This is a genomic window from Salinicola sp. RZ23 (assembly GCF_003206675.1).
In the GTDB taxonomy this organism is placed as follows: domain Bacteria; phylum Pseudomonadota; class Gammaproteobacteria; order Pseudomonadales; family Halomonadaceae; genus Salinicola; species Salinicola endophyticus.
Map to the genome: position 1 here is coordinate 57,166 of NZ_PZJK01000005.1, position 115,343 is coordinate 172,508.

The 115,343-nt window shown below is 65.8% G+C and carries 90 protein-coding genes and 9 tRNA genes (2 of these 99 only partly in view); 58 read left to right on the plus strand and 41 right to left on the minus strand.

The features are described from left to right. The 3 genes in view from rimK to DOM67_RS04100 are tightly spaced (at most 33 nt apart) and all read right to left on the minus strand, a layout consistent with a single transcriptional unit that may run on beyond the window. Positions 1–250 carry the 5' portion of a 30S ribosomal protein S6--L-glutamate ligase gene (gene rimK / locus DOM67_RS04090; RefSeq protein ID WP_110674403.1) on the minus strand. It extends 659 nt beyond the left edge of the window, so only the first 250 of its 909 coding nucleotides appear in the window; it begins with the start codon at positions 248–250; its stop codon lies off the left edge, out of view. A gap of 33 nt (positions 251–283) precedes the next feature. Continuing rightward, positions 284–721 carry a RimK/LysX family protein gene (locus DOM67_RS04095; protein WP_110674404.1) on the minus strand — a complete coding sequence of 146 codons (438 nt, stop codon included), beginning with the start codon at positions 719–721 and terminating at the stop codon, positions 284–286. A 4-nt stretch (positions 722–725) separates the two neighbouring features. Continuing rightward, positions 726–1,736, minus strand: coding sequence for a DUF3549 family protein (locus DOM67_RS04100; protein ID WP_110674405.1), 1,011 nt, complete (start codon positions 1,734–1,736; stop codon positions 726–728). A 298-nt stretch (positions 1,737–2,034) separates the two neighbouring features. Here DOM67_RS04100 and DOM67_RS04105 point away from each other — a divergent pair, with 298 nt between their 5' ends. Next, a complete protein-coding gene (locus DOM67_RS04105; RefSeq protein ID WP_110674406.1) occupies positions 2,035–2,361 on the plus strand; it encodes a YqcC family protein in 327 nt (108 codons plus the stop codon). Between the two features lie 130 nt (positions 2,362–2,491). Here the strand turns inward: DOM67_RS04105 and DOM67_RS04110 are convergent, their stop codons facing one another. The 5 genes from DOM67_RS04110 to DOM67_RS04130 form a co-directional block, all read right to left on the minus strand. Continuing rightward, positions 2,492–3,043 (minus strand): OmpW family outer membrane protein, encoded by a 552-nt coding sequence (locus tag DOM67_RS04110; protein WP_110674407.1) that lies wholly within the window; start codon positions 3,041–3,043, stop codon positions 2,492–2,494. Positions 3,044–3,359: 316 nt separating this feature from the next. Next, a complete protein-coding gene (gene putP / locus DOM67_RS04115) occupies positions 3,360–4,850 on the minus strand; it encodes a sodium/proline symporter PutP (protein WP_110674408.1) in 1,491 nt (496 codons plus the stop codon). A gap of 242 nt (positions 4,851–5,092) precedes the next feature. Beyond that, positions 5,093–8,284, minus strand: a complete 3,192-nt coding sequence (gene putA / locus DOM67_RS04120) for a bifunctional proline dehydrogenase/L-glutamate gamma-semialdehyde dehydrogenase PutA (protein WP_110674409.1) — start codon at positions 8,282–8,284, stop codon at positions 5,093–5,095. A 200-nt stretch (positions 8,285–8,484) separates the two neighbouring features. After that, positions 8,485–9,249: an AraC family transcriptional regulator gene (locus DOM67_RS04125; protein ID WP_110674410.1), complete on the minus strand. Its 765-nt coding sequence runs from the start codon at positions 9,247–9,249 to the stop codon at positions 8,485–8,487. 14 nt (positions 9,250–9,263) lie between these two features. Beyond that, positions 9,264–9,635 (minus strand): hypothetical protein, encoded by a 372-nt coding sequence (locus tag DOM67_RS04130; protein ID WP_110674411.1) that lies wholly within the window; start codon positions 9,633–9,635, stop codon positions 9,264–9,266. A gap of 399 nt (positions 9,636–10,034) precedes the next feature. Here DOM67_RS04130 and DOM67_RS04135 point away from each other — a divergent pair, with 399 nt between their 5' ends. Next, positions 10,035–11,231, plus strand: coding sequence for an MFS transporter (locus DOM67_RS04135; protein WP_110674412.1), 1,197 nt, complete (start codon positions 10,035–10,037; stop codon positions 11,229–11,231). A gap of 59 nt (positions 11,232–11,290) precedes the next feature. Here the strand turns inward: DOM67_RS04135 and DOM67_RS04140 are convergent, their stop codons facing one another. Both DOM67_RS04140 and DOM67_RS04145 read right to left on the minus strand, forming a co-directional pair. Beyond that, complete coding sequence (locus DOM67_RS04140; protein WP_110674413.1) at positions 11,291–11,482, minus strand: hypothetical protein; 192 nt, start codon at positions 11,480–11,482, stop codon at positions 11,291–11,293. Between the two features lie 507 nt (positions 11,483–11,989). Beyond that, the gene (locus DOM67_RS04145) at positions 11,990–12,607 is read right to left on the minus strand and encodes a helix-turn-helix domain-containing protein (protein WP_110674414.1); all 618 of its coding nucleotides are present in this window, start codon (positions 12,605–12,607) and stop codon (positions 11,990–11,992) included. Positions 12,608–13,007: 400 nt separating this feature from the next. Here DOM67_RS04145 and gltX point away from each other — a divergent pair, with 400 nt between their 5' ends. The 3 genes from gltX to DOM67_RS04160 all read left to right on the plus strand — a co-directional run bounded on the left by gltX (position 13,008) and on the right by DOM67_RS04160 (position 14,756). Further along, entirely contained in the window at positions 13,008–14,486 is a 1,479-nt protein-coding gene (gene gltX / locus DOM67_RS04150; protein ID WP_110674415.1) for a glutamate--tRNA ligase, read from the plus strand. 87 nt (positions 14,487–14,573) lie between these two features. After that, positions 14,574–14,649 (plus strand) — tRNA-Ala (locus DOM67_RS04155). Between the two features lie 31 nt (positions 14,650–14,680). Next, positions 14,681–14,756, plus strand: a tRNA-Glu gene (locus DOM67_RS04160). Between the two features lie 374 nt (positions 14,757–15,130). Here the strand turns inward: DOM67_RS04160 and gltA are convergent. After that, the gene (gene gltA, locus DOM67_RS04165) at positions 15,131–16,420 is read right to left on the minus strand and encodes a citrate synthase (protein ID WP_110674416.1); all 1,290 of its coding nucleotides are present in this window, start codon (positions 16,418–16,420) and stop codon (positions 15,131–15,133) included. A gap of 710 nt (positions 16,421–17,130) precedes the next feature. On the opposite strand from gltA, the gene sdhC reads away from it, so the two are divergent. The 9 genes from sdhC (at position 17,131) to sucD (ending at position 28,769) form a co-directional block, all read left to right on the plus strand. After that, positions 17,131–17,508 carry a succinate dehydrogenase, cytochrome b556 subunit gene (sdhC, locus tag DOM67_RS04170; RefSeq protein ID WP_035470652.1) on the plus strand — a complete coding sequence of 126 codons (378 nt, stop codon included), beginning with the start codon at positions 17,131–17,133 and terminating at the stop codon, positions 17,506–17,508. Next, positions 17,502–17,849, plus strand: a complete 348-nt coding sequence (sdhD, locus tag DOM67_RS04175) for a succinate dehydrogenase, hydrophobic membrane anchor protein (RefSeq protein WP_110674417.1) — start codon at positions 17,502–17,504, stop codon at positions 17,847–17,849. Before sdhC ends, sdhD begins: the two co-directional genes overlap by 7 nt. A 3-nt stretch (positions 17,850–17,852) precedes the next feature. After that, positions 17,853–19,625, plus strand: coding sequence for a succinate dehydrogenase flavoprotein subunit (gene sdhA, locus DOM67_RS04180; protein ID WP_110674418.1), 1,773 nt, complete (start codon positions 17,853–17,855; stop codon positions 19,623–19,625). Between the two features lie 14 nt (positions 19,626–19,639). Further along, entirely contained in the window at positions 19,640–20,350 is a 711-nt protein-coding gene (locus DOM67_RS04185; protein WP_035470655.1) for a succinate dehydrogenase iron-sulfur subunit, read from the plus strand. A 259-nt stretch (positions 20,351–20,609) separates the two neighbouring features. Continuing rightward, the gene (locus tag DOM67_RS04190) at positions 20,610–23,447 is read left to right on the plus strand and encodes a 2-oxoglutarate dehydrogenase E1 component (RefSeq protein ID WP_110674530.1); all 2,838 of its coding nucleotides are present in this window, start codon (positions 20,610–20,612) and stop codon (positions 23,445–23,447) included. Positions 23,448–23,498: 51 nt separating this feature from the next. Beyond that, the gene (odhB, locus tag DOM67_RS04195) at positions 23,499–25,091 is read left to right on the plus strand and encodes a 2-oxoglutarate dehydrogenase complex dihydrolipoyllysine-residue succinyltransferase (protein ID WP_110674419.1); all 1,593 of its coding nucleotides are present in this window, start codon (positions 23,499–23,501) and stop codon (positions 25,089–25,091) included. Positions 25,092–25,160: 69 nt separating this feature from the next. Continuing rightward, the gene (gene lpdA / locus DOM67_RS04200) at positions 25,161–26,612 is read left to right on the plus strand and encodes a dihydrolipoyl dehydrogenase (RefSeq protein ID WP_110674420.1); all 1,452 of its coding nucleotides are present in this window, start codon (positions 25,161–25,163) and stop codon (positions 26,610–26,612) included. Between the two features lie 118 nt (positions 26,613–26,730). Beyond that, positions 26,731–27,897, plus strand: a complete 1,167-nt coding sequence (gene sucC, locus DOM67_RS04205) for an ADP-forming succinate--CoA ligase subunit beta (RefSeq protein WP_110674421.1) — start codon at positions 26,731–26,733, stop codon at positions 27,895–27,897. Beyond that, positions 27,897–28,769 (plus strand): succinate--CoA ligase subunit alpha, encoded by an 873-nt coding sequence (sucD, locus tag DOM67_RS04210; protein ID WP_110674422.1) that lies wholly within the window; start codon positions 27,897–27,899, stop codon positions 28,767–28,769. The genes sucC and sucD overlap by 1 nt, the downstream gene beginning before the upstream one ends. A 244-nt stretch (positions 28,770–29,013) precedes the next feature. On the opposite strand, the gene DOM67_RS04215 is transcribed toward sucD, so the two are convergent. The 5 genes from DOM67_RS04215 to DOM67_RS04235 all read right to left on the minus strand — a co-directional run bounded on the left by DOM67_RS04215 (position 29,014) and on the right by DOM67_RS04235 (position 34,865). Next, the gene (locus DOM67_RS04215) at positions 29,014–30,012 is read right to left on the minus strand and encodes a lysylphosphatidylglycerol synthase transmembrane domain-containing protein (protein ID WP_110674423.1); all 999 of its coding nucleotides are present in this window, start codon (positions 30,010–30,012) and stop codon (positions 29,014–29,016) included. Beyond that, positions 30,009–30,800 carry a polysaccharide deacetylase family protein gene (locus DOM67_RS04220; protein ID WP_110674424.1) on the minus strand — a complete coding sequence of 264 codons (792 nt, stop codon included), beginning with the start codon at positions 30,798–30,800 and terminating at the stop codon, positions 30,009–30,011. Before DOM67_RS04220 ends, DOM67_RS04215 begins: the two co-directional genes overlap by 4 nt. Further along, the gene (locus DOM67_RS04225; protein WP_110674425.1) at positions 30,793–31,926 is read right to left on the minus strand and encodes a glycosyltransferase family 1 protein; all 1,134 of its coding nucleotides are present in this window, start codon (positions 31,924–31,926) and stop codon (positions 30,793–30,795) included. The genes DOM67_RS04220 and DOM67_RS04225 overlap by 8 nt, the downstream gene beginning before the upstream one ends. 218 nt (positions 31,927–32,144) lie before the next feature. After that, the gene (locus tag DOM67_RS04230; protein WP_110674531.1) at positions 32,145–34,085 is read right to left on the minus strand and encodes an exoribonuclease II; all 1,941 of its coding nucleotides are present in this window, start codon (positions 34,083–34,085) and stop codon (positions 32,145–32,147) included. Between the two features lie 120 nt (positions 34,086–34,205). Further along, the gene (locus DOM67_RS04235; RefSeq protein ID WP_232825131.1) at positions 34,206–34,865 is read right to left on the minus strand and encodes an NAD(P)-binding oxidoreductase; all 660 of its coding nucleotides are present in this window, start codon (positions 34,863–34,865) and stop codon (positions 34,206–34,208) included. A gap of 147 nt (positions 34,866–35,012) precedes the next feature. On the opposite strand from DOM67_RS04235, the gene DOM67_RS04240 reads away from it, so the two are divergent. The 6 genes from DOM67_RS04240 to DOM67_RS04265 all read left to right on the plus strand — a co-directional run bounded on the left by DOM67_RS04240 (position 35,013) and on the right by DOM67_RS04265 (position 43,344). After that, positions 35,013–35,747, plus strand: a complete 735-nt coding sequence (locus DOM67_RS04240; protein WP_110674427.1) for a GntR family transcriptional regulator — start codon at positions 35,013–35,015, stop codon at positions 35,745–35,747. A gap of 31 nt (positions 35,748–35,778) precedes the next feature. Then, positions 35,779–36,915 carry an N-acetylglucosamine-6-phosphate deacetylase gene (nagA, locus tag DOM67_RS04245; protein WP_110674428.1) on the plus strand — a complete coding sequence of 379 codons (1,137 nt, stop codon included), beginning with the start codon at positions 35,779–35,781 and terminating at the stop codon, positions 36,913–36,915. Further along, entirely contained in the window at positions 36,906–37,925 is a 1,020-nt protein-coding gene (locus tag DOM67_RS04250) for an SIS domain-containing protein (protein WP_198651723.1), read from the plus strand. The genes nagA and DOM67_RS04250 overlap by 10 nt, the downstream gene beginning before the upstream one ends. Positions 37,926–38,038: 113 nt before the next feature. After that, positions 38,039–40,663, plus strand: a complete 2,625-nt coding sequence (gene ptsP, locus DOM67_RS04255) for a phosphoenolpyruvate--protein phosphotransferase (protein ID WP_110674429.1) — start codon at positions 38,039–38,041, stop codon at positions 40,661–40,663. A 48-nt stretch (positions 40,664–40,711) separates the two neighbouring features. Continuing rightward, entirely contained in the window at positions 40,712–42,400 is a 1,689-nt protein-coding gene (nagE, locus tag DOM67_RS04260) for an N-acetylglucosamine-specific PTS transporter subunit IIBC (protein WP_110674430.1), read from the plus strand. Positions 42,401–42,543: 143 nt separating this feature from the next. Further along, positions 42,544–43,344: a Cof-type HAD-IIB family hydrolase gene (locus tag DOM67_RS04265; RefSeq protein ID WP_110674431.1), complete on the plus strand. Its 801-nt coding sequence runs from the start codon at positions 42,544–42,546 to the stop codon at positions 43,342–43,344. Between the two features lie 89 nt (positions 43,345–43,433). Here DOM67_RS04265 and DOM67_RS04270 read toward each other — a convergent pair whose 3' ends face one another. The 3 genes from DOM67_RS04270 to DOM67_RS04280 form a co-directional block, all read right to left on the minus strand. Further along, positions 43,434–44,504: a TIGR01620 family protein gene (locus tag DOM67_RS04270; protein WP_110674432.1), complete on the minus strand. Its 1,071-nt coding sequence runs from the start codon at positions 44,502–44,504 to the stop codon at positions 43,434–43,436. Beyond that, entirely contained in the window at positions 44,501–45,892 is a 1,392-nt protein-coding gene (locus DOM67_RS04275) for a YcjX family protein (RefSeq protein ID WP_110674433.1), read from the minus strand. Before DOM67_RS04275 ends, DOM67_RS04270 begins: the two co-directional genes overlap by 4 nt. A gap of 187 nt (positions 45,893–46,079) precedes the next feature. Then, positions 46,080–47,675, minus strand: coding sequence for a solute:sodium symporter family transporter (locus DOM67_RS04280; protein WP_110674434.1), 1,596 nt, complete (start codon positions 47,673–47,675; stop codon positions 46,080–46,082). Positions 47,676–48,327: 652 nt separating this feature from the next. Between DOM67_RS04280 and DOM67_RS04285 the strand changes: the two genes are divergently transcribed. The 6 genes from DOM67_RS04285 (at position 48,328) to DOM67_RS04310 (ending at position 57,743) form a co-directional block, all read left to right on the plus strand. After that, the gene (locus tag DOM67_RS04285; protein WP_232825132.1) at positions 48,328–49,914 is read left to right on the plus strand and encodes a glucan biosynthesis protein G; all 1,587 of its coding nucleotides are present in this window, start codon (positions 48,328–48,330) and stop codon (positions 49,912–49,914) included. Continuing rightward, complete coding sequence (mdoH, locus tag DOM67_RS04290; RefSeq protein ID WP_110674435.1) at positions 49,907–52,405, plus strand: glucans biosynthesis glucosyltransferase MdoH; 2,499 nt, start codon at positions 49,907–49,909, stop codon at positions 52,403–52,405. The genes DOM67_RS04285 and mdoH overlap by 8 nt, the downstream gene beginning before the upstream one ends. A 162-nt stretch (positions 52,406–52,567) precedes the next feature. Then, the gene (locus DOM67_RS04295; RefSeq protein ID WP_035473219.1) at positions 52,568–52,810 is read left to right on the plus strand and encodes a GlsB/YeaQ/YmgE family stress response membrane protein; all 243 of its coding nucleotides are present in this window, start codon (positions 52,568–52,570) and stop codon (positions 52,808–52,810) included. A 153-nt stretch (positions 52,811–52,963) separates the two neighbouring features. Further along, the gene (locus tag DOM67_RS04300) at positions 52,964–54,265 is read left to right on the plus strand and encodes an acyltransferase (protein ID WP_110674436.1); all 1,302 of its coding nucleotides are present in this window, start codon (positions 52,964–52,966) and stop codon (positions 54,263–54,265) included. Positions 54,266–54,404: 139 nt separating this feature from the next. Next, complete coding sequence (locus tag DOM67_RS04305) at positions 54,405–56,828, plus strand: YbeU/YbeR family protein (protein WP_110674437.1); 2,424 nt, start codon at positions 54,405–54,407, stop codon at positions 56,826–56,828. Between the two features lie 285 nt (positions 56,829–57,113). Further along, positions 57,114–57,743, plus strand: coding sequence for an NlpC/P60 family protein (locus tag DOM67_RS04310; protein WP_110674438.1), 630 nt, complete (start codon positions 57,114–57,116; stop codon positions 57,741–57,743). Positions 57,744–57,881: 138 nt separating this feature from the next. On the opposite strand, the gene slyD is transcribed toward DOM67_RS04310, so the two are convergent. Next, a complete protein-coding gene (slyD, locus tag DOM67_RS04315) occupies positions 57,882–58,364 on the minus strand; it encodes a peptidylprolyl isomerase (RefSeq protein WP_110674534.1) in 483 nt (160 codons plus the stop codon). Positions 58,365–58,559: 195 nt separating this feature from the next. On the opposite strand from slyD, the gene DOM67_RS04320 reads away from it, so the two are divergent. Continuing rightward, positions 58,560–58,847, plus strand: coding sequence for a hypothetical protein (locus DOM67_RS04320; RefSeq protein ID WP_110674439.1), 288 nt, complete (start codon positions 58,560–58,562; stop codon positions 58,845–58,847). A 107-nt stretch (positions 58,848–58,954) separates the two neighbouring features. Here the strand turns inward: DOM67_RS04320 and DOM67_RS04325 are convergent, their stop codons facing one another. The 8 genes from DOM67_RS04325 to DOM67_RS04360 form a co-directional block, all read right to left on the minus strand. Next, complete coding sequence (locus DOM67_RS04325) at positions 58,955–59,941, minus strand: lipid A deacylase LpxR family protein (RefSeq protein ID WP_110674440.1); 987 nt, start codon at positions 59,939–59,941, stop codon at positions 58,955–58,957. A 194-nt stretch (positions 59,942–60,135) separates the two neighbouring features. Further along, complete coding sequence (locus DOM67_RS04330; protein ID WP_106419858.1) at positions 60,136–60,603, minus strand: glycine zipper 2TM domain-containing protein; 468 nt, start codon at positions 60,601–60,603, stop codon at positions 60,136–60,138. 142 nt (positions 60,604–60,745) lie between these two features. Further along, complete coding sequence (locus tag DOM67_RS04335; protein WP_110674441.1) at positions 60,746–61,936, minus strand: cupin domain-containing protein; 1,191 nt, start codon at positions 61,934–61,936, stop codon at positions 60,746–60,748. Positions 61,937–61,965: 29 nt separating this feature from the next. Continuing rightward, a complete protein-coding gene (gene purB, locus DOM67_RS04340; RefSeq protein WP_110674535.1) occupies positions 61,966–63,336 on the minus strand; it encodes an adenylosuccinate lyase in 1,371 nt (456 codons plus the stop codon). Positions 63,337–63,416: 80 nt separating this feature from the next. Continuing rightward, positions 63,417–64,061, minus strand: a complete 645-nt coding sequence (hflD, locus tag DOM67_RS04345) for a high frequency lysogenization protein HflD (protein ID WP_110674442.1) — start codon at positions 64,059–64,061, stop codon at positions 63,417–63,419. Then, positions 64,058–65,245: a tRNA 2-thiouridine(34) synthase MnmA gene (gene mnmA, locus DOM67_RS04350; protein ID WP_110674443.1), complete on the minus strand. Its 1,188-nt coding sequence runs from the start codon at positions 65,243–65,245 to the stop codon at positions 64,058–64,060. Before mnmA ends, hflD begins: the two co-directional genes overlap by 4 nt. Before the next feature lie 169 nt (positions 65,246–65,414). After that, positions 65,415–65,864: an NUDIX hydrolase gene (locus DOM67_RS04355; RefSeq protein ID WP_110674444.1), complete on the minus strand. Its 450-nt coding sequence runs from the start codon at positions 65,862–65,864 to the stop codon at positions 65,415–65,417. Between the two features lie 118 nt (positions 65,865–65,982). Further along, positions 65,983–66,570, minus strand: coding sequence for a pseudouridine synthase (locus tag DOM67_RS04360; RefSeq protein ID WP_110674445.1), 588 nt, complete (start codon positions 66,568–66,570; stop codon positions 65,983–65,985). Positions 66,571–66,978: 408 nt separating this feature from the next. Here DOM67_RS04360 and clpS point away from each other — a divergent pair, with 408 nt between their 5' ends. Both clpS and clpA read left to right on the plus strand, forming a co-directional pair. Further along, the gene (clpS, locus tag DOM67_RS04365) at positions 66,979–67,308 is read left to right on the plus strand and encodes an ATP-dependent Clp protease adapter ClpS (RefSeq protein ID WP_232825133.1); all 330 of its coding nucleotides are present in this window, start codon (positions 66,979–66,981) and stop codon (positions 67,306–67,308) included. 112 nt (positions 67,309–67,420) lie between these two features. Further along, positions 67,421–69,685, plus strand: a complete 2,265-nt coding sequence (clpA, locus tag DOM67_RS04370; RefSeq protein ID WP_110674447.1) for an ATP-dependent Clp protease ATP-binding subunit ClpA — start codon at positions 67,421–67,423, stop codon at positions 69,683–69,685. 207 nt (positions 69,686–69,892) lie between these two features. On the opposite strand, the gene infA is transcribed toward clpA, so the two are convergent. From infA to aat, 3 genes are all read right to left on the minus strand, one after another. Further along, positions 69,893–70,111, minus strand: a complete 219-nt coding sequence (infA, locus tag DOM67_RS04375) for a translation initiation factor IF-1 (RefSeq protein ID WP_013332816.1) — start codon at positions 70,109–70,111, stop codon at positions 69,893–69,895. A gap of 165 nt (positions 70,112–70,276) precedes the next feature. Beyond that, a complete protein-coding gene (locus DOM67_RS04380) occupies positions 70,277–71,041 on the minus strand; it encodes an arginyltransferase (RefSeq protein ID WP_110674448.1) in 765 nt (254 codons plus the stop codon). Continuing rightward, positions 71,038–71,730, minus strand: a complete 693-nt coding sequence (aat, locus tag DOM67_RS04385) for a leucyl/phenylalanyl-tRNA--protein transferase (RefSeq protein WP_110674449.1) — start codon at positions 71,728–71,730, stop codon at positions 71,038–71,040. The genes DOM67_RS04380 and aat overlap by 4 nt, the downstream gene beginning before the upstream one ends. Positions 71,731–71,875: 145 nt before the next feature. Here aat and DOM67_RS04390 point away from each other — a divergent pair, with 145 nt between their 5' ends. From DOM67_RS04390 to lolA, 3 genes are all read left to right on the plus strand, one after another. Further along, positions 71,876–73,885, plus strand: coding sequence for a methyl-accepting chemotaxis protein (locus tag DOM67_RS04390; protein WP_110674450.1), 2,010 nt, complete (start codon positions 71,876–71,878; stop codon positions 73,883–73,885). 201 nt (positions 73,886–74,086) lie between these two features. Beyond that, entirely contained in the window at positions 74,087–77,758 is a 3,672-nt protein-coding gene (locus tag DOM67_RS04395) for a DNA translocase FtsK 4TM domain-containing protein (RefSeq protein WP_280951041.1), read from the plus strand. 80 nt (positions 77,759–77,838) lie between these two features. Continuing rightward, positions 77,839–78,480: an outer membrane lipoprotein chaperone LolA gene (gene lolA / locus DOM67_RS04400; RefSeq protein ID WP_110674452.1), complete on the plus strand. Its 642-nt coding sequence runs from the start codon at positions 77,839–77,841 to the stop codon at positions 78,478–78,480. An 84-nt stretch (positions 78,481–78,564) separates the two neighbouring features. Here lolA and DOM67_RS04405 read toward each other — a convergent pair whose 3' ends face one another. Beyond that, on the minus strand, positions 78,565–79,902 hold the full coding sequence (locus DOM67_RS04405) for a replication-associated recombination protein A (RefSeq protein WP_110674453.1): 1,338 nt from the start codon (positions 79,900–79,902) through the stop codon (positions 78,565–78,567). Positions 79,903–80,347: 445 nt separating this feature from the next. Here DOM67_RS04405 and DOM67_RS04410 point away from each other — a divergent pair, with 445 nt between their 5' ends. From DOM67_RS04410 to DOM67_RS04440, 7 genes are all read left to right on the plus strand, one after another. Further along, positions 80,348–80,896: a hemerythrin domain-containing protein gene (locus DOM67_RS04410; protein WP_110674536.1), complete on the plus strand. Its 549-nt coding sequence runs from the start codon at positions 80,348–80,350 to the stop codon at positions 80,894–80,896. A gap of 134 nt (positions 80,897–81,030) precedes the next feature. Then, positions 81,031–81,930: a LysR family transcriptional regulator gene (locus DOM67_RS04415; protein ID WP_110674454.1), complete on the plus strand. Its 900-nt coding sequence runs from the start codon at positions 81,031–81,033 to the stop codon at positions 81,928–81,930. Beyond that, positions 81,923–82,762: a glutamate racemase gene (gene murI / locus DOM67_RS04420; protein WP_110674455.1), complete on the plus strand. Its 840-nt coding sequence runs from the start codon at positions 81,923–81,925 to the stop codon at positions 82,760–82,762. Before DOM67_RS04415 ends, murI begins: the two co-directional genes overlap by 8 nt. A gap of 10 nt (positions 82,763–82,772) precedes the next feature. Further along, entirely contained in the window at positions 82,773–83,897 is a 1,125-nt protein-coding gene (gene trmA / locus DOM67_RS04425) for a tRNA (uridine(54)-C5)-methyltransferase TrmA (RefSeq protein ID WP_110674456.1), read from the plus strand. Positions 83,898–84,062: 165 nt separating this feature from the next. After that, a complete protein-coding gene (locus DOM67_RS04430) occupies positions 84,063–88,895 on the plus strand; it encodes an NAD-glutamate dehydrogenase (protein WP_110674457.1) in 4,833 nt (1,610 codons plus the stop codon). 208 nt (positions 88,896–89,103) lie between these two features. Continuing rightward, positions 89,104–90,204: a hypothetical protein gene (locus DOM67_RS04435; protein WP_110674458.1), complete on the plus strand. Its 1,101-nt coding sequence runs from the start codon at positions 89,104–89,106 to the stop codon at positions 90,202–90,204. A gap of 186 nt (positions 90,205–90,390) precedes the next feature. Then, positions 90,391–91,422: a quinone-dependent dihydroorotate dehydrogenase gene (locus tag DOM67_RS04440; RefSeq protein ID WP_110674459.1), complete on the plus strand. Its 1,032-nt coding sequence runs from the start codon at positions 90,391–90,393 to the stop codon at positions 91,420–91,422. Between the two features lie 128 nt (positions 91,423–91,550). Here DOM67_RS04440 and rmf read toward each other — a convergent pair whose 3' ends face one another. Further along, positions 91,551–91,760 carry a ribosome modulation factor gene (rmf, locus tag DOM67_RS04445; protein ID WP_035471369.1) on the minus strand — a complete coding sequence of 70 codons (210 nt, stop codon included), beginning with the start codon at positions 91,758–91,760 and terminating at the stop codon, positions 91,551–91,553. A gap of 250 nt (positions 91,761–92,010) precedes the next feature. Here rmf and rlmKL point away from each other — a divergent pair, with 250 nt between their 5' ends. Beyond that, complete coding sequence (gene rlmKL / locus DOM67_RS04450) at positions 92,011–94,197, plus strand: bifunctional 23S rRNA (guanine(2069)-N(7))-methyltransferase RlmK/23S rRNA (guanine(2445)-N(2))-methyltransferase RlmL (RefSeq protein WP_110674460.1); 2,187 nt, start codon at positions 92,011–92,013, stop codon at positions 94,195–94,197. 102 nt (positions 94,198–94,299) lie between these two features. On the opposite strand, the gene DOM67_RS04455 is transcribed toward rlmKL, so the two are convergent. Next, on the minus strand, positions 94,300–94,575 hold the full coding sequence (locus DOM67_RS04455; RefSeq protein ID WP_110674461.1) for a hypothetical protein: 276 nt from the start codon (positions 94,573–94,575) through the stop codon (positions 94,300–94,302). A gap of 182 nt (positions 94,576–94,757) precedes the next feature. Here DOM67_RS04455 and pdxB point away from each other — a divergent pair, with 182 nt between their 5' ends. Next, positions 94,758–95,906, plus strand: a complete 1,149-nt coding sequence (gene pdxB / locus DOM67_RS04460) for a 4-phosphoerythronate dehydrogenase PdxB (RefSeq protein ID WP_110674462.1) — start codon at positions 94,758–94,760, stop codon at positions 95,904–95,906. A 65-nt stretch (positions 95,907–95,971) separates the two neighbouring features. On the opposite strand, the gene DOM67_RS04465 is transcribed toward pdxB, so the two are convergent. The 5 genes from DOM67_RS04465 to ylqF all read right to left on the minus strand — a co-directional run bounded on the left by DOM67_RS04465 (position 95,972) and on the right by ylqF (position 100,860). After that, positions 95,972–96,718 (minus strand): siderophore-interacting protein, encoded by a 747-nt coding sequence (locus DOM67_RS04465; protein WP_110674463.1) that lies wholly within the window; start codon positions 96,716–96,718, stop codon positions 95,972–95,974. Between the two features lie 12 nt (positions 96,719–96,730). Beyond that, a complete protein-coding gene (locus tag DOM67_RS04470; protein ID WP_110674464.1) occupies positions 96,731–97,174 on the minus strand; it encodes a MarR family winged helix-turn-helix transcriptional regulator in 444 nt (147 codons plus the stop codon). 244 nt (positions 97,175–97,418) lie between these two features. Then, positions 97,419–98,321, minus strand: coding sequence for a protease HtpX (gene htpX / locus DOM67_RS04475; RefSeq protein ID WP_110674465.1), 903 nt, complete (start codon positions 98,319–98,321; stop codon positions 97,419–97,421). Positions 98,322–98,518: 197 nt separating this feature from the next. After that, the gene (locus DOM67_RS04480; RefSeq protein WP_110674466.1) at positions 98,519–99,745 is read right to left on the minus strand and encodes a pyridoxal phosphate-dependent aminotransferase; all 1,227 of its coding nucleotides are present in this window, start codon (positions 99,743–99,745) and stop codon (positions 98,519–98,521) included. A gap of 158 nt (positions 99,746–99,903) precedes the next feature. Further along, positions 99,904–100,860 carry a ribosome biogenesis GTPase YlqF gene (gene ylqF, locus DOM67_RS04485; RefSeq protein WP_110674467.1) on the minus strand — a complete coding sequence of 319 codons (957 nt, stop codon included), beginning with the start codon at positions 100,858–100,860 and terminating at the stop codon, positions 99,904–99,906. Positions 100,861–101,071: 211 nt separating this feature from the next. On the opposite strand from ylqF, the gene uraH reads away from it, so the two are divergent. Next, complete coding sequence (gene uraH / locus DOM67_RS04490; RefSeq protein ID WP_110674468.1) at positions 101,072–101,482, plus strand: hydroxyisourate hydrolase; 411 nt, start codon at positions 101,072–101,074, stop codon at positions 101,480–101,482. Between the two features lie 243 nt (positions 101,483–101,725). Here the strand turns inward: uraH and msrB are convergent, their stop codons facing one another. Further along, positions 101,726–102,124, minus strand: a complete 399-nt coding sequence (msrB, locus tag DOM67_RS04495; protein WP_106419889.1) for a peptide-methionine (R)-S-oxide reductase MsrB — start codon at positions 102,122–102,124, stop codon at positions 101,726–101,728. 163 nt (positions 102,125–102,287) lie between these two features. Between msrB and DOM67_RS04500 the strand changes: the two genes are divergently transcribed. The 11 genes from DOM67_RS04500 (at position 102,288) to DOM67_RS04550 (ending at position 106,916) form a co-directional block, all read left to right on the plus strand. Next, positions 102,288–102,363 (plus strand) — tRNA-Glu (locus DOM67_RS04500). 52 nt (positions 102,364–102,415) lie between these two features. Continuing rightward, a tRNA-Gly gene (locus DOM67_RS04505) sits at positions 102,416–102,490 on the plus strand. A gap of 83 nt (positions 102,491–102,573) precedes the next feature. After that, positions 102,574–102,649 (plus strand) — tRNA-Glu (locus tag DOM67_RS04510). 50 nt (positions 102,650–102,699) lie between these two features. Continuing rightward, positions 102,700–102,774, plus strand: a tRNA-Gly gene (locus DOM67_RS04515). Between the two features lie 135 nt (positions 102,775–102,909). Further along, positions 102,910–102,985 (plus strand) — tRNA-Glu (locus DOM67_RS04520). A 49-nt stretch (positions 102,986–103,034) separates the two neighbouring features. Beyond that, positions 103,035–103,109, plus strand: a tRNA-Gly gene (locus DOM67_RS04525). A gap of 397 nt (positions 103,110–103,506) precedes the next feature. Further along, positions 103,507–104,484: an ABC transporter ATP-binding protein gene (locus DOM67_RS04530; protein ID WP_110674469.1), complete on the plus strand. Its 978-nt coding sequence runs from the start codon at positions 103,507–103,509 to the stop codon at positions 104,482–104,484. Further along, positions 104,481–105,254 carry an ABC transporter permease gene (locus DOM67_RS04535; RefSeq protein ID WP_110600815.1) on the plus strand — a complete coding sequence of 258 codons (774 nt, stop codon included), beginning with the start codon at positions 104,481–104,483 and terminating at the stop codon, positions 105,252–105,254. Before DOM67_RS04530 ends, DOM67_RS04535 begins: the two co-directional genes overlap by 4 nt. Continuing rightward, entirely contained in the window at positions 105,251–106,090 is an 840-nt protein-coding gene (queF, locus tag DOM67_RS04540; protein ID WP_110674470.1) for an NADPH-dependent 7-cyano-7-deazaguanine reductase QueF, read from the plus strand. The genes DOM67_RS04535 and queF overlap by 4 nt, the downstream gene beginning before the upstream one ends. Before the next feature lie 64 nt (positions 106,091–106,154). Continuing rightward, complete coding sequence (locus DOM67_RS04545; protein ID WP_110674471.1) at positions 106,155–106,715, plus strand: nitroreductase family protein; 561 nt, start codon at positions 106,155–106,157, stop codon at positions 106,713–106,715. A gap of 113 nt (positions 106,716–106,828) precedes the next feature. Further along, positions 106,829–106,916: transfer RNA gene (locus DOM67_RS04550), tRNA-Ser, on the plus strand. A gap of 618 nt (positions 106,917–107,534) precedes the next feature. On the opposite strand, the gene DOM67_RS04555 is transcribed toward DOM67_RS04550, so the two are convergent. After that, positions 107,535–108,440 (minus strand): LysR family transcriptional regulator, encoded by a 906-nt coding sequence (locus tag DOM67_RS04555; RefSeq protein WP_110674472.1) that lies wholly within the window; start codon positions 108,438–108,440, stop codon positions 107,535–107,537. A 174-nt stretch (positions 108,441–108,614) separates the two neighbouring features. Between DOM67_RS04555 and DOM67_RS04560 the strand changes: the two genes are divergently transcribed. From DOM67_RS04560 to DOM67_RS04580, 5 genes are all read left to right on the plus strand, one after another. Then, positions 108,615–110,126 (plus strand): CoA-acylating methylmalonate-semialdehyde dehydrogenase, encoded by a 1,512-nt coding sequence (locus DOM67_RS04560; protein WP_110674473.1) that lies wholly within the window; start codon positions 108,615–108,617, stop codon positions 110,124–110,126. A 99-nt stretch (positions 110,127–110,225) separates the two neighbouring features. Continuing rightward, positions 110,226–111,890, plus strand: coding sequence for a GMC family oxidoreductase N-terminal domain-containing protein (locus tag DOM67_RS04565; RefSeq protein WP_110674474.1), 1,665 nt, complete (start codon positions 110,226–110,228; stop codon positions 111,888–111,890). Positions 111,891–111,918: 28 nt separating this feature from the next. Next, a complete protein-coding gene (locus tag DOM67_RS04570; RefSeq protein ID WP_110674475.1) occupies positions 111,919–113,283 on the plus strand; it encodes a CoA transferase in 1,365 nt (454 codons plus the stop codon). A gap of 303 nt (positions 113,284–113,586) precedes the next feature. Next, positions 113,587–114,348, plus strand: a complete 762-nt coding sequence (locus tag DOM67_RS04575) for an enoyl-CoA hydratase-related protein (protein WP_232825139.1) — start codon at positions 113,587–113,589, stop codon at positions 114,346–114,348. 66 nt (positions 114,349–114,414) lie between these two features. Beyond that, positions 114,415–115,343, plus strand: the 5' portion of a protein-coding gene (locus tag DOM67_RS04580; RefSeq protein WP_110674477.1) for a BCCT family transporter. Its footprint extends 634 nt past the window's final position; 929 of the gene's 1,563 nt are visible here — the first part of the coding sequence; it begins with the start codon at positions 114,415–114,417; the stop codon falls past the right edge of the window.

Consider the following 115,343-nt stretch of genomic DNA (forward strand, 5'->3'; position numbering starts at 1 on the left):
TCATCATCTCGAACTGACGCAGCACCGCACAGCCGTAGAACGTCACCGAGGCGCCGATCCTCGGCACGATGGCGTCGAATGCTTCCAGCTCCTGCCCCTTGTAGTGGATCGAGGGGCGGTGCGAGGCGATGTTCATGTAGCAGCGCAGGGTATCGACGACCCTGACCGTGTGGCCCCGCGTCTCGGCGGCCTCGATCAGGCGGCGCGTCGAATAGAGATTGCGATTGCGTGACAGGATGCCGATGTGCATGAGCGAGGGCTCCAGAGTGAACGATCCGGCGAGTCAGGGCTCGCCGTGCAGAAAAGCGGCACCGGGGGCGACCAGCAGTCGCCGCATCGCGCGGCGTCCCAGCAGCATGGGATGGCGCATATCGCTGCGGTCGGTCAGGGTGAGTTCGATGGGGAAATCCAGGTTGCCCAGCACCAGCCGGGTACGAATCACGTAGCGCCACTCCTCCTGACCGTTGGAGCTTCTGACCTTGCGTCGGTCGTGCAGCGGCTGCAGGCACTCGTGTGCCGGGGTGGCGTGGCCGCTGGTTCGGGTGACGAAGCGCACCCAGGGGTGGCCGTGCTCCTCGAATGGTTCGATTACCTCGGCGTGCAGCGCCGAGGTACGGGCGCCGGTATCCGCCTTACAGCAAAGGGTCAGGTCGAGATCGGGTAGCGCGACCATCTCGCGTCGTCCGATCACCGCCTTGGCCTGATAGGGCAGTGCTTTCATGGGCTCAGACGTTCCACTCTGCAACGCGCCGGCCGAGGGCAGACTCCCGCGGCGCCTGGCGCAACATCATCAATATTGGCAGTCTCAGGCGCGGGATCAATGCCAAATCGCGTACGACACGACGAAAGTGAAGCTGCTCGCTCGCCGCCAGGCGATCGAGGAATCGCGTCAGCCGCCCTTCATCTTCCAGATGGTGCCAGCCGCGTGCTGCCACTGCGACCAGACAGTCGGCCGCCATCAGTTCGTCACGTTCGAGCCACTGCCCCAGCCAGGCGCTCACCGAGGCTTCGGGACTACCCAGCAGGGCGCGCAGCAGGGCGCAGTAGCGCTCCAGATCCTGAGCCTCATGGGCGTGCTCCAGGCATGCGATCAGCGGCGCGTGCAGGGAGGCCGGCAGATCGCCGTGTTCCATCAGGTAGCACAGCGGGATCAGGACCTCCCGCGGCAGCTGGTCAAGCCGCGCTGCGAGCGCCTCGCAGGTTGCAGGGTCGGGGGCGACGACCCAGTCTGCCAACCCCTGCAGCCCGAGCAGCTGCCAGTGCACCTCGGCATCGCCAGCCAGATAGCGCGCGGCCAGCGCGCGCTGGGGCGAGGGCGGCCGCGCGAAGTGGCGCGACAGCCGGGCGTGGAGCAGGGCGCGCTGATGCAGCTCGGGTTCCAGCGCCACCGGATTGTCCTGCATCAGGTTGTCCGGCGTCGCCGTGTCCGGCGCTTCGCCGCTGGCGCCCAGGGTCAGTAGCAGGCGCTCAAGAAAAGCGTCCCGGGATGCCGGGCTGAGCATACCCTGCTCGTCCAGCGGCAGGGCCAGGAACCACACCACCGGATCGGCACCCGCCGCCGGCCAGCGCAGGGCGCAGGCGAACTGCGCCTGTGCATTCCACGGCAGTGGCCAGGCCTGGCGCTCGCGTTCGAACGCCTCGAAGGTGTCGCGGGTCAGCGGCGCCACGCGCCGTCCCAGGCTCGCGAGCGCCACCTCGGCGCCGCTCTGGGCGAAAAAGTCGCTCAGCGTCTGCATCGATCGTCGCTAGCCAGTGAAGAGAGGCGCGCACTGTAACGCGCCTGCCCGGGAGTGAACAGAGGCTGGCCAAAAATTGAGCATGCCTCGCGATATCTCGTGGCGAGCCGCCAAGGGCGATCTGTTCAGAGTTTATCCACAGTCTCTTTCAGGGTATCTGTGAGCAACCCGATTGGGTCACAATAGGCGCGCAACGATACCGGTGCGGTGCTGCCAGGGTGCACGGCGAATCCGCTATCGCAGCGGCGCCGGGCGCTGGCGGCGACCGGCTCCGGACCCCGGCAAGCAAGGAGCGTGAATGACTTCACATGATGCGCTGGCGCAGGCGTTGCGCCAGCTGGAAACGGCGCTGGATGAGGCCGAGCTGTGGGAGGTGTCAGCACCGCCGGCGGAGGCCTTCGACAGCCAGCAGCCATTTTGCGTCGATAGCATGACGCTGCCCCAGTGGCTGCGCTATGTATTCGTGGCGCGACTCCAGGCGCTGGTCGATGCGCGCGCGCCGCTGCCCGCCAAGTGCGAGGTAGCCCCGGCACTGGAGGTGTGGCTGAAGGATGTTTCGGGGCCGCACAAGACGGCGGTGGTGGACGCGCTGGCGACGGTGGATCGGCTCGTCACCGAGGGGTGAGGGCGGCAGGCATCGCCGCGCTGCCTGTGAGCAGGGCCCACCCAGTGGGTATGACCACAAGCGTGTATGAAAAACGAGTGGGCATAAAAAAACCGGGCCAGGGGCCCGGTTTTTTTCGTTCTGGTGACGCTTAGAAGCGCAGCATCGCGCCGGCACCCACGGTGACCGGGTCGAGGTCGATGTCGCGGCCGCCGCTGATGTCGGCTTTGACGTCGGTGTACTGTGCGAAGGCGTTGAAGCCGAAGTTCTGAGTCACGTTGAGGTCGACACCCAGTTGACCCGTGGCACCCCAGGAGTCATCGACGCTACCCACGCCGCTCTCGCTGGAGAACGTGGTGTAGTTGACGCCGACGCCGGCGTACGGCTGCACGCGGGAATCCATGCCGCCCAGCGGGTAGTACTGAGCCATCAGGTTGACCGGAACCTGCTTGAAGGTGCCGCCTTCGGCGTGGACCTTGGTTTCAGTCATCGAGCTCAGCTCTACGCCCAGCTTGTCTTGGAACATGTAGCCGAGACCCAGGTAGGCGCCGGTGTCGCGATCGGCATAGCCGGTGTCGACGTCGGTCTTGGCAACGCCGGCACGGGCGAAGAAATCACCGGCGCCGTAGGCGAATGCAGCCTGGGTTCCGAATGCGCAAGCGCCGGCAACAACCATGGCAGAGAACAGTTTGGTCTTGGTCATGATCAAGGACTCCTTTCTTTACATCATGCAGCCGTATTACCGGCCTTCACATTCAATGAGACAACGATGAGGATGATAGGAAACGCTGTTCTTTAAGTCCAGTAAAATTTTGAAACAGTGTTTTCTAGCGAATTGGAACGGTGCTGCCCGCACGCCTCGGTGCCTGCAGCCGCGAGTTAAACTTAGTCGCTGCAGGCCAGGCATGCCAGTGCCGGATGCGCTTCGCCACCGAGCGCTTCCTGTCGAGGCCAGGGGGCAGGTGCGGGCATGAAAAAGGGCCCCCGCAGGGGCCCTTGATCTTGACGGTCGAGCACGCTCAGCGCGTGATCTGGCGATACTCGCCGGCGTCGCTGGTCATGCGGCTCACCAGCACGATGGCGAGGAAGGAGGCGATGAAGCCGGGGATGATCTCGTAGACGCCGGGGCCACCCAGGAACGAGCTGCTGAAGCCCAGCGCGATCCACACGATCACCGTCAGCGCGCCTACCACCATGCCGGCGATGGCGCCGGCGCCGTTGGTCCGCGACCACATCAGCGACAGCAGGATCAGCGGGCCGAAGGCGGCGCCGAACCCGGCCCAGGCGTTGCTGACCAGACCCAGTACCTGGGAGTCGGGGTTGGAGGCGATGATCGCTGCCACCACGCCCACCGCGACCACGCTCAGCCGGCCGATGGCAACGGTCTCCTTCTCGCTCGCTTCCTTGCGCAGGAACAGGCGATAGAAGTCCTCGGTGAGCGACGAAGAGGCCACCAGCAGCTGACTGGAGATGGTGCTCATGATGGCCGCCAGCAGCGCCGCATAGAGGAAGCCGGTGATCAACGGATGGAACAGCAGGTTGGAGAGGATGATGAAGATCGTCTCCGGGTCCTGCACGTCGAGGCCGTTGCGGATCGCATAGGCGCGGCCGAAGATGCCCACCGAGATCGCACCGATCAGCGAGATGAGCATCCAGCTCATGCCGATGTTACGTGCCGTGGGTACATCCTTGACCGAGCGGATCGCCATGAAGCGCACGATGATGTGGGGCTGGCCGAAGTAGCCCAGGCCCCAGGTGACCGCAGAGAGCCAGCCGACGATGGTCAGCCCGTCGGTCCAGGAGAGCAGCGAGGGATCGACCTGGTTGAGCGTCTGCTGGGCCTGGCTGAAACCACCGCCGCCGTCGCCGTAGAGCACCACGGCGGGCATGATCACCAACGCCAGCATCATGATGCAGCCCTGCACGAAGTCGGTCATGCTCACCGCCAGGAAACCACCGACCACGGTATAAACCAGCACCACCCCGAGGGTGAGGATCACCCCGGTGGCGTAGTCGCTCAGCCCGCCGATGTCGATGACGCCGGAGAAGGCGCTCTCGAACAGCTTGCCGCCGGCCACCAGGCCCGAGGCGGTGTAGACCGAGAAGAACACCACGATGACGATGGCCGAGACCGTACGCAGCGACAGCGCGCGGGTCGGGAAGCGGTTGGCCAAAAACGCCGGAATGGTGATGGCGTTGCCGTAGTGCACGGTCTGCTCGCGCAGCCTGGGTGCCACCAGCAACCAGTTGAAGAAGGCCCCGACGAACAGGCCGATACCGATCCACGCCGAGGCGAGGCCGGAGACGAACATCGCCCCGGGCAGGCCCAGCAGCAGCCAGCCGCTCATGTCGGAGGCGCCGGCCGAGAGGGCGGCGACCTGCGGACTCAGAGTACGCCCCCCGAGCATGTAGTCTTCGGAAGTGGCGGTGGACGTGCGCATGGCGTAGAGGCCAATGGCGATCATGAGCACGAAGTAGGCACACAGGCTGATCCAGACACCGATAGCCATAGAAGCGTCTCCTGTTACTTAGTTATTAGTTGGGAGGGGCGTTGCGGGCCGGAGCAGGGCTCCGGCTCGTCAGCGATCGTCACTCGGGCCGTCGCTGCGTCAGCATGCACGCAGCGATGACCTCGGGTGAGCATGTCTCCCGCCCGCGACCGTCGCGGGGGGAGTATATCGGTTGCTGTTGTTGTCGAGTGCGGTCGATCATGAGCGATCTCCTTCTCGGGTGGTCACCCGGGGCGCCGAGTTCAGTCGTCGCCCATGGCCAGCAGCGAGGCGTTGCCGCCCAGGGCCGCGGTATTGATGGTGCGTGTCTTTTCGGTGGCGAAACGCAGCAGGTAGTGCGGGCCGCCGGCTTTGGGGCCGGTGCCGGAGAAGCCCTGGCCGCCGAACGGCTGCACGCCGACCACCGCGCCGATGATGTCGCGGTTGACGTAGACGTTACCGACGCGAATGCGGCTGGCGACGTAGTCGGTGAAGCTCTCGTTGCGGCTGTGGACGCCGAAGGTGAGACCGAAGCCCTTGGCGTTGATGGCGTCGATGACCTCATCGAGCTTGTCGGCGCGGTAGCGGGCGATGTGCAGGAGCGGGCCGAACTGCTCGCTCTCCATCGAAGCGATACCGTCGATCCGAAACGCCATCGGCGCGACGAAGGTGCCGTTGTCGTTGTGTGCCGGATCGAGCTGGGCCTCGGCCAGCAGTCGACCCTCGGCTTTCATCTTCTCGACGTGGGCGAGCAGCCCCTCGCGGGCCTCTTCGTCGATCACCGGGCCGACATCGGTGCCCAGGTCGCGCGGGTCGCCGATACGCAGCTCCGCCATCGCCCCGCGCAGGATCTCGATCACGCGATCGGCGATGTCATCCTGCAGATAGAGCACGCGCAGCGCCGAGCAGCGCTGACCGGCGCTCTGGAAGGCGGAGTGGACGACGTCCGCCACCACCTGCTCGGGGAGCGCGGTGGAGTCGACGATCATCGCGTTCATGCCGCCGGTCTCGGCGATCAGCGTGGGCAGGGGCGCATTCTCGCGCGCCGCCAGAGCACGGTTGATGATCTGCGCGGTGGCGGTGGAGCCGGTGAAGACCACGCCAGTAATCCGCGGATCGCTGCTCAGCACGCTGCCCACGGTGGGGCCGTCCCCCGGCAGCAACTGGACCACGTCGCGCGGCATGCCGGCTTCGAACAGCAGCTCGATCACGCGGTTGGCGACCAGCGAGGTCTGCTCCGCCGGCTTGGCCACCACGGTGTTGCCGGCGACCGCAGCCGCCACCAGCTGACCGGTGAAGATCGCCACCGGGAAGTTCCACGGGCTGATCGCCGCGAACACGCCCTTGCCGCCGAGCATCAGCTCGTTGGACTCGCCGGTCGGCCCCGGCAGGCTGGTGGGTTCGGCGAACAGCTCGCGGGCGCGGGCGGCGTAGTAGCGGCAGAAGTCGACCGCTTCGCGAATCTCGTCGACGCCGTCGGTGAGCAGTTTGCCGCCTTCCCGTGAGCACAGTGTCATCAGCTCCGCCAGATGCGTCTCCATCAGGTCGGCGTGACGCTCGAGGATCGCCGCACGCTCCTCGACCGGGGTCTCGCTCCAGCGCGGGAAGGCCTGCCAGGCGATCTCCACTGCCTGTTCGGCCTGGGCACGGGTCGCCCACTGCACGCTGCCCACCACCTGGCGGCGGTCATAGGGGCTGGTGACGCGCTGGCGCTGGGCGTCGTCATCGTTGACCTCGATCCCGAGCAGCGGTTTGGCGTGGTAGTCGCGATCCATGAAATCGTTCATACGCGCGATCAGCGGCTGGTATTCACTGTTGATGTTCAAGTTGACGCCTTTGGAGTTCTTGCGGGCCGGGCCATAGATGTCTTGGGGCAGCGCGATGCGCGGATTGGCGTAGGTGTCATAGTGCGCCAGGGTGGCGACCGGATGGACGCAGAGCGACTCCACCGGCACGCGCGGGTCGACCAGCTGGTGCACGAACGAGGAGTTGGCGCCGTTCTCCAGCAGTCGGCGGACCAGATAGGGGAGCAGGTCCTTGTGCGCGCCGACCGGGGCGTAGATACGGCAATAGGTACCCTGGGGCGCACGCTTGAGCGCCGCCTCGTAGAGTGCCTCGCCCATGCCATGGAGGCGCTGGAACTCGAACGCACGCTCGACGTCGTTGGCCAGCTCCAGGATGTGCGTGATGGTATGGGCGTTATGGGTCGCGAACTGCGGGAAGATCCGCCCGCGGGTATTCTCGGAGAGCAGGAACTTGGCGCAGGCGAGGTAGGCCACGTCGGTGCACGCCTTGCGCGTGTAGACCGGATAGCCGGCCACGCCGAGCTTCTGGGACTCCTTGATCTCGGTATCCCAGTAGGCGCCCTTGACCAGTCGCAGCGGGATTTCGTCACCCTGCTGGTCGGCCAGCTGATTGACGTAGTGGAGCACCGTGAGGCAGCGCTTGGAGTAGGCCTGCACGACCAGGCCGAAATGGCCCCAGCCGCGACACGCGTCGCTTTCGAAGACTGCGCGGAAGACCTCGAGCGAGAGCTCCAGACGGTCGACCTCTTCGGCATCGATGGTCAGTGCCACCTGCCGCTCGCGGGCCATCTCGACCAGTTGCTTGACCGTACCGACCAACTCCTCGAGCACCTGGGTGCGGCGACCGAACTCATAGCGCGGATGCAGTGCCGAGAGCTTGATCGAGACCGAGGGCGCCGGCGTCTTGGTGTCCAGGCGGCGGCTGGTCTCGCCGACCTGGCGGATCGCCGCGGCGTAGTCGTCGAAGTAGCGCCGGGCGTCGTCACGCGTGCGCGCGGCCTCGCCGAGCATATCGTAGGAGTAGGTGTAGCCCTTGTTGAACAGCGGTTTGGAGCGCTTCAGGGCTTCATCGATGGTGCGCCCCAGCACGAACTGCTGGCCCATGATCTTCATCGCCTGATACATGGCGCTGCGGATCACCGGCTCGCCCATGCGGTTGACCATGCGATTGATGAAGTTGGCCGGCTTGCCGTCGCGGGGCTTGTCGAGCTGGATCACGTTGCCGGTCATCAATAGCCCCCAGGTGGAGGCGTTGACGAACCATGACTCGCTCTGGCCGACGTAGCGCTTCCAGTCCGCCACCCCCAGCTTGTCCTCGATCAAGGCATCGGCAGTGGCCTTGTCGGGCACGCGCAGCAGGGCCTCGGCCAGACACATCAGCAGTACGCCCTCCTGGGTGTCGAGGCTGTACTGCTGCAGCAGTTCGTCGATCGAGTCGACCGCCGTGTCCATCTCGCGCACGTCGTGGACCAGCTCGGCGGTCTTGTCGCCGGTACGCTTGCACTCGGCCTCGTCGGCGCCCAGCAGCGTGACCAGCTCCGCGACGTAGCTATCCTCGTCGACGATATAGTGTTCGCTGATCCGCGCGAACAGCTCGTCGAGCGAGGTCTGCCACGTTTCGGGCTTCAGCATCTGATCGGCTTTTAACATTGTTCAACCCCTGAATGGACATCGGCGGGACGTGCGATCGTCTGTCACCAGGCGCCCGTCTCCGGCTCGGAGGGAAGGATGGTGGATGACTCTAGCGTGAAACAGAGCACGGCGACTTGCCAATTCCACGGAGAGATTTGTCAAAAATCCGGGGTGGCGAACCCTGGTGAAGACTGTCGGCCGCGCCGATGTCGTCGCTGTTAGACCAAAGTCTGACGTCGCAGCGTGACCGGCGGGTAGCCGAAGTGGCGGCGGAAGGCGTGGCTCAGACCGCTCTGACTGGCAAAGCCGGTACGCTCGGCGATCTCCGACAGTGGCGTATCCGAACTGGTGATCAGGTGTCGCGCTGCTTCCAGGCGTTGGCGCATGACGAACTGATAGGGCGAGAGGCCGGTCTGCTGGCGGAAGCGCTCGCTGAAGTGGGCCTCGCTGAGGCAGGCGACCCGGGCCAGGTCGGCGACGCTGATGCGGCGGTCGAGATGGGCGTGAACGAAACGCTCCAGCCGCGCGAGGTCGAGCGTGCGCGCCGGGCGCGAAGAGACTGTCTCGGCCGGGTCGCGACGCGCATCGAGGGAACTCAGCAGGGTGGTGATCAGTAGATCGCCCGGGGCGTGCTGCGGGCTCGCCATCTCGTGGAGCAGGAACTGGATGAAGTGCTGCAGCGATTCGTCGAGGCTGAAGTAGCCGGGGCGGTCGAACAGCCGGCGCAGCTCACGCTGGCTGCCGGTGAGCGAGGCGGCGTCGTCGGGCAGATCGATGATCAACTGACGGTTATCGCCGATGCCCTCGTAGTAGTGCTCGACGTTGGCCGGTACCAGGCAGCCCGATAGCGGGGCCACCACACCACCGTGACCGCCGACCTCGAACTCGGCGTAGCCGGAGAGCCCGATCACGATCTGATGGTAGTCGTGGTGGTGATGCTGGATGGCGTTGTCCAGCGGCTTCAGGCGGATGATGTCGGTCATGCGGCTGTGTCGGTTCACGCCGAGTACTCGCCCTGGTTCAGGGCCTGATGGGCGGCGAGATGGGCGCGCAGCGAGATCAGCTCTTCACGTCCCTGACGCGAGAATAGCGAACCGCCCTGAGCCACCTGCCACGGACGTCCGTGGGCTTCCATCAGGTGCTGGCAGCGGCGGCGCAGGCTCTCCAGATAGGCGTCATGGCGGATGGGGTAGCCGATGACGCTGTCCCAGCGCGCCTGATTGGCACGGTTGTCGAGCACGGCGTCGAACAGCGCGATCAGATCCTCGGCGTCGGTACGATAGCGCGGCGTGCGCGAGAGCATCAGCGCAGCCACGGTACCCAGGCTCACCAGCAGACAGACGGCGAAGACGATAAAGAAGAGTTGCACGAGGACGCTCCCGGCGGCGGAATGACCAAGACCTGCGACCAGAGCGCCAGTCTACCACGTTCGCTGGCGCCAGCCCCAGCGGCGCGCTGTCGACGCTATCGGCTCGCAGGGGGGGGGTAGGCATATGGCGGTGTTGCGGGCACAAAAAAAGTCGCCGCGCAGTGAGCGCGGCGACCAACGATCGCTAACAGTAAGCTAGAGACCCCATCGCAGGAATCTCATGTCTATTGTGAGTCCGCGTTGCGTGAAAAGTTCCCAGGGAGTGTGTTCCAGACTTTCTGCGCTACCGCAGACAGCGCTTTTGTAGGAAATTGACGTACATCAGCGGTTCCCAAGGTCTCCGGGAGCAGGAATAATGGCGCGATCTCTGTCATTAGACGAAAGTATAAAGAGGGCGCTATGAACGCAGCCACGGACGTCCGTCCCGACGCCCGCGTCGCGATACTCATCGAGCTGGCGCTGGCCGTCGGTGGTTTTGCGATCGGGACCGGCGAATTCGCCATCATGGGGCTGATGCCGAACGTCTCCCAGGCGCTCGGCGTCGGCGAGACCCAGGTCGGCCACCTGATCAGCGCCTACGCGCTGGGTGTGGTGGTGGGCGCGCCACTGATCGCGGTCTTCGGTGCCTACCTCTATCGGCGCCACCTGCTGCTGCTGCTGATGGCGTTCTTCGCCATCGGCAATTTCGCCAGCGCCCTGGCTCCCGGCTACGCCTCGCTGATGCTGTTCCGCTTCATCTCGGGTCTGCCCCACGGAGCCTACTTCGGGGTCGCCGCGCTGGTGGCGGCGTCGATGGTGCCGCCGCACAAGCGCGCCAAGGCAGTCAGCCGGGTGATGCTCGGTATCACCACCGCCATGCTGATCGGTAATCCGCTGGCGACCTGGCTGGGGCAGCTGCTGAGTTGGCGCTACGCCTTCGGTCTGGTGGGGGCGATCGGCCTGGTCACGGTGGTGCTGGTCTTCATCTACCTGCCGTTCAATCGCGAGGAGGTGCGCAACAGCCCGCTGCGCGAGCTGACCGCACTGCGCCGCCGCCAGGTCTGGCTGACACTGGGTATCGGCGCGATCGGCTTCGCCGGCATGTTCTGTGTGTTCAGCTATCTGGCGCCGACGCTGATCCAGGTCACCGGCCTGGACGAGCACTGGGTGCCGGTGATTCTGGCCGCGTTCGGTGTGGGGGCGATTCTTGGCAACATGGCTGGCGGCTGGCTGTTCGATCGCCTGCAGTTCCGCTCGGTGGGCTGGATCCTGGGGTTCAGCGCGATCATCCTGCTGCTGTTCCCGCTGGCGGCCCATTCGGTATGGACGGTGTGGCTGTCGGTCTTGGCGGTCGGCGGCATGGTGGCGCTTTCGCCGCCACTGCAGATCCGCCTGATGGACGTGGCCAAGGATGCGCAGACCCTGGCTGCGGCCTCCAATCATGCCGCCTTCAACGTGGCCAACGCGCTCGGTCCCTGGCTCGGTGGCATGGCGATCACTGCGGGCTACGGCTGGACCTCTACCGGCATCGTCGGTGCGATCATGGCGCTGGGGGGGCTGCTGATCTATGCGCTGGCGCGCTGGCAGGAGCCGAGTCCCGCCGCGGGCGAGGCCTGAGCGGCAGACACCCCGGACTGACGCGGGGTGTCATGGCCAGCAGGCCTTGCGGTCAGATGTCAGTTGACCGGCGCGGCGGTCTCGTTGGGATAGACGCAGGGCTCCTGGCTGGGGCAGCGTTCGCACTGGATGGCAACGCCCTCGACGGGCATCTGGGCAGCGCTGGTTTCCGGCAGCGCCTGTTCGTGGCCGCAGGCTCGGCAGCAGGCGATCCAGTGGTCGTGCGTCTGCTTCAGGGTGAACATGTCCATCGTTCGTCTCCTCGTCGGGATTGTCCAGAGTGCCGTCGGCAGTCTACCGGGAAAGCGCATCGCATTGCGACTTTGGTCTTAATTGTCCCGGTGATTGCAGGACGGGCAGGTGGGATATGTGCGGTGACGCGCCGGGATGGCATCTCGCAGCGGATGAGGCAATAGGGCTATGCCTTCGTGCTGCGAGCGAGGCGCTGAATGGCCCAGGCGATGTTCCAACGTACTGGATTTGAAAAAAGCCCGGGTCTGAAAGAACTCGAGTTTTAGGCTATGTCTGAAAAATCGACGGGCGAAGACAGGATCGGGGCGCGTCGATAAGGCAAAAGTCGGCGACGGCGCGAGCGGGCTGGCGTGCCGGTTCAGGCGGTATCCATGAGCCCGTGACTCGCTCCACTCGCCCTGCGCATGTTCTGAACGTTTTACAGTGAGCCGGCTTCTAGCGCCGCAGGGGCCGGCGCCGCACGACTCCTTTCCAGGCCGGGTCCAACGGCAGCCGACGCGAAGGGATCACTGACGACTCCAGCGGGCGCGCACGTAACCCACCACGCGGAACGGCGGCGTGCGCATGTTCTCCACGCTGACGCTCTGGAGCTGCTCGCCACTGACACGGATGCGTCCGGAGGTGAGGCGCTCCAGATACTGCACCTGCAGGCGTCCCTCCCGCTCGATCAGATAGAGCCCGTCCTGCTGAAAGCGCTCGCTTGGGTGCACCGCCGCCAGGTCTCCTTCATAGAGAAAGTCGAAGGTCTCGCCCTCGGCGGGGGTGACCAGGAAGCAGTCGCGCGTCAGTAGCTGTGCCGTCGACAGCTCGGCATCGAGCTCATCGCTGCCGGCGGCGGCCTCCCAAGGGGCGCACACCCGCGAACGCAGCGCCAGCAATCCTTGCGGCTTGGCCGGAACATCCACCGCCAGGGCGTTGAGGGAGTCATCGTCGAGCAGCTGACGAATCGAGCAGTCGAGCGCGGAGGTGAGGGCGACCAGGCGCGCATGGCCGATCTGCTTGATGGTGCCGGACTCCCAGTAGGAGATCGTGACGTCGGAAACGCCGACGCGACGCGCCAACGCGGCTTTGCTCAGCCCGGCCTGGAGTCGAAGTTGTTTGATTCTTGGTCCTAGCCCGTCCATCCGTCCATCTCGCCTGCATAATGATGCGTTAGCATATCCACTCGTCACCGAAGTTTGTTTCGGGTTAATTGGAACGACGTTCTCGACATTTATCGTAACGTGTCGGCATGTAAGCCACTTTCCAGCTGTCGAGTGGTTGCCGGAAAGTCTTGGATCACCATGGCCGAGCGTTGGACGAGACGCTCGGGGCAGGGCAATCACTATGCACGATAATGAATCTTAGTGCCTTTTGCGTCGCTTGAACAATTCGTGTCGAAGTTTCCCCGCGACACTGGGTGCAGTTGGGCCTGCAGGGGGCCGGTGAGGGCGCGTATACTAGGGGCCGTCGGGAGGCCCCGCGCGCACCGCGTGGGGAATCTTTACAGGCCCTGGCCTGCTCTTTTATCAACGGATTGGATTCATGACTGTACGCACGCGTATCGCGCCTTCTCCGACCGGTGACCCGCATGTCGGGACGGCCTATATTGCGCTCTTCAATCTCTGCTTCGCGCGCCAGCATGGCGGGCAGTTCATTCTTCGAATCGAGGATACCGATCGCCAGCGCTCCACGCTGGAGTCGGAACAGATGATTCTCGACTCGCTGAGCTGGATGGGACTGAGCTGGGATGAGGGCCCGGACGTGGGTGGCCCGCATGGCCCCTATCGCCAGAGCGAGCGCGGCGAGATCTACGCCGAGCACGCCCAGCAACTGCTGGATGCCGGCCACGCCTTCAAGTGCTACCGCACCAGCGAGGAGCTGGACGCGTTGCGCGAAGCGCGGCGTGAGGCGGGGCAACATCTGGCGCTCAAGTCCGGCGATCTGGCCCTGGACGAGGACGAGCGTGCACGCCGTGAAGCGGAGGGCTATCCCTACGTGATTCGCATGCACGTGCCGGACAGCGGGACCTGCGAGGTCGACGACATGCTGCGGGGTCGGATCGAGGTCGACTGGGCCCAGGTCGACGCCCAGATTCTGCTCAAGTCCGACGGCATGCCCACCTACCATCTGGCCAACGTGGTCGATGACCATCTCATGGGGATCACCCATGTGTTGCGCGGAGAGGAGTGGATCAACTCAGCGCCCAAGCACCAGCTGCTCTACGCCTATTTCGGTTGGGAGATGCCGGTGCTGTGCCACATGCCGCTGCTGCGCAACCCCGACAAGTCCAAGCTGTCCAAGCGCAAGAATCCGACCTCGATCAATTACTACCGGCGCATGGGCTATCTGCCCCAGGCGTTGACCAACTATCTGGGCCGCATGGGCTGGTCGATGCCGGACGAGCGCGAGAAGTTCTCGCTCGACGAGATGATGGCCAGCTTCGATATCCAGCGCGTGTCGCTGGGAGGGCCAGTATTCGATCTCGACAAGCTGACCTGGCTCAACGGGGTCTATATCCGTGAGGACCTGGACGATGCCGGGCTGCTTGAGGCGCTGCGCAACTGGGCGTTCAACGAGGAGTACGTGGGCCAGATCCTGCCGCAGATCCGTCCGCGAATCTCGACCCTGTCCGACGCCATTCCGCTCGCCGGGCACTTTTTCTCGGGGCTGCCGTCGATCAGCGCCGAGAGTTTCGATGGCGTGGCCCTGGAGCGGGAGTCGCTGGTCGAGCTGCTGCAGTTTCTGACCTGGCGTCTCGAGGCGGTCGGCCGCTGGGAGAAGGCCGAGTTGCTCGAGGTGTGTCAGTCGCTCTCGGCTGCGCTGTCGCTGAAGATGAAGGCGTTCCTGGCCCCGGTGTTCATCGCCGTTACCGGCAGCGCCCACTCCACCTCGGTGCTCGATGCGATGGCGATCATCGGCTCCGACATGACGCGGGCACGTCTGCGTCACGCCATCGAGGTGCTCGGCGGCGTCTCCAAGAAGCAGGCCAAGCGGCTTGAGAAGCGTTACTGCGAGCTCTGAGGCGGGTCGGGGGCGGATCCGTCGACGCTTAAATAAAGTGTTGACGGATCAGTTAGATACCCGTATAGTTCGCCCCGTTCCTGAGACGGGGCCTTAGCTCAGCTGGGAGAGCGCGACACTGGCAGTGTCGAGGTCAGCGGTTCGATCCCGCTAGGCTCCACCAAGGAATTCGCGACCGACGTCGCACTTTTTGCGTCCCATTCGTCTAGTGGTCCAGGACACCGCCCTTTCACGGCGGTAACAGGGGTTCGAACCCCCTATGGGACGCCACTTCTGCTTTTCCCTCCTGTAATCCCTCTGCGGTCAACCTGCGTGGCTGGCTGTTGATAACTCCTCGTCGTTCGACCTGAAACGCTTGACAACAGCGCCGATTGTCCACTGCGTCCTGCTGCCTCGCTGGTACCTGCGGGCAAGCTGCTGAAATGCGTATATATCCTGCTTTTTTCTTTTAAATCAGTATCTTGCAATTGGTCAAAATTTGAACGATCTGTCTTCAGGGCGCCTGTCAGGGGGCCTGGGTGACATTATCTGTAGGTTTTGAACAGGGTTATCCACAGAATGTGTGGACATCTATCGCGGCCAAAAAAAACCGCCGATAAGATCGGCGGCGGTGGGGTAGGGCCGGCGGGCCCTGGCGCCCGGGGTCAGTGCGAGCTGGGGTAGTCGCGCTTGGTGTGGCCGGTGTAGAGCTGGCGCGGGCGACCGATGCGGTAGCCGTTGCTGATCATTTCGTTCCAGTGGGAGATCCAGCCGACGGTACGCGCCATCGCGAAGATCACGGTGAACATGTTGGTCGGGATGCCGATCGCCTTGAGGATGATGCCGGAGTAGAAATCGACGTTGGGGTAGAGCTTGCGCTCGATGAAGTACTCGTCTTCCAGAGCGATCTGTTCGAGGCGCTTGGCGATCTTGAGCTGCGGGTCGTCGGCGATGCCCAGTTCTCTGAGTACCTCGTCGCAGGTCTCCTTCATCACCTTGGCGCGCGGGTCGAAGTTGCGATAGACCCGGTGGCCGAAGCCCATCAGCTTGAACGGATCGTTCTTGTCCTTGGCCTTGTCGATGAAGCGCTGGATATTCTCTTCGGAGTCGTCGCCGATCTCGTCTAGCATCGCCAGTACCGCTTCGTTGGCGCCGCCGTGGGCCGGACCCCAGAGTGCGGCGATACCGGCGCTGATGCAGGCAAAGGGATTGGCGCCGGTGGAGCCGGTCAGGCGTACCGTCGAGGTCGAGGCGTTCTGCTCGTGGTCGGCGTGGAGCATGAAGATCCGGTCCATCGCCTTGGCCATGATCGGATTGACCTCGTAGCTCTCGCACGGGTTGCCGAACATCATGTGGAGGAAGTTTTCCGCGTAGCTGAGATCGTTGCGCGGATACATGAACGGCTGGCCGATATTGTACTTGTGGCACATGGCGGCCAGCGTCGGCATCTTGGCGATCAGACGGATGGCGCTGACATGGCGCTGCTCGGCGTCGGTGATGTCGAGGTTGTCGTGATAGAAGGCGGCCAGCCCGCCGACCACGCCACACAGGATCGCCATCGGATGGGCATCGCGACGGAAGCCCTTGTAGAAGTTGACGATCTGCTCGTGAACCATGGTGTGACGGCCGACCGTACCGGCGAAGTCGCGGTACTGCTCGGCGGTGGGAAGTTCGCCGAACATCAGCAGGTAGCTGAGCTCCACGTAATTGGAGTTGTCGGCCAGCTGTTCGATGGGGTAGCCACGGTGAAGCAGTACCCCGGCGGCGCCATCGATGTAGGTGATGCCCGACTCGCAGGCGGCGGTGGCGACGAAGCCCGGGTCGTAGGTGAACAGTCCTTCGCCGGTCAGGCTGCGCACATCGACGACGTCAGGTCCGAGGGTGCCGGAATAGACCGGGAATTCAATCGTCTTGTCGACACCATCGACGGAAAGTTTCGCTTTTCTGTCAGCCATGTAGGCCTCCCTATCGTGACATAACCCTTTGTCTTTCCTGCTATGCGGGCAAAAAGAGTCCGCCCACTATAGGTTTCCGCAAGGGTTTGTCAATTCGCCCCAGCGGGTTTGACAACGGCTTCTATAAGCGGGTTCACACATTGTCGACATTTTGATCGATCAATGTGTATTGTAACCTGTTGTTATCGGGCGTGCCGCCCCTCGAGGTAGGGCATGCGTGGCGTGTCCCGCAGCGAAATGCCGAGCCCTGCCAGGGTTGCCGCTATACTGATCCAGGCAGCGTCGCAGACTGACACCGAGACTGAAACAGGAAACAGATAGTGCCGCCTCGATCGAGGTGGCGTTGGCGGCGCGGCAGGCGAAGCGCCTGCGTTGCGTCTCTGCGGCCGGGATCTGGAGTGTAGTCGCTGACGCCTCGGGTGTCGTCGTGGCGCCCGGGTGTCACCCTGGGAAGCGTTGGATCATGGTGCCAACGCCGGCGTGTCTGGTGGCTGTCGCGGGTGGTTGGATAGGGGGCGTTTTGGGTATGACCAAAGTTGTAGCGGTTTGTCATGCCGGCCCTCAAACCCTATAATCATCTCCCGCGCGATATGGCATCGTCAGCTCGGCCTGGGCCGCAGGGAAACCAGTTCCGCGACCGAGATCCTGCTTCTAAAAACCACAGCCCAAACGGGCCAGACCCGTCTGGGTCAAGAGAGTGTTGAACAGCCGTGAATAGCAAACGTCCAGTAAACCTCGACCTGTCTACCATCCACTTTCCACTCCCCGCACTGACTTCCATCACTCACCGCGTCACCGGCGTCATTCTGTTCGTCGGTCTGATCTTCGGCTTCTGGGCCCTGGATAAGTCGCTCTCCTCGCCGCAGGGGTTCGAGACAGTGAGCGATGTGCTGGCGCACAACGTACTGGCCAAGCTGGTCGCCTGGGGTCTGCTCTCGGCGCTCGGATTCCACTTCGTGGCCGGTATCAAGCACCTGCTGATGGACGCTGGCTACGGCGTCGATCTCGAAGGCGGTACGCGTAAGGCGCAGATCACGGTCGTGATCAGTGCCGTTCTGGTGGTTCTGGCAGGAGTCTGGGTATGGTAACCAACATCACGAATCTCGGTCGCAGCGGCCTCTCCGACTGGCTGATCCAGCGCGTCTCGGCACTCGTCCTGGCGGTCTACGCGCTGTTTCTCGTCGCCTATCTGCTGTTCCACCCCCATCTCGACTACGTCACCTGGAGCGGGCTGTTCGCGCAGACCTGGATGCGTATCTTCTCGCTGCTGGCCTTCATCTCGATGGCCGCACACGCCTGGGTCGGTCTGTGGACCATCTCCACCGACTACCTCAAGCACACCGGCGCACGTTTCGGTTTCCAGGCCGTCGTGATTCTCGCCATCTTCGTTTTTCTGGTGTGGGGCGTACAAGTCCTCTGGGGAGCCTGATCCATGTCTACCATGCGAAACCTGACATTCGACGCCATCATCATCGGTGGTGGCGGTTCCGGCCTGCGAGCGGCGCTCGAACTGGCCAAGTCCGGCAAGAAGACGGCGGTGCTGTCGAAGGTCTTCCCGACCCGCTCGCACACGGTGTCCGCCCAGGGTGGCATCACCTGTGCCATTGCCTCCGCCGATCCCAACGATGACTGGCGCTGGCACATGTACGACACCGTCAAGGGCGGTGACTACATCACCGACCAGGACGCCGCTGAATACATGTGCACCGAAGGCCCCAAGGCGGTCTTCGAACTCGAGCACATGGGGCTGCCGTTCTCGCGCTTCGACAACGGTCGCATCTACCAGCGCCCGTTCGGCGGTCAGTCCAAGGACTTCGGCAAGGGCGGCCAGGCGGCACGTACCTGTGCCGCGGCCGACCGTACCGGCCACGCGCTGCTGCATACGCTGTATCAGAACAACCTGAAGAACAACACGGTGTTCCTCGATGAGTGGTACGCCGTCGATCTGGTCAAGAACGCCAACGGCGATGTGGTCGGCTGCATCGCGCTGTGCATCGAGACCGGCGAAGTGGTGCACGTCAAGTCCAAGGCCACCGTGCTCGCCACCGGTGGTGCGGGCCGTATCTACGCCTCCACCACCAACGCCCTGATCAACACCGGTGACGGTATCGGCATGGCGCTGCGCGCCGGCTTCCCGGTGCAGGACATCGAGATGTGGCAGTTCCATCCGACCGGCATCCATGGCGCCGGCTGTCTGGTGACCGAGGGCTGTCGCGGCGAAGGCGGCTATCTGATCAACAAGGATGGCGAGCGTTTCATGGAGCGCTACGCGCCCAACGCCAAGGATCTGGCCGGCCGCGACGTGGTCGCCCGTGCCATGGTCATGGAAGTGCTGGAAGGGCGCGGCTGCGGCGAGAACGCCGACCACGTCATGCTCAAGCTCGATCACCTGGGTGAAGAGGTGCTGATGAAGCGCCTGCCGGGTATCGTCGAACTCTCCAAGACCTTTGCCCACGTCGATCCGGTCAAGGAGCCGATCCCGGTCACCCCGACCTGTCACTACATGATGGGCGGTATCCCGACCAACGTTCACGGCCAGGCGCTGACCCAGGACAAGGACGGCAACGACGCCATCATCAACGGTCTGTTCGCGTGTGGCGAGGCGGCCTGCGTCTCGGTTCACGGCGCCAACCGTCTGGGCGGCAACTCGCTGCTCGACCTGGTGGTCTTCGGTCGCGCTGCGGGCATCTACATCGAGAAGGCGCTCAACGAGGGCATCGACTATCTCGACGCCGCTCAGTCGGATGTCGACAGCGCCATGGCGCGCATGTCGCGCTGGAACGAGTCCAGTGGCGGCGAGTCGGTCTCCGATCTCAAGGCCGAGCTGCAGAGCACCATGCAGAACGCCTTCGGCGTCTTCCGTCAGGAAGACAACATGCAGGAGGGCGTGACCAAGCTGGCCGAACTGCGCGGGCGTATCGCCGAAGCGCACCTGAGTGACAAGTCCAACGCCTTCAATACCGCGCGGGTCGAAGCGCTGGAGCTCGACAACCTGCTCGAGGTGGCCGAAGCGACTGCCATCGCAGCGCTGGAGCGCAAGGAGAGCCGTGGTGCGCACTCGCGCTACGACTATCCGGACCGTGACGACGTCAACTGGCTCAAGCACTCGCTGTTCCACCCGGGTGACAAGCGCGTGACCAAGCGTGAGGTCAACTTCACGCCGAAGACGGTCGATACCTTCGAGCCGAAAATCCGTACCTACTGAGGGGGTTGTCACTCATGTCCAGTCTTCAGGTTTCCGTTTACCGCTACAACCCCGAGACCGACTCCGCGCCCTATATGCAGGAGTTCCAGATCGACACCCAAGGGCGCGATCTGATGGTCCTCAACGTGCTGACCATGATCAAGGATCAGGACAGCTCGCTGGCCTTTCGTCGCAGCTGCCGTGAAGGGGTCTGCGGCTCCGACGGCATGAACATGAACGGCAAGAATGGTCTGGCCTGTATCACCGCGCTGTCCGAGGTGGTCAAGGACAACAAGCTGGTGCTGCGCCCGCTGCCCGGGCTGCCGGTCATGCGTGATCTGGTGGTCGACATGGGGCTGTTCTACAAGCAGTACGAGCGTATGCAGCCGTATCTGCAGAACGATACCGCGGCGCCGGCGATCGAGCGTCTGCAGTCGCCGGAGGAGCGCGACAAGCTCGACGGCCTCTACGAGTGCATTCTGTGCGCCTGCTGCTCGACCTCGTGCCCGTCGTTCTGGTGGAACCCGGACAAGTTCGTCGGTCCGGCCGGCCTGCTGCAGGCCTACCGCTTCCTCGCCGATTCGCGCGACAACGCCACCCAGGCGCGTCTGGCCGAGCTCGAGGACCCGTTCAGCCTGTTCCGCTGCCGCGGCATCATGAACTGCGTCTCGGTGTGCCCCAAGGGCCTCAACCCGACCCGGGCCATCGGCAAGATTCGTGAAATGCTGCTGTCCAACGCCACCTGAACGCGGTCGCGGGCATCTACGACTTAAATCGTAGCGCGCGGCTTGTTATCATGTGCCGCGCTTGCCGACTGCGACACCGTGTCGCAGTCGAGCCGACTATCAGAATGCTGGCCGGTGCCTCGTGCACCGGCTTTTAACGATCATGACGCCGCTTCGCCTACATGGTCGTAACGCCGTCTCGCGACGGTGACGGAGTGACGCCGTGACGCAGATCGCGACCGGCGCCGACAACACCCCATCAGTGCAGGGTGAACGAGATATGCAAGAAGGCATAATGGAGTTGATGTGGCGCACTTCCCACATGAGCGGCGGTAACGCTCACTACGTGGAAGCGCTCTACGAGCAGTATCTGAACGATCCCTCGACTGTACCCGACGAGTGGCGCCAGGCCTTCGATCAGCTGCCCCGCTTGGAAGGCACCCCCGCTCACGATGTCCCCTTGAGCCCCATTCGGGAGCAGTTCTACCAGCTGGCGCGCGAGCGTCGTCCGGGGCAGGCCGCCCCCAGCAGCGCCGGCAGCAGCGAGAATCGCAAGCAGGTCAAGGTACTGCAGCTGATCAACGCCTACCGCTTCCGTGGCCATCAGCGCGCCGACATCGATCCTCTCGGGCTGCGTCAGGCCGAGACCGTGCCCGACCTCGATCTGTCCTTCCACGACCTCACCCAGGCCGACATGAGCACCGTGTTCCAGACCGGTTCGTTCTTCCTGGGCAAGGACGAGGCGCCGCTCAAGGAGATCGTCGAGGCGCTGGATCAGACCTACTGCCGGTCGATCGGCTGTGAGTTCATGCACATCGTCAACACCGAGGAGAAGCGCTGGCTGCAGCAGCGTTTCGAGTCGGTGCGCTCCAAGCCCAAGTACAGCCAGAGCGATCGCGAGCATCTGCTCGAGCGCCTCACTGCCGCCGAGGGGCTGGAGAGCTACCTCGCCTCCAAGTATCCGGGCACCAAGCGCTTTGGCCTGGAGGGCGGCGAATCCTTCATTCCGATGATGGACGAGGTGATCCAGCGCAGCGGTAGCTACGGCGTCAAGGAAGTGGTCATCGGCATGGCCCACCGTGGCCGTCTCAATCTGCTGGTCAACATCCTCGGCAAGAGTCCGTCTGAGCTGATCGACGAGTTCGACGGCAAGAAGCGACTCGAGCGCGGCTCTGGTGACGTCAAGTATCACCAGGGTTTCAGCTCCAATGTCATGACCCCGGGTGGCGAAGTGCACCTGGCGCTGGCGTTCAACCCTTCCCACCTGGAGATCGTCTCCCCGGTGGTCGAGGGGTCGGTGCGCGCGCGCCAGGATCGTCGCGACGACGTCGACGGCGAGCAGGTGCTGCCGGTGGTGATCCACGGCGACGCCGCCTTCGCGGGCCAGGGCGTGGTCATGGAGACCTTCCAGATGTCGCAGACCCGCGGTTACAAGACCGGCGGCACGCTGCACATCGTGATCAACAACCAGGTCGGTTTCACCACCTCGCGGCCCGATGACGCCCGCTCCACCGAGTACTGCACCGATATCGCCAAGATGGTTCAGGCGCCGATCTTCCACGTCAACGGTGACGATCCGGAAGCGGTGCTGCATGCGACCCAGGTGGCGGTGGATTACCGCAAGGCGTTCAAGCGCGACGTGGTCATCGACCTGGTCTGCTATCGCCGGCGCGGCCATAACGAGGCCGACGAGCCCTCCGGCACCCAGCCGCTGATGTACGCCAAGATCAAGTCGCACAAGTCGACGCGCACGCTCTACGTCGAGCAGCTGATCGAGGAGGGTGTGCTCACCGAGGAGCAGGCCAAGCAGATGGGCGAGCAGTATCGCGACGATCTGCTGGCCGGCAACCATGTGGCCAATGCGCTGGTGAAGCAGCCCAATACCGGTCTGTTCGTGGACTGGACCCCCTATCTGGATCACGAGTGGAGCGGTGACACCGACACCAGCTGCGACCTCGAACATCTTCGCCAGCTGGCGCAGAAGATGAGCGAGATTCCCAACGGGGTCGAGGTCCAGCGTCAGGTATCGCGGGTCTACGAAGAGCGGCGCAAGATGCTCGCCGGCAACCAGCCGCTCAACTGGGGCTTTGCTGAAACGCTGGCCTACGCCACCCTGGTCGACGTCGATCATCCGGTGCGTCTGACCGGCCAGGATGCCGGCCGCGGGACCTTCTCCCACCGTCACGCCGTGGTCCACAACCAGGAAGACGGTTCGACCTACATTCCGCTGCAGCACATCAAGGAAGGGCAGCCGAGCTTCACCATCCACGACTCCTTCCTGTCGGAGGAGGCGGTGCTGGCGTTCGAGTACGGCTACGCCACCACCATGCCCAACGCGCTGATCATCTGGGAGGCCCAGTTCGGGGACTTCTTCAACGGCGCCCAGGTCGTGGTCGACCAGTTCATCTCCTCGGGCGAGTCGAAGTGGGCGCGCCTGTGCGGCCTGACCCTGCTGCTGCCGCACGGCTATGAGGGGCAGGGGCCGGAGCACTCTTCCGCACGCCTCGAACGCTTCCTGCAGCTGTGCGCCGAGCACAACATGCAGGTGTGCGTACCGACCACCCCGGCGCAGATCTTCCATCTGCTGCGGCGCCAGGTGATCCGTCCGCTGCGCAAGCCGCTGATCGTGATGTCGCCCAAGAGCCTGCTGCGTCACAAGGATGCCACCTCGACCATGGAAGAGCTGGCCGATGGCCGCTTCCAGATGGTCATCCCCGATGTCGGCGAGCGCGATCCGAAGGCGGTCAAGCGGGCGGTCATCTGCTCGGGCAAGGTCTACTACGACCTCGCCAGCTACCGCGCCGAGAACCAGCGCGACGACACCGCGATCATTCGTGTCGAGCAGCTCTATCCCTTCCCCAAGGAAGAGCTCTTCGATGCGCTCAAGGCCTTTCCGAACCTGGAACAGGTCGTCTGGTGTCAGGAAGAGCCGCTCAATCAGGGCGCCTGGTATCAGAGCCAGCATCATCTTCGCCTGGTGGCGAGCATGGTGCGCGAAGGGTTGGACCACAGCCTCAAGTTTGCGGGTCGTCCGGCATCCGCCGCGCCCGCCGCGGGCTACATGTCGGTCCACGTGGCACAACAGAGCCAGCTGGTCGACGACGCCTTCAACGCCTGAGGCGCCATGCTGCCGGAACAGACGCGACAGAGAAGAGATTAAGGATACGACATGGCTACTGATATCAAAGCGCCGACTTTCCCCGAATCCGTTGCCGAGGGAACCGTTGCCACCTGGCACAAGAAGGTGGGCGACAGCGTCGAGCGCGATGAACTGATCGTCGAGATCGAAACCGACAAGGTGGTCCTCGAGGTGGTGGCGCCGGAAGCCGGCACCCTCTCCAAGATCAATGTCGAAGAGGGTGACGTCTGCCAGTCCGAGCAAGTGCTGGGCGAGCTCGGCGCGGCCGGCGAAGGCGACAAGGGCGGTGATGCCAAGGCCGATGACGCCAAGCGCAGAGACGCCAAGTCCGATGATGCCAAGTCCGGTGACGCCAAGGCGGACAAGAAACCGGCCGACAAGAAGTCTGCCGGTGCGGGCAAGCAGCACGAGGTCAAGGCGCCGAGCTTCCCGGAGTCGGTGCAGGAAGGCACCGTCGCCAGCTGGACCAAGAAGGTCGGCGAAGCGGTCAAGCGCGACGAGGTGCTGGCCGAGATCGAGACCGACAAGGTCGTGCTGGAAGTGGTCGCGCCGGCCGATGGTGCCCTGGCCGAGATCAAGGTCCAGGAGGGCGAGCAGGTCGAATCCGAAGCGCTGCTGGCAGTGTTCAGCGAAGGCGCCGAGGGTGACGCGGGCGCTGACGCACCTGCTGAAGCGTCTTCCAGTGACGACGACGGCGAGGCGGATGCCAAGGTCGACGGCAAGATCCTGGCGCCGGCAGCACGCAAGCTGGCCGCCGAGAACGATCTCGACGTGTCCAAGCTCGAGGGCACCGGCAAGGGTGGTCGCGTGCTGAAAGAGGACGTGCAGAAGGCCATCGACAACGGCTCGGCCAAGAAGTCCGCCGCGCCCAAGGCCGACAAGTCGGCTGCCGCACCCAAGGCCGCTTCCGCGGTCGAGGGGGAGCGTCCCGAGCAGCGCGTGCCGATGAGCCGCCTGCGTCAGACCATCGCCAAGCGTCTGGTCCAGGCCCAGCAGACCGCGGCCATGCTCACCACCTACAACGAGGTGGACATGAGCGCGGTGATGGCGCTGCGCAGCCAGTACAAGGACACCTTCCAGAAGGCCCACGACGTCAAGCTCGGTTTCATGGGCTTCTTCGTCAAGGCGGCGACCGAAGCACTCAAGCGCTTCCCCGACGTCAACGCCTCGATCGACGGCACCGACATCGTCTATCACGGCTACCAGGACATCGGCGTCGCCGTCTCCACCCCGCGTGGACTGGTGGTGCCGGTCCTGCGTGACACCGACAGCATGAAGCTGGCCGACGTAGAGAAGGCAATCGGTGACTTCGGCAGCCGCGGTCGCGATGGCAAGCTCGGCATCGAGGACATGCAGGGCGGCACCTTCACCATCACCAACGGCGGTATCTTCGGCTCGCTGATGTCGACGCCGATCCTCAACCCGCCGCAGACCGCGATCCTGGGCATGCACAAGATCCAGGAGCGCCCGATGGCGGTGAACGGCAAGGTCGAGATTCGCCCGATGATGTATCTGGCGGTCTCCTACGACCACCGCATGATCGACGGCAAGGACGCGGTCCAGTTCCTGGTGGCGATCAAGTCGCTGCTCGAGGACCCGGCGCGTCTGCTGCTGGACATCTGACCGCCCGACATTCGGATCCGCCGGGGCGCGCCTCGGCGGATGGCACACGAGACGAACAGGAAATCTTTCATGGCCGATAAATTCGATGTGATCGTCATTGGCGCCGGCCCTGGTGGCTACGTGGCCGCGATCCGCGCCGCGCAACTGGGCCTCAAGACGGCCTGTGTCGAGAAGTGGGTGAACAAGGAAGGCAAGACCGTCCACGGCGGCACCTGCCTCAACGTGGGCTGCATTCCCTCCAAGGCGCTGCTCGAGACCTCGCACAAGTTCGTCGAGACGCGTGACCACTATGCCGAGATCGGCATCAACGTCGGCGACGTCGCCACCGACGTCAAGAAGATGATGGAGTTCAAGAACAGCGTCATCGCCAAGAACACCGGCGGTATCAGCATGCTGTTCAAGTCCAACGGCGTCACCGCGCTGGAAGGTACCGGCAAGCTGCTCGACGGCAAGCAGGTCGAAGTGACCGGTCACGATGGCAAGAGCCAGACCTACACCGCCGACAACGTCGTCATCGCTTCCGGCTCGGTGCCGGTGAATATCCCGCCGGCGCCGATGACCGACGATATCATCGTCGACTCCGCCGGTGCGCTCGAGTTCGATGAAGCGCCCAAGCGTCTGGGCGTGATCGGTGCCGGTGTCATCGGTCTCGAGCTGGGCAGCGTGTGGAGCCGTCTGGGTAGCGAAGTGACCGTGCTCGAAGCGCTCGACAGCTTCCTGCCGATGGTCGATCAGGCGATCTCCAAGGAGACCCTGAAGCTGCTCAAGAAGCAGGGTCTGGACATCAAGCTGGGCGCGCGGGTCACCGGCTCCGAGGTCAAGGGCAAGGGCGACAGCCGTGAAGTCGTGGTCCAGTACACCGACAGCGACGGTGAGCAGGAGCAGACCTTCGACAAGCTGATCGTCTGTGTCGGTCGCAAGCCCTACACCGACAAGCTGCTCGACGATGGCGCCGGCGTGAAGCTCGACGAGCGCGGTTTCATCTTCGTCGACGACCAGTGCCGTACCAGCGTCTCCGGCGTCTATGCCATCGGTGACGTGGTGCGCGGGCCGATGCTGGCGCACAAGGCCTCGGAAGAGGGCGTGATGGTCGCCGACATCATCGCCGGGCAGAAGCCGGAGATGAACTACGACACCATCCCCAGCGTCATCTACACGGCGCCGGAAGTGGCCTGGGTCGGCATGAACGAGCAGCAGGCCAAGGAGGAGGGAATCGAAGTCAGCACCGGTACCTTCCCGTTCTCCGCCAGCGGTCGTGCGCTCGCCAACAACGCCCCGGAAGGGATGGTCAAGGTCGTCGCCGACGCCAAGACCGATCGCATTCTCGGCGTGCACATCCTCGGTCAGCACGCCGGCGAGCTGATCGCCCAGGGCGTCATCGCCATGGAGTTCGGCTCCAGCGCCGAGGATCTGGCCCTGACCTGCTTCGCTCATCCGACACTTTCCGAAGCGGTCCACGAAGCGGCGCTGGCCGTCGACGGTCACGCCATTCACATGGCCAACCGCAAGAAACGCAAGTAAGTCACACGCTTCGCGCATCTTGCTAGAGGTGCCGTTCTGGTTTCGGAGCGGCACGGGGGCGGAGGCCCTTGAGCGGCCTCTGCCATTCGAGTCACATGCAACCTAATGGCATGAATCGATGAACCTTCACGAGTATCAGGGCAAGCAACTGTTTGCCGATTACGGTCTTCCGGTGTCCAAAGGCTTCGCCGTCGACACCCCCGAAGAAGCGGCACAGGCCTGCAAGAAAATCGGTGGCGACAAGTGGGTCGTCAAGGCCCAGGTCCATGCCGGTGGTCGCGGCAAGGCCGGCGGCGTCAAGCTGGTCGAGAGCCCGGAAGCCGCCAAGGCGTTCGCCGAGCAGTGGCTGGGCAAGAATCTGGTGACTTACCAGACCGACGAAAAAGGTCAGCCGGTCGCCAAGATTCTGGTCGAGAACTGCACCGATATCGCCACCGAACTCTACCTGGGTGCCGTGGTCGATCGCGCCACCCGTCGTGTGGTCTTCATGGCCTCCACCGAGGGCGGTGTCGAGATCGAGAAGGTCGCCGAGGAGACGCCCGAGAAGATCCTCAAGGCCGAGATCGATCCGCTGGTCGGCGCACAGCCGTACCAAGCACGTGAGCTGGCCTTCCAGCTGGGCCTGAACAAGGACCAGATCAAGCAGTTCACCAAGATCTTCCTGGGGCTCTCCAAGCTGTTCCACGACAAGGATCTGGCACTGCTGGAGATCAACCCGCTGGTGATCACCGACGAAGGCAATCTCCACTGCCTCGACGCCAAGATCAACCTGGACGCCAACGCCCTCTACCGTCATCCGGACCTGCAGGCGATGCGCGATCCGTCGCAGGAAGACGAGCGCGAAGCCCACGCCCAGGAGTGGGAACTCAACTACGTCGCCCTCGACGGCAACATCGGCTGCATGGTCAACGGTGCCGGTCTGGCCATGGGCACCATGGACATCGTCAACCTGAACGGCGGCAAGCCGGCCAACTTCCTCGACGTCGGTGGCGGCGCGACCAAGGAGCGGGTGGCGGAAGCGTTCAAGATCATTCTCTCCGACACCAACGTCAAGGCCGTGCTGGTCAACATCTTTGGCGGTATCGTGCGTTGTGACATGATCGCCGAAGGCATCATCGGTGCCGTCGAGCAGGTCGGCGTCAACGTGCCGGTCGTGGTGCGTCTGGAAGGTAACAACGCCGAGCTGGGTGCCGATAAGCTGGCCTCCAGCGGTCTGAACATCATCGCTGCTACCAGCCTGACTGACGCGGCTCAGCAGGTCGTCAAAGCGGCGGAGGGCAAGTAATGAGTATCCTGATCGACAAGAGCACCAAGGTCATCTGCCAGGGCTTCACCGGTGGCCAGGGGACCTTCCACTCCGAGCAGGCGATCGCCTACGGCACCAACATGGTCGGCGGCGTCACCCCGGGCAAGGGCGGCCAGGAGCATCTGGGCCTGCCGGTGTTCAACACCGTCAAGGAAGCGGTCGAGCAGACCGGCGCCGAGGCCAGCGTGATCTACGTGCCGGCCGCCTTCTGCAAGGACTCGATCCTCGAAGCCGCCAACGCTGGCATCAAGCTGATCGTGTGCATCACCGAAGGCATTCCGACCCTCGACATGCTCGACGTCAAGGTCAAGTGTGACGAGCTGGGCGTGCGCCTGATCGGCCCGAACTGCCCCGGCGTGATCACCCCGGGTGAGACCAAGATCGGCATCATGCCGGGTCACATCCACAAGCCGGGCAAGGTCGGTATCGTGTCGCGCTCCGGCACCCTGACCTACGAAGCGGTCAAGCAGACTACCGATCACGGCTTCGGCCAGTCCACCTGCGTGGGCATCGGCGGCGACCCGATCCCGGGTTCCACCTTCATCGACATCCTGGAGATGTTCGAGAAGGACCCGCAGACCGAAGCGATCGTGATGATCGGCGAGATCGGCGGCAACGCCGAAGAGGAAGCTGCGGCCTACATCAAGGCCAATGTTTCCAAGCCGGTGGTCTCCTACATCGCGGGTGTCACTGCCCCTCCGGGCAAGCGCATGGGTCACGCCGGTGCCATCATCGCCGGTGGTAAAGGCACCGCCGACGAGAAGTTCAAGGCACTGGAAGACGCCGGCGTCAAGACCGTGCGTTCGCTCGCCGAGATCGGTGACGCGCTGAAAGCCGCTACCGGCTGGTAAGCGCTTCACGGCGCGAGGCTTGCGCCTCGACGACGGCCCGCCAGGCACTGCCTGGCGGGCCGTTTTGCGTTCTGGGATGGCTATGTCAGGGGGTGATCGCCGGCGGCGCTTTCGACCTTTCGGCACCGGGGAACAGGGCCGTAAAGGGAGTCGGCGCGTTACTGAGAATCAGTGTGGGGAGCTTGGGCCAGCGATCTCCCCGGCGGGAGATCGGGCGTGTGTGGCGCCGATCGCTAGCTGGCGATCAGCGCTGCTGGCGCCGGGCCATCATGCGCAGGAAGGCACGGCCGGCGGTGGCGAGAAAGATCGGGAAGCCTGCCAGCAGATAGAAGTAGTAGGTGACGAAGCGCCAGATCAGTACCGAGGCGGCTGCCGCCTGGGCGCCGATCAGCGGGGTCAGCAGCGCCGAGGAGGTGAGTTCGGCACCGCCGGCGCCACCGGGCAGGAAGCTCAACTGACCGGCGGCCATCGACACCATCTGTACCAGGAAGGTCCAGGCCCAGTCGATATGCTGCCCCAGTCCCTGGACCACCAGGAACAGCACGCTGTAGCGCACCAGCCAGTGAGCGCAGCAGAGCAGGAAGATGGCGAACAGCAGCCAGCGCGGCAGGCGCAGGGTTTCGACCAGCGAGTTGCGGAAGTGCAGCAGGCGGCGTGCCAGGCCGAAGCGAGAACGCCGCTTGACGTTGAGCTTCTCGAGCCAGCGCCCGGTCACCTGCATCACCCGGTTGTAGTGGCTCAGGGTCAGCCACAGGATCACCAGCGCGCTGACCAGCAGGGTGGTGGGCAGGCCCACCAGCCAGCCCAGCTGGAGATCGACCGCTTCAATCAGCACATAGGCGGCGACGCCGACCAGCCCGGAGAGGAAGAACAGCAGGTCGGTGAGCTGATCGACGGCGAAGATCGCCGAGGACTGCGCCGGGCGTACGCCGCGCCGGGCAAGCAGGCCGAGCAGGGTCAACGGTCCACCGGTGCCACCGGGGGTGGCGCAGATGGCGAATTCGGTGGCCATCACAATCGAGAAGGCGCGCACCTGCGACAGCTTGCCGGCGCGCCCGGCCAGTAGCAGGCGCAGGCGCAGGGCGTTGAGATTCCAGCACACGAAGATCATGCCCAGCATCATCAGCAGCAGCGAGGTGGGGAAGCTGCGCAGTTCGGTGACGATACCGCGGCCGCCGATCAGCAGTGGAATCGCCAGTGCCGCCACCAGGCCCAGCACCAGGCACCAGATGATACGCTTCATGCCGCCGAACGATCCTTGCGCGTGGCGAGATCGGGGGCGTGGTGGTCCAGCCAGTGCTGCTTGGTCACCGCTTGACGTCCCTCGCCCAGGAGCTGCTCCACCAACCGGTACCAGTAGTCGTAGGAGGAGCGATAGCGCATGTCGACCGGATGCAGGGCCAGGCGCAAGAGCGGGGCCTGCTGGAAGCGCCGCTGCTGGATCGCGCTGACCACGCGCGACATGCCGCGCCGCCAGGCGCTACGCGCGCTCCACACGATGCTCGGTGCGCTGAGCGGCTCGAAACCGGGCAGGCGGTAGAGCTGCTGCGGATCACTGGTGTAGGTGAAGGGGCGCTGGCCCAGCGCGGCGCGGGTACCCTGACTCATCAGCCAGGCCGGGGCGACGAAGCCGCCATGGGGCCAGCCGCAGGCATCGAACTGGGCCATGCCGTCGTCGAGCAGGGCGCCGGCGGTAGCCTGATCGAGGGTGTAGAACTCACCCTCCCAGGTGTAGATGCGGCGCATGTAGAAGTCGTGCAGGGTGCGCGGTCGAGGCGCATCGTCACGGTGGAAGTAGCCGTGCAGCACCAGCTCGTCGCCGTGGGCCAGGCGTTGATCCAGAACCCGGCGCAGGCTGTCGCTGTGGCGACACTCGCCGCGACCGTGGAAGTCGGGCACCACCAGCCAGGTGATCGGAATCGGGCCGAACCGCTCGCTCAGACGGTCGATCGCCGCGACGAAACCTTGATAGTCGGGCCAGGTTTCCGGGGCGATGTCGTGCAGTACCAGCGAGAAATGCCGTTCAGCCATGTTGCGATCCATGCTGCGCCGCGCCAGCGCTGGCGGTGGCGCTGGTGAGGCGGCGGTAGTGCGTGAGGAGGCCGTCGATGACGATATCCCAGTCGTGGTGGCGCTCGACGTAGCGGCGCGCCCGGCGCCCAGCCTGCTCGGCATCGTGCTGGGTGAACAGCTCGCGCACCGCGCGTGCCATGTCGGCGGGGGAGTGCGGCTCGCTGAGCAGGCCACAGCCCAGCGGCACGTTCTCGGCCAGCGCACCGGCCCGGGCGGCGATCACCGGGATCCCGCTGGCCATCGCCTCGAGGGCGACCAGACCGAAGGTCTCCTGGGTGCCGGCGTGGACCAGGGCATCGCTCGAGGCGAGCCAGCCGGCGACTTCCTCGGTCGGGGTGTAGCGGTCGATCACGCTGACGTTGTCAGGCGTCTGACTGGGCATGCTGGGGCCGACCAGTAGCAGGTGGTAGCCCTTGCCCAGCTGACGGGCCATCTCCAGCAGGTGATGCAGGTTCTTCTCGCGCGAGCCGCGGCCGACGAAGATCAGAAGCTTGGTATCGTCGTCGAGGCCGAGCTTGGTACGCAGGGCCGGATCGCGGAACCGTGGGTGGAAGCTCTCGAGGTCCACCCCCAGCGGCTGTACCGCGACATGCTCGATACCCAGTCGGGTCAGGCGCTCGGCCATCACCCGGCTGGGCGCCAGCACCTGGTCGAAACGTCGGTAGAGCCGGTAGACGTAGCGCTCGACCAGCCGGTCGGTGCCGCTACCGAGGCGATTGCTGATCAGGCGCGGCAGGTCCGAGTGATAGAAACCGACCACCGGCACGTCGAGCTTGCGTCCGGCGTCGAGCGCGGCCCAGCCGGTGACGTAGGGGTCGCCCGCTTCGATGATGTCCGGCTTGACGCGCAGCAGCTCACGTTCCCAGCCGCGACGGCGCAGCGGAAAGCGATAGCCCTGACTGAACGGCAGCGGCGGCGAGGGCACCTCGTGCACACCGTCATGGGAGACCAGCTCGGCACCGGGGATCAGCAGGCTGCAGGTGACCCCGGGGAGTTTGGCCAGACGCCGGTGCTTGGCGTCGAGGTAGGTACGAACCCCGCCGCTGGCGGGGGCATAGAACATCGTGACGTCGGCAATATGCAACGAGCCGCTCCTCTAAAAAACGATCCCTGTCGATACGGCGCATTCCGAGAATGGCGATGACGCCAGAAAAGACCGGATGACGGAGTGCCGGCGGATCGCTCACGCCGGACGTTGAAGGTCTTTCCTAGACAGCAGTATATCGTGTCGCTGTCACAGGGTGTTCACACCATGGTGGTAGCCTGCTTGCGCCGTCCGTGGCGCAGGCGGCTCGTTTCATGTCACTCGGCGGGTGTCGCCACCAGCGAGCGGGTCGCTTCGCGCGCCTCGACGAGCTTGACGCGCAGCGTGCCGCCCAGCTGATAACAAGGTTCGCCGGCGATCTGGATACGGCCTTCCTTGTCGTCGATCGCCACCTGATTGCGGTCGCTGTGCAGCATCGGCGCGGGGATGAAGGCGGTGGCGCCGTTGGCACTCAGTCGCACGCGCATGCCGCCACGACGGATATCGATGATATCGGCGTCGTACACCGTGCCTTGATCGAGGGATTGACCCAGATAGCGCACATAGAGCCAGTCTTTGACGTCACGTTCGGCCATTCGGTTCAGTCGCCGACGTTCGGTCAGTTGCTCGGTCAGTCGCTGGCTGGCCTCGGCCGGTGCCGCTTCACCCTTGAGCACCCCCTTGATCAGGCGATGGTTGACCATATCGCCGTACTTGCGGATCGGCGAGGTCCAGGTGGCATAGGCCGGCAGACCCAGCCCGAAGTGGGGGCCTGGGCGGGCGGACATGTTGGTGTAGCCCTGGAAACGGCGCAGGCGAGCGTCGAGCCAAGCGTCCTCACGGTCATCCAGCGCCCGGCGCAGCTCGCGGTAGCGCGGCAGCTCGCTGAGCTGTTCGCGCTCCACCTCGATCCCCTGGGCGGCCAGGAACTCCAGCGCCGGGTCGAGCTTCTCCGGCTCGAAGGCGTGGTGGACGTTGAAGATCCCGTGACCCACTTCCCGCGACAACAGGTCGGCGCAGCAGGCGTTGGCGACGATCATCGCCTCTTCGATCATGCGCTGGCCGGTACGGCGGGTCTCGGTACGGATATCGAGCACGTTGCCGGCGTCGTCGAGATCGAAGACGTAGTCGGGGCGATCCTTGAATACCAGGGTATGCTGCTCGCGCCAGGCCGCGCGGGCCTGGGCCAGGTCCCTGAGCGCCTCGAGCTGGGGGGCGATCGCCGCCGCCGGTGCTGCGGCGTCGTTCACCCCTTCGAGCCAGTCGGAGACGTCATCGTAGACCAGCCGCGCCTGGGAGCAGATGGTCGCGGCGAAGAAGCGGTACTCGCCGAGGGTGCCGTCGCGGCCTACCTGCAGACGGCAGGCGAGCACCGGGCGCTCGACCTCCGGCTTCAGCGAGCACAGGTCGTCGGCCAGCGCCTCCGGCAGCATGGTCACGTTCTGGCCCGGCAGGTAGACGGTGAAGGCGCGGGTGCGCGCCTCCTGGTCCGCCGGGTGGGACTCGTCGACATAGGCGGTGGGATCGGCGATCGCCACCGTCAGGGTCCAGCCGTCGTCGCTGGTCTCGACGCGCAGGGCGTCGTCCATGTCGCGGGTCTTCTCGCCGTCGATGGTGAAGAACGGTTCGGCGGTGAGATCCTCGCGGGTCAGCCCCTCTTCCTGCAGCGGCCAGGCCTCGGCGGCCGGCGGGCACTCCTGCTCCAGCGCATGGCGCGCCAGGGTCACTCGCCACGGCACGGCGGGGTCGTCACGCTTGACCACCAGCTCGTCGATCTGGGTGAAGAAGCCGCGGTCGTCGGGGCGCAGCGGATGGCGCACCAGACGTGCCACGACCCAGTCGCCGTCGGCGATGCTCGCCTCGTCGAGGGAGCGCTTGATACGCGCCTTGAGCGGCTGGTTGATCGAAGGATGATCGGGGATCACCGCGAGACGACCCTCGCGCAGCTGCACGCGGGCAATGAAGCGATCGAGGGAGGCTTCCAGAAGCTTTTCAGGCTCGGCCTGCTTCTTGTCGCCATCCTCCTTGATCGCGGCCTCGATACGATCGCCGTGCAGAACCTGCTTCATGGCGGGCGGGGGAATGAAGTAAGAGGTACCGTCCTCGGTCTCGAGGAAACCGAAGCCCTTGTCGGTGGCTTTGATGGTGCCCTGGGCACGCGGGGTATTGGCGCGGATGTCTTGCTTCAGCTGGGCCAGAAGAGCGTTGTTCTGCAGCATCGTATCGAATCGGTCGTTGGGCGAGAGCGACACTATACGGATTCCGGCGTTTTCACGCCAACCCGCCGCGCCGGCCGGACTGTCACCCGGCCGGCGCGGTGCAACTGTGGGTCCGTCGTCTCAACCCGCGTTCACCGCCTCGGCGATCGGGGTGGCGCCATCCAGCAGCACATACTCGCGGGCCGGGGCGCGGTGGTTGAGCACCGCCAGGGCAAAGCTGGCGACGTTGTCCCGCGACACCTCGCCGCTGGTCGAAGCGTCCTGCGACAGGGTGACGCGGCCGCTGCCCGCGGTATCGGTGAGGCGCCCCGGACGCAGCACCGTCCAGTCGAGCTCGCTGGCCATCAGGTAGGCGTCGGCGGCGCGCTTGGCGACCAGGTAAGGTTGCAGCTTCTCCGGTCCCGCCAGTGGGTCGACGTGCAGTGTGGAGACCATCACGAAGCGCTGGATGCCGGCCTCCCGTGCCTGATCCACGGCGCGCATGGCGCCATTGAGGTCGATCATCAGGGTGCGGTCGAGGCCGGTGGCGGCTCCGGAACCGGCGGTGAACAGCACCGCATCGCAGCCCTCGAAAGCACCTGCCATGTCGCCGGCGAGGTCTCCGACCACGCTCTCGACGCCCAGCTCGTCGAAGAAGGCCTGCTGTGAAGCGTCGCGCAGCATGGCGCGTACCGGCGCTCCCTGGGCGGCGGCCTGCTGGCAGAAGCGGCGGCCGATCTGGCCGTTGGCACCGATGACCAGTGTCTTGCCCATCTCTTCTCTCCTCAAGGTGGTGATCATGCAATGGATCTCCTTCTGAGCATGGCAGAGGATGCGTGATACGACCAAAGTGGGGGCGGTAGGGGCTGGTGAAGTGGTATTGCAGTGGTTATGTTAGTGGTATTGAACTGGTATCAATACTGGCGCCTCTGCCCCGGACCATATGCCATGCCGTCGTCACTCTCCCGCCTGCAACTCGACCCCTCGCGCGCCACGCCGCTCTATCGGCAGCTGGCGCAGCAACTGATCGACGCGATCGAGTCCGGTGACTGGGAGGCGGGCGAGGCGCTGCCCTCGGAGCGGGTGCTGGCGGAGACCCTGGATATTTCGCGGATCACCGCGCGCAAGGCGCTCGATCGGCTGGTCGCGCTGGGTCTGATCCAGCGCAACCGCGGCTCCGGCACCTTCATTGCCCCTCGGCTCAATCAGTCGCTGACGCGGCTCACCAGCTTTACCGACCTGCTGGTCCAGCGCGGGCATCGCCCCAGCTCACGCTGGCTCGAGCGGCGCCTGGGTGTGCCCACGGCGGAGGAGGGGTTGCGCCTGGGGCTGACCGCGGATAGCCGGGTGGCGCGGTTGAAACGCCTGCGCCTGGCTGACGACGTGGTGGTGGCGGTGGAGGAGAGCTGCCTGCCGGTGAGCGTGGTGGCCGACCCGCAGGCGGTCGAGCACTCGCTCTACCGCTATCTCGAGGCTCAGGGCACGCCGGTGGTGCGCGCACTGCAGCATGTGTCGGCGTGCAACGCCGACACCGAGCTGGCGGCGCTGGCCGAGGTCGCCGAGTCCCAGGCGCTGCTGGTGATGACCCGTCTGGGTTACCTGGCGGACGGTCGGGCGGCGGAGCTGACCATCACCTACTGCCGTACCGACTACTACGACTTCATGGTGGAACTGACGCAGTGATGCCGGCGGTGGCATCACCAGAGGAGAGCACATGCTGTACGGCAACATCCTGACCCCGGACGGCTGGCGGCTGGGCTGGCTGCGCTGGCAGGCAGGGCGGGTGACGGCGATCGACGGCGACGCGGTCGACCCGACCGACAACGATCACCCGCGGCTGCTGCCGGGGTTCGTCGACCTGCACGTGCATGGTGGCGGCGGTGCCGACGCCATGGAGGGGGGCGAGGCCGCGGCGACGTTGGCGCGCACCCACGTACGTTTCGGCACCACCAGCCTGCTGGTGACCACCATGACTGCGCCCCCGGCGGAGATCGAACGCGCCCTGCGTGACGCCGCGGCCTGGGTGGCTGCGCCCCCCGAGTGCGCCGCGCGGCTGCTCGGGGTGCATCTGGAGGGGCCCTATATCAATCCCGGCAAGCTCGGCGCCCAGCCGCCGCACGCGCGCCCCGGGGTGATCGCGGAGGTCGAGGCGCTGCTGGCGCTGGCACCGATCCGGCTGTTGACCCTGGCCCCGGAGCTCTCCGGGCACGCCGAACTGATCCGCCATCTCGATGCCCGCGGCGTGCGGGTGCAGATGGGCCACTCGTTGGGCAGCTATGAAGAGGGGGTGGCCGGGCTCGCCCACGGTGCCCGCGGTTTCACCCACCTGTTCAACGCCATGAGCGGCCTTCACCACCGTAAGCCGGGCATGGTCGGCGCCGCCCTGGCCCATGCCGAGTACGCCGAGATCATCCCCGACCTGCTGCACGTGCATCCGGGGGCGATCCGCGCCGCGTTGCGCTGCATCCCGCGGCTCTACGCGGTGACCGACTCCACCGCGGCGGCGGGTATGCCCGACGGCGAGTATCGGCTCGGCACGCAGCACGTCACCAAGTGCCTGGGCGGCGTGCGCCTGGCCGACGGCACGCTGGCCGGAAGTACCCTGACCATGGATCAGGCATTGCGCAACCTGGTCGCCATCGGCCTCGACCTGGCCGATGCCGCCCAGCGGTTGTCGCGCTTTCCCGCCGACTTTCTCGGCGAGCACGCGATCGGCCGGCTCGAGGTTGGCGCCCACGCCGACGTCGCGGTGATGAGCGCCGATCTCGACCTCGACGCCGTCTATGTCGGCGGCGAGTGTGTCCACCGCCGCGACGCGGCGTCTACCACGGAGACAGACCCATGTCGCTGATGCTGGAAGAGGCACTGAGCGCCCCGCAACGCCTGCGCGAACAGTGGCACTCCAATGCCGAGGGGGTAGCTGCACTGGGGCGCGAGCTGCGGGAAGCCGATCTGCACGGCGCGGTGACCGTGGCGCGTGGCAGCTCCGATCATGCGGCGGCCTATTTTGCCTACCTCGGCATGAAGCGGCTGGGGCTGCCGATCGCCTCGATCCCGCCCTCGTTGACCACGCTTTCGGGAACCCCGTGGCGGGTCTCCGGGCAACTGGCGCTGGGGATCTCGCAGTCCGGGGCGAGCCCCGATCTGATCGCGACCCAGCGCGCGCTGGCGGCGGGCGGTGCGCGCACCCTGGCGCTGGTCAACGCCCCCGACTCCGAACTGGCGGCGGCCTCGCGGCACAGCCTGGGCCTGCATGCCGGCGTCGAGCAGAGCGTGGCGGCGACCAAGAGCTATCTCGCGACCCTCGCCGCCGCGGCGCATCTGATCGCCGCCTGGCAGGGCGACCCCGAGCTGTTGGGCGCCCTCGAGCGGCTACCCGAGCGGCTCGACGCGGCCGCCGCCTGCGACTGGCAGCCCGCGGTCGAGGCGCTGCGCACGGTCGACCGGCTGCTGGTGATCGGGCGCGGGGTAGGGCTGGCCGTCGCCCAGGAAGCGGCGCTCAAGTTCAAGGAGACCTGCGGCATCCAGGCCGAGCCGTTCAGCGGCGCCGAGGTCAAGCATGGCCCGATGGCGCTGATCGAACCCGGCTACCCGGTGCTGATATTGGCACCGCCGGGGCCGGATCAGGCCGGCCTGCTCGATCTGGCGGCATGGCTGCGCGGGGTAGGCGCGCGGGTACTGCTGGCGGCGGACGCCAGCGTCACCTCGCGCGAGCTGGAGCTGAGCGATGCCGGCCACGACGATCTCCAGCCACTGGCGGTGATCCAGAGCTTCTACGTCATGGCGGCACGTCTGGCGGTGGCCCGCGGTGGCGATCCTGACCGCCCGCGGCATCTGCAGAAGGTGACCCGCACGCTTTAGGCCGCGTTCCAGGAACCCGTTAGGGCGCATGCCCGCCGCCCCCATTCACTATCTCGGGTGGGGGCGAGGGCAGGGCTCTCTCCATTCACGCTTCACACGCCGCCGGAGGTCTCATGGCATCTTCTCCCCTCATTCTCAGCGCGCCCCTGCGGGGCCTGGTGGTGGCGCTCGGCGATCTGCCCGATCCGGTCTTCGCGGCCGAGGCCCTGGGTCCCGGGATCGCGCTCGACCCCCTCGACGACATCCTCCACGCCCCCTGCGACGGCGAGGTGATCCAGTGTGCGCGGACCCGCCATGCGGTGACCCTGCGTGACGACACCGGCGGCGAGTGGCTGCTGCATCTGGGGCTCGATACCGTCGATCTGGCTGGCGACGGCTTCACCCTGCTGGTGGCCGAAGGTGAGCGGATCACCGCCGGCACGGCATTGCTGCGCTTCGATGCCGACCGGGTGGCGCGCCAGGCCAAGGCGCTGCTGACGCCGATCGTGCTGACCAACGCCGCGGACCAGCGCCTCGAGCTGCTGGCGACGCCGGGGCAGGTGGTCGAGCGCGGAGAAGCGCTGCTGCTCTGCCATGTCGATGGTGCCGGGGAGGCCGAGGGCGCAGGCTTGAATAGTGATGCGGCGAGTGATGATGACCAGGCCGCCACGGAAGTCCGCCGAGAGCTGACCGTCGCCGCCGCCAGCGGCGTGCACGCGCGTCCGGCGGCGCGCCTGCGGGCCATCGCCCGGGCGCACGACGTCGCCCTGCGGTTGGTGGCGGCGGATGGCCGTGAGGCCGATGCCGCGAGTGTCAGCGCGCTGCTCAACCTGGGGCTGGTCCAGGGCAGCCGCGTGACCCTGGTGGCCCGGGGCGCGCAAGGAGAAGCCGCGCTCGAGGCCGCGAGCACGCTGCTGGCCACACCGGAAACGTCGCCGGCCGCCGCATCCCAGGCGCCCGCTGAGGCGCCGGCGCCGTCTGCCTCGTCGTCGACGGCGCGCGCTGATCCGGAGGGAGAGCCTGGCCAGCTGCGCGGCACCCGCGCCAGTCAGGGGATCGCGATCGGTCCGCTGCGCCACTATGACCCGCCGCTGCCGCGGGTCGCCGAGACGGCGGCCGACCCGGCGGCGGAGCGTCAGGCGCTGACAGCGGCACTGGAGACGGTCGCGGCGACCCTCGAGGCCTCCCGGCGTGCGGCCGTGGCGCAGGGGCACCAGGAAGAAGCGGAGATCTTCGACGCCCACCTGGCGTGGCTGGAGGACCCGGCGCTGCGCGAGGCCGCCGAGCATCATATCGCCGCCGGGTCCAGCGCCGGGCAGGGCTGGTATGCGGCGCTGCAGCGTGAGGTCGGGCGGCTCGAGGCGAGCGATAGCGCGCTGCTGGCGGCACGTGTCGACGATCTGCGCGACCTGCAGCGACGGGTGATGACACCGCTGGCGGAGGCGGGCGAGGACGCGCGGGAGGTCGCGGATGACGATCTCGACGGAGCGATTCTGATCGCCCGCGAGATGACCCCGTCGCAGTTCGTGGCCGTGGCCGGGCGTATTCAGGGCCTGTGTCTGGCCGCCGGTGGAGTCACCTCCCATCTGGCCATCCTGGCCCGGGCGCGGGGGGTGCCCTGCGTGATGGGGCTGGGCGAGGCGCTGCTCTCGCTCACTGCCGAACGTGCCGTGCTCGACGCTACCCATGGCGTGCTCGAGAGTGCCCCCGACGCCGAGCGTCTGGCGCAGCGAGAAGCCGAGCGCGAACGTCACCGGGCTCAGGCTCGCGCCGCCGCCGAGCAGGCCCAGGGGGTGGCGGTCACCCGTGACGGGCGCCAGGTGCATGTCGCCGCGAACGTCGGGTCGGCCGCGGAAGCGGAGGCCGCCGCCCGTGCCGGCGCCGACGGCGTGGGCCTGCTGCGCAGCGAATTCCTGTTCCTGGGGCGCGCCGCGGCACCTACCCGCGATGCGCAGCAGCGGGAGTATGCCGCCGCGCTGGCGGCGCTCGGCGGCAAGCCGGTGATCGTGCGCCTGCTCGATATCGGCGCCGACAAGCAGCTCGACTACCTGACCCTGCCGGCGGCGCCCAACCCGGCCCTGGGCGAGCGTGGCATACGCCTGTGGCGGGCCTTCCCCGAGCTGTTCGACACCCAGCTTGAGGCGCTGCTGCTGGCGGGCAGCGAGGTGGCGGATGCGGCGCAAACCACGCTGCCGCTGCGCCTGATGCTGCCGATGGTGAGCGATGTCGGCGAGCTGCGCTGGGTGCGCCAGCGGCTCGTGGCGTGTGCCACCGCGCTGGGCATCACCCGGCTGCCGGCCCTGGGGGTGATGATCGAGGTGCCGTCGGCGGCGCTGTGCGCCGCGAGCCTGGCCCGGGAGGCCGACTTCTTCTCTATCGGTACCAACGACCTGACCCAGTACGCCCTGGCGATGGATCGCGAGGTGGCGGCGCTGGCGGCGCACTGCGACGTGCTTCACCCCGGCGTGCTGCGGCTGATCCAGGCCACCCTCGACGGGGCCGCTGGGCACTGCCCGGTCGGCGTGTGTGGCGCCGCTGCCGGGGATCCACTGGCGGCGCTGCTGCTGGTGGCGATGGGGGTCGACGAGCTGTCGCTGGAGCCCGCCGGCATTGCCGGTCTCAAGGCGTCGCTGCGCGCACTGGATACAGCGGCCCTGGCCGCCCGGGTGCCGGAGCTGCTGGCACTCGACGATGGCGCCGCGGTGCGCGCGGCACTGACGACGTGGCTCGATACGCCGGCGTCCGCGGCACAGGCGTGACCACGCGCCAGCATCATATTCACAATCACAAGATCTCAGGAGAGGGGCATGCTCCAGACATTGGGTATCCGGCTGATGGCCGGACTGCAGAAACTCGGGCGCTCGCTGATGCTGCCCATCGCGGTGTTGCCGGTGGCGGGTCTGCTGCTGCGCCTGGGGCAGCCCGACCTGCTCGACATCGGTTTCGTCGCCAATGCCGGCAATGCGATCTTCTCCCACCTGGCGCTGATCTTCGCCATCGGCGTGGCGGTAGGCTTGGCCGATGACGACAACGGTGCTGCCGGGCTGGCCGGGGTGATCGGTTATCTGGTGCTGGAGGCGGTGCTGGAGACGCTCAACCCGGATATCAACATGGGCGTACTCGCCGGCATCATCATCGGTAGCGTGGCGGGCCTACTCTACAATCGCTACAAGGCGATCAAGCTGCCGGATTACCTGGCGTTCTTCGGTGGGCGGCGCTTCATCCCCATCGTCACCGGTCTCTCGGCGGTGGCCTTGGGTGGGCTCTTCGGGGTGATCTGGCCGCCGATCCAGCACGCCATCGATCAGCTCGGCCAGTGGCTGATCGATGCCGGCGACCTGGGGCTGTTCGTCTATGGTGTGCTCAATCGCATCCTGATCGTCACCGGGTTGCACCATGTGCTCAATAGCTTCGTGTGGTTCGTATTCGGCAGCTACGACGGGGCGACCGGCGATCTCAATCGCTTCTTCGCTGGCGACCCCAGCGCGGGCGGCTTCATGGCGGGCTTCTTCCCGGTGATGATGTTCGGGCTGCCGGCGGCGGCGCTGGCGATGTACCACGCCGCACCGCGGGGCCGGCGCGCCCAGGTCGGCGGCTTGCTGCTGTCGCTGGCACTGACGGCCTTTCTCACCGGGGTGACCGAGCCGATCGAGTTCTCGTTCATGTTCCTGGCGCCGCTGCTCTACGCCTTCCATGCCCTGATGACCGGCCTGTCGATGGCGCTGATGGACCTGCTCGGAGTCAAGCTCGGCTTTACCTTCTCCGCTGGCGCCTTCGACTACGCGCTCTCCTATGGGCTCTCGACCCACGGCTGGATGATGATCCCGGTGGGGCTGGCTTATTTCGCGCTCTACTACCTGGTATTCCGCTGGGCCATCGCACGCTTCGATCTGCCGACGCCGGGGCGCGAGCCCGATGCGCCGGCGGGGCCTGCCGCGGCCAGCGCAGGGCCGCGCGGCCCCGCGTTCGTCGAGGCACTCGGCGGTGTCGCCAATCTGGTCAGCGTGGGCGCCTGTACCACGCGCCTGCGGCTGGTGATGAGTGATGCGGGGGCCATCGACGAGACGGCGCTCAAGACGCTGGGCGCGCGCGGCATCCTGCGCCTGCGCGGCGGTGGCCTGCAGGTGATCCTGGGGCCGATCGCCGACGCTGTGGCCGATGACATTCGCACCGCGCTGCGCCAGCAGGGCGCCGCTGTCGAGGCCGCGCCGGTGCCGGCAACGGTGGAGGAGGAGCGCGCCGCGCTGGCCGTGGCCGAGCTCGATGCCGACTCCCGCGAGGCGTGGCTGGCAGTGGTGGGCGGGCACGACAACCTGCGCCAGGTGAGTGTCGTCGCCACGACCCGGCTGCGCCTCGACCTGGCCGACCGCCGGCAGTTGGACGAGGCCACGCTGCGCGGGCTGGGCGCGGCCGGGGTCCAGCGCTTCGCCGATGGCACCCTGCATGTGGTGATGGGGCCGCAGGCGGCGGCGGTGGCCAAGAGTCTGGCTGACTGAGCCTCACCCGCGGCGCGACAGTGGTATCTTGGGCCGCAGACGACGCGCACGTCGTCTGCGCCTCAGGTGCGGCGCCGCGCCAGGTCGGCGAGCGCTGACCGCTGTCACACAAAGCCCCCTCTGCCAGAGTCACAGGAGCTCTCATGCCCCCCTACCTGATTGCCAGCGATCTCGACGGTACCCTGCTCGACGCCGAGCATCGCGTCGCTGCGCTGACCCGCGAGACCCTGGCGCAACTGGTCGCGCGCGGCCACACCCTGGCGCTGGCCTCCGGCCGCCATCATCTGGACATCGCCGAGATCCGGCGCCAGCTCGAGCTCCCCGCCTGGATCATCAGCAGCAACGGTGCCTGTGTGTTCGATGCCGATGACCGCGTGGTCAGCGAGCGCCTGGTGCCGCAGGCGCTGGTGGAGGCGTTGGTGGCGTTGCCGCGACCGGCGTCGGTGCGGCTCAATCTGTATACTCGCGAGCGCTGGCTGATCGATGCCGAGGCGCCGGCGCTGTTGCCGCTGCACGCCATGACCGGTTTCACCTATCAGGTCGACGATCTACGCGACCTGAGTCAGGCGGCCGTGAGCAAGGTGCTCTATATCGGCGAGCCGTCGCTGCTGGCGCCGCTCGAGCGCACATTGCGCGAGCGCTACGGCGAGGCGCTGCACATTACCTATTCGGCGGCCAATTCGCTGGAGGTGATGCAGCGTGGTGTCGACAAGGGCAGCGCGCTGGCGCAGATGCTGGCGGCGCTGGCACTGCCCGCCTCTCAGGCGCTGGCCTTCGGCGATAACTTCAATGACGTCGAGATGCTGACGCTGGCCGGCAACGCCTTCGTCGTCGCCAACGCCCATCCCGAGGTGATTGCCCGACTGCCCCGGGCCGAGCGCATCGGCGCCCATCACGAGGCGGCGGTGGCGCACACCCTGCGGCGTTTCTTCGCGCTCGATTGAAGGCATTCTCTATCGCATCAACCCGCGATCGCGTTCGTCCTCGGCCGCCTTCGTGCTGGAGCGGCGGCGGTGGCCAGCCATTGCCACCGTCAGCGAGAGGGCGGTTCGCGCCCGCTCTGGGCCGAGTCGTCCAGCCGGCGCAGTTGCTGCCACACCTCGCGGCGTAGATCGGACAGGCGCGGACGCTCGTCGGCGGCGAAGGCGATCGGGCGGGTGGTGGCGATGGCACGCAGACCCAGGCGTGCGGTGAGCAGGCCGGCGCCGAGGCCCTGGCCGGCGCGGGAGGAGAGCTTGGCGGCGAGGTTCATCGACAGCAGGTCCATGCCGGCATCGGTGACCATCTCGCTGGCGCCGGCGAAGGCCATGTTGCGCAGCACCTCGCGGAACAGGCGCAGGCGGCTGGCGTAGCCGAGCTGCAGGCCGTAGAGCGCGGCGATGCGATCGAGCATGGCGATGTTGCGCCAGGCCATCAGCGCCATGTCGACCAGCGTCAGCGGGCTCACCGCGACCATCACTGCGGTCTCCCCCGACATCCGCGTGACCAGCCGGCGCGCGGCCTGATCCCGCGGGCGCAGCAGGTGCCAGGCGAGCAGTTCGCGGGTCTCGGCGGCGCTGTGGTGGGGCTGCTGGGCGGCGATGAAGGATTGCCAGTGCGGATGGGTCCGCGAGAGCCCCATCTGGGCACGCAGCTCCTCGGCCAGCGCCAGCGGCTCGACGCTCTCCTGCGTGCCTTCACCGCTGGCCGGCCAGGTGTCGTCGAGACGCTCGCGCAGGCGGGCGTGGCGGCGCAGCTTGCGCAGTCGCCACAGCTCACCCAGCAGCGCCTTGCCGCCGAGGCCGATGGCCAGCAGTCCCAGCGCGCTCCAGGCGCCGGCCAGCCAGTCTCCTCCGAGGGTGGCGTGGTAGAGGGTCTGGCCCGCCTCCAGCGTGCCCAGTCCGAGGCTGGTGCTGAGTAGCACCAGCAGCCCCCAGCGGCGCTTGCGTGGCGGTGCCAGAGCGGCATCCAGCGCCGGTGAGGGCATCTCCTCTTCGGCTGCCGGGGTCGAGGGCTGCTCGGGCAGATAGGCGTGCGCACCGCGCAGCGGCGTGGCGTCGCCGGTGGGTTCGTCACTGGTGGCAGTGGGCTCGTCGAAGCGCCGGCCAGGGCGGGGGTCGCTCATCGCAGCTTGTCTCCCAGGAGCCAGTCGAGCGCCGCATCCATGCGGATGTGCGGCAGCGCGCCGCCATCGGCCGGCGGCGGGCGAAAGGCGGTGAAGGTGAAGCCCTGGCGCTGCCAGAAACCGGCATCGGGCAGCCGCGCGGGGACGTCGCCGGGGTAGAGCAGCAGCGGGGCGTCGTCGAGACCGTGGCCGCGCAGCGCTGGCTGGCGCTGGCCGTCGCTCTCCACCTGACGGTTCTCGGTGGCGCGGATCGCGGCCAGCGAAAAGGCGCGCACCGGGACGTCGGCGTAGCGCAGATCCTTGAGCGGCTCGGCCAGCAGCGACTCGAGCAGCGCGACCAGATTGGCGTGCTGATCCGGCGTGACGTGATCGGCCTTGGTGGCGGCGATCGCCAGCCGGTCGATGCGCGGCGCGAACAGCCGATTGAGCAGGCTGCGCTTGCCGTAGTCGAAGCTCTGCATGAGCGTGGCCAGGGCGCTGGCGAGATCCTCGAAGCGCTCGGGCCCGGCATTGAGCGCGCCGAGCACGTCGACCAGCACGACCTGGCGGTCGAAGCGGCGGAAGTGCTCGCGGTAGAACGGCTTGACCACGTGCTGCTGATAGTGGCGAAAGCGCCGCGCCAGGGTCTTGTAGAGGCTCTCGGCGGGCAGCGCCTCGAGTTGGCGCCGGTCCGCTTCGGCGATGCCGGGCAGGGGGAAGAACTGCAGCACCGGCGCACCCTCGAGCTCGCCGGGGAGCAGGAAGCGTCCCGGCTGCAGATGCGAGAAGCCGGCTTCCCGGGCCTGCCGAAGATTGTCGGCGTAGCGCCCCGCGAGTTCGGCCAGGCGGGTCTCGTCGACTACCTCGTCGGGGCGATGGGCGGCGACCGCGCGGCGCCACGGCTCGGCGAAGCGCTGGCGCTCGGGACCTATGGCCGCGAGCTGGGCCTCGCTCCAGCCGAGGAAATCGTGCGCGAGCAGCGGCAGATCGAGCAGCCACTCGCCGGGATAGTCGATCAGATCCAGAGTCAGGTTGGCGGTATCGCCCAGCAGGCCGCGGGCGCGCCGGGTCTTGAAGCGCAGCTTGAGGCGCAGCTCGCTGATCCCGCGGGTCGGTTCCGGCCAGCGCGGTGGCTCGCCGGCCAGGCTGGCGAGCGCCTCGTCGTAGGGGAAGCGCGGAATGCCCAGGTCGGGCTGCGACATGCGCTGGGCGCCGAGCAGGCGGCCCTCGCGGGCCGGCTTGAGCAGATCCAGCCGGGCATCGATGCCGGCGTGGCGCAGTTGGTTGACCAGCGAGGTCAGAAACGCCGTCTTGCCAGCGCGGGAGAGCCCGGTCACTGCCAGGCGCAGCTGGCGGTCGCGGCCGCGCTCGATCAGGTTGTGAATTTCTTGGGTCAGGTCTCGGGGCATCGCCTCGTTATCCGCACGCATTCGCCGTCAGGGTACCTGAAATGTGTGGGTAAACCGCTGTTCAGGCAAGGGTCACACGGAAAAAGGGCGCTCGGATGCGCGAACGCCCCGCACGGGGCGGGGCGTTGCCGGGTGAGCTCGTGCGGGGACGAAACCCGCTGGATGAACTCGATTGGCGCAGGCTGGCTCAGTTGGCGAAGGCGAGATAGATGGCGAACACCAGCACCAGCAGCAGGATGCCCACCGGCACCGCGCCTTTCCACGGGGTCAGGTCGACCGCCTTGACGTCCTCCTGGATCCAGGCCACGCGACGCGGTGCGATCTTGCCGATCAGCAGCATGCCGAGGATCAGCAGCACGAACACTCCGGCGACGAAGTGGTACTGGTTGGTCAGGTCGAGGATGGCGTTGAACGGCGGCACGAAGTAGCCCAGGGCGATCAGCACGATACCGCCGATCAGACCGAAGATGGCGGCACTCTCGGGAACGCGCTTGGTCAGCAGGCCGACGATCACCACCGCCAGGATGGGGATGAAGTAGATCGCGTTCATTGTCTGCAGATAGTCGAACAGACTCTCCTGGCCGGCCAGCAGCGGAGCGATCGCCATCGACGCCACCGCCATGATCCAGCCGAACACCTTGCCCGACTTGACCACTTCGGATTCGCTGGCGTCCTTGCGGAACACGCCCTTGTAGATACCCAGGCTGAACAGAGTGGTGGTGCTGTTGAGCGCCGAGTTGAACGAGGAGAGGATGGCGCCGACCATCACCGCGGCGAAGAAGCCGGTCAGCCACGGCGGCAGCAGGTGGAACACCAGATGGCCGTAAGCCTGGTCCGGGGCGATGCCGTCGCCGGCGTAGAGCTGGAAAGCGATGATCCCCGGCAGCACCAGATAGAGCGGACCGAGCAGCTTGAGGAAGCCGGTCAGCAGCACCCCTTTCTGGCCTTCGGAGAGGCTGCGCGCGGCGAAGGTGCGCTGGATGATCTGCTGGTTGGTGGACCAGTAGAAGAGGTTGATCAGAAAGACCCCGGTGAACAGCGTCGGCCACGGGACCTGCTGGTCCGGCCCGCCGAGGGAGTTCAGGCGCTCCGGCTGTGAGGCCTGGATCGCGTGCCAGCCGGCGGCGATGCCGTTGCCGTCACCCACCGCGTCGAGCCCCAGATAGACGATCAGCAGACCGCCCACCAGCAGGCCGATGGCGTTGATGGTGTCGGACACCGCGACCGTACGCAGGCCGCCGAACAGCGCATAGATCGCGCCGATCAGGCCCACGCCCCACACCGTCAGCCACAGCAGGGTCGTGCTCGACTCGATGCCGGTCAGCACCGGTAGATCGAGCATTCCCTGCAGGCCCACGGCGCCGGAGTAGAGAATGATCGGCAGCAGGATCACCGCGTAGGCGATCAGGAAGATCACGTTACAGATCAGCTGGGCCGTCGGGCCGAAGCGCTCCAGCAGCAACTGCGGCACGGTGGTGATGCCGCTGCGCAGGAAGCGTGGCAGGAAGAACAGCGCCAGCAGCACCAGCGCGACTACCGCGACCACTTCCCACGCCATCACGCTGAGGCCGTCGGCGAAGGCCGCGCCGTTGAGCCCCACCATCTGCTCCGTGGAGAGGTTGGTCATCAGCAGCGAGCCGGCGATCAGCGGAAAGGTCAGGCTGCGTCCGGCGAGAAAGTAGCCGCGGGTGTTGCTGAGGTCGTCACGATGGGTGATACGCCAGGTGATCAAGGCGACCAGCCCCGTGAAGAAGAGAAACGAGATCAGAGTCCATGCATGCATTGGGGCAGTTCCTGGTTGAATGCATCCCGGCGGCGCCGCCATGGGCTTGCCGCAGTACGCTGCGGAGTGTCGGCCACGTGGGCGGAAAGCGCTATTCGCCATTTGTCTGACATAGCCTGTGCAATGTCTAGGCATGGGTTCTGGGGGCGCCGAGATCGGCAGCCGGAAACGCGGCGGCATGGAGGAAAGGCGGTGAGCCGAGGGGCTGAAACCCGTGGGAAAACTGGCTGAGAAGGGCAGCAGCAGGCGGCGTGGAAGCCTGGCGGGAGTCTCCCGGGGGTAGCTGAAAAGGGCCAGATACGCCATTATGCCCAGCCAGCGGCATCGCCGGGATGGCGGTATGACCCCAGGCGCCGGCCTCTATGTGGAGCTCGTCGTGGCTGGCAGTGGGCAGCGCGCCACGCTGGCGATATGTCGGCGCGGCTTGAATGCGGTGCCTATGCTAGACTGCGGCTGTCATAGAAGCACGGATGCTTCGCTATCCCGTCGTTTTTCGTCGCAAGTTATCATCGCATTGCCCTTGCCATGGCAAGGCGAGGTGTTGTCGGCGCGCTTCGTTGCCGCCTGCCGCGGCAGGTTCGGCCCGGTGTCCGTGGCGCCACCGGATGAGCGTGTTGTTACCGGACAAGATAGTTTTGAAAGGAGTGTGAGTGTGAGTGCATCGATCCGGCAAAGTAACCTTGAACGACGCAAGGGGCTGATACCCGCGGCGGCCCTGGCTGGGCTGCTGCTCAGCGGTATCGCCCAGAACGTATTGGCTTTCGGCTTCGACGACGTCGCCAAGCAGGCCGAGGAGCTCTCCCAGCAGGGTTACAGCGAACCGGAACGCAATCTGCCCGACGAGTTGCGCAACCTGAACTTCGCTCAATACGAGCAGATCCAGTTCAAGCGCGAGCGTGACGTATGGAGCGGCGATGACGTGCCGTTCACCCTGAGCTTCTTCCACGAAGGCATGCATTACGACAGTGCGATCAAACTGCACAGCGTCGACGATCAGGGCGAGGTGCACGACTTCGCCTACAAGCCCGACGACTTCAGCTACGGCGATCTGAAGCTCTCGGACAAGGTCAAGAACAGCACCGACCTGGGCATCGCCGGCTTCAAGGTGAACTACGCGCTCAACGACAACCCGCGCAAGGACGAGACCATGGTCTTCCTCGGCGCGAGCTACTTCCGCGTGGTCGGCAAGGATCAGGTCTATGGCGTCTCCGGGCGCGGCCTGGCGGTCGATACCGGCCTCTCCTCGGGTGAAGAGTTCCCGCGCTTCAAGGAGTTCTGGGTCGTCAAGCCGAGCAAGAGCAGCCAATATCTGACCATCTTCGCACTGCTCGACTCGGCCAGCGTCACCGGGGCCTACCGTTTCGTGCTGCGTCCCGGCGCCGACACCGTGGTCGACGTCAAGTCGCGGCTCTATCTGCGTCGTCCGATCGAGAAACTGGGTATCGCGCCGCTCACCAGCATGTATCTCTACGGCCCGGCGCAGCCCTCGTCCGAGCTCAACTATCGCCCCGCTATCCATGACTCCAACGGTCTGCTGATCAGTGATTCGCAGAACGGCTGGACCTGGCGTGCGCTGGCCAACCCGGCCAAGCTGATGATCAACGAGCAGGCGACCCCGCGGCTGCGTGGCTACGGCCTGATGCAGCGCAACCACGACTTCTCCGCCTACCAGGATATCGCCAACCGTTACGATCTGCGTCCCAGTGCCTGGATTGAGCCGCAGAACGAGTGGGGCGCGGGCAAGATCGAGCTGATCCAGATTCCGACCCCCAACGAGACCAACGACAACATCGTCTCGATGTGGCTGCCGGAGACCGCGCCCGAGCCGGGCACGCCGCTGGACTACGACTACCGCTTCACCGTGACCAAGGACGAGAGCCGTTACGCCGACCCGTCGCTGGCCTGGGTCGAGCAGACCCGTCGTTCGCGCGGTGAGGTGCTCAAGGACAATCTGGTGCGTGAATCGGACGGCTCGCTGGCCTTCGTGATCGACTTCGACGGTGCCGCACTCTCCGGCCTCGGCAACGACGCCAACATCAATGTGCAGGCCAGCGTGGGCGACAACGGTGAACTGGTCAGCAGCCGCACCGAGTCCAATCCGGCCACCGGCGGCTGGCGCGTGTTCGTCAAGGTCAAGCGCAGCGACAACAGCAAGCCGCTGGATATCCGCGCCTATCTCAACCAGGGCGACCAGCGCCTTTCCGAGACCTGGTACTACCGGTTGCCTGCCAATGGTTGATGCGACTCCCTCTCAGCGGATCGCATCGCCCGATCAGTACCTCGAGCGCCTGGCGCTCGAGGCCCAGGACCGCGAGGCGCGCCGTCGCCTGCTGGCGAGCGATCTGGATACCCACGACATGGCGGCCTTGCACGCTGCCCTGGGCGGCCATGAGCCGGATCCTGAGGATCCGGCGGCGCAGTCGGTAGGGCGGCGGCTGGCGCTGGCCTATGCCGAGCCGCCGCTGGCGCCGCCGGAGACGCTCACCACCGATGCGGCGGGGATCACGCATCTGCAGACCGCGCCGCCGATGCAGCGTACGCCGCTGGCGCCGGAAGCGTGGTCGACCAACCCCTTCGTGCGTTTTGGCCAGCGCTTTCGCAACTGGGTGGGCCGCGGCTTTCGCCGCCGCATGCGCCCGGCCAAGCCCAAGCCGCGCTGGCAGTGGGTCGCCACCGGGCGCCGCTGGGTGCTGCTGGTCCTGATCTTCGGGCAGAGCATCATCGCTGCCAACCAGATGCGCACGGTGCTGCCGGGGCAGGGCGCGCAGTGGCTGGAGATGGCCATCCTGGCGCTGTTCGTCCTGCTGTTCGCCTGGGTCTCGGCGGGGTTCTGGACCGCACTGATGGGCTTCTTCCAGCTCCTGCGCGGGCGCGACCGCTACGCCATCGATTCGGAAGTGGGGGACGAGCCGATCGACCCCGCCGCACGCACTGCGCTGCTGGTGCCGATCTGCAACGAGGATGTGCCGCGGGTGTTCGCCGGGGTGCGTGCCACTCTGGAGTCGCTGCGCCAGAGCGGCAACGATCGTCACTTCGATCTGTTCATCCTGAGCGACACCTTCGACCCCGACACGGCGATCGCCGAGACCCACGCCTGGCTGGCGCTGTGTCGCGATCTCGATGCCTTCGGCCAGGTCTTCTATCGCCGGCGCCAGCGTCGGGTCAAGCGCAAGAGCGGCAACCTCGACGACTTCTGTCGGCGCTGGGGATCGCTCTACCGCTACATGCTGGTGCTCGATGCCGACAGCGTGATGAGCGGCGCCTGTCTGACGCGACTGGTGCAGATGATGGAGGCGCATCCGGATGCCGGCATCGTGCAGACCGCACCGCGCGCCTCGGGGCGTCTCAACCTCTATGCGCGCATGCAGCAGTTCGCGACCCGCGTCTATGGGCCGCTGTTCACCGCCGGATTGCACTTCTGGCAGCTGGGCGAATCACACTACTGGGGGCACAACGCGATCATCCGCATGGCGCCGTTCATGCGTCACTGCATGCTCGCGCCGCTGCCCGGCAAGGGGTCGATGTCGGGTGAGATTCTCTCCCACGACTTCGTCGAGGCGGCGCTGATGCGGCGGGCCGGCTGGGGTGTCTGGATCGCCTACGAGCTGGATGGCAGCTACGAGGAGATGCCGCCCAACCTGCTCGACGAGCTCAACCGCGACCGCCGCTGGTGTCACGGCAACCTGATGAACTTCCGGCTGTTCCTCTCCAAGGGGATTCACCCGGTCCATCGCGCGGTCTTCCTGACCGGCCTGATGTCCTACATCTCGGCGCCGCTGTGGTGTCTGTTCCTGGTGCTGTCGACGGCGCTGCTGGCCGTGCACACCCTGAGCACGCCGAACTACTTCCCCGAGCCGGGGATGATGTTCCCGGTCTGGCCGCAGTGGAATCCGGCCCTGGCCGTGGGCCTCTTTGGTGCCACCGCGACGCTGCTGTTCCTGCCCAAGGTGCTGAGCGTGGTTCTGGTGTGGATCCAGGGCAGCCGGCAGTTCGGCGGGCCGCTCAAGGTCTTCGTCAGCATGGTGCTGGAGTCGCTGTTCTCGATGGCGCTGGCGCCGGTACGTATGCTGTTCCATACCCGCTTCGTACTGACTTCGCTGATGGGCTGGGCGATCCAGTGGCGCTCGCCGTCGCGCGAGAACAGCGACACCACCTGGGGCGACGCGATCCGCAACCACTGGAGCCAGACTGTGATCGGTGCGGTCTGGGCGAGTGGGGTCTACTTCATGGAGCCGACCTTCCTGTGGTGGCTGTCGCCGATCGTCGGCGCGATGATGCTGTCGATTCCGGTCTCGGCACTGTCGAGCCGGGTGGGCCTGGGCAGTGCCTGCTTCCGTGCGCGGCTGTTCCGGATCCCCGAGGAGACCCACCCGCCGCGCGTGCTGCGGCGGATGGTGCGCCATCTGGGGCGGATGAACGCGGCGGCGGCCACCCCGCACTTCGTGCAGGTGGTGGTCGACCCGGTCGCCAATGCGTTGGCCACGGCGCTGGGTACCTCGCGCCATGCCAAGGCCGAACCTCTGCGCCGGCGCCGGGCAGAGCGCGTGGCGGCGGCCGTGACCCAGGGGCCCGCAGCGATGAGCAACCTTGAACGGTTGGCGTTTCTCGACGACCCGGTGATGATGTCGCAGCTGCACTTCCGCGTATGGAGCGATGCCCAAGCGCATCAGCAGTGGTTCGAGTCCGGCATGCCGTCGCGTGAGTCGACCCGGGTGCCGGTGTTCGGCTGAGCCGCAAGGATGTGCCGAAGTGCCACGATGGGCCGACGATTGTCGGCCCATCGCATTCAGGGGGCTTCACGGCCGTGAAGATTGTGTCTGGGGTGTCTATCCTTGAGGCGACGGCGGCAACTGCCGCCTCGGCACCCCTCATCGGAATCAAGGAGTGACTCTATGGGCTTTATCTTGTGGCTGATCATCGGGGGTATCGCTGGCTGGATCGCCGGCAAGGTGATGCGCGGCGGCGGCTTCGGCATCCTCGGCAATATCGGCGTGGGCATCGTCGGAGCCGTCATCGGTGGTTTTATCTTCAGTCTGCTGGGACTCTCCTCCAACGGCCTGATCGGTTCGCTGGTGGTGGCCACGATCGGTGCCATCATCCTGTTGTGGGTGGTGGCCAAGATCAAGAAGGCCTAGACCGGACCGGGAAGCCGGCCTGAAAAGAGCGTCCGTTCGGCGGCTGTTCGGCCAGGCCTGGATTCCTGCCCTGGGCACGTTGCGCCTTGGGGCGTGCCCGGCGGCAGGAATCGGGTAGAATGAGGCCTTTCGACGGCCAGAGATCTGCAAGGAATGCCTGATTCAAAGACCGCCGTGTCCGGCACGCAAAGCGCCGGCCAGAAGGAGCGTTTCATTGGCCTGGAGTGGCTGCGCTTCTTTCTCGGCCTGTACATCGTCATCTTCCACACCCTGCATACCTACCCCTCGATCAGTAGCTGGTCGCACTATGTGACCGATATCGGCTTCTTTTCGACCAGCGCGTTCTTCGTGCTTTCCGGCTTTCTGCTGACCCACGTCTATCTCGACGATGCGCATCGCATGCGCGAGCCGGTCAAGAGTTTTCTGCTCAAGCGCTTCTCGAATCTCTATCCGATTCATATCGGCTCACTGATCCTGGCGATGAGCGTGTCGGCGCTGGTCGGCTATCTCGCCATCGCGCCGGGTGACAGTGACATTTCGCTGCGCTTCGTGGTCTACGACGTCAACAATGATGTCGGCCAGCTCGACTGGAAAAGTCTCAACCACACCATGTCGCCGCTGGAGACGGGCATCAATCTGCTGCTCAATCTGACCCTGCTGCACGCCTGGAACCCGCTCTATCTGACCTTCAATCCCCCCTCCTGGTCGATCTCGGCGCTGTTCTTCTTCTATCTGACCTTCCCGTGGCTGGCGCCACGCCTGCGTCGGGTCCTGCACCCGCGGCGTGCCATGCTATGGGTCAATCTCATTTATCTGATCCCCCCGCTGATCGTGGTCTTCACCACCAATTACGGCGTGCCGGAGACCGGTATCCTGCACCGTAATCCGTTGATCCGGCTGCCGGAGTTCGCCGCCGGCATTCTGCTCTACACCTTCTATGCCCAGCAGCGGGAGGCCGGGCGCTCGATGTCGCCGAGCCGGCAGCTGCTGGCGCTGCTGGGGGTGGCTGCCAGCATCGCAGTGGCGCTGTTCCTGCTCGGTCGCGGGCACGCCTGGTACTATCTGCTGCACGATGGGCTGCTGCTGCCGGCGCAGCTGACGCTCGTCTACGTCGCTGCGCAGTGGAGGGAGCCCAAGAGCCGGCGAATCAGGCGCCTGGCTTCACGCCTGGGTGGCGCCTCGCTGCCGATGTTCGCGCTCCATGTGCCGCTGTACGCAGTGTTCTCGCGCGTCGAACGGGTGCTGTCGGGTGATCCGGGGCTGTGCTTGAGCAACTTCCGCGGCTGCCTGGCCGCGGCCGGCGATGTGCATCTGTGGCTCTATCCAGTGTTCCTGCTGCTCACGGTGCTGTTCTGTATCATGTTCCAGGAGCAGTTCGTGGTGCGGGTCCGGCGATGGCTGCTGCGTCATCTGCTGCACAAGACGACGCGCACGCACGTCGACAAGATGAGCTGAGGTCGCGCGAGAATGGCGCCCCGACGACCTGGCGGTCGGCGGGGCGTTCGCTTTCCGGTATACTGTGCCGCCGCGTCCGTGGCGGTCTCTTTGATCGTCTGGCGGACGTCCTGTCTTCGGCGTTTCACGAGGTCTCTCTTTGCGCGAACTTCTCGCCCAGTGGTGGGCTCAGCAGCTGACACTCTGCGGTTGGCCCGAGGGCACCGATCCCCGCCAGGCCCTGTCGCCGGTTCAGGCGCGTGAGCGTCTGCAGGCGCTGGCGATCACGGATCGTGACGAGTTCGCCTGGCGGCTGTGGGAGAGTGCGGTCGATGGGCAGCAACCACCGCTGTCGCGGCTGGCGGCGCTGGAACTACTGGCATTGGGCGGGGCAGCGGGGTGGCTCGACAGCGAGCGCCAAGCGGCCTGGCTCGCCTGGTTGGCGGCGGAGATCGTCACTGCCTACCCCTCGTTGACCCGCTGGCGCGCAGCGTTGGCGCCCTGGAGCGATCCGCTGCTCGATGCCGCCGGGCGCGCGCTGGCCAAGCGCGAGCGTCAGGGCCGCGGGGTCGACTGGCAGGCGCTGGCACGCCAGCTGGAAGGGGCCGAAGCGGTGTCGGACTCGCTGTGGGCCGAGTCGCTGTGGGGCGCACGCGCGACTTTTGCCCCGGTGCTGCGCTGGCCGTTCACTCCCGACCCCGACGAGCGCCTGGGGTGGCAGCGTCTGCTGCGCGAGCAGCTCGATATCGCCGGGCGCGATGCGCTGCTCTCGGGCCTCGAGTGGCTGGCGCGTCAGGGTTATCGTTATGGCTGGGAGATGGATGCCGCCCGGCTCGGGCGCGAGGGGCCGGCGGAAGCCGAGACCTGGCTTGCCTCACTCGGCGAGCAGCGCGAGTACGGCCAGGTGCTGGTCGCCTTCCTGGCCCGCGTGGAGCCTCTCGAATGGGCGGCGTGGGACTGGTTGCGGCTGATCGACCAGGCCTATCTCGGTTTCGGGGCGGGCTGGCTGTCGGCGCAGGAGGCCGAGACCTTCGCCGCCCACGGCCTGGATCTGCTGCAGCAGCGCTACGCCGACTGGCCCGCCATGGCCCGTGCCTACCAGCGTGGTCGCAGTCTGTTCGAGGGGCGTGATCTGTGTGCCGACTTCGAGGCCGACTGGGGGCGTCTGCTGGGAGCGGCCGGCAGCCCTTGGCAGACACCGCTGGCACACAGCCTCGACGATGACCGTCGCCAGCAGTCGCGGCGCGTGGTGCGTGAGCGCCACGCTTCGGCTGACGCCTGGGTGCTGGCGCTGGCGGCCGTGCGTGAGCCGGATCTGACGACCCGCTACCAGCTCGGTGAGCCGCTGGCGCCCGAGCGGCGTGAGGATGCCGAGCGCTATCTCAACGAGGTGCTGACGCTGCGTCGTGACGAACCGCTCGCGGCACTGGCGCGCTACTGGATGCCGGCCCAGGCGCACCATCTCAATCAGCTGGCGGCGGATGCGTGTCATCCCGGTGCGGCGGGCAGCGGTCGTGTGGCCGGTGAGCGGCGCCAGGCGCTGAAATCTTGCGCTGACCACGCGGCAACCATCTTCATGGCCGAGAAGTATGCCTTCTATCTGCTCATGGCGGCGGACAGCGAGCGCTATGCGCCGGCCGAGCTGCAGGCGCAGGCGCGCGCGCTGGCCGGCGTGCTCGGGCGCTTCTACGCCACGCCGCAGACGCTGCTCGCGGCGTGGTTGGCCTGGGAGACCCTGCTCAGCCCCGAAGAGGCGCCGGAGGAGGCGGGGCTGGGTGACGATATTGCCTGGCATCTGCGCGATCCCGGCTCGCGCTTTCACTGGCTGACGCCGATCTTTGACAGCCAGTGGCAGGAGCCGGGGCCGCGTCCGAGCCTCGAGCAGTTCACCGCGATGTCGCTGGCCGGGCCGCTCAACGAGGCGGCTTGGCAGTGGCCGCTGCCGCTGGCGGGGGAGGATCGCCGTGCACTGCAGGAGTGGCTGGAGCATCAATACGCGCTGCAGGGGGCGACCGGACTGGGCGAATTTCTCGATTTCCTGCTCGAGGCGGGGGATCGTCAGGAGTATCAGATCAACTACGCCCCCTATACGCTCAATGCGCGCCGTCTGGCCGAGGAGATCGCGATTCTCGAGTCCGGTGACTGCGGTGAGGAGGAGCGGGTGCACCTGCTGCGGCTGCGCCACGTGCGCGACAATGCCTGCGGCTGCAACGACGAGGACATGACCGCCTGGGATATCGCCCAGCTGGTCGATCTGAGCCTTGCCGGGCGCCAGCTCGACTGGTTCGACGATGCCGCGCTGGCGCGCTACCTCGAGGCGGCGGGGCGCCTCGCCGAGCGCCACTACAGCAGCTGGCAGGCCTACGCTGAAGGGCTCTACAGCGGTTTCGGCTTCTTCATGGACGACACTCCGGAGCGCGACGATTTCCTGCGTCGCTTCCGCGAGGCGCTGAATGCCTGGCTCGGTGCCACGCCGCTGCTCGCCGGCAGCTGGGCGAGTCTCGACTTTCCTGGCCGCCCTGGGCGCCACTCGACGCCGCTGCACGTCGACGTACTGGTGGGCGGGCCGCATCGGCTGCACTGAACGCGCCGCCGCGATCGAGTCGCGCTTTCATTGCGATAGGGCTCGTCAAAGGCTTATCGATGACATATCATCCGCGGTGTGCTACGCCCGTCGGCCAGACGGCGCGTATTTTTTTCGATTTCGATTTTCGAGCCGAATACTGGCCGCTCTGGCGGTGATACCCCGACCGGTGTCACCACCACAGCGACTCAATTCGCCCGATGGCGCCTGCCCGGTCGTGAGACGCCCGCGGCGTGATATCGAGGCATGCCCGTGGTGGCTCACCGGTGAATGAGGTTGCGCTGAATGCTCAAACGCACGGCCCTGGGGCTGGCCATTGCCTTCGTCGTGAGTGGCTGCTCGACCCCCGCACAACAACAACAGGTTCATGCGCAGTACGCGCTTCCCGTGGCCAAGTCGCGCTTCGTCGTCGCCCAGCAGACGCCTGCGGCATCACCACCCCGAGCCCGTCAGCAGGCGCAGCAGGTGCACGACTACCGCCAGCCATCATCCGTCTCGCCCACCATCATCCGTGAAGCGCTGCTCGACGAGCATCAGCGCTGGGTCGGCACTCCCTATGTCCTCGGCGGCAATGGCCGTCACGGCATCGACTGCTCGGCGCTGATGCAGCATGTGTTCACAGAGGCCTTCTCGCTCGAGCTGCCGCGCACCACCGAGGAGCAGGTCCAGGAGGGCAGCCGCGTCTCACGCAGCGATCTCAAGGCGGGAGACCTGATCTTCTTCCGCCCGCCGGGGCCCTATAATCATGTCGGTGTCTATGTCGGCAATGGCTATTTTCTGCACGCCTCGACGTCGCAGGGGGTCAAGCTGTCGCGTCTCGACAATGTCTACTGGAAGCGCTACTACTGGCAGGCAAGGCGCCCCATGGAGCGCACCCAGTTGGCCCAGCGGGTGGTCCTGGCCAGCGAGGGCTGAGGTCCATTTCGAGTCACCTGCCAGATCACGCGCGCCACATGAAGAGGCTCGCGGCGATAGACGCAGACAAAAAAAGGGCAGCCTCTCGGCTGCCCTTTGACGTTGCGCTCGCGTCAACGGCGCGCAGCGGTATGCGACTCAGTGCTCGTGGCCGCCTTCGCCGTGGACGTGGCCGTGGGACACTTCTTCCTCGGTCGCTTCACGCACCTCGGTGATCTCGACGTCGAAGTTGAGCTTCTCGCCAGCCAGCGGATGGTTGCCATCGACGGTGACGGTGTCGCCTTCGACCTTGGTCACGGTGACCATCAGCGGGCCTTCCTGGGTCTGGGCCTGGAACTGCATGCCCGGCTGGACTTCTTCGACACCCTGGAAGGCGTCGCGCGGCACTTCCTGTACCAGCGCCGGCTGGACTTCACCGTAGCCTTCGCTCGGCTCGACGGCGACCGTGAGCTTGTCGCCATCGGCACGGCCTTCGAGCTGCTTCTCCAGCCCCGGGATAATGTTGCCCGCGCCATGGAGATAGGTCAGCGGATCACGGCCTTCCGAGCTGTCCAGGACCTCTCCCGCGTCGTTGGTCAGTGTATAGTGAAAAGCGACCACGGAGTTCTGGGCAATCTGCATCTGGGAACCTTTGCGTTTGTGCATGTCTCCAATATCGTAACGTGCCATGGCTTCCGTGTCAGGTGGTGAGCGGGTGTCATGGGCTAAAACCGTGCCTGTCGCGCCGGCTTCACCGGCAGTTGCGCCGGATCGAGGCTGTGAGTACCCTGCGGAAGGCGTTGATATCGTGATCTCTGGGGTGAGGAGAGGTATTGCATGACCGTGTTTATCGTATGGCTCGTCGCCTTTGCCGTGCTGCTGTTCCTGGCTCTCAAGGCGTGGGAGGGGGCGTTGGGTGGCGTGGTCGAACGCTGGCTGCCGGCGCAGCTCAGAGGGGATCCGGCGCAGGACCGCTGGATGGTATCGGTAGCGTTGGCGATCCTGGGGGCGACGTTCATCGTCAAGCCGATCTCGATGCTGCTGACGCTGATTCTGCTGGCACTGCTGGTATGGGTCGGCAAGCGTCTGGCCTGCTGGGCGCTGCGCAAGGCCAAGCTGCACTGATACGGGCTTGCGCCTATAGAGCCGCCAAACACGACGGGCGCTNNAGCGCCCGTCGTGTTGGGTGCCTGCGGGATAGGCCGCTCGGGGTATGCCGAGCGGCGCCGGGGTCACAGCCAGGTGGAGAGAGTCACCGAGCCGAACCGATCGCCGCTGTCCTGCTCGTCGAACTCCTTGGTGCGCCACACCGAGCTGTAGGAGAGCTGCCAGCGATTCCACGACAGTGCCAGGCCGACCTGGGCGTCGCCGACCCAGGGGCGGCGATCCACCGAGTGGCTGTCTTCGAAGGTATTGCCGTCGAGCAGCATGTTGTGGGCCATGAGCCGGCCCTCGAGGTTGGCGAAGAGATACCAGTTGAATCCGCTATCCTCGCGGAAGTAGACCCGGCTACCCTGTGACGGCGCGACTGCCGGCACGCCAAAGCTCTGGTCGAGCCCCTGGCCGAGACGCAGGCCCAGGCCGCTGGCCGCGTAGGTGTAGAGGTTGCCCACGGCGAAGCCCACCGAGGGGCCGAATTCGGTCTCCAGGCCGCCGAGATGGCCGGTCTTCCACCAGGCGGTCGAGTAGGCGACGTTGACGAAAGGCTCGTTGTGGAGCTGGTTGTGCCAACCTTCGGGCTCGTCGCTGCCGATCCAGTGGTGGAAGTTCTTCTGCACCGTACGCGCACCCGAGCCGGGGCCGACCAGGCCGACGTCGAAGAACAGGCCGCTGCTGCGGCGCCAGCCGGGTGTGCGCGACTCGTCGAACAGCGAGAGCCCGGCGTAGAGGACGCCGGCGTAGGGGCGGTCATCCTCGACCAGGCCGCGCTGGTCGATATCTTCGGGGGTATAGATCTGCTGGCCGAAGCGATAGGCGGCGCCGTCCAGCGTGGCGCCGCTCCAGCCCGGAAGGGCGTCGGCGAGCTGGCGAGTCCAGTGGCCGGCACTCGGCGCGAAGGACCAGCCGATCTCGAGGCCGTTGGTGTAGTGACCGTCGCCGCCGCTGGCGAAGAGGTCGTTTTCCGATTTGAGTGTCAGCAGGCCGTCGGCGCCGGCGGTGCCCGACAGCAGTGCCGCGGTGGCGGCCACGCCGGCCGTGACCATCATGCGTCCCTTCATGTTCCTGTCATTCCCTTAAGAGTCTTAACCACAGAACATACGATAGCGTATGTAAAGTAAGGGCGACAGGCGAAAATAGTATCAGGCTAACGATAACTCCCCGTTGGGGCGGCCAGAACGCAGAAACGGTGCCCGGAAGGGCACCGTTTCGTTACCGCTGACCTGCGATCGACGCGGGCGTGCGCCGGCAGGTGTCAGTAGGGCGCGACGCTGACGCTGGAGCCGCTGGCGATCAGGCGCACGCGCTGGCCGACCTGCCAGTTGCGATCGGCCTTCTGTACGACCACCACGTTCTGGCCGCTGTCCTGACGGATCTCCAGCTCATAGGCGTCGACACGGTCGGTCGCCTGCTGGACCTTGCTGCCGGCGATGGTACCGCCGATCGCACCCGCCGCGGTGGCCAGGGTCTTGCCGGAGCCGCCGCCCACCTGATTGCCGAGGAGGCCGCCGATCACCGCGCCGCCGAGGCTGCCCAGAACGCTCTCGCCATTGCCACCCTGGATCTGCACCGGGCGCACCGACTGAATGGTGCCGTAGCTGACCGACTGTGCGGTCTCGGCCTGATTGCCGCGGTAGACGTCACCCGAATAGGTCGAGGTATTGGTGCAGCCGGCCAGGGCCAGCACGCTCATGGCCAGCGCGGGGATAAGCAGTTTCTTCATGTTCACTCCTCCTGAACCTAGGAACAAGGTTTTGTGCCAAAGATATTAAAACAGTGTTTCCGAACTCGTCCAGCATTTCTGCCGCGGCCGGCCCGACTCAGTGTAGGCAGCCTGCGGCGAACTTGCCGCCGTGGCGGCTCGCTCATGCGTCGTCCTGATCATCCTCATCCTCGTCCCAGCACAGGCTGCCGGCGTCGAGCAGCGCGGCCAGCACGGTGGCCGCTTCGGGATGTGCCAGGCTCTCCTGGTCCAGCGGTTCGGCGTCGCACAGGCGGCGCGCCAGCGCCGGGTCGCAGTCTAAGGCATCGCCATCGGCGAACAGCGTCGCCTGGGTCGGCGTCTGCCCCCGCCAGGCGAAGCGCGAGCCGGGGCTGTGCAGCAGGCGTTCGCCAGCGCGGAGCGCTGCCTCCACCTCGGCCGGATCGCTGGGGCTGTCGCTCGGGACCAGCTGATCGAGATACTTGGGCTGGGTCATGGCGCGTCCAAACCATTGCGCCATCTGATCCGGCCGATCGATCGCCGCCAGCAGGAGCGCACGCACGCGTTCCACTGCGGCGTCGTCCAGCTCGCCGGGGTGCTGCGGCGGCTGCAGATCGGCATCGGCATAGCGCTGGGCGTCACCCAGCTGCTCGCCGATGTAGTCGGCGAAGGCAGTGACGGTCTCGTCGACCGAGGGCGCGCGAAAGCCGATCGAGAAGGTCATGCAGTCATCCGAGGCGCTGACCCCGTGGTGGGCCACGCCCGGCGGCAGATAGAGCATATCGCCGGGCTCCAGCACCCAATCCTGGTCGGGCTGGACCTCGAAGGTGTCGAGGATACGCAGGTCGATCCCCGCGATCAGCGGTGCCTCGTCTCCGGGCTTGCCGCCCAGCTGCCAGTGACGTCGTCCGCTGGCCTGCAGCAGGAAGACGTCGTACTGGTCGACGTGCGGGCCGACGCTGCCGCCGCTAGGGGCGTAGCTGACCATGATGTCATCGAGCCGCCACTGCGGCAGGAAGTCGAACTGGGCGAGCAGCCCGGCGACCTCGGGCACGTAGTGGTCGACCGCCTGCACCAGCAGCGACCAGCCGCTCTCGGGCAGGCGGGCGAAGGTGGCGTCATCGAACGGGCCATGGCTGACCTGCCACGCCTTGTCCTGACCCTGCTCCTCGACCAGGCGCGACTCGACCTCGGGCTCGCAGGCCAGGCCAGCGAGATCGTCCGGCTCCAGCGGCGACACGAAGTCGGGCAGCGCGCCGCGAATCAGCAGCGGTGACTTCTGCCAGTGGCGGCTCAGGAACTGGGCGGGGGTCAGGCCGCCCAGCAGCGTGCGCGGGGTGTTGGCGGCAGTCATGGCATCCTCCTGCGGTGGTGCGGTCGCGTTCAGGCGCCCAGCGCCTTGGCCTGGGCGGCGGCATTGCCGATGTAGGTGCCCGGGGTCAGCGCCTTGAGCTCGCGCTTGACCTCATCCGGCAGCGCCAGGGTGTCGATGAAGGCGGCGAAGCCCGCCTGATCGATGCGCTTGCCGCGGGTCAATGTCTTGAGCTTCTCGTAGGGCTGCTCGATGCCGTAGCGACGCATCACGGTCTGGATCGGTTCGGCCAGCACTTCCCAGCTCTGATCGAGATCGTCGTCGAGACGCTGGGGGTTGGCCTCGAGCTTGCCGATGCCCTTGAGCGAGGCGTGATAGGCGATCAGGCCATAGGCCAGGCCCACGCCCAGGTTACGCAGCACGGTGGAGTCGGTCAGGTCGCGCTGCCAGCGCGAGATGGGCAGCTTGCGCGCCAGATGGTCGAGCAGGGCGTTGGCCAGCCCCAGGTTGCCCTCGGAGTTCTCGAAGTCGATCGGGTTGACCTTGTGCGGCATGGTCGAGGAGCCGATCTCGCCGGCCACTGTCCGCTGCTTGAAGTAGCCCAGCGAGATATAGCCCCAGACGTCGCGGTCGAAGTCGATCAGGATGGTGTTGAAGCGACTGATCGCATCGAACAGCTCGGCGACATAGTCATGCGGCTCGATCTGGGTGGTGTAGGGGTTGAAGGTCAGACCCAGCGACTCGACGAAGCGCTGGGCATTGTCGGCCCAGTCCACTTCCGGGTAGGTCGCCAGATGGGCATTGTAGTTGCCCACGGCGCCGTTGATCTTGCCCAGGAACTCGACCGCTTCGATCTGCTTGAGCTGACGCGCCAGACGGTAGGCGACGTTGGCCATCTCCTTGCCCAGGGTGGTCGGGCTGGCGGTCTGGCCGTGGGTGCGCGAGAGCATCGGCTGCTCGGCATGCTCGGCGGCCAGGCGCGCGATGGCGTCGTGGATCTCGCGCATGCTGGGCAGCAGCGCGCCGAGGCCGTCGCGCAGCATCAGCGCATAGGAGAGGTTGTTGATGTCCTCGGAGGTGCAGGCGAAGTGCACGAACTCGGTGATCGCGTGCAGCTCGGGCTGTTCGGCGATCGCCTCCTTGATGAAGTACTCCACCGCCTTGACGTCGTGGTTGGTGGTGCGCTCGATGGTCTTGATGCGCTCGGCGTCGCTCACCGAGAAGTTCTTCACCAACTGGTCGAGAAAGGCCTGGGCCTCGGCGGAGAGCGCCGGTACCTCGTCGATGCCGGGGTGCGCGGCGAGGCACTCGAGCCAGCGCACCTCGACGGTGACGCGGGCGCGGATCAGGCCGAACTCGCTGAAGTGCTGGCGCAGCGCAGCGGTCTTGTCGGCGTAGCGGCCGTCGACGGGAGAGAGGGCGGTGAGAGGAGAGAGTTCGATCATCTTGGGTTCCCGAAGCGTCGCGCGAGCGGGTGGCTCGCGTTGGATAAGGCGAAAGGAGGCGCGCGGACGGCCCGCGCTCAGTGGCCGTCGAGCTCGCGCAGGGCACGCTTGAGCGCGCCGCGCTGGAAGACCAGGCTCCAGCGCCGGCCGCCTTGCTGGTGCCACAGCAGGGCGAAGCGCACGCCGCCGAGCAGGGCAGTGCGGATGCGCGGGGGCATGCCCGGGCTCTGCAGCAGGCTCGGCTCACCCTGCACCACGATGCGGTAGCGGAAGGTCGAGAGCGTCTCCTGATACAGCTCGCCGAGACTGGCGATCACGTTGTCGTGGGTATTGCCGAAGTGCTCGGCCTGGCCCTGGATGCGCCCCAGGCGTTCGCCCAGGGTGCGCATCATGGCCTGGTTCTTGCGCAGCTTCTGCATCAGCAGCACCATAGAGAAGCCGTAGCGCATCACCGCCGGGTCCGCCTGCTGGCGCGACATCACCGCCAGCAGGGTATCGATGCCCTGGCGCAGATTGTTGTGGTGGCCGCCGTAGACCGACTCGAAGGTGGGCGGGTCGGTCTCCAGTGTGGCGCGCACCAGGGTGTTCCAGGCGCGCTCGTCGCAGTGGCCGGTACGGGCGAGCTGGTCGACCACCGTGGCGGCCTGGAACACGCCGGCGAGGGCCAGCGCCTGACGACCGCTGGCGCCCAGAGGGGCGGACTGGATGGGCGTTGGGTTCATGCCGAACGCGCGCTCCCTGTTTGTGAGGTGGGGTCGATCGCACCGGCATCGGTGGTGGCGGTGGCACGGATCACCGCACCGCCGAGACAGACGTCGTCGGCGTAGAGCACCAGCGACTGCCCCGGGGTGACCGCGCGCTGCGGTGTGTCAAAATGCACCGCCAGCCCACCATCCGCGAGCACCTCGACCTCGCACGGTTCGTCCTGCTGGCGGTAGCGGGTCTTGGCGCTCAGGCGCTTGGCCTTGGGCGGGGCGCCGGCGATCCAGGCGGCGGGTTCGCAGTAGGCGGTGTCGCTGTAGAGCAGCGGGTGCTCGCCCTGAACCACCACCAGCACGTTGCGCTCGAGATCCTTGGCGGCGACGAACCACGGGTCTTCGCTGTGTGCCTTGAGCCCGCCGATGCCCAGGCCGCGGCGTTGACCCAGGGTGTAGTACATCAAGCCCATGTGCTCGCCGACCGCTTCACCCTCGGGGGTCTCGATACGTCCCGGCTGGGCCGGCAGGTACTGCTTGAGGAAATCGCTGAAGCGGCGTTCGCCGATGAAACAGATCCCGGTCGAATCCTTCTTGCGCGCGGTGGCCAGGCCGTGGCGCTCGGCCAGGGCGCGCACCTCGGACTTCTCCAGCTCGCCCACCGGAAACAGCGTCTTGGCGATCGCCGCGCCCGGCACCGCGTGCAGGAAGTAGCTCTGGTCCTTGTTGGCATCGCGACCCTTGAGCAGCTCGGCGCGGCCGTCTGCAGTGAGGCGCCGGCGCACATAGTGGCCGGTGGCAATCAGGTCGGCGCCGAGCATCTCGGCGTAGTCGAGGAAGACTTTGAACTTGATCTCGCGGTTGCACAGGATGTCCGGATTGGGCGTGCGTCCGGCCTGATACTCGGCGAGGAAGTGCTCGAACACGTTGTCCCAGTACTCGGCGGCGAAGTTGGCCGTGTGCAGCTTGATGCCGAGGCTGTCGCAGACCGCCTGGGCATCGGCGAGATCCGCCATTGCGGTGCAGTACTCGGTACCGTCGTCCTCGTCCCAGTTCTTCATGAACAGGCCCTCGACGCGGTATCCCTGCTCGAGCAGGCGCAGCGCGGTGACCGAGGAGTCGACGCCACCGGACATGCCCACGATCACGGTGGTGGCGCCGGTTGCGGTCGGGCCCTCGGGTGTCTCGGATGGCGGTATGGCAAGCGTCATGGCGAATCTCTGGCCGACAGGGGCCCGCGACGGGCGGGGCGAAACGCCCGGCACCGGCACGGGCCGGCTGAATAAATGACCCGGGATTATAGCCGAAAGCGCGGGGTAGCATCGAGTGCACCGCACTGTCGGCATGCGTGCCGGTGGCGCGGGCGTATCAGCGCTGGCGTCAGCGTTCGCGAATCGTATCCAGCGGAAAGCGGCGGCCTTCGCGTACGTCACGCAGGCGCTGCATCACCACGGGACTGCGCAGGCGGCGGCCACGCTCGAGATCATCGATCTCGTCGAAGGTCAGCCAGTGGGCGCTGACGATCCCCTTGTCGAGCGGGTTGCCCAGGTGCGCCAGCGGTAGCCCTAGGAAGGCGTGGCTGTGGAAGGTGAGCCCGTCCTGGGTGTGGTGGACATAGAGGCCGAGGTAGTCGGTGATCGCCACCTGCCAGGCGGCCTCTTCGCGCACTTCGCGCTCCGCCGCGGCGACCAGCCGCTCGCCGCGCTCGAGGTGGCCGGCCGGCTGATTGTAGAGGCTGAACGGGCCGCCACGATCCTCCTCGACCATCAGATAGCGGCCGGCGCGCTCCACCACGACGGCCACGGTCACGCGTGGTGTCCAGCGATTCATGTCATCTCTCTCCCCACTCGAACTCGTCCGCGGCGCGGGTCTGGCAGCCGGGCTGGCTACGATCATACCGGGTCTGGCGGCGCGGCACAGCCCGTGCGGCTCAGGTCGCGGCCGGCGCTCAGCGGCGGCGCGATCGCGAGCGGTTGGCTGCGGGTGTCGCCGGCAGGTTGAGCGGTTCACTGCGCCACGCCCCGGGGGCCAGCTCACCCAGCTGCCACGGGCCGATCGCGACCCGCATCAGGCGTAGCGTGGGGTGGCCGATATGGGCGGTCATGCGCCGGACCTGGCGGTTGCGCCCCTCGCGCAGCTCGATCTCCAGCCAGGTGGTGGGGATGTCGCGGCGAAAGCGCACCGGCGGATTGCGCGGCGGCGGTGGTGTGGCGGCCAGCCGGCGTACCCGGGCCGGCCGCGTCGGGCCATCCTTGAGCGTCACGCCGTGGGCCAGCGCCGCCAGGGCGGCATCATCGGGGGCGCCCTCGACCTGCACCCAGTAGCGTTTGGCCAGCTTGTGGCGGGGGTCGCTGATGCGGTGGATCAGGCCGCCATCGTCGGTGAGCAGCAGCAGCCCCTCTGAGTCGTAATCGAGGCGGCCGGCGGCGTAGACGCCAGGCACCTTCAGATGGTCGGCCAGGGTGGCACGGCCGCGATCGTCGGTGAACTGGCAGAGCACCTGATAGGGTTTGTGCAGCAGGTAGATTCGACCCATGGCGTTCGGTCCGAGGTGGCTCCTGGGGAGTGAATGGGCGGCGTGACAAGACGTGGCCGGGCGCAGGCGGTAGCCGTTGCGAGACTGGCGCCGGGGCGCATGGCTAACTATTTTTTGCTCGGGCTTGCATCGTGGCGACATCGGCCGCATCTTCAAGGGAACCTCGGGTCTTCAACGGTATCCAATACCTCACTGATACACGGCTCGGTTCGCTCCTGCGCGAGGCGGTCCAGGCGCCGGCGCCCGGCGAGGCACAGGGTACCGGTGCCGGGCGCGAGACGCACCCGCCGCGATACTCGTGCGACGGTAGGCGAACCCGGTCCGTGCACTCAGGAATTCATCCTTACTATGTTAGAGATCGTAGATAGCGTGTCGTCTGATTCCCATGGGGAGCCGGCGCGTCTCGGTATGACGCGCCCTCCCGACCCTGATCATCACGAGCAGGGAGACGTTGCCGAACAGGCGTCGGAGCCGCAGCTGGCGCCGCCGCCGATGTACAAGGTCATACTCTACAACGACGACTACACCCCGATGGAGTTCGTCGTCGAGATACTTCAACGTTTCTTCGCCATGGACAGTGAGAAGGCGGTGCAGATCATGCTCGCCGTGCACACCCAGGGGAAAGCGACCTGCGGCATCTTCACCCGCGACGTGGCGGAGACCAAGTGTCACTTGGTCAACGAGTATGCGCGCGAGTGCGAACATCCGCTGATGTGCGATGTGGATGCCGTCGAGTAGGGGTGGTGGGGCGGTCCGCGACGCTTTGTGCGCCGGGGACTTGCGAAACCGCTGTTTGTGCCCGATTGTGAAAGTGCCGACCGACGCCCTCAGTGGCTAAAAGGGGACTGCCATGTTGAGTAAAGAACTTGAACTCACCCTGAACACGGCCTTCACCGTGGCGCGCTCCAAGCGACACGAGTTCATGACCGTGGAGCACTTGCTGCTGGCGCTTCTCGACAATGCTTCGGCAGCCGATGTGCTGAATGCCTGTGGGGCGAATCTGGAGAAGCTTCGTGCCGATCTGCAGGATTTCATCAACTCCACCACGCCGCTGATCCCCGAGGATCAGGACGACCGCGAAACCCAGCCCACGCTGGGCTTCCAGCGCGTGCTGCAACGCGCAGTGTTCCACGTCCAGTCCTCCGGCAAGAGCGAAGTCACCGGTGCCAATGTGCTGGTCGCGATCTTCTCCGAGCAGGAGAGTCAGGCGGTCTATTTCCTCAAGCAGCAGAGCGTGGCCCGCGTCGATGCGGTCAACTACATCGCTCACGGTATCTCCAAGGTGGCGGGCCACGGCCAGTCTCAGCAGCCCTCGCAGGAGTCCGAAGAGGGTGAAGAGGCCGCCGCCGAGAATGGCCAGCATCCGCTCACCAGCTATGCCACCAACCTCAACGATCAGGCCCGCCTGGGCAAGATCGACCCGCTGATCGGGCGCGATCACGAACTCGAGCGAGTGGTGCAGATCCTGGCGCGTCGGCGCAAGAACAACCCGCTGCTGGTCGGCGAGGCCGGCGTCGGCAAGACCGCCATCGCCGAAGGCCTGGCCAAGCGCATCGTCGAGGAAGACGTGCCCGAGGTGATCGCCGACGCGGTGGTCTACTCCCTCGACATGGGCGCGCTGCTGGCGGGTACCAAGTACCGCGGCGACTTCGAGAAGCGCCTCAAAGGGTTGTTGGCGGAGCTGCGCAAGCAGGAGAACTCGATCCTGTTCATCGACGAGATCCATACCGTGATCGGCGCCGGCGCCGCCTCGGGTGGCGTCATGGACGCCTCGAACCTGCTCAAGCCGCTGCTCTCCTCGGGTGAGCTGCGCTGCATCGGTTCGACCACCTTCCAGGAGTTCCGCGGGATCTTCGAAAAGGATCGTGCCCTGGCTCGTCGTTTCCAGAAGGTCGACGTGCCCGAGCCCTCGGTGGATGACACCATCCGCATCCTCAAGGGGCTGCGCGGGCGCTTCGAGGAGCACCACCAGCTCAAGTACACCGACGGTGCGCTGGAGAGTGCGGCGCGTCTGGCGGATCGCTACATCAACGACCGTCATCTGCCGGACAAGGCGATCGACGTCATCGACGAGGCCGGCGCGCATCAGCGGCTGCTGCCGCCGGAGGCGCGGGTCTCGACCATCGATGTCGATCAGGTCGAGGCGGTAGTGGCGTCGATCGCGCGGATTCCGCCCAAGAGCGTCTCCAGCTCCGATCGCAAGCTGCTCTCCAATCTGGAGCGTGATCTCAAGATGCTGGTGTTCGGCCAGGACGAGGCGATCACCAGCCTGTCGGCGGCGATCAAGCTCTCGCGGGCCGGGCTCAAGTCGCCCGACAAGCCGGTCGGCAGCTTCCTCTTTGCCGGGCCCACCGGGGTCGGTAAGACCGAAGTGGCGCGCCAGCTCTCGCATCTGATGGGGATCGAACTGGTTCGCTTCGACATGTCCGAGTACATGGAGCGACACACGGTGTCGCGCCTGATCGGTGCGCCCCCCGGCTATGTCGGCTACGACCAGGGTGGTCTGCTGACCGAGGCGATCAACAAGCAGCCGCACTGCGTGCTGCTGCTCGACGAGATCGAGAAGGCGCACCCGGAGGTCTTCAACCTGCTGCTTCAGGTGATGGACCATGGCCGTCTGACCGACAACAACGGCCGCGAGGCGGACTTCCGTCACGTGATCATCATCATGACCTCGAACGCTGGCGCCGAGCAGATCTCGCGTCGCTCGATCGGGTTCCAGACCCAGGATCACTCGACCGATGGCATGGAGGTGATTCGCCGGACCTTCTCGCCGGAGTTCCGCAACCGCCTCGATGGGATCATCCAGTTCCATGGTCTCGAACCGTCGATCGTGCGCAACGTGGTCGACAAGTTCCTGGTCGAGCTCCAGGCCCAGCTTGACGAGAAGCGGGTGCAGCTGGATGTCGATGAGGATGCCCGTCGCTGGCTGGCCGAGAAGGGCTACGATCCCGAGATGGGGGCACGACCGATGGCCCGCGTGATTCAGGAGAAGCTCAAGAAGCCGCTGGCGGAGATGATCCTGTTCGGCGATCTGGCCGAAAATGGTGGCGTGGTCCACGTCACCGTGGAGAACGACGAGCTGCAGCTGGAGACCGAGGCCGAAGTCGCCTAGTCAGTGATCTGAACGGCTGGCCGAGTGGCTAGCCGGGACCGGTGATCCGACAGACGGCCGTCCAACGACAACGCCTCGCCATGGCAACATGGCGAGGCGTTTTCGATTCTGGATGCTGGCGGCGGCTAACGCCCGTGACAACGGTGGATCAGGGCGTGATGGGCAGGCGGGAAGCGGATTCCCGTCAGCGGGGCCGAAGGGCGGGGCTCAGCGCGAGCGGTAGACGATGCGGCCCTTGGAGAGGTCGTAAGGGGTCAGTTCGACCTTGACCTTGTCGCCGGTCAGGATGCGGATGTAGTTCTTGCGCATCTTGCCGGAGATGTGTGCAGTGACGACGTGACCATTTTCCAGCTCGACGCGGAACATGGTGTTGGGCAGCGTGTCGACGACGACACCCTCCATTTCGATATGATCTTCTCGTGCCATATAGGCGATCCCTCTCGGATATTGGTTGGCGGACCGCACGGTCGGCTGTCGACGCACACCACCGCGAACGGCGGCGGTGCCATCCACGGTCAGCGACGAGCCCGACCAGGGCCTCTGAAGTGCGCGATATTATGGGCCATCTCGCCGCCGAAGGCAAAAATCGGCTCAGGTCAATGCCGCCACCGGTACCCGGCGCTGCCAGCGGCCGCCGTCGAGATACTCCAGCGGCTGATACGCCTGCTTGTAGCGCATCTTCTGACTCTCGCGAATCCAGTAGCCCAGATAGACATGGGGCAGGCCGCGCTGGCGCGCCAGCGCAATCTGGCTGAGCACCGCGAAGACGCCCAGCGAGCGCCGCTGTAGTGCCGGATCGGGGTCGAAGAAGGTGTAGATCGCCGACAGTCCGTGGCCCAGCAGATCGGTGGCGGCGACCGCGATCAGCCGCTCATCGAGCCAGAACTCGAGCAGCTTGGCGAATGGCTGGGTCTGGGTCAGGAACAGCCGGTATTGATCGCGGCTGGGTGGAAACATGTCGCCATCGGCGTGGCGGGCACGAATGTAGCTCGCGTAGAGCGCGTAATGGCGCTCGTCGAACAGCGTCGGGCGCAACCGCGTGGTGATATCACGATTGCGCTGCATCAGCTTGCGCTGGGTGCGCGACGGGGTGAAGTCCTCCACCGGGATGCGCACCGAGACGCAGGCACTGCACGCGCCGCAGTGGGGGCGATAGAGATTGGCGCCGCTGCGCCTGAAACCCAGTAGGGTCAGCGCGTCGTAGACGTCCGCAGTGGGCGGCTCCTGTGGATCGAGGAACAGTGTCGTCGCCTCGCGTCCGGAGAGATAGCTGCAGGGATGCGGCACCGTCAGGAAAAAACGGAGATCGCGTGCCTGACGCTGCGCTGTGCTGCGGTTCGCATTGTCGCTGCTCACGGGGGCTCCGAGGGCCAGAGGCCGGCTGGGGTGGGTTGGTCCACGCTCTTCTCAAGGTAGTCGATGAACGTCTTACGGGCGATTTCCCTGGCACCCATGCTGGCCAGGTGCGCGGTATGCATCTGGCAGTCGATCAGTTGGAAGCCGTGGGTCTCGAGATGACGTGCGAGTGTCACCAGCGCGACCTTGGACGCGTCGGCGCAGCGGCTGAACATCGACTCGCCGAAGAACGCCTGGCCCAGCGCGATCCCGTAGAGCCCGCCGACCAGCTCGCCATGGCGCCAGGTCTCGACGCTGTGGGCGTGGCCCAGCGCATGCAGGCGTCGGTAGGCGTGGGTCATTTCGGCATCGATCCAGGTACCGCCGCTGTCCGCGCGCTCAGCCGCGCAGGCCTCGATGACCTCGGCGAAGGCGTGATCGATGGTAGTGGTGAAGCCGCCGTTGCGCAGGCGCTTGGCCAGGCTGCGGCGTACACGAATCTCTGATGGGAACAGCACCATGCGCGGCGCGGGTGACCACCACAGCAGCGGGTCGCCCTCGCCGTACCAGGGGAAGATGCCGCGGCGGTAGGCGGCCAGCAGCCATTCCGGTGTCAGGGCGCCGCCGGCGGCGAGCAGCCCATTGGGCTCGTCGAGCGCCTGATCGACGTCGGGAAAGTCGACGGGGGCGGGGGGGAGCCAGCGCAGCATGCCATCCATCCTGTGGGTCTTGCGGTCACCGGGTGGTGCGCCGCGTTGTGATGATTCCTGCTGTATTAAGGTTTGTTCATCTGCTGCCGATAATGCGCCTGATCCTGTGGAACCCTGATCCTCTGACAACAAGGTAGAACAATCGATGGCGGCAATTCGACAACGGCTGCGCCATGCGGGTATCGGTACCAAGCTGGCACTGATCGTCGGCCTGCTTCAGGTCGTAGTATTGCTGGGCCTGGCCTTTGCCATGGCGCAGACCAGCAGCAGCCAGCTGCGCAAGGCCACTGAACACGAGCTGGCGACGCAACAGGCATCCATCGCCGACATGCTATCGCTATTCGACTATAGCCTGCAGCAGCAGGCTGATCGCTTTCTCGACATCTTCTCTGATCAGTACATGGGGCGCTTCGTGCTGCTGCCCGATCAGCAGGTCGAGGTGGCCGGTCGCCAGACGCCGATGCTCAAGGATGGGCTCGAGGTGATCAACGACAATACCTGGAAACTCGATCGCTTCACCGAGCAGACCACTGCCCCGGCGACCATCTTTGCCCGGGAAGGCGACGACTTCGTGCGCGTGGCGACCTCGCTCAAGGATGCCGACGGCAAGCGCGCGATGGGTACGCTGCTCGATCGCGGCTCGCGCAGCTATGCCAACCTGATGGCGGACAAGCCCTATACCGGCCTCGCCACGCTGTTCGGCACCGCCTATATCACCAAGTATCAACCTATTCAGGACAGTGACGGCAAGGTCATCGGTGCGCTTTTCGTGGGCGTCGACATCAGCGCCGAGATGGAGAAAGTGAAAGCGCAGATTCGTGGCATGAAGATCGGTCAGCAGGGCTACACCATGCTGATCGCCGCCGGTGGCAAGCGTGATGGGCAGGTGCTCGCAGGCGGGCCCTACGAGGGCACCGACCTGCGCCAGGGCGAGCGCGCCGCCGCCTTTGCGCCGCTGTTCGACAAAACCTCCGGTGAGCTCGACTACACCGCCAATGGCGAGCAGCGGCTGCTGGCGTTCACCCGCTATCCGGACTGGCAGTGGATCATTGCCGGCTCGGTGTCGATGGACGAGATCAACGCCGGGGTGATGGCGGCCCGCGACCGCTTCCTGCTGATCGCGGTGGGGATCGCGATCCTGCTCAGCCTGCTGCTCTATGTCATCTTCAAGCGACTGGTCTCGCGACCCATGCAGCGCACGGTCGAGCTGGCCCGGGCGCTCGCCGAGGGGGACCTGTCGCAGCGTATCGACAGCCGTCGGCGCGACGAGATCGGCCAGCTGGTGCTGGCGATGAACGGCATCGGCGATGGCCTCGAGCGGATCGTGCGCCAGGTGCGCACGGCGATCGAGGAGACCGATGGGCATACCCAGGAGCTGGCGGCAGGCAACGCGGACCTCTCGGCGCGCACGGAATCCCAGGCATCGAGCCTGGAGCAGACCGCGGCGAGCACCGAGGAGCTCAACGCCACCGTGCGCCAGAACGCGGAGCGAGCCCAGGAGAGCGACACCCAGGCGAGCCAGACTGCCCAGGCTGCAGGCGATGCGCAGAAGACCGTCGACTCGACGGTCGAGGCGATGCGCCGTATCGATGAGATGGCCAAGCAGATCGCCGATGTCGTCGGGGTCATCGACAGCATCGCTTTCCAGACCAACCTGCTGGCGCTCAACGCCTCGGTCGAGGCCGCCCGTGCCGGCGAGCAGGGTCGCGGTTTCGCGGTGGTGGCGCAGGAGGTGCGCGGCCTGGCCGAGCGCTGCGCCAACTCGGCGCGGGAGATCAAGGGGTTGATCGGACGCACGGTGGAGGAGGTCGAGAGCGGCAATCTGCAGGCTGCTGAAGCGGGCCAGCAGGTCGCCGCGATCGTCTCCCAGATCGAGCGCATCAGCACGCTGGTGGCCGAAATCCGTCTCGCTTCCGAAGAGCAGTCCCACGGTATCGAGCAGATCAACGTGGCGGTGTCGCAGATCGACGAGACCACCCAGAGCAACGCCGCACTGGTGCGCCAGTCGAGCCGCTCTACCCAGCAGTTGAGCGAGCAGAGCCGGCGCCTGAGCGAGACCGTGGCGCTGTTCCGGCTGCGCGATGGCGGCGCCACCGAGGACGCCTCGCCGGATGCACCTGCCGCCAAGGCGCTGCCGGGGCGTACACCGGCCTGACCCCACCATCGCCACACCCGTGACGGGTGTGGCGCCCCCCTGTGATGTCGACGCGGGCCCCGGTATGATGGCGGGTCGAGGAAATCGGCCCGCCGTCGCGGGCCGGTGGTGCATCGCCGTCGACCCGGGGACCACGGAAAGCCCACGGGAACGCGGCCGTTGATGCGTCCTGCCGCAAGCAGGCGCGAGGGGGTTGAGCGTTTGAGTGCCAAGAGTTCGGCCAAGAAGGGCCGTCGTTCATCTGCGCAAGCCAAGGAACAGGCACGTCGTGTGATCATGCAGCTCCAGGGCGTGACCCGCGAAGGCGCCGTGATCCTGTTGCTCGCGATCTGCGTGTTCCTGCTGCTGGCGCTGTTCAGCTATCACCCCGGCGACCCCGGTTGGTCGCATAGCGGCCCGGACCAGGATATCGCCAACTGGATGGGGCGGATCGGGGCCTGGCTATCCGATGTCCTCTATTCACTGTTCGGCGCCAGTGCGCTGTGGTGGCCGGGCATGTTCGGCCTGGCGGCGTGGCGCATCATGCGTCAGCATCAGGTACAGATCGCCTGGGACCCGGTCGCGCTCGCCGTCCACACCGGCGGCCTGGTGCTGCTGCTGATGAGCACCACGACGCTGGGCGATCTGCACTTCTACAACCCCGCCAGCGACCTGCCCAATCAGGCCGGCGGCATCCTCGGCATGGGGATCGCCGGCGCGCTGTCGCAGCTGGTCGGCGTGCATGGCACGACTCTGATCGCCATTGCCGCCTTCATGTGCGGTTTCACCCTGTTCACCGGCATGTCCTGGTTGACCGTGATGGACGAGCTGGGGAGCTCGCTCAATCGCCTGTTCCAGTGGGTGCGGGCACGCAGCGCCGAGCGCCGTGAGGTGCGTGATACCCGCCGCGCCGAGCAGCAGGCTGAACGTGAGCAGGCCGAACGTGAGCAGGCGGTGCTCGAGGAGAGCGACCCCGACGACGCGGTCGATACCTCGGTGGACAAACCGCGCTGGTGGTCACGCTGGCTGCCGTGGCAGCGCGCGCCGGATCTCGAGCAGTGGGAGGAGGAGCCTTCGCTGCAGCGTGAGCCGGCTTGGGAAGGGGCGAGCGCCGAGTTTGGCAGCGGGCAGCGTCAGTCGCGCTGGCGCCACGACGGTAGTACCGATATCCCCTGGGAGGTGCCAGAGCGCACGCCTTCGGCCAAGCAGCCCGAGGCCGCCTACGCCAGCCGCCAGCAGCGCGAAGAGGCGCGGGAGCCGACTCTGCATGAGCGCTCGTCCAGCGTGCCCCGCAGCGAGGCCGAGTGGCGCCCCGCGCGGTCAGCCACGCCGGCGCCGCGGCGCCGCGACGACACCCCGCGCGAGCCCACCCTGACTCCGCGCGAGCCGACTTTGACCCCGCGCGAACCGACTCTGGGAAGCTCGGCGCCCGATGGGGTGACGCCGGAGGCGCCGGCGATGCCGCCGCGCGGTGAGCCCGAGGCGCCAGCGTCGCCGGGTCAGGAGACACCCGAGGATGACGCGGCGCGTACGCCGTTCCGTGCCGATGTCACCCGTCGGCGCATTCCGGAGGCGTTTCAGGCGTCGATGGAGCCGGAGGTGACAGGAGCGGATGCCGACGATGACGGCGCCGCCACGGAGGTTGCGGACCCGCGTGCGGCATCCGCTGACAGCGGCCGACTCTCCGCGGCGGAAGACGAGGCGCCCACCGCACAGTGGGGGCTGCGTGCCGAGCGCCATGAGGCGCCGGCTGACTGGCGCCATGCCCGCGCCGCCAACGAAAGCGGCTCCGACGTTAGCGGCGCCGAAACGCCGCGCCAGGATGACGATGGCACTCGCGGTGGCGCCGTCGAGGGTGGTGTCGCGACGCACCCCGGGCCCGCCGAGCCGACACTGGGCGCGTTTGCGGCTGGCCTGGGCAGCGATCTGCCCGATGCCGGTGCGCGTGAACCGAGCCTCGGTCGGGAGCGCGGTGGCGCTGACGGTTCGCGCTTTGCCGCACCGACAAGACGCGAACCCACGTATCGGGGGCTCGATGACGCGGGCGAGTCGCCGGAAGCCGATGAGAGAGAGGTGCCGGTCGAGCGCTCGCCGTTGCCGCACGGGGGCGCCGACGGCAGTCGTGTGGACGGCGCCCAGGCCCCATGGCATGACGACGTCCCGGAAGATGAGCGGGACGATGCCGGCGATGAGGTCAGGGAAGCTGCCCGTGACTATCCCGACGCACCGGCACCGGCACCGGCTTCGAGCGGCGTCAGCGCCGCGCCGCCGCGCGGTGACGTGGCCACCGCTGATCAGGCCCGGGCAGCGGCGGACGATCAGCCGACCCTGTGGACCGTCGAGCATCTGCAGAGCCAGCGCCCGGCGTTCGATGACATGCCCGAGCCCACCGGCGATCTGCCCTCGATTCGACTGACCACGCCGGCCGACCCGGAACAGCCCAACTACACCCCCGAGCAGCTCGCCGACATGGCCGAGCTGCTGGAGATGCGTCTGCGCGAGTACGGGGTCAAGGCGGAGGTGGTCGAGACCTGGCCGGGTCCGGTGATCACGCGCTTCGAGATTCGCCCGGCGGCAGGGGTGAAGGTCTCCAAGATCAGCAACCTGGCCAAGGATCTGGCGCGCTCGCTGATGGTCAAGAGCGTGCGTGTGGTCGAGGTCATCCCCGGCAAGCCCACGGTGGGGATCGAGATCCCCAACCCGAACCGGGCCATGATCCGCATTCGTCAGGTGCTCGACTCCGACGTCTACCAGCAAGCCGACTCGCCGGTGACCCTGGCGCTGGGTCAGGACATCGGTGGCAAGCCGGTGGTGGCCAATCTCAACAAGATGCCGCACCTGCTGGTGGCCGGTACCACCGGCTCAGGCAAGTCAGTGGGGATCAACACCATGCTGGTGTCGATGCTGCTCAAGGCGACCCCGGACGAAGTGCGCATGATCATGGTCGATCCCAAGATGCTCGAGCTGTCGGTCTACGACGGCATCCCGCATCTGCTGGCGCCGGTGGTCACCGACATGAAAGAGGCGGCCAACGCCCTGCGCTGGTGCGTGGCCGAGATGGAGCGGCGCTACAAGCTGATGGCGGCCATGGGCGTGCGCAACATCGCTGGCTTCAACGCCAAGCTGGACGAGGCCGAGCGCCACGGCGCTCAGGTCCAGGACCCGCTATGGGAGCCGCAGCCGTGGGAGATGCACCAGCAGCCGCCGACGCTGGCCAAGCTGCCCTATATCGTGGTGGTGATCGACGAATTCGCCGACATGTTCATGATCGTCGGCAAGAAGGTCGAGGAGCTGATCGCGCGGTTGGCGCAGAAGGCGCGCGCCGCGGGTATCCACCTGATCCTCGCCACCCAGCGGCCGTCGGTCGACGTGGTCACCGGCCTGATCAAGGCCAACATCCCCACCCGCATGGCGTTTCAGGTGTCGTCGAAGATCGATTCGCGCACCATCCTCGACCAGGGAGGCGCCGAAAACCTGCTCGGCCATGGCGACATGCTCTATCTGCCGGCGGGGGCGGGGATGCCGCAGCGTGTCCACGGCGCCTTCGTCGACGATGACGAGGTGCACCGCATCGTCGAGGATTGGAAGCGGCGCGGCGAGCCAGAGTACATCGAGGAGATTCTCTCCGGCGGTGTCTCCGCCGATGCCCTCGCCGGCCTCGAGGCCGAGGGCGGCGACGGCGAGGACGCCGAGCAGGATGCGCTCTACGACGAGGCGGTGCAGTTTGTCACCGAGAGCCGGCGCGCCTCCATTTCGGCGGTCCAGCGCCGCTTCAAGATCGGCTACAACCGCGCCGCGCGGCTGGTGGAGGCGATGGAGCAGGCCGGCGTCGTCTCGTCGATGGGCAACAACGGCTCACGCGAGGTGCTGGCGCCGCCGCCGGTCGGCAACTGAGCCCGGCCGCCGGGCATTAAACCCGGCGGCCTTCCCGCTGTCCAAGGATCATGTTCTCCGCACTCAGACAAGGAATGCCCATGCGTATGATGAAGAGCCTGGCTGCCGCTGCACTGCTGCTGGCCACCCAGGCGGCGCACGCCGACCCGGCCTCGGTCGAACGCCTGACCCGGCTGCTCGAGCCGCTCAAGACCTACTCCGCGGATTTCGATCAGCAGATTCTGGACGCTTCGGGCTCCAGCCTGCAGGACACCAGCGGCCACATGTGGCTGTCGCGTCCCGGCCATTTCCGCTGGGAGGTGAACGAGCCCTACCGCCAGATCGTGGTCTCCAACGGCCAGGAGGTGACGCTCTACGATCCCGACCTCGAGCAGGCCACGATCCAGCCGCTCGATGATCGCGTCACCCACACGCCGGCGCTGCTGCTCTCCGGCAGTGCCTCGGAGCTGGCACAGAACTATGAGGTGACGGGGCAGCAGCAGGGCACCGGCGAGACCTTCACGCTCAAGCCCAAGGCCAACGACACCCTGTTCGAGCAGCTCAAGCTGACCTTCTACAGCGAGAAGCTGGGCATGCTGCAGATGACCGACAGCACCGGCCAGCGCACCGCGATCAAGTTCGACCATGCCGAGGTCAATGGCAACATCGACCCGGCCAAGTTCCGCTTCGAGATCCCCTCCAGCGCGGACGTCATCCGCGAGCAGTCACCCGCCACGCCCTGAGCCGTCGCGGCCCGTCCAGCGGGCCGCGCCTGTCGCTCGACTCACCAACGGCCCGTCGCCGTCCACTGGCGACGGGTTGTCGGCTCATGCCTGGCGATCGGCCTCACGGTCGAGTTCGTCACGCCACGCCTGCATCTGCTGATAGCGCTTCTCCTGGCCGAACTCGCTGGGCACGTAGAAACTGGCCTTGGGTAGCGCCGATGGCCAGCAGTCGTGGGCGCTGCCGGCGGGGTAGCCGTTGGGCTCGCTATGGGCGTAGCGGTACCCCTCGCCGTAGCCCAGCGACGCCATCAGTTGGGTCGGCGCATTGCGCAGATAGACTGGCACCTCGAGATCGGCCTGCTCGGCCACGAACGCCTTGGCCTGGGCCCAGGCCTGATCGACGCGGTTGCTCTTGGGCGCGGTGGCGAGATGGATGGCGGCGTGGGCGATGGCGCGCTGACCTTCGTAGTCGCCCAGACGCAGATAGGCATCCCAGGCCGCGATCACCAGCGGCAGTGCACGCGGGTCGGCATTGCCGACGTCCTCCGAGGCGATCGCGGTGAGCCGACGCACCACGTCGAGCGGATCGCCGCCGCCACGCATGAACTGCGCCATGTAGAGCAAGGCGGCGTCGGGCCGCGATGAGCGTATCGACTTGTGGATCGCCGAGAGCAGGTCGTAATAGTGCTCGCCCTGCTTGTCGAAGGCCGCCCCTTGATGACCGATCACCTCGACCACGGCATCGCGCTCCAGGGTTTCGCCATGGTCGTCGCGGCCGGTGAAGTCGCAGGCGGTTTCCAAAAGCCCCAGGGCGCGCCGTGCGTCACCCGCCGCGGCACGGGCGAGGATCGCCAGGGCCTCGTCGCTGGCGCGAATGTCACGCTGACCCAGGCCGCGCTCGGCATCGCCCAGGGCGCGCTTGATCACCGTGATCAGCGCCTGCTCGTCGAGCGCCTTGAGCACGTAGACCCGGGCCCGCGACAGCAGCGCGGAGTTGACCTCGAACGAGGGGTTCTCGGTGGTGGCGCCGATCAGCGTCAACAAGCCCGACTCCACGTGCGGCAGCAGGGCATCCTGCTGGCTCTTGTTGAGGCGGTGGATCTCGTCGAGAAACAGCAGCGTCTGACGCTCGCGCAGCTGCGCCTCCTGGGCCCGCTCCACCGCGGCGCGGATATCCTTGACCCCGGCCATGACTGCCGAGAGCTTTTCGAGCCGGGCACCCGACGCCTCGGCGAGAATATCGGCCAGGGTGGTCTTGCCCACGCCCGGCGGGCCCCACAGGATCATCGAGCGCACACTGCCGCTCTCGGCCATGCGTCGCAGCGGCTTGCCCGGGCCGACCAGCGCTTCCTGGCCGACATAGTCGTCGAGACGCGTCGGCCGCATGCGGTAGGCGAGCGGCGCATTGTCCTGGGGGGCGCTATCGGCAAAGAGGTCCATCGGCGTACTTCCAGTTTGCGCTCGGCAACGAGCGGGTACATTTCACTACGCCAATCGCGACTTAAGGCGTAGGGCTTTCTCTCCCAAACCCGCTAGGGTAAGACATTCGAGGGCCGCTCGCGGCGCAGGTCGCGCCTGTGCCCGCGAGCCATGCCTGGTGGCGCCGGGGCACTGCGAACGGCACGTCGTCGATTCTACCCAAGTGCGCCCCGAGACAGTATGGCCACCGCGGATCGAGTGCTTCGGCACCGTTCGCTCGGCAGTTCAGGGGGCCGTCGAATAAAGTCGCGGCGGGTCACGTGGCCGACGCGACGGCGCTACACTGCAGCACTACACGGCGGCCATCGAGTGCCGCTACACTGAGGTCTCGGCACGCTGGATTCCAGTCTCGCCACTTCACGCTCGTCGTCATTGCCGCTGCACGGACAGGAGAACTCCCATGCCCATGCTGACTCAACTGCGCCAGGATCACGCCAACATGGCGCGTCTGCTCCACGTGCTGCACCTCAAGCACAAGACGCTCGCCGATGGCGAACGCCCCAATTTCCGCCTGATTCGTGAGGTGGTGGACTACATTCTCGACTACATGAGCGGCTTCACCATTCCGCTGGAGCGCATTTGCCGCGAGCAACTCTCCAGTCGGGCCAGCGACACCGATGCGCTGTTTGCACGGCTGGCGGAGGACTATCAGCATCTCCACGAGCAGCTGATGCGTCTCTCCGGCGACATCGACATGATCCTGATGGATGGGGTGATGCCGATGGACAAGTTCGCCGAGGATCTGCGCGCCTATCTCGAGGCCCACCGCGCCTATCTACGTGCCGAACGCGAGGAGCTGTTCCCGCTGATCCGCGAGCACTTCGACGATGATGACCTGACACGCCTGGCAGCCGAGATGCCGCCCCAGGCAGAGTCCGAGCTGTCACGGCTGCAGGAGGCCTACCCGGAGCTCTACTCCGAGTTCCGTGACGCGCCTTCCCCCCTCGACGCCTGAGCGTGGCGGGCCGCCGGCCCGCACGGCGCGATGCCCAGACGATCGCACGGCGCGATCCTTCGACGACGATCGCACTGCGCGATCGTCGTCGCTTTGCGTAGAATGGTCGCCCTAAAGCGCGAGAGGGGGCCGGGATGGATCGGCTACAGGCGATGCAGGTGTTCCGGGCCGTGGTCGAGGCCGGCAGCTTTGCCGGCGGCGCTCGCCGGTTGGGCGTGTCCAACGCCATGGTCAGCAAGCAGATATCGCGCCTCGAGGAGAGTCTCGGGGTGCGCCTGCTGGCGCGTACCACTCGGCGGTTACAGCTGACCGCTGAGGGTGAGCGCTATCTGACCACCACCGCGCGGCTGCTCGATGAGCTCGACGAGCTGGAGGCGGGGCTGGGCGAACAGCGCGGCGAGATTCGCGGTCGCCTGCGGCTGTCGGCGCCGATGGATTTCGGCGCGCAGGCGCTGATGGTGGTGCTCGAAGCCTTCGAACAGGCGCATCCGGCGGTCACCCTGGAGCTGGTGCTCGAGGATCGTCACGTCGACCTGCTGGCCGAGGACTACGATCTGGTGGTGCGGATTGGCGCGCTCGAGGATTCGAGCCTGATCGCCCGGCCGCTGATGCGCATGCCGTGCTACCTCTACGGTGCCCCCGACTATCTGGATCGCCACGGCACCCCCGATCACCCTCGCTCGCTCAAGCATCACCGCTGTCTCCACTACACGCTGGCACGTCAGGGGCCGCAGTGGACCTTCGAGGTCGACGGCGAGCCGCAGCGGGTGCGGTTTCGTCCGGCGCTTGCGTGCAACAACGGGCGCGCGCTGATCGAGGCCGCGGCGCTGGGCATGGGGTTGGTGGTCAAGCCCGCCTTCCTGGGAGAGCCCGAGGTGGCGGCGGGGCGCCTGGTGCGCCTGCTCGAGACATTTCCGATCCCCGCGCTCGACGTCCACCTGCTCTACGCCGAGCGCGACTTCATGCCGGCCCGCCTGCGCGCACTGATCGAGACGCTGCTGACCCACTTCGCCGGGAGCCCGGCCCATGCGTGATGCGCTGATCTTCGACTCCGGTGTCGGTGGGCTCTCGGTCAGCGCCGAGATCCGGCGCTGGCTGCCCCAACTCGGCCTCGACTATGTCTGCGACAACGCCGCCTTGCCCTACGGCACCAAGCCCGATGCCTGGCTGGTGGAGCGGATCGTCGAGGTATGCCTGGCGGCGTGTGCCGAGAGCCATCCACGGGCGCTGGTGGTGGCCTGCAACACGGCCAGCACGCTGGCGCTGGAGGCGCTGCGCGCGCGGCTGGCGATTCCGGTGGTGGGTACGGTGCCGGCGATCAAGACCGCCGGCGAGACCAGCCGCTCGCGGGTGATCGGTCTGCTGGCGACCACTGCCACCCTCAACCGTGCCTATCTGCAGCGGCTGGTGGCCGATTTCGCCGCCGACTGCCGGCTCGTCGGCGTCGCCGCGGATGCCCTGGTGGTTGCCGCCGAGCGCAAGCTGGCTGGCGCCGCGCTCGACGCCGAGGCGCTGGCCGCTGCGCTGATGCCGTTGTGGCGCGAGCCGGCGCTGGACACGGTGGTGCTGGGGTGCACCCATTTTCCGCTGCTGCGCGCCGAGCTCGAAGCGCTGGCGCCGCGGCCGATCCGCTGGATCGACTCGGGTGCTGCGATCGCGCGCCGCCTGGGGCAGGTGCTGGATGTCGTGCCCCTGGCCGCGCCGGCGGCCACGCTGCCCGCGGTGACGACCGGCACCAGCTGGGCGACCGGCGCCGACGCCACTGGGCTGGCCACGGCGCTGGCCGGCTTCGGCTTCGCCCCGCCGCGGCCTCTGCCGGCCGTCGCCGCGGTGCCCGCCGACACTGCTATTTCTGCTATCGATTGAGGAGTTTTTCGTGGTCATCACCACCATCGACCCGGCGCGCTATGACGCCCAGCTCGCGGCCAAGCGCGCGCGGATCGAGCAGCAGTTCGCCGCCTTCGACCCGCCGCCGCTGGAGGTCTTCGCCTCGCCGCCGATGCACTACCGCATGCGCGCCGAGTTCCGCCTCTGGCACGAAGGGGAGGATCTCTACTACGCCATGTTCGAACCCGACCCCGAGGCCCCGCTGCACAAGGGCCGGGTGGCCCAGAAGGTGGTGCGTGTCGATCAATTTCCGGTCGCTGGCGAGCGCATCAATGCACTGATGCCCCAGCTGCTGGAGGCCATTCGCGACGACACCACGCTGCGGCGCAAGCTGTTCCAGGTCGAATTTCTGACCACGCTCAGCGGTGAGGCGCTGGTCACGCTGATCTATCACAAGCCGCTGGACGCCGAATGGGAGCAGCGTGCCCGCGAGCTGCAGGCGACGCTGGGGGTGGCGCTGATCGGGCGTTCGCGCAAGCAGCGCCTGGTGCTCGAGCGCGATCACGTGTGGGAGCGCCTGACGGTCGAAGGGCGCGAGCTCCACTATCAGCAGGTGGAGAACAGCTTCACCCAGCCCAACGCCGAGATCTGCCGCGCCATGCTCGGCTGGGCGCGGGATGCCACACGCAGCAGCGTCGGCGACCTGGTCGAGCTCTACTGTGGCAACGGCAACTTCACCGTGGCGCTGGCGGAGAACTTCCGCCGCGTGGTGGCCACCGAGATCTCACGGACCTCGGTCGCTTCGGCCCAGGCCAACCTCGCCGCCAACGGGATCGACAACGTGCACGTGGCGCGGATGTCGGCGGAGGAGTTCGCCCAGGCGCTGGCCGGAGAGAAGCAGGGGCGACGAGTGGCCGCGATGGCCCTCGATGCATGCGACTTCTCCACCGTGCTGGTCGACCCGCCGCGGGCCGGTCTCGATGCCGCCAGTTGTGCGCCGCTGATGGAGTACCCGCGAATCGTCTATATTTCCTGCAACCCCGACAGTTTGGCGGTCAATCTGGCGCAGCTCACCCAGACGCATCGGATCACGCGGATGGCGCTGTTCGACCAGTTTCCCTGGACCGACCACTGCGAGTGTGGGGTCGTGCTCGAGCGCCGCGAGACGGCCTGAATTTGTCAAGTCGCACCGGCGTCGGATGGTGGGTGTCATGATGCGTAAGCGACATGCGCCATAACGAAGCTTCAAGTGGATAGGGCGCCCTCGGGCGCTGGCGTAAGCTTCGCACCATGTGAATGCGGCCGCCATATCGACGGCCGGTGCCAGCCGAGGTGATAGATGCAACACGTCGCGATCGAAGGAAAGACGGAGTTTCTGGAGCAGCTGCGGGAGAAGCTGGCGAAGCGACTTCCCGAGGAGAAGGTGAAGCGGATCACCGCCTTCGCCGAGGATCTCTATGCCACGGCGCCCTTCGAGGAGGCGGCCGACCGCCAGTTGGACGATGTCTACGGTGCCACGCTCGCGGCGTGGCACTTCATGCGCACCTTCGATCCCAGCGATGCCAAGGTCCGCATCTTCAACCCCAACTTCGAAGAGCACGGCTGGCAGTCGCCGCACACCGTGGTCTCGGTGCTGCACCCGGACATGCCGTTTCTGGTCGATTCGGTGCGTATGGAACTCAACCGTCGCGGCCTGACCCTGCATGCGATCCACAATGCGGTGCTGGCGGTCGAGCGCGATGCCCGCCACCACGCGGTGAAGATCACCGGGCCGCGGGCCAAGGAGGCGCCGGCGTCGCGCGAGTCGCTGATTTTGATCGAGATCGATCGCCACAGCGATACGGCGACACTGGATGGCCTGGAGCAGAGCCTGCATGAGGTGTTGCGTGACGTACGCACCGCGGTCACTGACTTCGAGCCGATGTGCGACAAGCTGCGCGAGGTGATCGCCGAGGTCGAGGCCCAGCGCCCCGCCTCGGTGAGCGCGGCGGATCAGAAGGAGACGGTGGCGTTCCTCAAGTGGCTGCTCGACGAGCACTTCACCTTCCTCGGCTTCGCCGAGAGCCGGCTCTCCGGCAGCGGCGCCAAGGCGCGCGAGACGCGGGTCGAGGGCAGCGAGCTGGGGGTGCTCAAGCTCGACGAGCCGCGCTATCAGGAGTCGGTGCGCTTCGAGCCCGACGAGGAGCCGGGCCCCATGCCGGCGCTGCTGCGCTTCGCCAAGAGTGCCCACCATGCGCTGGTGCACCGGCCGACCTATCCCGATCACATCGCCATCACCCGCCATGACAAGCAGGGCAAGGTGATCGGCGAGTGGCGCTTCTTCGGGCTGTTCACCTCGCTGGTCTACAACGAGTCACCGCGCTCGGTGCCGGTGCTGCGGCGCAAGGTGCAGGCGGTGATCGACGCCGCCGGGGTCAACCCCAAGGGCCACAACGGCAAGCTGCTGTTGCAGATTCTCGAGGTGCACCCGCGCGACGATCTGTTCCAGAGCACCATCGAGGAGCTGAGCCAGACCGCTTTCGGCATTCTCAATATCCGCGAACGCCGCCGCGTGCGCCTGTTCATCCGCGAAGATCGCTGCGGCCAGTTCTACTCCTGCCTGGTGTTCGTCCCGCGCGACATCTTCTCCACCGATCTCCGTCTGCGCATCCAGAACCTGCTGTGCGATGAACTCGACGCCACCTTCGCCGACTTCAACCCTTATCTCTCGGAGTCGGTGCTGGCGCGCATCCAGTTCACCTTGCGCTTCAACGGCGACGAGCCGGTGGCCTTCGACCGCCGGGCGCTGGAGAAGAAGGTCATCTTCCTGGCGCGTAACTGGCGCGAGGATCTGCACGGTGCATTGATCGAGAGCCTGGGTGAAGAGGAAGGCAACCGCCAGGCACAGGTGTTCCGCGACGCCTTTCCCGGCGGCTACCGTGACGACTTCTCGGCGCGCACCGCAGCCAACGACATCCGCCACCTGAGCGGGCTCGACGACGGCGCGCCGATCGGGGTCAGCCTCTATCATCTGGCCGAGAACACCGCCGATAGTGTCAATCTCAAGCTCTATCATACCGACTCTCCGATTCCGCTCTCCGACATGCTGCCGGTGCTCGAGAATCTGGGGCTGCGGGTGATCAGCGAGCGCCCATATCATATCGATACCGAGCACCAGACCTACTGGATTCATGACGTCTCTTTCGATTACCGCGGCGCCGGCGAGGTCGATCTGCAGGCGATGCGCGACAACTTCATCGACGCCTTCACCCGGATCTGGGTGGGAGACGCCGAAAACGATGCCTACAACCGGCTGATCATCGGCGCCGGCCTCGGCTGGCGGCAGGTGGCGGTGCTGCGCGCCTACGCGCGTTATCTCAAGCAGCTGCGCATCGGGCTGTCGCAGGACTACATCGCCAACACCCTGGCCGCGCATGCGGATATCACCCGCGGTCTGTCGCGGCTGTTCGAACTGCGCTTTGCCCCGGATCTGGACGGCGACCGCGACAGCCGCTGCCAGGAGGCGGTCGACGACCTCAATGCGCTGCTCGATCAGGTGGCCAGCCTCAATGACGACCTGCTGCTGCGGCGCTACGTCGACCTGATCCAGGCCACCGTGCGGACCAACTACTTCCAACCGGGGGACGACGGTAGCGCCAAGGCGTACATCTCGTTCAAGCTCGAGCCGAGCAAGGTTCCGGGCATGCCCAAGCCGCGGCCGATGTTCGAGGTGTTCGTCTACTCGCCGCGCATGGAGGGGGTCCACCTGCGCGGTGGCAAGGTCGCCCGCGGCGGCCTGCGCTGGTCCGACCGTAACGAGGATTTCCGCACCGAGATCCTGGGTCTGATGAAGGCGCAGCAGGTCAAGAACTCGGTGATCGTGCCGGTGGGTGCCAAGGGGGGCTTCATCTGCAAACGCATGCCCGAGAATGGTGACCGCGACGCCATCCAGGCCGAGGGCATCGAGTGCTACCGCCTGCTGATCCGCGGCCTGCTCGACATCACCGACAACCTCGATGGTACCGACGTGGTGCCGCCGCAGGCGGTGGTGCGCCACGATCCCGACGACCCCTACCTGGTGGTCGCCGCCGACAAGGGCACCGCGACCTTCTCCGACTACGCCAACGCGATCTCGCTGGAGTATGACTTCTGGCTGCGTGATGCCTTCGCCTCCGGCGGTGCCCAGGGGTATGACCACAAGGGCATGGCGATCACCGCCCGCGGCGCCTGGGAGTCGGTCAAGCGGCACTTCCGCGAGATGGGCCTCAACACCCAGAAGGATGAGTTCAGCGTGCTCGGTATCGGCGACATGGCCGGCGACGTGTTCGGCAACGGCATGCTGCTCTCCGACAAGATCCGTCTGGTCGCCGCCTTCAACCACCGTCATATCTTCGTCGACCCGACGCCGGATGCGGCCAAGTCGTTCGCCGAGCGCAAGCGCCTGTTCGAGACGCCGCGGTCGAGCTGGTCGGACTACGACGAGGGGCTGATCTCGGATGGTGGCGGGGTCTTCTCGCGTGATGCCAAGTCGATTGCCATCTCGGCGCCGATGAAAAAGGCCTTCGGCATTCAGGCCGACAAGCTGTCGCCCAACGACCTGATCAACGCCATGCTCAAGTCGTCGGTGGATCTGATCTGGAACGGCGGCATCGGCACCTACGTCAAGGGCCACGACGAGAGCCATGCCGATGTCGGCGACAAGGCCAACGATGGCTTGCGCATCGATGGCCGCGAGCTCAACTGCCGCGTGGTCGGCGAGGGCGGCAACCTGGGCCTGACCCAGCGCGGGCGCATGGAAGCCGCGGCCAAGGGGATTCGGGTCAACACCGACTTCATCGACAACGCCGGCGGCGTCAACTGCTCCGACCACGAGGTCAACATCAAGATCCTGCTCGACGGGATCGTCCAGCGCGGCGACATGACCGAGAAGCAGCGTAATCAGCTGCTGGTGGAGATGACCGACGAGGTTGGCGAGCTGGTGGTGCGCGACAACTATCGTCAGACCCAGGCGCTGTCGCTCGCCGAGCTGCAGTCGCTGGAGGGGATGGGGCCGTACCGGCGCTTCATCAACGAACTCGAAGCTGCTGGCAGCCTCGATCGTGAGCTCGAGTTCCTGCCCAGCGACGAGCTGCTCGGTGAGCGCAGCAACGCCGACGGTGGGCTCACCCTGCCCGAGCTGAGCGTGTTGATCTCCTACGCCAAGAGCACGCTGAAGAGCGATCTGATCGCCGCCGATCTGCCCAACGACCCGCAGCTGCAGCAGCACGTGGCCAAGGCATTTCCGGCGACCCTGACCGAGCGGTTCGCCGACGATCTTGCCCAGCATCGGCTGAAGCGCGAGATCGTCGCGACCCAGATCGCCAACGACCTGGTCGATCACATGGGTATCACCTTCGTACGCCAGCTGCGCGACTCCACCGGCGCGTCGCGCCTGGAGATTGCCCAGGCCTACGTGATCGCCCGCGACAGCTTCGGCTTTAATCGTCTGTGGGAGCAGATCGAGGCGCTCGACTACCGGGTCGAGAGTCAGGTCCAGTACCGTATGATGCTCGATCTGATGCGCCTGATGCGGCGTGCCACGCGCTGGTTCCTGCGCCATCGCGGCACGCTCAGCGTCAAGGAGTGCGTGGAGCAGTTCGCGCCCCAGTTGACCCAGCTGCAGGAGGACATCGGCAACCGCCTCAAGGGCGACGAACGCGAGGCCTGGGAAGGGCGCCGCGACGAGCTGGTCGAAGCCGGGGTGCCCAAGGCCCAGGCTGCGGTGGTGGCTGCCGCGCCGAGCCTCTATGCCGGTCTCGGCATCATCCAGGCAGCGCGTGTCAGTGGCGAGAAGCTCAAGCGCGTGGCCGAGGTCTACTACGCCATCGGCCACCAGCTGGAGCTGCCGTGGATGATGCGCCAGATCAATGCCCTCGAGGTGCGTGACAGCTGGCAGATGCAGGCGCGGGAAACGTTCCGCGACGACCTCGACCGCCAGCAACTGGCGCTGACGGTGAAAGTGCTGGGCATGAGCGATGCCCCGCGCGAGGTGGAAGCGCGGGTGACCCGCTGGGAGGAGCAGCACGCGCCGCTGTTCGAGCGCTGGAACGCGCTGCTGGGCGAGATCAATGCCGGCACCCAGGTGAGCTTCGCGCTGATCGCGGTGGCCATTCGCGAACTGGTCGATCTTGCCGAGAGCGAGAGCGACGGCTAAGGTGGCGGCGGGCCGGTGCGTACCCGCGCGCGCCGGTCCCCGGCTTGAAACAGTGATTTGAAAAAGCGATTTGAATCGTCCGCTGGCCGATGTCCCGGCCAGTCATCACGCATTGTCACAGGCGCTTTCCTGAGAACCGTTAAGGTGTTCAGGCAAGCGCCTCTGTTATGCTGCAGCGATCCGCAGGCAGTCAACGCAGAGAGGCCCCATGAAGTATCGCGCGTTTTCCACCCTTATCCTGGCCGTCGGTGTCGCCACCGCACTGCCCGCCATGGCCCAGAGCGAGGCGCTCAAGCAGGCGCAGGCCGCGGCCGCCAAGGTCGACCTGACCAGCTTCTTCAAATCCAGCTCCGATGCCCGTAGCCAGAGCTTCTTCTTCGGTGGCGTGCAGCAGCATCCGTTCACCGTCGACGAGGCCGGACGCTACCGCTTCACCAGTTCGACTCTGCCCGGCGAATCCCTGGATTACCGCATCAAGGCCACGCTGATCGACGCCAACGGTAACGTCCTGGCCAAGGGTAGCGGGCTCGGCAACACCGGCGGCCTGGAGATGGAGCAGCGGCTCGAGCCGGGCAACTACACGCTGCAGGTCTCGGGGCAGAAGTTCGGCAGCACCAAGACCGGCGGTAACAGCTTCAACATCCAGGTCGATGCGCTGGACGCCAGTGGCAAGGTGATCACCGCTGACCAGGGCGGGGTCGACAATGGCGGTGGCATCATGTTCGGTGGCCCCGGCAGCAGTGGCCGCACCACCGCCTTCGTCGACGACAAGGACGATGTGGCGACGCTCAGTGCGCCGGGACGTGACGCGGCCAGTGCGGTTGCCGGTGGCGCGACCGCTGGCACCAGCGAGGCCGCGCCCAAGGGCCCCGACTTCGGCACCGCCAATACCGGCTCGGCGTCCAAGCCGGCGACTGCCGGGCAGGCCAGCGCGCCGACCGGCGCCTCCGCCCGCGAGCGTCAGCAGGCGCCGCTGCCGAGCAGCTTCGATGAGATCGTTTCCGATATCAAAGTGCTGCAGCAGGGCGAAGTGCTCACCTTCGACGTCGCCCAGGCCGGCACGGTCTCGGTCACCAGCTCGACCTTCCCCGGTCACGAAGGCAGTTTCCGCCTTCAGGCCAAGGTGCTCGACGCCGATGGTCGCACGGTGGCCAGTGACGAAGGCTCGCTGGCCGATGGCAACTTCGATATCGAGACCGTGCTCCAGCCCGGCCGCTATCGGGTCTGGGTCAAGGGCCAGCGGTTCGGTTCGGCGATGAACTCGGTCAACAACTACACCCTGCGCGTACAGCAGCTCGACGCGCGCTGATCGACAGTTGGGGGCGTGCCTCGCCCCAGGCATCGAAACCCGGCCCTGTGCCGGGTTTCGGCGTCATGGGAGGGTGGCAGATAATGTCACCTGGCATTCGAGCGGGTGCGGTTCGTCTCGCCACCCCCAGTTGGGATATACTCGCTCGCCGCTGTCGATCCCTTTTGCCACCGACGAGATTTCTCCATGTACCCCGTCGTTCGTTCTCTGCTGTTCCGGCTCGAGCCGGAGACCGCACATCGCGTCACGCTGACCGCTCTGGATGTGGCGCATCGGCTGCGTCTGTCGGGGCTGCTTGGCGATGCCGACAGCTCGGGCGAACCGGTGGAGGTGATGGGACTGACGTTCGCCAACCGTATCGGACTGGCGGCGGGGCTGGACAAGAACGCCGAGCATCTGGACGCCCTGGGGGCGCTGGGGTTCGGTTTCGTCGAGGTGGGCACCACCACGCCCAAGCCGCAGTCGGGCAATCCGCGTCCGCGTCTGTTCCGGCTGACCGGGACCCAGGCGATCATCAATCGCATGGGGTTCAACAACACGGGGGTCGATCAGCTGGTCGCCAACGTGCGCAAGAGCCGCTACCGCGGGATCATCGGCATCAATATCGGCAAGAACCTGACCACGCCGGTTGAGCGCGCGGTCGACGACTACCTGACCTGCCTGCGCAAGGTCCACGCCGCGGCGCACTACGTCACGGTCAATATCTCCTCGCCCAACACCCCGGGACTGCGCAACCTGCAGTTCGGTGAGCATCTCGATAGCCTGCTCGGGGCGCTCAAGGAGGAGGCCGTGCGGCTGGATGCGGAGCAGGGACGTCACGTGCCGCTGGCGGTGAAGATCGCTCCCGACATGACCCGAGAGGAGATCGCGCTGGTGGCGCGGACGCTTGCCGACAACGAGATCGATGCGGTGATCGCCACTAATACCACGGTATCGCGCGAGAACGTCACCGGTACGCCGCATGCCCACGAAGCGGGTGGGTTATCCGGGGCGCCGCTGTTCGCCACCTCGACCGCGGTGGTGCGCGAGCTGCGCCGACTGCTGCCGACCCTGCCGATCATCGGTGCCGGTGGTATCGACAGCGGCGTTCGGGCGAGCGAGAAGTGCCAGGCGGGGGCGGATCTGGTGCAGCTCTATACCGGTTTCATCTATCGCGGGCCGGAGCTGATCGGGGAGTGTATTCGCGCGACCGGAAACAGCAGCGCAGCATCTGCCTGAGCGCACGGGTCAGATGCCTTGACCGGGGAGGCGTGTCGATGCGCCCCTGGCGGTGGCAACAAAAAGGCCCGCGCTGTGCGGGCCTTGAGTGTGATGAGGCGATGCTCGTCAGCGGCGCGGGCCGCTATTCAAGTCATCACCATGGGGTTCTTGTGGATACCGGACACGCCGGTCATGCCATCCCACTGGTCCCCGCGACCTTCACGCCAACCGCTCATCCAGTTTTCGCGCAGGTTGATATCCTGGCTCGGGCATTCGTCGCGTGAGCGACCGGCGACCCCCGCCTTGTAGCCGTGCAGATATGCCCGCTGGTTGCGATCACGTTTCTGTCGTTTCATCGTATGGCCTCTTGTCGGAACAAGTGCATCACCTTTGGGAAAACACAGAGACTCCACGGCGTACCGTTCGCCGAAAGAAGACTCCGCCCGCGAAAACGTCCGGACAGGCATACGCATGCGTTGTTTCGTAGCTACACCTCTAGCTTTAGCGGAAATGAGAAACGATGTCGATGAGCGTTTTGTCATAAGGCCAGATTGAAAATGCACTCACGGGAATATGACCGGGCCGAGACGGTTCGGTGACGCCACCATGAAAGACGATAACTCGCTGTTGAGCCTTTATATCACCTGCCCCTGGGGCGTCGAACCGCTGCTCGCGGAAGAGGTCGCCGAGCTGGGGGCGGAGATACAAAAAACTACCGTCGCCGGGCTGCATGCGCGGGCCGATCTCGCCACGGCCTACCGTCTGTGTCTGTGGTCGCGCCTGGCCAACCGGGTGATCCTGACCCTGGGGCGCGAGAGCGGCTGCGACACCCCGGAGGCGATCGTCACCGCGGTGAGCCAACTGCCCTGGGCCGAGAAGCTGCGCGACGGCCATACCCTGGCGGTGGACTTCCACGGCCAGTCGGCGGCGATTCGCCACACCCGCTTCGGTGCCCAGGTGATCAAGGATGGGGTCGTCGAGGCGCTGGCGGCGGCCGGGCGCCCGCGGCCGCAGGTCGACCTCGGCCAGCCTGACGTGCGCCTCTACGCCAATCTGCACAAGGGGCAGTTGCTGGTGGGCATCGACCTGGTCGGCGCCAGCCTGCACCAGCGCGGCTATCGGCGTGACGTGGGCCACGCTCCGCTGAAGGAGAATCTGGCCGCGGCGCTGCTGGTGCGAGCCGGCTGGCCTGCGCGGGCCAAGCGCGGCGAGCCGCTGGTGGACCCGATGTGTGGTGCCGGCACGCTGCTGATCGAGGCGGCGATGATGGCCGCCGATATCGCGCCTCAGCTCACCCGGGAGCGCTTCGCCTTCGAGCGTCTGGCCGATTTCGATCCGGCGCTGTGGCAGACCCTGGCCCGCGAGGCCAAGGTGCGTGCCGATCTCGGCCGGCGGCGGGCGCGTTCGCGCCTGTGGGGCTTCGATCAGAGCCCGCAGGCGATCGCTGCGGCGCGCAGCAATGCCATGCGCGCGGGAATACCGGCACTGATCGAGCTGGCCGGCGCTGCAGTGAAGGGGCTGACGCCGCCCGCCGAGGCCACCATGCCGGGGTTGGTGATCACCAACCCGCCCTACGGCGAGCGTCTTGGCGAGCTGCCGGAGCTGGTGGCGCTCTACGGCGATCTGGGGCAGCGGCTGAAGCAGCACTTCGGCGGCTGGCAGCTGGCGCTGTTCACCGGTAACCCGGATCTTGGCCATCGCCTGGGCCTGCGTGCGCACAAGCAGTACGCGTTCAAGAACGGACCGCTCGACTGCAAGCTGCTGCTGGCCGATGTCGCGGCGCGCGATCCCGAGGCCCCTGCGACCGCCTCGACCGCACAGACGCCGGCGACGGACGCGTCGGCGCCGCTGAGCGAGGGCGCGCAGATGTTCGCCAACCGCTTGCAGAAGAATCGCAAGCGTCTGGCCAAGTGGCTCAAGCAGTCGGGGGAGCGCTGCTACCGGCTCTACGACGCCGACATGCCGGAGTATGCGCTGGCGATCGACGTCTATGGTCACCGGGTGCATGTCCAGGAGTACGCTGCGCCACGTTCGGTCGACGCCGACAAGGCCCAGCGGCGGCTGCTCGATGCGCTGAGTGCGATCCCGGCGGCGCTCGATGTGCGCCCCGAGCAGATCCACTACAAGCAGCGTGAGCGGCAGAGCGGCAAGGCGCAGTACCGCAAGCAGAGCGACAGCGGCGAGCGCTTCGTGATCGAGGAGGGGCCGGCCAAGCTGTGGGTCAATCTCACCGACTATCTCGACACCGGGCTGTTCCTCGACCACCGCCCGGTGCGCCGGCTGCTACGCGAACGCGCCGCGGACAAGCGTTTTCTCAACCTGTTCTGCTACACCGGCACGGCCACGGTGCACGCCGCCCTGGGCGGGGCCAGTGACAGCCTGAGTGTCGATCTCTCGAATACCTATCTCGACTGGGCGCGGGACAATCTGGCGCTCAACCAGCTCGATCCCGGTCGTCACCGGGTGGTGCGCGACGACTGTCTGCGCTGGCTAGAGACCGCGGGTGGCAGTTTCGACCTGATCTTTCTCGATCCGCCGACCTTCTCCAACTCGAAGAAGATGGCCGGCACGCTGGATATCCAGCGTGATCACGTGCGTCTGGTCGAGCTGGCGATGGCGCGGCTGGCACCGGGTGGGGAGCTGATCTTCTCCAACAACCAGCAGCGCTTCAAGCTCGATCCGGCGCTGTCGGCGCGCTTCGCGGTGACGGAGATCACCGCGCAGACCTTCGACCCGGACTTCAGCCGGCGCGCCAATCTGCACCACTGCTTCAGCATCCGCCATCGCGAGTGACGATGGCGCATCCCCCTGGTGACCGGTGGCGGGTGCCAGGGCAGCGACGCCTACGGGGTTGCGTCGCGCCCTTGATTCAGAGAGGGCAGGCGAGCCAGAGACTCAGTCGAGCAACGATAGCTGGGCCATGGCGCGGCGCCCTTCGGGGCTGTCGTCGTCGGCTTCCAGCACCTTGCGGAAGCCGCGCGCCAGCTGGATATGCGCCAGGTCGTCGAGCCACAGCATGGCCTGCTCCCGGCTTTCGGCCACGGCATGCTTGAGGCCGCCATACTGGGTGCCGATCTGGCCCCAGGCGCGGCTGAAGATCCAGTCGCCGAACATGTCCTGGTGCAGGTGCACCAGAACGTAGTCGTGTCCACTCTCCCAACGAACGATCACGCGAACTCCTGTCGTGGTTGTATGCCCCGGCTTGTCCCTGCCGGGTGTCCCGCCTAAGATGGCTGCGCCGGGCGGCGCGGCCGTGCCGTCATGGCTCGTATCGGGCTCATTGTAAAGCAAGCGCGGCAGAAATCGACGCGTACTGCGCAAGCCCTTCAGGCCGACAGGGAGAAGCCGTAGACATGCGAATTCTGGTGGACGAGAACGTGCCCCTGGCGGAGGCCTTCTTCGGCGAGTTGGGGGAGGTGACGCGCCAGCCCGGGCGTGAGATGAGCGCGGCCAGCGTGCGCGATCACGACGCCCTGGTGGTGCGTTCGATCACCCCGGTCAATGCGGCGCTGGTGGCCGGGTCGCGACTCAAGTTCGTGGGTACCTGCACCATCGGCACCGACCACGTCGACCTGGCGGCGCTGCGCGAGCACGGGATCGGTTTTGCCAACGCTCCCGGCTGCAACGCCGAGGCGGTGGTCGACTATGTGCTCTCCAGCCTGCTGCTGTTGAGCGAGCGCGACGGGGAGGACCTGTTCGCCAAGACCGTGGGTATCGTCGGGGCCGGCAACGTCGGCGGGCGCCTCGCCGCACGTCTGGCGGCGCTGGGCATCGATCACCTGATCTGCGATCCGCCGCGTGCCGAAGCGGAAGGGGGCGTGGGGTTCGTCGACCTCGACGCGCTGATCGCGCGCGCCGATGTCATCTGTCTGCACACGCCGCTGGTGGCCGCTGGAGCGCATGCCACCCGGCATCTGCTCGATCGGCGGCGGATCGAGGCGCTGGCGCCGGGGACCGTGCTGCTCAACGCTGGCCGTGGCGACTGCCTCGACGGCACGGCACTGAACGAACGTCTGGCTCGCGACGCCGACCTGCGCTGCGTGCTCGACGTGTGGGAGCAGGAGCCGGGGATCGACGAAGCGCTCTATGCCCGGGTCGATCTCGCCACGCCGCACATCGCCGGCCATAGTGTCGATGGCAAACTGCGCGGCACCGAGATGATCTATCAGGCACTGTCGCGTCAGTTCGGTCTACCCGCGCGGCAGAGCCTGGAGCGGCTGACACCGGCGCCTTGGCTGCCGCGACTGGTGCTCGACGCCGACACGCCCCGCGACGACGCGCTGCGGCTGTGCGCGCGGGCCTGTTACGACCCGCGCCGCGACGCCATGGGGCTGGAGCGCTATCGCCGGCGCCTGGGCATGGCCCAGGGCTTCGACGCCTATCGTCGCGACTATCCGGTACGCCGCGAGTTCCAGACCCTGGAGGTGGCGCTCACCGCCGCGGCCCCTGAACTCGAGGCGGTGCTGCGCGGCTTCGGCTTCGGTGTCGCCACGCCTGACTGAGCGCCGCGGCGGGGCGAGGGGTATGGGGTCGAGTGTCACGCAGGATCGAGCGTCGTAGCCGACGCTCAGGCGCTTTCGCGCTCGGCATCCTCGCGCTTGCTGAGGCGGTGTCCGTCTTCGCTGGCACCATACTTCCAGTAGCTCGAGAGATACATCTCGCGTTTGTCGACGCCGCGCTCGTCGAGCAGGTGGCGGCGTAGGTGGCGCATCGCCGAGAACTCGCAGGCGATCCAGATACCCGCTTTTCCCGGCCGCCAGGCCAGTTCGCTCACGGCGCGAAGCAGGCCCTCGCTGTCGCGTCCCGGGTGCGATTCAATGCGCCAGCTGATACGCATCCCGGGCGGCGCCGTCAGCGGCTGGATATCGGCCTCGCTGATCACCTCGACAATCACTTCTCCTACCGCCTGCGGCGGCAGCCGTTCGAGATTGGCGGCGATCGCCGGCAGGGCGGTCATGTCGCCTACCAGTAGATACCAGTCGGCGTCCTCTGCCACCCGCTTGACCGGCCCGGGGCCAGCGATCTCGATGATGTCCCCCGGGCGGGCGTTGCGCGCCCAGTTGGCCGCCGGCCCGCCGTCGGCGTGGAGCACGAAGTCGACCTCGATGGCGTCCTCAAGCTGCCGGCGCACACTATAGGTGCGCATCCGCGCTGGCGTATCGTCCTCCCCGGGCAGCACCAGCTTGATGTAGGCGCTGGCCTGATCGGCGGGGAAGGTGCGCATCGCCTCGCCGCCAAGGGTGAGGCGCAGCATGTGTGGGGTCAGTGGCTGCCGGGCGAGCACGGTGAAGGCACGTGGTGGTGTCTTGGGCATACGGGGCTCCTGTCAGTCAGCAGAGGGCGTGGGACGTTCGAGATTGTCGATCAGACGCTGCGCCAGCGCCTCGAAGGCGGCGAGCTCGGACTCGCTCAAGCCTTTGGCGAGATGCGAATGGGCGCGCTGCTCACAGGCATCGATCCGCGCCAGCATGGCCTGGCCGGTGTCGCTGAGCGTCAGTCGCTGGCGCCGGCCATCGTCGGGTGACGGACTTCGGCACACCAGTCCGCGGGTGTCGAGATCGCTCAGCAGGCGCGCCAGTTGGGCCTTGTCCCACGTGAGTCGCGCGCTGATCTCGCTGGCGCTGCACGGTGCCAGGCCGCGGATCGCCTTGAGCGTGCGGATCTGCGCGACGCCGAGTCCGAGCCGCTCATCGTCGTAGGCGCGGCGCAGGGCGCGCTTGTAGGCGTGCAGCAGGCGGTGAAGGGTATCGCCGGCGAGCGCTTGGGACATGAAAGTTCCGTTTTTTGGTTGATAAAGTCAACCAATTGAACGGTGCTTGAGGATGAATGTCAACCATTCTCATCCGTGCGCCGGGAAAGTCACCTCCTGGTCGCTTGCGCAGTCGGTGTTGGCATACAGCGATATCGCCCGGTCTTTGGGGGCGCTCTCAGGGGGCGGCAGCCGTGATAGACAAGAACGCCCCGCCGAGGGGGCGGGGCGTTGTGCGGTCGAACGTGATGCCAGGGTATGGCGCTCAGTCGCGGTAGGCGGACTCTTTCAGCGCGCGGATCCGATCATCCAGCGGCGGGTGGCTGGCGAACAGCTTTTCCATCAGCTTGCGCGTCTGGCCGGTGGTGATGGCGAAGGCGGTCAGCGAATCCGGCATCTGGTCCGGCTGCTGGGTCTCCGCCTTGAGTCGGGAGAGGGCGTTGATCATGGACCCGGCGCCGGCATACTTGGCCCCGGCGGCATCGGCCCGATACTCGCGAAAGCGTGAGAACCAGGCGACGATGATCGACGCCACCAGGCCGAACACGATCTCGGCGACGATGACGACGGCGAAATACCCCATGAAGCCGAGGCCGCCGCCGTTGTCGCGGCCGCGCAGGAAGCTGTCGACCACCTGGGCCACCACGCGGGCGAAGAACATCACGAAGGTGTTGAGCACCCCCTGGATCAGCGCCAGGGTGACCATGTCACCATTGGCCACGTGGCCGATCTCGTGGGCCAGCACCGCCCGCACCTCTTCCGGGCGCATGCGTTCGAGCAGCCCCTGGGAGACAGCCACCAGGGCGTCGTTCTTGTTCCAGCCGGTGGCGAAGGCGTTGGACTGCTGGGCCGGGAAGATCGCCACTTCCGGCATCTGGATATTGGCCTGCTGGGCAAGCTCGCGCACGGTGTCCAGCAGCCACTGCTCGGTGGAGTTGCTCGGCTGGTCGATCACCTTGGCCTTGGTGCTCATCTTCGCCATCCATTTGGAGATGAACAGCGACACCAGCGAGCCGGCCATGCCGAACACGAAGCAGAAGATCAGCAGGCTGTTCATGTTCAGCCCGTTGGCGTTGAGATAGGGCTCGACGCCCAGCAAGCGCAACGTGATGCTGGCGACGAGAACCACCGCCAGGTTGGTTGCCAAGAACAGGATGATTCGCATCATCGGTTTCTACCCTCAGTCGTGGAAAACCTGCGTTACCGAGGGCCGGATGGCCCCCGGCTATTGCTTAGCCTGTTATGTGTTATCGCCGGTTAATCAGCTGGTTATGAACCGTTAGATACGACGTTAAGCGATAGGTTTCAAGAGGGGGAAGGGCACGCATCGAGCGCGCCGCGGTGGCCCGGGGCCACCGCCGCCGGTCACTGACGGTAGCGCGCGAGGAAGCGGGCGAAACGGTCGATCGCGTCACCCAACTGGTCCGCCCAGGGCAGGGTGACGATGCGCACGTGGTCGGGAGTGGGCCAGTTGAAGGCCGTGCCCTGGACCAGCAGGATACGCTCCTGCAGCAGCAGATCGAGCACCATCTGAGCGTCGTCGTGGATCGGATAGATCTCTGGATCGAGCCGGGGGAAGGCGTAGAGCGCCCCCTTGGGCTTGACGCAGGAGACGCCGGGAATGGCATTGAGCTTTTCATACACCACGTCACGCTGTGCCAGTAGACGTCCGCCGGGCAGGATCAGATCGTTGATCGACTGATAACCGCCGAGTCCGGTCTGGATCGCATGCTGGGCCGGCACGTTGGCGCACAGCCGCATCGACGCCAGCATGTTGAGCCCCTGGATGAAGTCCTCGGCGTTCTGCTTGCCCAGGCCGCCGGAGAGGATCATCCAGCCGGAGCGGAAGCCAGCGCAGCGGTAGCTCTTGGAGAGCCCGTTCATGGTCACCACCAGCTGGTCGTCCTCGGCCAGGGCCCCGGTGGAGACGTGCTCGACGCCATCGTAGAGGATCTTGTCGTAGATCTCGTCGGAGAACACCACCAGCCCGTGCTCGCGGGCCACGGTGAGGATCTCCTTGACCACCGCCGGCGGATAGACCGCGCCGGTGGGGTTGTTGGGGTTGATCAGCACGATCGCTCGCGTGCGTGCGGTGATCTTGTCGCGAATATCGGCGATATCCGGCGCCCACTCGTTGGCCTCGTCGCACAGGTAGTGCACCGGATGGCCGCCGGAGAGATTGGCGGCGGCGGTCCACAGCGGATAGTCCGGTGCCGGGATCAGTACTTCGTCGCCGTCGTTGAGCAGCGCCTGCATCGCCATCACGATCAGCTCGGAGACGCCGTTGCCGATGAAGATGTCCTCGATGCCGACCTGTGGAATGCCCTTGCGCTGGCACTCCTGCATGATCGCCTTGCGCGCCGAGTAGAGCCCCTTGGAGTCGCAGTAACCCTGTGCCGTCGGCAGGTTGCGCATCACGTCCTGCAGAATCTCTTCGGGCGCTTCGAAGCCGAAGGGGGCAGGGTTGCCGATGTTCAGCTTGAGAATGCGATGGCCTTCGTCCTCGAGGCGCTTGGCGTGTTCGAGGACCGGCCCGCGGATGTCGTAACAGACGTTGTCGAGCTTGTGCGATTTCCGAATGGGGCTGGTCATGAGGGTTCCGTGTGCTGCACAACCGAAGAGGTCAGGCGGGTTCGTGGATGCCGTGAGCGGGTGGCGGGCTGAGTCGCCGATGCCCAGCATAACGCCGCGCGGACGCGGCGCAAGGGGCAGAAGCGCGTGGCTGTCGGGACGATCTGTATGCCCTGGCGTCAGTTCGGCGGCGGGGTCGCGTCGTCGTCTTCGGGGGCCGGTTCCGGGGCGGGGATGTCCGTGGGCAGCTCCAGGGTGACCCGTCCGAGCTTGCCGTCGCGCAGCTCGTGCAGCAGCACCTCGGCACCGCGGTGCAGATTGATCACACCGCCGGCCTTCAACCCGCCGCGCTTGCGTGCGATCTCATTCATGATCGCATGACCGTCGAATCCGGCCCGCGCCTGCAGGTCGACCAGCTTGGGACCATCGGCATCCACGCTCTCTGCCGCCACCGGGGCGACATAAGCCGGCAGGTCGTCGAGCTTGTAGCGCTCGCGCAGCGCCTCTGGGTAGCGCCTGGCCAGCTCGGCAGCGCAGACGATGGCCACATCCACGTACTCGATCGCGGTATCGCGGATGGCGCCGCTGGCGGCGAGCCGGTAGGCGCTGGCCTGATCCTCGATCTTGGGCCACAGCACGCCGGGGGTGTCGATCAGCGCCACGCGGCCGTCGATACGAATCTTCTGCTGGCGCTTGGTCACCGCCGGCTCATTACCGGTCTTGGCGATCTTGCGCCCGGCGAGGCCGTTGATCAGAGTCGATTTCCCCACGTTGGGGATACCCATCACCATGACCCGCACGTCGCGGTCGGCGCGGACCTGGCCGGCCAGTTCGTGGCACAGCGCCGGAATCTGCTTCAGCTCGCGGGCCTGGGTGGTGGTCACTGCGATGGCGCGGCTGTCGGGCTGGGCATCGAAGTGCGCGATCCAAGCCTGGGTCGCCTCGGGGTCGGCGAGATCGGCCCGCGACAGGATCTTGAGCACCGGCTTGTGCTCGGTCAGATCGGCCAGCATCGGGTTGCCGCTGGAGTAGGGCAGACGCGCATCGAGCACCTCGATGACCACGTCGATCTCCGGCAGCGCCTCGGTGATCTGGCGGCGCGCCTTGTTCATGTGACCGGGATACCAGCCGAGCATACGTCTCTCCTGCCAATGTCATGCCTGTCGGGGGGCGCCCGACGCCAAGCGGGCAAACATTCTAGCAGGATGCGGCCCTCAGCGGCTGCAGGGTGGGGGCGGCGTGAACGGCGGCTGAGGGCAGCCGACGGGTGATGGCCATGTCGTGCATCCAGTCGCCGGCGGGCGGCGTAGAGGTATGGGTCATCAAACGCAGGGAAAGGAGCCCCGCATGAAACCTCTCGTATCCATCGCCGCCGGCCTGCTGCTCACCGGCGTTGCCAGCGTCTCGCTGGCCGCCGGCAATCCGATCAGCGTACATGTCCTGAATACTCAGAGCGGCAAACCCTCGGCGGGCGTCGAGGTCACGCTCGAGCATCGGGCCGACGGCCAGTGGGAGACCATCGCCACCGGGACCACCTCCGAGGACGGGCGGATCTCAGCGCTCTATCCCGAAGATGAGACGTTCGAGGCCGGTGTCTATCGCGCCGTCTTCGCTACCGGTGACTGGTACCGTGACCGCGGCACCGAGACCTTCTTTCCCGAAATCACCGTCCCGTTCGAGGTCGTCGACACGCAGCAGCACTACCATATCCCGCTGCTGCTGAGCCCCTACGCTTATTCTACCTACCGCGGCAGCTGAGCCTGGTCGGATAAGCGGCGACAGTCACAATGACAGCGCCCCGACCGAGGTCGGGGCGCTGGCGTGTTGGGAGTGTGCGGGGCTTTCGTTTCGACGTTGCTGTCCTGGCGCCCATGTCTTGGAACCCATGTCTTGGAACCCATGTCTCGGCGCTACCGTCCTGGCGCTACGGTCTTGGGACTAGGGTCCTGGCGCTACCCTGACCCAGTGCAGCGTGGCCTTGGGGGCTTGCCACGGGTGCAATCATTCGCCGGCATGGAAGGTGATGGCCACCGAGTTGATGCAGTAGCGCTGGCCGGTGGTCTCCGTCGGGCCGTCGGGGAAGACATGGCCCAGATGGGCGTCGCAGCGGCGGCAGGTCACCTCGATGCGGCGCATGCCGTGGCTGGTGTCCGTGTGCTCTTCCACCGAGGCGGCGGCCAGCGGGCGGTCGAAGCTGGGCCAGCCGCAGTGTGCTTCGAACTTGTGCTCGTTCTCGAATAGCGGGGCGCCACAGCAGACGCAGTGATAGATGCCTTGGACCGGCTCCACCTGGTAGTCGCCGCTGAAAGGTGGCTCGGTGCCTTTTTCCCGAGTGACGTGGTACTGCTCCGGGGTCAGCTGTTCGCGCCACTCGGCGTCGCTCTTCTTGATTCTACTCATGGCGGGTCTCCTCGTGCCTCGTCACCTGTCTGCATTACAGGCCATTTGCGGCGCTCTGGCCAGTGCGTTTTAGGTGGCGATGAACATCGGTGAAATCAATTGCTTGACAGCTTCGGGCACCCTCAGTAATATGCGCGCCATCTCGACGGAGACGAGACATTGCGTCCCATTCGTCTAGTGGTCTAGGACACCGCCCTTTCACGGCGGTAACAGGGGTTCGAACCCCCTATGGGACGCCACTCGACTCTTTAGAAGATACTGTCGAAGCCGGTTCGGTTCGTCAGTCAGGATGCGGGAATAGCTCAGTGGTAGAGCATCGCCTTGCCAAGGCGAGGGTCGGGAGTTCGAATCTCCTTTCCCGCTCCAATTTAGTGGTTATTGAAGCGTGGTCTAGGGTCGTGAGCCGGAACGCCGGTCCGATCGATCTCCTTTTCCCGCTCCAGCAATGCGTCCCATTCGTCTAGTGGTCTAGGACACCGCCCTTTCACGGCGGTAACAGGGGTTCGAACCCCCTATGGGACGCCACTTCGATGATCGCTCGATCATCCCGTCGAAGCCAGACTTCGACACGACAAGCGGGAATAGCTCAGTGGTAGAGCATCGCCTTGCCAAGGCGAGGGTCGGGAGTTCGAATCTCCTTTCCCGCTCCAGTTTTGTGGTATCTGAAGCGTGATCGAGGGTCGTGAGCCGGAACGCCGGTCCGATCGATCTCCTTTCCCGCTCCAGTTTTGTGGTACCCGGCAGGTGATCGAAGGCTCCGCCTGGCTGTCACGCGCCGGTCCTGCGTCCCATTCGTCTAGTGGTCCAGGACACCGCCCTTTCACGGCGGTAACAGGGGTTCGAACCCCCTATGGGACGCCACTTCGATGATCGCTCGATCATCCTGTCGAAGCCAGTCTTCGACCGACAAGCGGGAATAGCTCAGTGGTAGAGCATCGCCTTGCCAAGGCGAGGGTCGGGAGTTCGAATCTCCTTTCCCGCTCCAAATTAGTGGTACTTGAAGCGTGGTCGAGGGTCGTGAGCAGGAACGCCGGTCCGATCAATCTCCTTTCCCGCTCCAATTTCGTGGTGTCTGACGCGTAATCGATAGCTCTCCTTATCTCATCCGAGGTGTCGAGATGTCGTCGTCTGTTGCCATCTTCCTCGGCCTGGCGGTATCGCGTCGGGTGTGTCTTCCCGCTACGCATCGCGTACCACGATCCCGCCCTCGCTGCCGCTGGCTGGCTTCCCGACTACGCTGACACGGTAGCGTCGGTGACGCCGGCGATAGTGACGCACGCGATGACGATAAATTTTGTTCGTCTGCTAAAGATTGATTTTCCATCGATCGGCCCCCATATGTGGCGGCACTTCTTCTTCTATGTACTCGACAGGAATCCCTGATGGCAGAACCGGCACTGTCCATCCGCGGGCTGACCAAAGTCTACGGTAATGGATTCGAAGCCCTCAAAGGCATCGACCTCGATGTCGAGCAGGGCGACTTCTTCGCGCTGCTCGGCCCCAACGGCGCGGGCAAGTCCACCACCCTGGGCATCGTCTGCTCACTGGTGCAGAAGAGCGCGGGCCAGGTGAAGATCTTCGGTATCGATATCGACCGTGACTTCGCCAAGGCGAAATACAACCTCGGCGTGGTCCCGCAGGAGTTCAACTTCAGCCAGTTCGAGAAGGTCGAGGACATCATCCTCACCCAGGCGGGCTACTACGGCATGCCGATGAAGGAGGCCAAGCCGCGTTGCGAGCGCCTGCTCAAGGATCTCGGCCTGTGGGACAAGCGCAACGGCGCCGCGCGCATGCTCTCCGGTGGCATGAAACGGCGGCTGATGATCGCGCGTGCCTTGATCCACCGTCCGCGTCTGCTGATCCTCGACGAGCCCACCGCCGGGGTCGATATCGAGCTGCGTCGCAGCATGTGGGAGTACATGCGCCGGATCAACGAGGAGGAGGGCACCTCGATCATCCTGACCACGCACTATCTCGAGGAAGCCGAGAGCCTGTGCCGCAATATCGCCATCATCAATCGGGGCGAGATCATCAAGAATACCTCGATGCGCGGCCTGCTGACCGAGCTGGACACCGAAACCTTCCTGCTCGATCTGGCCGAGCCACTGGAGACCGCACCCCAGGTGGAGGGCTTCGAGGTCGAGCGGGTCGACTCGCACCAGCTGGCACTCTCCGTGCGCAAGGGTACCGATCTCAACGATGCCTTCCAGCAATTGACTCGCCAGGGCGTGCGCGTGCTCTCCATGCGTAACCGTGCCAATCGTTTGGAAGAGCTGTTCGTCTCGATGACCTCGCAGCCGGATGCCGGTAGCGGCATCGACAGCGCCACCTCGACACCGGCCAAGGAGACGGCATCTTGAATACCCGGCAACTGCTGATTTCGCTCTGGACCATGGTGGTGAAAGAGGTGCGCCGTTTCGTGCGGATCTGGCCCCAGACCCTGGTGCCGCCCTCCATCACCATGACCATGTACTTCATCATCTTCGGCAACCTGATCGGGTCACGTGTGGGCGAGATGCACGGCATCTCTTACATGTCCTACATCGTGCCGGGCCTGATCATGATGTCGGTGATCACCAACAGCTACTCCAACGTGGCGTCATCGTTCTTCTCCAACAAGTTCCAGCGCAGCGTGGAGGAGATGATGGTCTCGCCGATGCCCAACTGGGTCATCCTGGCCGGCTTCGTCATCGGCGGCGCCGCACGCGGGCTCGGCGTTGGGCTGATCGTGACGGTGGTCTCGTTGTTCTTCACCCATCTCGACCTGCATCATCCGTTCCTGACCCTGATGGTGGTGGTGATGACCGCCTTGCTGTTTTCGATCGGCGGCTTCATCAATGCGCTGCTGGCCAAGAAGTTCGATGACATCTCGATCATCCCGATCTTCGTGCTGACGCCGCTGACCTACCTGGGGGGCGTGTTCTACTCGATCGACCTGCTGCCCGAGTTCTGGCAGAAGGTGACCATGATCAACCCGATCCTCTACATGGTTAACGCTTTCCGCTACGGCATTCTGGGCATTTCCGACATTCCGGTGAGCGGGGCGCTGATCGCCATCGCCGCCTTCATCGTCGCCTTCTGGTGCCTGGCGCTGTGGATGCTCAATCGCGGCAAGGGGATTCGCTCATGACCACGCCGCGCCCGGAGACCCTCGCTGATGCGCCGCTGGGTCGCGAATCCGCTTACCCCGAGCGCTACGACGCAGCGTTGCTGTTTCCCATCGAGCGTGCCGCCAACCGGGCGCCGCTGGGGATCGAGGCGGCGTCACTGCCGTTCGTCGGTGGTGACGAGTGGTGGGCCTTCGAACTCTCCTGGCTCGATCCGCGTGGCAAGCCGGTGGTCGCGGTGGCGCGCTTCCGGCTGCCGGCGGATTCGCCCTATCTGATCGAATCCAAATCCTGGAAGCTCTATCTCAACGGCTTCAACCAGACGACGTTCGCCGACCGTGACGCGGTGATCGAACTGCTGCAGCGGGACTTGAGTGCCGCGGCCGGTGCCCCGGTCACTGTCAAGCTGTTCGGTGTCGATGATCCCGCGCTCGCACCGGCGCCGCTGCCGGGTGATGGCATCGACGAACTCGATGTCGCTATCGATCGCTACACGCCGGCCCCCGAGCTGCTCGCCTGCGACGAGGGCGATATCGTCGAAGAGGCGCTGCACTCGCATCTGCTCAAGTCCAATTGTCCGGTCACCGGGCAGCCGGACTGGGGGAGTGTGCTGATCGCCTATCGCGGGCCGCGACTCGATCGGGCCGCGCTGCTGCGCTACATCGTCTCCTATCGCCGGCATCAGGATTTTCACGAGCATTGTGTCGAGCATATCTTCGTCGATCTGATGGCGCGCTGCCGCCCCGAGCGACTGCTGGTCATGGCGCGCTATGTGCGTCGCGGCGGGCTCGACATCAACCCGTGGCGGGCCACGCCGGGTTGGACGCCGGCGTTGCCTCCACGTCTGCTGCGGCAGTAGCGCTTTTGACGTAGAGTCGAGCGATCCTTTGCGTGTTACCAACGATGTCTCAGAGGAGTCAGACATGGATGCCATGACGCTACTGCATCAGCGTCGCTCGATGGGCAAGCTGGCCGGTCCGGCGCCCACCGCCGAGCAGCTCGACGCCATCTACCGTGCGGCACTGCGGGCGCCGGATCATAAGGAAATGACCCCGTACCGCTTCATCGAGTTCAGTGGTGAAGGACTCGATCGGCTGGGTGAACTGTTCGCCCGATCCGATTATCAGGCCAACCCGCATATCGACGACGGCAATCTCGATGCTGCGCGCAAGAAACCCAAGCGAGCGCCGATGATCATCGCGGTGATCGCGCGCATCACACCGGATCTGCCCAAGGTGCCGCCGGTGGAGCAGGTCATCTCCGCAGGTTGCGCCGCGCATGCGATGCTCTACGCGGCTTTCGCGCAAGGGCTGGGAGCCATGTGGCGCACCGGTACCTATGCCCATGACAAGAGCGTGTGGCGCGGTCTTGGGCTGGATGAGCACGAAGAGCTGATCGGCTATCTCTATCTCGGCCAGCCGGGTGGCCGTTACCCCCAGCCGCCGGCGCGCGATCCGCAGGATTACGTCGAGCGTTGGCGCTGAGGTAGAAAAAGCCAAGTGATGGAAAAAATGGCTTGCGATCACGGGCTTAGGCCGATATGATGTGCGCCGTTCTGAACGAAGCGGCAAAGCCGAAACGGGCGGAATGACAATGCGGAGGGGTGTCCGAGTGGTCGAAGGAGCACGCCTGGAAAGTGTGTAAGTCGAAAGGCTTCGAGGGTTCGAATCCCTCCCCCTCCGCCACGAATTGAAAAGAACCGGCTCTCAGTAGCCGGTTTTTTTATGCCTGGAATTAGGCATTGGTTAGGGGGAGTGGATGAGAACCCTCCGGTTCGCACCGAGGCGCTCGCGTTTTTGGTGTTCGAGCGCCGACAAGCGGTCTCGCGAAGCGAGCCGATAATCCCTCCCCCTCCGCCACGAATTGAAAAGAACCGGCTCTCAGTAGCCGGTTTTTTATGCCTGGAATTAGGCATTGGTTAGGGGGAGTGGATGAGAACCCTCCGGTTCGCACCGAGGCGCTCGTGGTTTTGGTGTTCGAGCGCCGACAAGCGGCTTCGCGAAGCGAGCCGATAATCCCTCCCCCTCCGCCACGAATTGAAAAGAACCGGCTCTCAGTAGCCGGTTTTTTCATGCCTGGAATTAGGCATTGGTTAGGGGGAGTGGATGAGAACCCTCCGGTTCGCACCGAGGCGCTTGCGGTTTTGGTGTTCGAGCGCCGACAAGCGGCCTCGCGAAGCGAGCCGATAATCCCTCCCCCTCCGCCACGAATTGAAAAGAACCGGCTCTCAGTAGCCGGTTTTTTTATGCCTGGCATTCCCTCCATCCTCGCCACGAAGGCGTACCGGCTGGCTCGAATGCCCCTCAGGACGACCAGATATCGGCCAGCACGCCGCGCACGGCGGCGATGATCGGCTCGTCGCGGCGTTCCGCGAGCCAGACGAAGCTCAGTGCACAGGGCAGGCTGATACCTTGGGCAATGATCAGGCCGCGCTCCTGGCGCTCCTGCAGGGCATTGGCATCCCGGGCCAGCGCCAGGCCGACGCCGGCACGCACCAGGTCGATCATGCAGGGCTCCTGATCGACCTGGGCCACGCGGTTCGGCGTCAGGCCATGGGTCAACAGGCGTTGGGCAAGTAGCCGGTAGTGAACGGAGCGCGGCGGGGTGACGATCCAGGGCAGGGCGGCCAGGCTGGGCCAGTCGGTACGGGCCAGGCGGGATGCCCAGCCGGCCGGGGCGATGACGTGATAGGCGAACTGGGTCAGTTCGATCATCTCCACTGCCGGAGCGCCTTCCCCTGTGTTCGGCATCTGGCCCGGGGATTCCAGATAGAAACCGACATCCAGCTCGCGCCGCAGTAGTGCCTCGAGCACGAAGCCGCTGGTGCCGTGATGCAACTCCGTCTCGACCTGAGGGATACGCTGAACCAGCTGATGCAGCAGGGCGCCCAGGCGAATGAACTCCGGGTCGACGATGGTGCCGATGCGCAGGCGCCCGCGCAGCGTCTCGTGCATCGACTGAGCGCTGATGCTGAAGGCCAGCAGTGCCGCGAGCGCCGATTCTGCGGATGGCAGCAGGGCGTAACCATCGGTGGTCAGTGAGAGGCCTTGGGCGTGGCGCTGGAAGAGCGTGAGGCCGAGGGTGTCCTGCAACTGCTTGAGCTTGAGGCTGACGGCGGGCTGGGTCAGGTGCAGCTCCGCGGCAGCGCGGGACACGCTTCCCTGATGAGCCACAGCCACGAAGGCGCGTAGCGCCTTGATGTCATGCATGCATGCCTCCCCTGGAGCGGCCGCTGCGGTGAGCGATAAGTTATTTGTAAATCTTATAGCTTGATTTTGGCTTTCTCAATTGATTCCACGTCGGCTTGAGTTAGTTTGGGGCCTAACCTGGCCCGTCAGAATGGGCCGTACAGTGTGAAGCACCACATCAGATGGGAGGCCGGCATGACGACTGAACGCATCGAGCATTATATCAATGGCTATAAGACTAATGGAGGGTCCGACCGCTATCAGGACGTCACCAACCCGGCCACCGGCCAGGTAACGGGGCAGGTCGCGCTGGCCTCCCAGGGCGACGTGGACAGCGCCGTGGCCGCCGCCAAGGCAGCCTTCCCGAAGTGGGCTGACACACCGGCGATTCGCCGTGCCCGAGTGATGTTCAAGTTCCTCGAGCTGCTCAACGCGCACAAGGACGAGCTGGCCGAAGCGATCACCCGTGAGCATGGCAAGGTGTTCACCGATGCCCAGGGCGAAGTGGCGCGCGGCATCGATATCGTCGAGTTCGCCTGTGGCATTCCGCAACTGCTCAAGGGTGACTACACCGAGCAGGTCAGCACCGGTATCGACAACTGGACGACCCGCCAGCCGCTGGGCGTGGTCGCCGGTATCACGCCGTTCAACTTCCCGGTGATGGTACCGATGTGGATGTTCCCGGTAGCGATTGCCGCCGGCAACAGCTTCGTGCTCAAGCCGAGCCCGCTGGATCCCAGCGCATCGCTGATGATCGCCGATCTACTCAAGCAGGCCGGCCTGCCGGATGGCGTCTTCAATGTGGTGCAGGGTGACAAGGATTCGGTGGAAGCATTGATCGACCACCCCGACGTCCAGGCGCTCTCCTTCGTCGGTTCCACCCCCATCGCCAATCTGATCTACGAGCGGGGCGCGCGTAACGGCAAGCGCGTTCAGGCGCTGGGTGGTGCCAAGAACCATATGGTCGTGATGCCGGATGCCAACCTGGACAAGGCCGTCGATGCCCTGATCGGTGCGGCCTATGGCTCCGCTGGCGAGCGCTGCATGGCGATCAGCGTGGCGGTGCTGGTCGGTGACGTGGCCGACAAGATCGTACCGCGCCTGGCCGAGCGAGCGCGTGACCTGAAGGTCAAGAATGGCCTGGAGCTCGATGCCGAGATGGGCCCGATCGTTACCGCTCAGGCGCATCAGCGCATCACTGGCTACATCGAGAAGGGCGTGGCCGAAGGCGCTGACATGATCGTCGATGGCCGCGAGTTCGATTCGTCCACCACCGGTGAAGGCTGCGCCGACGGCTTCTGGATGGGCGGCACCCTGTTCGACAACGTTACTCCGGAGATGACCATTTATCGGGAAGAGATCTTCGGCCCGGTACTGGCCTGCGTGCGCGTGCCGGACGTGGCCACCGCGGTTCAACTGATCAACGATCACGAGTTCGGCAACGGCGTCAGCTGCTTCACCGAAAGCGGCAGCGTGGCCCGTGAGTTCGGTCGGCGCATTCAGGTCGGCATGGTGGGCATCAACGTGCCGATCCCGGTGCCGATGGCCTGGCACGGCTTCGGTGGCTGGAAGCGTTCGATGTTCGGCGATACCCATGCCTATGGCGAGGAAGGGGTGCGCTTCTACACCAAGCAGAAGTCGATCATGCAGCGTTGGTCGGATTCCATCGACGCGGGCCCCGAGTTCGCCATGCCGACGGCCAAATAATCCCCCCTCCACTGACTGACCGGTATGCCGGCCGATCGGGGTGATCCCCCGATCGGAGGTCGCCCATGAGCGGGCCGGCATACCCAGCGAGAGCACGCCATGGCTGATCAGACCAACAACACCCATGCCTTCGACTATATCGTGGTGGGCGCCGGCACCGCCGGCTGCCTGCTCGCCAATCGTCTCAGTGCGGACCCGGCCAACCGGGTGCTGCTGATCGAGGCCGGCGGGCGAGACAACTATCACTGGATCCACATTCCGGTGGGCTATTTGTACTGCATCAATAACCCGCGGACCGACTGGCGCTTCCGCACCGAGCCCGATCCCGGCTTGAACGGTCGCTCGCTGATCTATCCGCGGGGCAAGACCCTCGGTGGCTGCTCCAGCATCAATGGCATGCTCTATCTGCGCGGCCAGGCCCGCGACTATGACGGCTGGGCCGAGCTGACCGGTGACGATGCCTGGCGCTGGGACAACTGCCTGCCCGACTTCATGCGCCACGAGGATCATTATCGCCTGGATGAAGGCGGCGACGCCGACCCTGAGCACCATAAGTTCCATGGCCATGGTGGCGAGTGGCGCGTCGAGAAGCAGCGCCTGAAGTGGCAGGTCCTGGCTGACTTCGCCACCGCCGCGGTGGAGTCCGGCATCCCCCGCACCCGGGACTTCAACCGCGGTGACAACGAGGGGGTGGACGCTTTCGAGGTCAACCAGCGCTCGGGCTGGCGGTGGAATGCCTCCAAGGCGTTCCTGCGCGGTATCAAGCAGCGCGGTAACCTGACGGTCTGGCACTCCACCCAGGTACTGAAGCTCGACTTCGCCTCGAGCGAGGGCAGCGAGCCCCGCTGTCGTGGCGTCACAGTCGAGCGTGAGGGGCAGGAGGTCGTGGCGACGGCCAGTCGCGAGGTCGTGCTCTCCGCCGGTGCCATCGGCTCGCCGCAGCTGCTGCAAGTCTCGGGCGTCGGTCCGGCATCGCTACTGGCCGAGCATGACATCCCGGTGGTGTCAGATCTGCCCGGCGTAGGCGAGAACCTGCAGGACCACCTGCAGATCCGCTCGATCTACAAAGTCAAGGGTGCCAAGACCCTCAACACGATGGCCAACTCGCTGGTGGGCAAGGCCAGGATCGGGCTGGAGTACGCGTTGAAACGCTCCGGACCGATGAGCATGGCGCCCTCCCAGCTGTGCGCCTTCACCCGCAGTTCCTCAGACTACAAGCATCCCAACCTCGAATACCACGTCCAGCCGCTGAGCCTCGAGGCCTTCGGCCAGCCGCTGCATGATTTTCCGGCCATTACGGCAAGCGTGTGCAACCTCAACCCGACCAGTCGGGGCACGGTGCGGATCAAGAGTCGCGACCCCCGTCAGGCGCCGGCCATCTCTCCCAACTACCTGAGCACGCCCGAGGATCGCCAGGTCGCCGCCGACTCGCTGCGGGTGACGCGCCATATCGCCGCTCAGCCGGCCTTTGCCAAGTACGAACCCGAGGAGTTCAAGCCGGGGGTTCAGTACCAGAGCGACGACGACCTGGCACGACTGGCCGGCGATATCGGTACCACCATCTTCCATCCGGTGGGTACCGCCAAGATGGGACGCGACGACGACCCCATGGCGGTGGTGGATTCCCACCTGCGGGTCCGAGGGGTGAGCGGTCTGCGCGTGGTGGATGCCAGCATCATGCCGACCATCACCAGCGGCAATACCAACTCACCGACACTGATGATCGCCGAGAAGGCAGCGGGCTGGATCCTGGCATCACAATAGATCCTACAGGCACTGGGGGAGGACACCGATGGCCACGTCAACGCAAATGGAGCCCAAGAAGGGGCCGCTCGACGGCATTACCGTGCTCGATTTTTCTCGGGTGCTTGCCGGGCCCTATTGCACCATGGTGCTGGCCGATCTCGGCGCCCGCGTCATCAAGGTCGAAAAGATCGGGACCGGTGATGACACACGGGAGTTCGGGCCGTTCGTCGAGGGCGAGAGCGCGTATTTCAGCTGTTTCAACCGGAACAAGGAGAGCATCGTTCTGGATATCAAGTCGCCGCGCGACCGTGAGCTGCTGGAACGACTGCTGGACGAGTCCGATGTGCTGGTCGAAAACTTTCGGCCCGGCGTGATGGATCGTCTGGGATATGGGCCGGATCGCCTGGCCAGAACGCATCCCCACCTGATCTACTCCTCGATCTCCGGCTTCGGTCATACCGGCCCCTTCAGCGAGTTACCCGGCTACGACATGGTGGTGCAGGCCATGGGCGGCATCATGAGCCTCACCGGATGGCCCGACGGCGAGCCGGCCCGCGTGGGAACCAGTTTCGGCGACCTGAGTGCGGCGCTCTTCGCGGCCATCGGTATCATCGCGTCGCTCTACAGCCGGACCAAGGACGCGCAGGGTACCCGTGTCGATATCGGCATGCTCGATTGCCAGGCGGCACTGATGGAAACCGCACTGGCTCGCTATGACATAGAGAAGAAAGTCCCCAATCGGACAGGCGACTGCCACCCCTCACTGGCGCCCTTCGAAAGCTTCAATGCCAAGGATGGCAAGCTCGTCATCGCCGCCGGCAACGATACGCTCTTCCTCTTGATGGCCGATGCCATCGGTGCGGCGAGACTCGCCTTCGACCCCAGGTTCATCAACAACGACCTGCGCTGCCAGAACCGTCCCGAGCTGGTCGCCGAGATGGAAAAGATCCTGCTCGAGCAACCCGTGCAGCATTGGGTGGATCTGCTGAACGAGGAGGGGGTTCCCTGTTCGCCGATCAATACCATCGACAAGCTGTTCGATCATCCGCAGTTGAAAGCGCGCAACATGATCGTCCAGGTTCAGGGTAAAAGCGGCAAGCCCTTCAGGACCGCGGGCAACCCGATCAAGCTGACCGGGCGCAAGGATTTCGATAGTGACATCCCCGCAAGGGCGCCGGGCCTTGGCCAACATCGAGAAGCCATTCTGGCCGAGCTGATGGCGCGTCACGGCTCCTACCACCTGCCGAAGTCGCCGGATGCAAACGGCTCGCCCTCCAGGACATCTGAAATGGACCTGGCCACCAAGGACTTTCGTCCCGCTGCCGTGCAGGAATCTCGGCCCCGTCGTTCGAGTGACGAGCCGGCGAAGAAGAGCGCGCAAGCGCGACCCAGAATGAATCGCGTCAAATGATGGGAGTACGCCACGATCTAAATGGTCGCGGCTCGTGATGCTAAAGGAAGATTTCGCGGCCCAGTATGGATCGCATCGTTGACTGATGACAGGGATCGACAGGCGTCGTTGCCGAGCGGTTGACCGGGTGAGGGCGCCATCGAGTTCACATAGTTGCCACCAGGTCTTTGCTCTCTATTGGCTGCAACGCCCAGTAGAGCGCCAAGCATGAATGGGAGATGGAAGATGGATAAGAAAATGGAAGCGCAACCGAAGGACACCGAGCCCTCCGCTTCTGATGAGCCGAACAACAGTGGCCCCGAGATGATCGTCGTCGAGCGGCGCGAACGGGTAGGCCTCATCATCCTCAACCGTCCAAAGAGCCTGAATGCCCTCAACCGGCAACTGGCCGAAGAAACACTCGCCGCGCTTCGCGAGATGGATGCGGATCCGGGCATTGGTGCCATCGTCATCACCGGCAATCCCAGGGCCTTCGCGGCCGGTGCGGATATCGAGGAGATGGCCGAGAAGTCCTTCGCCGATTTTTACATGGATGACTTCCTGTCGCCCTGGGATCAGGTGCGCCAGATCTCCAAACCGATCATTGCGGCAGTGGGTGGGTTCGCACTCGGTGGTGGCTGTGAGCTGGCCCTGTTGTGCGATTTCATCATCGCCGCGGACGATGCCCAGTTCGGCCAGCCGGAAATCAAGCTGGGTATTCTGCCGGGTATCGGTGGCTCGCAGCGTCTGGCGCGTTCGATCGGCAAGGCGATGACCATGGACCTGGTGCTGACCGGCCGTAATATCGGCGCCCAGGAAGCCAAGGAGATTGGTCTGGTGGCCCGGGTGGTGCCCAGGGCTGAGCTGATGCAACATGCGCTCGAGGCGGCCCATACCATCGCCGGCTATAACCAACCGGCCGTGAAGATGGCCAAGACAGCCGTCAATGCGGCGTTCGAGACCCCGCTCGCCGAAGGCCTGCATCAGGAGCGTCTACTGTTTCAGGCGGCCTTCGCCACCGAGGGGCAGAAAGAGGGCATGAACGCCTTCGTCATGAAGCGTGCGCCGGTCTTCCGTCATCGCTAGATGCCGCCTGCACCGTCTTCGTCGCTTTACGAAAAAAATAACGTCAACAACCAGTAGGTGAACGCTATGAGCACGCCAAAACAATCGGGTGACAGCCTGGATCTGAGGGTTTTCATACCCTCGGTTCTCGTGATTGCCGGGCTGGTGTTACCGCTTATCCTGTTTCCGGAATCGGGAACTGCCTTGGTCAATGCTGCCTTCGCATTCGCGACTGGCAAGTTCGGCTGGCTGTATATGATAGCTGGGCTTAGTGTGGTCTTGTTTCTCGTAGGACTGGCAGTGAGCCGGTACGGAAATGTGCGTCTGGGTGGCCCGGATGACAAGCCTGAGTTTTCGTACTTCAGCTGGGTCGCGATGATCTTTGCCGGCGGGATCGGTATCGCGATCGTCAACTGGGCGTGGGTAGAGCCCATTTACTACTTCATGGGCCCCCCTTTCGATGTAAAACCGGCGAGTGATGCCGCGGCTGAATGGGCTCTCACTTATGGCCAGTTCCATTGGGGCTTCACGCCCTGGGCCTTCTACTGCTTGCCGGCCATTCCCATTGCCTATTCGATGTACGTCCACAATCGGCCCGGTGTCAGGCTCTCGGTCGCTTCTCGTGGGCTTCTGGGGCGTTATGCCGATGGCTGGCTAGGTGTCATCCTGGATGCTGTCGTCGTCTTCGGCATCGTCGGCGGCGTGGGTACCTCTCTGGGTCTGGCGGTGCCCCTGGTGTCTCAACTTTCCAGTGGGCTGTTTGGCATCGAGCCATCCTTCATGCTGGATATCGGTGTATTGCTGATCTGGACCGCGATCTTCTCTGCCAGCGTCTGGTTTGGTCTGGCCAAGGGGATTCGTATCCTGTCCGACATCAACGTCTGGCTGGCCATCTTCCTCCTGGGCTTCACCTTCCTGGTGGGAGACTCTCTGTTCATGGTCGAAGGTTGGGTGAACAGTCTTGGCAAGATGGTCTCTCATTTTGTAGAGATGAGCCTGTGGACCGATCCGGTCGG

Coding starts and splice junctions, on each gene's coding strand:
- DOM67_RS04095 (WP_110674404.1), bottom strand. CDS start 721: ATGAAAGCACTGCCCTATCAGGCCAAGGCGGTGATCGGACGACGCGAG.
- DOM67_RS04100 (WP_110674405.1), bottom strand. CDS start 1,736: ATGCAGACGCTGAGCGACTTTTTCGCCCAGAGCGGCGCCGAGGTGGCG.
- DOM67_RS04105 (WP_110674406.1), top strand. CDS start 2,035: ATGACTTCACATGATGCGCTGGCGCAGGCGTTGCGCCAGCTGGAAACG.
- DOM67_RS04110 (WP_110674407.1), bottom strand. CDS start 3,043: ATGACCAAGACCAAACTGTTCTCTGCCATGGTTGTTGCCGGCGCTTGC.
- putP (WP_110674408.1), bottom strand. CDS start 4,850: ATGGCTATCGGTGTCTGGATCAGCCTGTGTGCCTACTTCGTGCTCATG.
- putA (WP_110674409.1), bottom strand. CDS start 8,284: ATGTTAAAAGCCGATCAGATGCTGAAGCCCGAAACGTGGCAGACCTCG.
- DOM67_RS04125 (WP_110674410.1), bottom strand. CDS start 9,249: ATGACCGACATCATCCGCCTGAAGCCGCTGGACAACGCCATCCAGCAT.
- DOM67_RS04135 (WP_110674412.1), top strand. CDS start 10,035: ATGAACGCAGCCACGGACGTCCGTCCCGACGCCCGCGTCGCGATACTC.
- DOM67_RS04140 (WP_110674413.1), bottom strand. CDS start 11,482: ATGGACATGTTCACCCTGAAGCAGACGCACGACCACTGGATCGCCTGC.
- DOM67_RS04145 (WP_110674414.1), bottom strand. CDS start 12,607: ATGGACGGGCTAGGACCAAGAATCAAACAACTTCGACTCCAGGCCGGG.
- gltX (WP_110674415.1), top strand. CDS start 13,008: ATGACTGTACGCACGCGTATCGCGCCTTCTCCGACCGGTGACCCGCAT.
- gltA (WP_110674416.1), bottom strand. CDS start 16,420: ATGGCTGACAGAAAAGCGAAACTTTCCGTCGATGGTGTCGACAAGACG.
- sdhD (WP_110674417.1), top strand. CDS start 17,502: ATGGTAACCAACATCACGAATCTCGGTCGCAGCGGCCTCTCCGACTGG.
- sdhA (WP_110674418.1), top strand. CDS start 17,853: ATGTCTACCATGCGAAACCTGACATTCGACGCCATCATCATCGGTGGT.
- DOM67_RS04185 (WP_035470655.1), top strand. CDS start 19,640: ATGTCCAGTCTTCAGGTTTCCGTTTACCGCTACAACCCCGAGACCGAC.
- DOM67_RS04190 (WP_110674530.1), top strand. CDS start 20,610: ATGCAAGAAGGCATAATGGAGTTGATGTGGCGCACTTCCCACATGAGC.
- odhB (WP_110674419.1), top strand. CDS start 23,499: ATGGCTACTGATATCAAAGCGCCGACTTTCCCCGAATCCGTTGCCGAG.
- lpdA (WP_110674420.1), top strand. CDS start 25,161: ATGGCCGATAAATTCGATGTGATCGTCATTGGCGCCGGCCCTGGTGGC.
- sucC (WP_110674421.1), top strand. CDS start 26,731: ATGAACCTTCACGAGTATCAGGGCAAGCAACTGTTTGCCGATTACGGT.
- sucD (WP_110674422.1), top strand. CDS start 27,897: ATGAGTATCCTGATCGACAAGAGCACCAAGGTCATCTGCCAGGGCTTC.
- DOM67_RS04215 (WP_110674423.1), bottom strand. CDS start 30,012: ATGAAGCGTATCATCTGGTGCCTGGTGCTGGGCCTGGTGGCGGCACTG.
- DOM67_RS04220 (WP_110674424.1), bottom strand. CDS start 30,800: ATGGCTGAACGGCATTTCTCGCTGGTACTGCACGACATCGCCCCGGAA.
- DOM67_RS04230 (WP_110674531.1), bottom strand. CDS start 34,085: ATGCTGCAGAACAACGCTCTTCTGGCCCAGCTGAAGCAAGACATCCGC.
- DOM67_RS04235 (WP_232825131.1), bottom strand. CDS start 34,865: ATGATCACCACCTTGAGGAGAGAAGAGATGGGCAAGACACTGGTCATC.
- DOM67_RS04240 (WP_110674427.1), top strand. CDS start 35,013: ATGCCGTCGTCACTCTCCCGCCTGCAACTCGACCCCTCGCGCGCCACG.
- nagA (WP_110674428.1), top strand. CDS start 35,779: ATGCTGTACGGCAACATCCTGACCCCGGACGGCTGGCGGCTGGGCTGG.
- DOM67_RS04250 (WP_198651723.1), top strand. CDS start 36,906: ATGTCGCTGATGCTGGAAGAGGCACTGAGCGCCCCGCAACGCCTGCGC.
- ptsP (WP_110674429.1), top strand. CDS start 38,039: ATGGCATCTTCTCCCCTCATTCTCAGCGCGCCCCTGCGGGGCCTGGTG.
- nagE (WP_110674430.1), top strand. CDS start 40,712: ATGCTCCAGACATTGGGTATCCGGCTGATGGCCGGACTGCAGAAACTC.
- DOM67_RS04265 (WP_110674431.1), top strand. CDS start 42,544: ATGCCCCCCTACCTGATTGCCAGCGATCTCGACGGTACCCTGCTCGAC.
- DOM67_RS04270 (WP_110674432.1), bottom strand. CDS start 44,504: ATGAGCGACCCCCGCCCTGGCCGGCGCTTCGACGAGCCCACTGCCACC.
- DOM67_RS04275 (WP_110674433.1), bottom strand. CDS start 45,892: ATGCCCCGAGACCTGACCCAAGAAATTCACAACCTGATCGAGCGCGGC.
- DOM67_RS04280 (WP_110674434.1), bottom strand. CDS start 47,675: ATGCATGCATGGACTCTGATCTCGTTTCTCTTCTTCACGGGGCTGGTC.
- mdoH (WP_110674435.1), top strand. CDS start 49,907: ATGGTTGATGCGACTCCCTCTCAGCGGATCGCATCGCCCGATCAGTAC.
- DOM67_RS04295 (WP_035473219.1), top strand. CDS start 52,568: ATGGGCTTTATCTTGTGGCTGATCATCGGGGGTATCGCTGGCTGGATC.
- DOM67_RS04300 (WP_110674436.1), top strand. CDS start 52,964: ATGCCTGATTCAAAGACCGCCGTGTCCGGCACGCAAAGCGCCGGCCAG.
- DOM67_RS04310 (WP_110674438.1), top strand. CDS start 57,114: ATGCTCAAACGCACGGCCCTGGGGCTGGCCATTGCCTTCGTCGTGAGT.
- slyD (WP_110674534.1), bottom strand. CDS start 58,364: ATGCAGATTGCCCAGAACTCCGTGGTCGCTTTTCACTATACACTGACC.
- DOM67_RS04320 (WP_110674439.1), top strand. CDS start 58,560: ATGACCGTGTTTATCGTATGGCTCGTCGCCTTTGCCGTGCTGCTGTTC.
- DOM67_RS04325 (WP_110674440.1), bottom strand. CDS start 59,941: ATGAAGGGACGCATGATGGTCACGGCCGGCGTGGCCGCCACCGCGGCA.
- DOM67_RS04330 (WP_106419858.1), bottom strand. CDS start 60,603: ATGAAGAAACTGCTTATCCCCGCGCTGGCCATGAGCGTGCTGGCCCTG.
- DOM67_RS04335 (WP_110674441.1), bottom strand. CDS start 61,936: ATGACTGCCGCCAACACCCCGCGCACGCTGCTGGGCGGCCTGACCCCC.
- hflD (WP_110674442.1), bottom strand. CDS start 64,061: ATGAACCCAACGCCCATCCAGTCCGCCCCTCTGGGCGCCAGCGGTCGT.
- mnmA (WP_110674443.1), bottom strand. CDS start 65,245: ATGACGCTTGCCATACCGCCATCCGAGACACCCGAGGGCCCGACCGCA.
- DOM67_RS04355 (WP_110674444.1), bottom strand. CDS start 65,864: ATGAATCGCTGGACACCACGCGTGACCGTGGCCGTCGTGGTGGAGCGC.
- DOM67_RS04360 (WP_110674445.1), bottom strand. CDS start 66,570: ATGGGTCGAATCTACCTGCTGCACAAACCCTATCAGGTGCTCTGCCAG.
- clpS (WP_232825133.1), top strand. CDS start 66,979: ATGACGCGCCCTCCCGACCCTGATCATCACGAGCAGGGAGACGTTGCC.
- clpA (WP_110674447.1), top strand. CDS start 67,421: ATGTTGAGTAAAGAACTTGAACTCACCCTGAACACGGCCTTCACCGTG.
- infA (WP_013332816.1), bottom strand. CDS start 70,111: ATGGCACGAGAAGATCATATCGAAATGGAGGGTGTCGTCGTCGACACG.
- aat (WP_110674449.1), bottom strand. CDS start 71,730: ATGCTGCGCTGGCTCCCCCCCGCCCCCGTCGACTTTCCCGACGTCGAT.
- DOM67_RS04390 (WP_110674450.1), top strand. CDS start 71,876: ATGGCGGCAATTCGACAACGGCTGCGCCATGCGGGTATCGGTACCAAG.
- lolA (WP_110674452.1), top strand. CDS start 77,839: ATGCGTATGATGAAGAGCCTGGCTGCCGCTGCACTGCTGCTGGCCACC.
- DOM67_RS04405 (WP_110674453.1), bottom strand. CDS start 79,902: ATGGACCTCTTTGCCGATAGCGCCCCCCAGGACAATGCGCCGCTCGCC.
- DOM67_RS04410 (WP_110674536.1), top strand. CDS start 80,348: ATGCTGACTCAACTGCGCCAGGATCACGCCAACATGGCGCGTCTGCTC.
- DOM67_RS04415 (WP_110674454.1), top strand. CDS start 81,031: ATGGATCGGCTACAGGCGATGCAGGTGTTCCGGGCCGTGGTCGAGGCC.
- murI (WP_110674455.1), top strand. CDS start 81,923: ATGCGTGATGCGCTGATCTTCGACTCCGGTGTCGGTGGGCTCTCGGTC.
- DOM67_RS04430 (WP_110674457.1), top strand. CDS start 84,063: ATGCAACACGTCGCGATCGAAGGAAAGACGGAGTTTCTGGAGCAGCTG.
- DOM67_RS04435 (WP_110674458.1), top strand. CDS start 89,104: ATGAAGTATCGCGCGTTTTCCACCCTTATCCTGGCCGTCGGTGTCGCC.
- DOM67_RS04440 (WP_110674459.1), top strand. CDS start 90,391: ATGTACCCCGTCGTTCGTTCTCTGCTGTTCCGGCTCGAGCCGGAGACC.
- rmf (WP_035471369.1), bottom strand. CDS start 91,760: ATGAAACGACAGAAACGTGATCGCAACCAGCGGGCATATCTGCACGGC.
- rlmKL (WP_110674460.1), top strand. CDS start 92,011: ATGAAAGACGATAACTCGCTGTTGAGCCTTTATATCACCTGCCCCTGG.
- pdxB (WP_110674462.1), top strand. CDS start 94,758: ATGCGAATTCTGGTGGACGAGAACGTGCCCCTGGCGGAGGCCTTCTTC.
- DOM67_RS04465 (WP_110674463.1), bottom strand. CDS start 96,718: ATGCCCAAGACACCACCACGTGCCTTCACCGTGCTCGCCCGGCAGCCA.
- DOM67_RS04470 (WP_110674464.1), bottom strand. CDS start 97,174: ATGTCCCAAGCGCTCGCCGGCGATACCCTTCACCGCCTGCTGCACGCC.
- htpX (WP_110674465.1), bottom strand. CDS start 98,321: ATGATGCGAATCATCCTGTTCTTGGCAACCAACCTGGCGGTGGTTCTC.
- DOM67_RS04480 (WP_110674466.1), bottom strand. CDS start 99,745: ATGACCAGCCCCATTCGGAAATCGCACAAGCTCGACAACGTCTGTTAC.
- ylqF (WP_110674467.1), bottom strand. CDS start 100,860: ATGCTCGGCTGGTATCCCGGTCACATGAACAAGGCGCGCCGCCAGATC.
- uraH (WP_110674468.1), top strand. CDS start 101,072: ATGAAACCTCTCGTATCCATCGCCGCCGGCCTGCTGCTCACCGGCGTT.
- msrB (WP_106419889.1), bottom strand. CDS start 102,124: ATGAGTAGAATCAAGAAGAGCGACGCCGAGTGGCGCGAACAGCTGACC.
- DOM67_RS04530 (WP_110674469.1), top strand. CDS start 103,507: ATGGCAGAACCGGCACTGTCCATCCGCGGGCTGACCAAAGTCTACGGT.
- queF (WP_110674470.1), top strand. CDS start 105,251: ATGACCACGCCGCGCCCGGAGACCCTCGCTGATGCGCCGCTGGGTCGC.
- DOM67_RS04545 (WP_110674471.1), top strand. CDS start 106,155: ATGGATGCCATGACGCTACTGCATCAGCGTCGCTCGATGGGCAAGCTG.
- DOM67_RS04555 (WP_110674472.1), bottom strand. CDS start 108,440: ATGCATGACATCAAGGCGCTACGCGCCTTCGTGGCTGTGGCTCATCAG.
- DOM67_RS04560 (WP_110674473.1), top strand. CDS start 108,615: ATGACGACTGAACGCATCGAGCATTATATCAATGGCTATAAGACTAAT.
- DOM67_RS04565 (WP_110674474.1), top strand. CDS start 110,226: ATGGCTGATCAGACCAACAACACCCATGCCTTCGACTATATCGTGGTG.
- DOM67_RS04570 (WP_110674475.1), top strand. CDS start 111,919: ATGGCCACGTCAACGCAAATGGAGCCCAAGAAGGGGCCGCTCGACGGC.
- DOM67_RS04575 (WP_232825139.1), top strand. CDS start 113,587: ATGATCGTCGTCGAGCGGCGCGAACGGGTAGGCCTCATCATCCTCAAC.